Genomic DNA, 109,520 nt, shown 5'->3' with positions numbered 1-109,520 from the left:
TGCGGTGCTGGGGCGAGGGGCTCGCTGGGGCTCATGCGTCATGAACGACTGCCCGGAGCACCGCGTCGATGACGGTACCTCCGTGCGGCGCTGTTCAGCGGCCCGCCGGGCACCCTCGCCGTGGCAACCGCACCAGTCTACCCGAGCTGATTCCGGGGTTTCCGGCAGTCCCCGGTCATGGGTCCAGGCCGGCGCGTCGGTGGCGTTCCCACCAGCGTGCCAGCCCCGTTTCCACCAGCTTGGCAGCCCCGGTCCCGCCGGAGCGCCGGATGGCGGAAACGGGGCTCACCGCAGCGCGACGCTCAGCTCAGGCCACCGAAGAGGGTGGTCACCGAGCCGTCGTCGAAGACCTCCCGGATCGCCCGCGCCAGCAGCGGCGCGATCGACAGCACGGTCAGCTTGTCCAACTGCTTCTCCGGCGGCAACGGCAGCGTGTTGGTCACCACGACCTCACTGATCGAGCTGTTCTTCAGCCGCTCGGTCGCCGGATCCGACAGCAGCGCGTGGGTGGACGCGACCACGATCTCCGCCGCGCCCGACTCCTTGAGGATGTCCGCCGCGCCGGTGATCGTGCCACCGGTGTCGATCATGTCGTCGACGATCAGGCAGACCCGACCCTCCACCTCGCCGACCACGCGGTTCGCCACCACCTGGTTCGGCTTCATCGGGTCGCGGGTCTTGTGGATGAACGCCAGCGGGCAACCGCCCAGCCGGTCGGTCCACCGCTCGGCCACCCGCACCCGGCCCGAGTCCGGCGCCACGACGGTCATCGGCCGGCCCGCGTACTTGTGCTCCACGTACTCGGCGAGGATGTCCATCGCGAAGAGGTGGTCGACCGGACCGTCGAAGAAGCCCTGGATCTGCGCGGTGTGCAGATCGACGGTGAGGATCCGGTTCGCGCCGGCCGTCTTCAGCAGGTCCGCCACCAGCCGGGCCGAGATCGGCTCGCGTCCGCGGTGCTTCTTGTCCTGACGTGCGTACGGGTAGAACGGCAGCACCACGGTGATCCGCTTGGCCGACCCCCGCTTCAGCGCGTCCACCATGATCAGGGTCTCCATGACCCAGGTGTTCACCCCGTGCGTCACGGACTGCACCACGAAGGCGTCCGAACCACGCACCGAGTCCTTGAACCGTACGAAGATCTCGCCGTTGGCGAACTCGTACGCGTCGGCCGGCGTCGGCGCCACGCCGAGCACCTCACCGATCTCCTTGGCCAGCTCCGGAAAGCCACGTCCGGAAAAGAGCATCAGGCTTTTGCGGTTTTCGGCGACGATGCTGCCCATGGGCCCGTCTGCTCCCGTTTCTCGGTGGTACCCGGCCCGGTGGTGGTGGCGCGGGGACTATTCGGTTGCAGTATCTCCCGTGCCGGACGCACCGCCCACCGTCTCGGCCCTCCCGTGCATTGCCTCACTGTCGCTTGCGGTGGGGGCCACACCCGACGCACCCTCGCCGGCGCGGGCCCGCTGCGCGGCCTCCGCCGCGGCCGTGCCGGCCCGCCGCTTCACCACCCAGCCCTCGATGTTGCGCTGGCGTGCCCGGGCGACGCCCATCGCGCCCGCCGGCACGTCCTCCACGATCACCGAGCCGGCCGCCGTGTACGCCCCGTCGCCCACCTCGACCGGCGCCACAAACATGTTGTCCGCCCCGGTCCGGGCGTGGCTGCCGATGACCGTGCGGTGCTTGTTGACCCCGTCGTAGTTCACGAAGACCGACGCCGCGCCGATGTTGCTCTGCTCGCCGATCGTCGCGTCACCCACGTACGTCAGGTGCGGCACCTTGGAGCCGGCGCCGATCTGCGAGTTCTTCACCTCGACGAACGTGCCGACCTTCGCCTTCTCGGCCAGCCGCGCGGCCGGCCGCAGGTACGCGTACGGACCGACGCTGGCGCCCGCGCCCACCTCGGCGCCCACCGCGTGGCTGCGCACCACCGACGCACCGGGGCCGACGATGGTGTCGACCAGCGTGACGTCCGGCCCGACCAGCGCGCCGGTGCCGACCACCGTGCCGCCGCGCAGTTGGGTGTTCTGGTCCACGACCGCGTCGCGGTCCAGCGCGACCGTCACGTCGATCCAGGTGGTCGCCGGGTCCAGCAGGCTCACTCCGGTACGCATCCACGCCTCGTTGACCCGGTCGCGCAGCAGCCGGCGCAGCGTCGCCAACTCCACCCGGTCGTTGCAGCCCAGCGTCTCCACGTGGTCGACGGCCACGTGCACAGCCACCGGCTCGCCAGCCGAGCGGAGCAGCCCGAAGACGTCGGTCAGGTACTCCTCGCCCTGGTCGTTGTCGGTGGAGAGCTTGCCCAGCGCGGCGCGCAGCCGCACCGCGTCGAACGCGTAGATGCCGGCGTTGATCTCCCGGATCGCGCGCTGCGTCGCGTCGGCATCGCGCTCCTCGACGATCTGCTCCAGCCGGCCGTCGGCGTCCCGGACGATCCGCCCGAGCCCGGTCGGGTCGGGCACCTCGGCGGCCAGCACGGTGGCCGCCGCGGCGGCCTCCTCGTGCGCGGTCACCAGCGCGCCGACCGTCTCCGGCCGCAGCAGCGGTACGTCCCCGTTGATCACCACGACGGTGCCGGCGCCGTCCGGGACAGCGTCCAGCGCGATCCGGACGGCGTGCCCGGTGCCGAGTTGCTCGGCCTGGAGGACCGGCGTGGTGTCCGGTGCGATCTCGGTCAGGTGTCCCCGGACCTGGTCGGCGCCGTGGCCGACCACCACGACGGTGCGGTCCGCGGCCAGCGGCGCGGCCGCGCTCAGCACGTGGCCGAGCAGCGTCCGACCGAGCAGCGGGTGCAGCACCTTGGGCAGTGTCGACTTCATCCGCTTGCCCTCACCGGCGGCAAGTACGACGACGGTACGGAGGTGGGGCTGGGGCACGATGTGGCTCCCGTCGGGACGGCGGACACTCTCGCGGCCATGCTAACCGCGGTGCCCGGCGCGTTCCCGTCTTACCCCCACTGGAACCTAAAACGGACTTAGGGGGCAGCTCGGCCGCCAGGGTTCGAACCTGAAATACGGGTACCAAAGACCCGGGTGTTGCCAATTACACCACGGCCGATCAGCGACGCGAGCGCGTCACATCAGGGATGAGCATCCCGCGCTACACCTTAGCGCCCCGGCCGCCGGACGCCATCGCTCATTCCGCCACGCCCGGCGACCGGCGGCGCGCCCGGACGGCGTCCGGGCGGGCAGTCCGAACCGGGCCCGGACGCCGCAGACGGGTTGACTAGAGGTTGTACCCGCCGGCGACCTCGATGTTCTGCGCGGTGATCCAGCGGCCCTCCTCGCCGAGCAGCGTGGCGATCACCATGCCGATGTCGTCGGGCTCGCCCACCCGACCGAGTGCGGTCTTCGCTGCGAGAAGCGGAATCACCTCGGGGAACCGCTCGAAGGCGTTGTCGGCGAGGCGCGTCCGGGTGGAGCCCGGGGCGACGGAGTTGACCCGGATGCCGCGGTTGCTGAACTCCTTGGCCATGTACCGGGTCAGCACCATGAGGCCGCCCTTCATCGAGGCGTACGCGGAGTAGCCGGGCTCCAGGCCGGAGGCCAGCGCCGAGTTGCTGCTGGTGTTGACGATCGCGCCGCCGTCGGCCAGCAGTGGCAGCAGTGCCTGGGTGAGGAAGAACGGCCCCTTGAGCAGCACCCGCATGAACCCGTCGAACAGCTCCTCGGAGGTGTCCTCGAAAAGCGCCATCCGCGCGAACCCGGCGTTGTTGACCAGGGAGTCGAACGTGTCCCGCTGCCAGGTGTCGCGCAGCGCGGCGACGACCGACTCGCGGAAGGCCGGGAAGGTCTCACTGCGGCCGACGTCCAGTGGCAGCGCGACGGCCGTGCCGCCCTCCTTCTCGACGCTCTCCACGGTCTCCAGCGCCCCGGGTTGGTTGTTGCTGTAGGTCAGGATGACCCCCGATCCGCGCTTGGCGAGCTGGATGGCAGCGCTCTGGCCGATGCCCGAGCTGGCGCCGGTGACGATAGCGACCCGCATGATTCGCCTACCTGTTCATTCGTGGAGCCATCACATGCTCCTGGGAGTTGGGCTAACCCCAGAGAACCAGCGTGAGCAGTGCGAGTGATAGATGAATGCTCTCCACCTCTTGCCTGATCCTCTCTTTGTTGCGATTCACCCCGGACGGCACCACCGCTATCGCCACCCACCCCACCGACGTCGCCGCCGTCAGTTCGGCGCACTGCCGAGCATCGATGCCACCAAGCCGCACGGCGCGGGCCCGCAGCGCCGCGCCGTCCCTGCGGTGAGGGACTGACCGTGCCCCGGATCGCCGCACACCTCAGGGCTCTGACCTGCGTTTTGGCCCGACCGCGTAAGGGTTTTCGGAACTTCCCCGTGCGATCTACGGTGCCGTAAGTTACGGTAACGTAGGCGTAGCTTCGTGATCGTTTCCGTCCCCCTCTGCGAGGTGAAATGTCCACCGCTCTGCTCGAACCCAACACCGCCGGCCCCGGCCCGAAACCGCTCACCGACGGCAGTCAGTCCCCCGGAATCCTGGCCGCCCTCTGGGCCTTCGTAGTGATCCCCTTCGTCGCCCTGCTGGTCGCCGTACCAGTGGCCTGGGGTGGCTGGCTCGGCTGGACCGATGTCGTCATCGGCCTGGTCTGGTACGTGGTCTCCGGGCTGGGCATCACGGTCGGCTTCCACCGCTACTTCACGCACGGCTCGTTCAAGGCCAAGCGGTGGCTGCGGGTGACGTTGGCGGTCGCGGGCTCGCTGGCCGTGCAGGGCGAGATCATCCAGTGGGTGGCCGACCACCGGCGGCACCACGCCTTCTCCGACATGGAGGGCGACCCGCACTCGCCGTGGCGCTTCGGCACCAGCTTCTGGGCGCTGACCCGGGGCCTGTTCCACGCGCACGTGGGCTGGCTGTTCCGCCGGGAGCTGTCCAACCGGGAGCGGTTCGCCCCGGACCTGCAAGCCGACCGCGACATCAGCCGGGTGGACCGGCTCTTCCCGATGCTGGTGGCCATCTCACTGCTCGGCCCGGCGCTGATCGGTGGCCTGGTGACCTGGTCCTGGCAGGGCGCACTGACCGCGTTCTTCTGGGCCGGGCTGGTCCGCATCGGTCTGCTGCACCACGTCACCTGGGCGATCAACTCGGTCTGCCACGTCTACGGCGAGCGCCCGTTCGCGATGCGGCAGGGCGACCGCGCGTCGAACTTCTGGCCGCTGGCGATCCTGTCGTTCGGCGAGAGCTGGCACAACCTGCACCACGCCGACCCGACCAGTGCCCGGCACGGCGTGCTGCGTGGTCAGGTGGACATCTCCGCCCGGGTGATCTGGCTGTTCGAGAAGGTCGGCGCGGCGTCACAGGTGCGCTGGCCGAAGCCGGAGCGCATCGCGGCCAAGCTGGTGAAGCCGGTCGCACCCCGCTAAATGCGGGCGGTGCTCCTGGAGGTCGCCTGGCAGGATAGTCGGATGACCGAGCGACGCGGGGGGACCGGACGGCTCGGCAGACGGGGGGCCGGGCCCGATCCGGGTACGGTCGGACGGCGCGGCTGGGCGGTCGGACCGCCCGCCAGTGAGGCGACGACGTGAACGGGCACAGCGGAGGCACCATCCCACGGCAGGGCGTCACCGAGCGCCAGCGAGGCGGCGACATGGCCGAGGTCAGCGACGGCGCCGACAGTCGGCGTGCGGCGGCGGTCCCGCCGGCGAAACCCAAGTCCACCTCCCGGGTCCGGATGTCCGCGGCCCAGCGGCGGGAGCAGTTGATCGCGACCGGCCGGCAGCTCTTCGCCGAGCGGGGTTTCGACGCCACCTCCATCGAGGAGGTGGCGGCCCGCGCCAAGGTCTCCAAGCCGGTGGTGTACGAGCACTTCGGCGGCAAGGAGGGGCTCTACGCGGTGGTGGTGGACCGGGAGGTCCGGGCATTGCTGGACCGGATCACCACGGCGTTGACCGCCGGGCACCCGCGGGAGCTGTTGGAGCAGGCGGCGATGGCCCTGCTGGGCTACATCGAGGAGGAGACCAGCGGGTTCCGCGTGCTGGTCCGCGAGTCGCCGCTGATGTCCGCGACGGGCACCTTCAGCAGCGTGATGAACGACGTGGCACACCAGGTCGAGCACATCCTGGGCGCCGAGTTCAAGAGCCGCGGGTACGACCCGAAGCTGGCCGAGCTGTACTCGCAGGCGCTGGTGGGCATGGTTGCGCTGACCGGCAGTTGGTGGCTGGAGGTGCGCAAGCCGCGCAAGGAGACGGTTGCGGCGCACCTGGTCAACCTCGCCTGGAACGGGTTGTCGCACCTGGAGGCGAAGCCGACGTTGATCACCGCCCGCCGCCACTGACTTCACTCAGCGGCGGTGCACCTCGGCCACCGGGTGATGACGGTTGCGCCGTTCCGCCTCGGCGTGCTCCTCGGGGCCGACCTTGTCGTACAGGCCGGTGCCGAGCAGGATCAGGCCGAACAGCATCGACACGACCACGGTCGACATCGAGAAGTTCAGGAAGTTCGCCTCGGTCTGCAGCACGGACATCATCAGGATGCTGGTCACCAGGAACACCACCCCGGCGGTGAGGTTCATGTAGTGGCCAAGGTTGCTGCGCCGGGACGCCCCCACGATCAGGACGACTCCGAAGACCACCGAGGCGAGCGAGAAGGCCAGGTTGGTACGTAGACCGAGGGCCCAGTGGCTGCCCCGGTCGAAGAGCGGATCGCCGATCGTCTCGACGACGCCCCAGACTCCGAAGACCAGGATGTAGACACCGATCAGGCCGGCGAGGACCCGGTAGAGCGGCCGTGCCGGATGGTTCACCGGAAAGTGCGGCATACCCTGAACCCCATCCACCTGAGTTAGACCGTTTCAGGAGGATTGTCACCCGGGGCAGAGGTGACTGTCCGGAGAACCACAATGGCGAGCAGGGTCCGCCGAAGGATGGACCAGGCCAGGTTTTCGCCGGAGCCCGAGCTGCGCAGGGATCAAGCTTGACCGCCCGGAGCAGCTCGGGCTCCGGCGAAAACCCACGGCCGCAACCAGAGGAAAACGATCAGAGGACCAGGCGAGCCTTCTGGAACGCCTCCGCCTCCTCCTCCGTGCCGACCTTGCCGTACATGCCGACCATGAGCAGCACCATCGCGGCCACCATCACGACGACCACGGTGGCGATGCTGAAGTTGAAGAAGTTGGCATCGGTGCGGATGAACGCCAGACCGGCCAGGCTGACCACCATCATGACGTACGCCAGCCACTGGTTGACCGCCACGTCGATGTTGCGGCCGAGCGCGGTGCCACCCAGCACGATGACCCCGAGCAGCACGCTGAGCAGCGAGAAGCCGAGGTTGGTGCCCTGGCCGAGGACCCGGGTGCCGTCCTGCGCGAGGACCTCGTTGCCGGCGCTCTCGATGATGCCGAGCGCACCGAAGACCACCAGGTACAGACCGGTCAGCCCGCCGATCGCCCGGTAGACCGGCCGCGCGGGGTGGTTGACGGGGGTATGGGCCATGTCTGATCTCCAACGCCGTGGGGTAGGTGTCGCCGACGATTGTCCCGCATGTGGCGGTGTGACGCCGCACACGGCCCCCGGCCCGGCGCGCGCGGCCCGGTCAGCTCTCGGGCAGGTCCTCGGCGAGGGTCATCCAGGTCTCCTCGATCCGCTCCCGCTCGGCGCGCAGATCCTTGAGCTGGGTGTCCAGCTCGGCGACCCGGGCGTAGTCGGTGGCGTCGGCGGCGAGCTGGTCGAGCAAGGTGGTCTCGCGCTGGTCGAGCTTGCCGAGCTGGCGTTCCAGCCGGGTCAGCTCCTTGCGGGCCTGGCGGACCTCGGCCGCGGACATGCCGCCCGCGGAGGGGCCGGTGGGCGCGGCGGTCGGGGTGGCACCGGCCCGCGGCGCGCCGGCACGCTCGGCGGTCCGCGCGAGGTACTCGTCGACGCCGCCGGGCAGGTGCACCAGCCGGCCGTCGCCGAACATCCCGAACGCCGACTCGGTGACCCGTTCGATCAGGTAGCGGTCGTGGCTGGCCACGATGATCGTGCCGGGCCAGGAGTCGAGCAGGTCCTCCAGTGCGGCCAGGGTGTCGGTGTCCAGGTCGTTGGTGGGCTCGTCGAAGAGCAGCACGTTGGGCTCGCCGGCGAGCAGCCGCAGCATCTGCAGTCGGCGGCGTTCCCCACCGGAAAGGTCGCTGACCGGGGTCCAGAGCCGGCGGTCGTCGAAGCCGAAGACCTCGGCGAGCTGGGCGGCGGAGACCTCCCGGTCGCCGAGCTGGACCCGGCGGGCGACCTCTTCCACGGCTTCGAGCACCCGCAGGTGCCCGGGCAGCTCGGCGAGCTCCTGGGACAGGAACGCCGGCCGTACGGTGGAGCCGGTGCCGAGGCGGCCGCCGTCGGGGCGGGTGATGCCGGCGAGCATCCGCAGCAGCGTGGTCTTGCCGGCACCGTTGGCACCGAGGATGGCGATCCGGTCGCCCGGCCCGACCTGCCAGGTGACGTCGCGCAGGATCTCCTTGGGGCCGGCGAGCAGCTCGACGTTCTCCAGGTCGTACACCTGCTTGCCGAGCCGGGAGGTGGCCATCCGTTGCAGCGACATGGTGTCCCGCGCCGGCGGCACGTCGGCGATCAACGCGTTGGCGGCGTCGATGCGGAACTGGGGCTTGGAGGTGCGGGCGGGCGGACCACGGCGCAGCCAGGCGATCTCCTTGCGGAGCAGGTTCTGCCGGCGGGCCTCGGTGGCGGCGGCGACGCGTTCGCGCTCGGCTCGGGCGAGGATCCAGGCGGCGAAGCCGCCCTCGTACACGCGGACGGCCTGGTCGGCAACCTCCCAGGTGTTGGTGCAGACCGCGTCCAGGAACCACCGATCGTGGGTGACCACGACCAGGGCACCCTTGCGGCCGACCAGGTGCCGGGCCAGCCAGTCGACGCCGCCGACGTCGAGGTGGTTGGTGGGCTCGTCGAGGATGAGCAGGTCGGAGTCGCGGACGAGCAGCGCGGCGAGCGCGACCCGGCGCCGTTCGCCACCGGACATCGGGCCGACCGGCTGGTCGAGGCCCAGGTGCGGCATGCCGAGGCCGTCGAGGATGGCGCGCACCCCGGCGTCGCCGGCCCACTCGTGCTCGGCGCCCATGCCCTCGCCGAGCCAGGCGGTGCCGAGCACGACATCCCGGACGGTGGCGTCGGGGGCGAGGGTGAGCTGCTGCGGCAGCCAGAGCACTCGCAGGTCGCGGCGATGGGTGACCCGGCCGTCGTCAGGGTCCTCCTGCTTGGTGAGCAACCGCAGCAGGGTGGACTTGCCGGCACCGTTGAGGCCGACCACGCCGATCCGGTCGGCGTCGTCCAGGCCGAGCGAGACGTCCGTGAGTAGCCGCCCGGCGGCGCCGTACCCCTTGGACACCCGGTCCAGATTGACGATGTTGGCCACACTCCCACCCTTCATGATCAAGGCGTCCCGGTGCCGGCGGGCACCTGGACGCCTGACCCAAGGGTACGCGGACGCACCGGGCGCCCGCCGGGGCACCGACGGCGACTAGGTCAACTCCAGGTCGCGGCCGGACGCACCGACGTCGCCCCCTGGAGTTGACCTTGAGCAGGGTCAGACGACGCGGGCGCCGACCACCGGGCCGTGGGCGACCCGCGCCGCACGGCACACGCCCGCGGTGGTCAACTCGGCGGCGATCCGCTCCGCGTCGGCCGCCCCGGCGGCGAGGAAGACGCAGGTCGGGCCGGAGCCGGAGACGATGCCGGTGAGCGCGCCGGCCGCCTCGCCGGCCTTGAGGGTGTCGGCCAGCGCCGGGCGCATGGCCAGCGCGGCGTCCTGGAGATCGTTGCCGAGCGTGCGGGCGAGCACCCGGGGGTCGCGCTGGCGCAGCGCGCCCAGCAGCGCGTCGGTGCTGCCCAGCGGGGCGCCGGCCGCACCGGAGTCGCGGAGCCGGTCCAGCTCGCGGTACGCGGCCGGGGTGGACAGGCCGCCGTCGGCGATGGCCACGACCCAGTACCAGGAGGTGGGGCGTGCCAGTACGGGGCTCACGGCCTCACCCCGGCCGGTGCCCAGCGCGGTGCCGCCGTAGATCAGAAACGGCACGTCGGAGCCCAGATCGGCGGCGATCCCGGCCAGCTCGTCGCGGGACAGTCCGGTGCCCCAGAGCGCGTCGCAGGCCACCAGCGCGGCGGCCGCGTCGGCACTGCCGCCAGCCAGCCCGCCGGCGAGCGGGATCTGCTTGCGCAGGTGCAGCCGGGCGTGCGGCAGCACCCCGGCGTACCCGGCGAGGGCGTGCGCGGCGCGGATCACCAGGTTGGTGTCGTCCAGCGCCAACTCGCCGGTGCCCTCGCCCTCCATGGTCAGCGTGAGCGTGTCGCCGCGCCGAGCGGTCAGCTCGTCGTAGATGGAGATGGCGTGGTAGACGGTGTTCAGCTCGTGGTAGCCGTCCCGGCGCAGCGGGCCCACCCCGAGGTGCAGGTTGACCTTCGCGGGCACCCGGACCTTCACCGGGCCGCTGGCCCCACGCCGCTCGTCCTCCTCGTCCGGTCGCCAGGCCTCGGTCACGGGGCGATCTCCCGCACGCGCAGGCGAATGTCGAACGGCTTGGCCACGATCAGCTCCTCGGTGTGGTCGGTACTCACCCGGACCTCCTCGACGGGCACGGCGTCAGCCTACTTCGCGGCCGGCGTACCGACTGGAGCCGACGCGGCGATGGCGGCGAACTGCTCGACGGTGAGCGACTCCCCCCGGGCGCCGGGGTCGACGCCGGCGGCGGTGAGCGCGGCGGCGGCCCGGTCCGCGCCGCCGGCCCAGCCGGCCAGCGCGGCGCGCAGGGTCTTGCGGCGCTGCGCGAACGCCGCGTCCACCACGGCGAAGACCCGTTGCCGGGGTACGTCGGCGCGGGGTGGTTGGCGGCAGGTGAAGGCGACCAGACCGGAGTCGACGTTGGGCACCGGCCAGAACACGTTCGGCGGCACCCGGCCGGCGCCCCGGGCCTGGGCGTACCAGGCGAGCTTGACCGACGGGATGCCGTACACCTTGGAGCCGGGACCGGCGACCAGCCGGTCGGCGACCTCCTTCTGCACCATCACCAGGCCGCGCCGCAGGCTGGGCAGCTCGGCGAGCAGGTGCAGCACCACCGGCACGGCCACGTTGTAGGGCAGGTTCGCCACCAGCGCGGTCGGCGGAGGGTCGGCCAGCTCGGCGGCGTCGATGCGCAGCGCGTCGGCGCGATGCACGGTGAGTCGGCCGGCGTCCGCCCCGGCGTGCCGGGCGACGGTCTCCGGCAGCGCGCCGGCGAGCACCGGGTCGATCTCCACGGCGTGCACGTGCCCGGCGACCGGCAGCAGCCCCAGGGTGAGCGAGCCGAGCCCGGGGCCGACCTCCAGGGCCACGTCATCGGGAGTCAGGCCGGCGGCCGTGACGATTCGGCGCACGGTGTTCGGATCGTGCACGAAGTTCTGGCCCAGCTTCTTGGTGGGCGCGACGCCCAGCCGGGCGGCGAGTTCCCGGATCTCCGCCGGGCCGAGGAGACCGGTCATGCCTGGGAGCGTAGCGGCGGCAGGGACGACCGTCGGGCCGGGCTCACCACGGGCCGAAGACCCGGTCGCCGGTGGCCGAGATGGCCGCGCACAGCTCGTCCAGGTCGGTGCCGGTGGTCGCGGCGAGCGAGCGGACGGTGAGCGGGATCAGGTACGACGCGTTCGGCCGGCCCCGGTGCGGCATCGGGGTGAGATAGGGCGCGTCGGTCTCCACCAGGATCTGATCCACGGGGGTGAGCGCGGCGGCCTCGCGCAGCGCGGTGGCACTGCCGAAGGTGACGGTGCCGGCGAAGCTGAGCAGGTAGCCGCGGCGGACGCACTCGCGGGCGAAGTCGGCGTCACCGGAGAAGCAGTGCAGCACCACGGTGTCCGGGGAGCCCTCGTCGTCGAGGATCCGCAGCACGTCGGCGTGGGCGTCCCGGTCATGGATGACCAGCGCCCGGCCGTACCGCTTGGCGATGGCGATGTGCGCCCGGAAGCTTTCCTCCTGCGCGGCGCGCCCCTCGTCGCCGGTCCGGAAGAAGTCCATCCCGGTCTCGCCGATCCCCCGGACCCGCTCCCGGGCGGCGAGCGACTCGATCTCCCGCAGCGCCTCGTCGAGGTCGGCCAGCCGGGGCGCCTCGTTCGGGTGCAGTGCCACCGTGGCCAGCACGGCGGGGTGCCGGTCGGCGGTGTCCGCGCCCCACCGGGAGGAGGCGACGTCCACACCCACCTGGACCAGCCGGTCCACGCCGACGCCGGTGGCCAGCGCGATCGCCGCGGCGACCGGGTCATCGGCGGACCCGCCGCCGGGTACGCCGGCCTCGCTGACGGTGATGTCCAGGTGGGTGTGGCTGTCCAGCACCGGCCGGGGCAGTGGCTCGGGGGCGGGCGGGAACTCTCCGGCCCGCCGGGCGGCCCGCTCGCGGCGGGTTTCAGTGGGCTCGCTCATCAGCGACAGCATCACACACCGGGGCTGTCCATCCGCCCGCCACCCGACGTTCACCTCGACTACGCCGCGCGACTCTACCGTCGCCGCGTGAGCGAGCGCAGCGAGCGAACCATGAGGCGCGGCAGCGTGGCGTCTCGCGCCGCTGCCGAGCGGTGCGAGGTGGCGGTGTGAGCGTCACCCCCCAGTCCAGCGGCGCCGCCAGCGAACGTACCGGGCTGCGCGTGGCGTTCGGCGGCGGCGTCTACCCGGCCGAGGAGATCGCCCGGGGCGCCGCGTACGAGCTGTTCAGCGCCGACGAGGTGCAGGGCTTCGAGTGGGCGCCCCGACCGGGCAGCGCCCTGCCGTGGCGCCGGTTCGTGCACGTCACCGAGGTGGCCGCGGTGCACGGGGCGACGGAGCCGGCCGAGGAGCCGGAGACGCCGCTGATGATGCCTGCGCACCGGGAGCGGGGTTGGGCGCAGCTGCAACAGCTCAGCCAGCAGCCGGCCTCGGCGGGTGACCCGATGCTGGCGGCGGCACGCGCGTCGGCGGTGATCCGGCGGGGCACCCGGATGGTGAAGGTGCTCTCCCCCAGGCAGCTCGCCGGGTACGTGCGGGGGTGGCTGCCGCACGGCTTCTGCTACCGCGAGCACGACGTGGCGCACCTGCGCACACCAGCGGCGACCACGGTGCTGCGTACCGACGGCGAGGTCGGGCGGGACGGCCTGGACGTGGCGTACGCGCTGCGCTGGCGGGCCGCCGACCCGGGGGACTACGCCGTGCCGGTGGGCGAGGCGCACCGTGGCCTGACCGCGCTGGCTCCCCGGGACCGGCTGGGTCCGCCGGTGCTGGGCACGGGCTTCGTGCCGAGCAACGGCCAGCTCATCCCGGAGTTCATCACCCGGGACTTCGCCGATCTGCCGATGCCGGCGAACGCCGCCCTGCTCGCCTACCCGGCGGAGGGGGTGGAGGTTGTGCTCTACACCTACCAGGCCGAACAGCGCGGCTGGCTACGGATGGTGGGCCCGCAGTGGCGACACCTGCTGTCGGCGGTGCCGGGTCTCTCCCCGGACCAGGAGTACGTGCCGACCGGGGACTCCCTGCGCTCCACCCAACTGGTCGGCGTGCACGGCGACAGCGAGTACGAGGCGGTGGCCGATCTGCCCGGCGGGTTCCGGGTGCTGGCGATGACCCGGGCGGCCCGCTACCCGGTGGAGCAGGTCGCCCGGCGGCTCCGGTTCGCGCAGTGGCGGGGCGTGCCCTGCCTGGTGCTGCGGGAGGAGGCCGGCTGGCTGCGGTTGCGGCTGCGCTTCCCGGACCCGGACACGGTGCTCGCCACCGGGGCGCAGTGCCACGATCGCGGCGTCTACGAGGCGTGGGCGCCGGGCGCCGAGGTGACCGACGACCAGGTGATGGACACGCGGTACGCGATGTGACGCCGGCCGTCCAGGCGAGGCGAGGCGAGGCCCCGGGATTCCCCCGGGGCCGCGCTCAGCCGTGCGGCTTGTCGCGCTCAGCCGGCCAGCCGGGCCAGCTCCTCGTCGACGATCGACGGGTCGAGCTTGCGGAACACCGGCTTCGGCGCGGCCAGCGGCCGCCCCGACTCCAGCGGCACCGACTCCCAGCGCGCGCCGACCGTGTAGTCCCCGGTCAGCACCGGGTACGCCGGCCCGCCGTCCAGGTCGTCGACCTGCTCGATGACCGGCATCGGGGCGTGCACGCCGGTGCCGCCGAGCAGCTCGTGCACCTGCTGCGCGGAGTGCGGCAGGAACGGGGTGAGCAGCGTGTTGGCTTCGCTGACCACCTGGAGGGCGACGTGCAGGATGGTGCCCATCCGGGGCTTGTCCGCCTCGTCCTTGAGCTTCCACGGCGCCTGCTCGGAGAGGTACCGGTTGGCCTCGGCGACCACCTTCATGGCCTCACCGATCGCCTGCTTCTGCCGGTGCCGGCCGATCAGGTCGCCGACCGTGGTGAAGCCGGCCCGGGCCACCGCGAGCAGCGCCTCGTCGGCCTCGGTGAGCCCGGCCGCGTCGACCGGCGGGATGGCGCCGAAGTTCTTCGCCGCCATCGAGACGGACCGGTTGACCAGGTTGCCCCAGCCGGCGACCAGTTCGTCGTTGTTGCGGCGGAGGAACTCGGCCCAGGTGAAGTCGGTGTCGTTGCTCTCCGGGCCGGCGGCGGCGATGAAGTAGCGCAGCGCGTCGGCGTCGTAGCGCTCCAGGAAGTCCCGGACGTAGATGACCACCTTGCGGGACGAGGAGAACTTCCGGCCCTCCATGGTCAGGTACTCGCTGGAGACCACCTCGGTGGGCAGGTTGAGCCGGCCCAACTCGCCCGGCTCACCGTCGCGGGAGCCCTCGCCGGAGTAGCCGGAGAGCAGCGCCGGCCAGATCACCGAGTGGAAGACGATGTTGTCCTTGCCCATGAAGTAGTACGACCGGGCGTCCTTGCCCTCGCCGTCGGTGGACCACCACCGGCGCCAGGCCTCCGGGTCGCCCGAGCGGCGGGCCCACTCGATCGAGGCGGACAGGTAGCCGATCACGGCGTCGAACCAGACGTAGATCCGCTTGTCCGGCCGGTCTCGCCAGCCGTCCAGCGGGATCGGTACGCCCCACTCCAGGTCCCGGGTGATCGCCCGGGGCTGGAGGTCGTCGAGCAGGTTGCGGGAGAACCGCAGCACGTTCGGCCGCCACCCCTCCCGGGTGTCCAGCCACTGCCGCAGCACGTCGGCCAGGGCGGGCAGGTCCAGGAAGAAGTGCTCGGTCTCGACGAACTTCGGGGTCTCTCCGTTGATCCGCGACTTCGGGTTGATCAGGTCGATCGGGTCGAGCTGGTTGCCGCAGTTGTCGCACTGGTCGCCACGGGCGCTGTCGTACCCGCAGATCGGGCAGGTGCCCTCGATGTACCGGTCGGGCAGGGTGCGCCCGGTGGATGGGGAGATCGCGCCCATGGTGGTCTTCGGCACGATGTAGCCGTTGCGGTACATCCCCTCGAACAACTCCTGCACCACCGCGTAGTGGTTGCGGGTGGTGGTGCGGGTGAACAGGTCGTAGGTGAGCCCGAGACCGTGCAGGTCCTCCACGATCACCCGGTTGTACCGGTCGGCCAGCTCGCGCGGGGTCACCCCGTCGGCGTCGGCCTGCACCTGGATCGGGGTGCCGTGCTCGTCGGTGCCCGAGACCATGAGCACGTCGTGGCCGGCCATCCGCATGTACCGGGCGAAGACGTCGGAGGGAACGCCGAAACCGGAGACGTGGCCGATGTGGCGGGGGCCGTTGGCGTACGGCCAGGCCACTGCCGCGAGAACGTGACTCATGAGCAGCAAGCCTAGTGACCCGTCCGGTGCGACCGCGAACCAATAGGGGGTGCCGGGGCGGCGGACCGTGCCGACCACCCCGCCCATTGGTCCGATTTGTCGCCGACACGCGGCTGAGCTGCCCGATCATCCTCGTGGCCCGGTGTGCAATGAACGACGTGACTGGCAGACGAGCGGCCCGGGATCACGACGACCGTCCCACCGGTCCCGCGGTCGACGACGACCCGAGCCCCGGACCTGGCGGGTCGCGGGGCGCGTCGGTCGCGCCCCAACCCCGGCCGGTGCCCGGGGAAGACGCGAACCGTGCCCCGGACGACGCCACTCCCCGACCAGCCGTCGCCCCACGACCTGGCCCCAACCCCCGACCGGGCGCCGCGCCGGCACCCGGCTCCGCCCCCGCCGCCGATCGGCCGGGCCGGCAGCGGCCCACGCCGGCAGGGCGGCCGGCCACGCCGAGGCGGGACGACGCGGCGGGGCTCGCCGCCACCCCGGCCCGTCCGGCGCCGGCCGCGCCGGCACCCACCCCGGCCCGTCCCGCTCCGGCGGCACCGGCACCCAGCCCGGCCCGCCCCACCCCGTCGGGCTCGACGGACGGCTCACCGTCCGGCGGTGGGGAGCCCGCCGCAGGGGTCGTCGAAGTGGAGCCGACCACCGGGGCGCCGGTGGACGCGGTGCCACGCCGGGTGCCGGTCCGGCAGCTGAGCCGCTGGCACCGGGGCGCCCGCCGGACCGACGACGGCGCCGTCTGGGCGCCGATCGAACAGGTGCACTGGGACGGCACCCCCGTCCGGGAGGACCCCGCGCCGGAACGGGACCGCGGCTCCCGCGCGGCTTGGCGCCGGGCGGGGGCCCGTACCGCCCCACCGCCGGACCCGCTGCCCGGGCTCGCCGCGCTCGTGCTGCTGAGCCTGGTCACGGCCTTCTTCGCCTGGGTCAGCGCCGGCCCGTTCTGGCTCGCGGTCGGTCATGCCCGGGTCGGCACGGTGGTGATCGACAAGTGCATCGGCGGCGAACTCACCCAGCGGTGCCGGGGGATCTTCATGGCCGACGACGGGCGGTTCCTGGCACACGGGGTACGGGTCACCGGGGTGCCCGCCGGGAAGAACGCTGCAGGGACGGCTCTGCCAGCGAGGATGGCCGGCCCGGACGGCGGCACCGCGTACGCCGACACCGGCATGGGCCGGCACCTGCGCTGGGTGCCCGGCCTGTTGGTGATCCTCGCCTGCGCGGCCGGCATCACCCGGTGGACCGGGTCGACCCGGCTGGCCGGCCGACGGAACCGCCGCTGGGCGGTGAGCGCCGCGGTGGCCGGCCCGGCCCTGATCACCCTCGGCTTCCTGGCCGCCGCCTGGTGAACACGCCTCGGGGCCGGCGCGGCGGGAGTGGGGGTCAGCTGTGCACGATCGTGTAGACGTCGCGGCGGCGCAGCGCGTACTCGGTGGCGACATCGGTGATGGCGTCGCGGCGGGACCGGCCGGCCGCCTCCCGCTCGGCGACGGCCGCGCGCAGGGTGTCGTCGTCGGGCCGTTCCGGGGCCGTCACCGGCGCCCCGGCCACCACGAGGGTGATCTCCCCGCGCGGATCCCCCTCGGCGGCCCACCGGGCCAGCTCGCCGAGCGGGCGACGGAGCACCTCCTCGTAGGTCTTCGTGAGCTCGCGGCAGACCGCGGCCGGCCGGTCCGCGCCGAACGTCTCGGCCAGGTCGGTGAGCGCCGCGCCGATCCGGTGCGGCGCCTCGAAGAAGACGAGGGTGCGCTCCTCGGCGGCGAGGGCGCGCAGCCGCGACCGGCGGGCCCCGGGGGTACGGGGCAGGAACCCCTCGAAGCAGAACCGGTCGACGGGCAGCCCGGAGACGGCCAACGCCGTGGTCACCGCGCTCGGCCCGGGGGCGACGCTGACCGGGGCCCCGACGTCCAGTGCGGCCCGGACCAGTCGGTAGCCGGGGTCGGAGACGCTCGGCATTCCGCCGTCGGTCACCAGCGCCACCACGTACCCGCCGAGGATGACCTCGACCAGCTCGGGGGTCCGCCGCTCCTCGTTGCCCTCGAAGTAGGAGACGATCCGGCCGCCGACGGTGATGTCGAGGTCGCGGGCCAGCCGGGTGAGCCGCCGGGTGTCCTCGGCGGCCACCACGTCGGCGCTGGTCAGCACCTCCCGGAACCGGGCCGAGGCGTCGGCGGGGTTGCCGAGCGGGGCACCGAGCAGGATCAGGCGCCCAGCTTCGGACATTTCACCCACGGGATCGTCTCCTTCATTGACAGCGGATACCGGTATCGGGGACGACGGGCGCCACGGGACACGTTGGCAGCCTACGATCGCCGGGTGACGAGTGCGTCGACAGCGCAGAGCCGGAGCGCCGACCCGGCAAAGACGGTCGAAGTGACCGCAGGCGAGCACCGCCCCGACCAGACAGCAGCGGCGCCCAGCGTCGCCGGGACCGGGGTGACCGGCGTGGTCCGGCGTGGGTTCACCACCGTCGATACCCGACTGGACCGGTTCTCGTGGCTGGCCACCGCCGTGGTGGTGGCCATCGCGGCGATCCTGCGCTTCGTCGGCCTGTCCGGTCCGAAGGGCAAGATCTTCGACGAAACGTACTACGCCAAGGACGCCTACGGGCTGATCAGCCGCGGCGTCGAGTGGAACTACAAGGACAACGCCCCGTCGTACGTGGTGCACCCGCCGCTGGGTAAGTGGCTGATCGGCCTCGGCGAGTGGGCCTTCGGCTACCAGGACGCCGAGTCGAAGGTCTCCGTCCCCGGGCACCTGTTCACCACCGCGCCGGAGTTCGGCTGGCGGTTCTCGGCGGCCGTGGTCGGCACCCTGTCGGTGCTGCTGCTGGTCCGCATCGGCCGGCGGATGTTCCGTTCGACGGTGCTGGGCTGCGCGGCCGGCCTGCTGCTCGCCCTGGACGGCTTCCACCTGGTGCTGTCCCGCGCGGCGCTGCTCGACATCTTCCTGCTCTTCTTCGTGCTGGCCGCGTTCGGCGCGCTGGTGCTCGACCGGGACGCCCGCCGTCGGCGCTGGGCGCGGGCGCTGGACGACGGGCTCGACCCGACCCAGCGGGGCCGCGCCGGCCGACCGCCGACCGGCTGGCGCACCTGGCCGTGGTGGCGGCTCGCCGCCGGGGTGCTGCTCGGCTGCGCCTGCGCGGTGAAGTGGAGCGCGCTGTACTTCGTGCCGGTCTTCGCGCTGCTGGTGCTTTTCTGGGAGGTCGGCGTCCGCCGCTCGGCAGGGGTCCGCCGGCCCTGGCGGGACACCCTGCTCGACGAGCTGCCCTGGCTGGTGCTGGCCGGCGTGCTCATGGTGGGCACCTACATCGCCACCTGGTCGGGCTGGCTGCTCAGCGACGACGGCTACTACCGGCTCGCGTCGTCCTACCCGAACGCCCCGCTCAGTGACACCCCGGTGATCGGCCCGCTGATCAACCTCTTCGAGTACCACCGCGCGGCGTACGGCTTCCACACCGGGCTGGACGACCCGCACAAGTACCAGTCGTGGCCGTGGCAGTGGCTGCTGCTCGGCCGTCCGGTCGCGTTCCACTACTCCGGCGACGGCGCCTGCGGCGCGTCGAGCTGCGCCTCCGAGATCCTGCTGCTCGGCACCCCGCTGCTCTGGTGGTCGTTCCTGCCCGCCCTGGTGGCGCTGACCTGGCTGGGCGTGGCCCGCCGGGACTGGCGGGCCGGCGCGATCCTGCTCAGCGTGGCGGCGGGCCTGCTGCCCTGGTTCGTGTTCGCTCTCGATGGCCGGACGATGTTCTCGTTCTACACCGCTCCGGCGCTGCCCTTCATGGTCCTGGCCGTGGTGTACGTGCTGGGCGCGCTGATCGCCCCGGCCGGGGGTGACGTCGGTGCGGTGGCTCCGCTGGTCCCCGGTGACCCGGGCTACGAACGCCGGCTGGTGGGCAGCATCGCGGCCGGGGCGTACGTGCTGCTGGTGGCGCTCTGCTTCGCGTACTTCTATCCGATCTTCGTGGGCAAGGTGATTCCGTACTCGGACTGGCTGTCCCGGATGTGGCTGGACGGTCGCTGGATATAAGCATCGACAGGCGACGCGCAGCGCAGCGCGACGAAAACGGGCCCGCACGCGTCAAGCGTGCGGGCCCGTTTCGACAAAGATGCGCGCCCCGATCGCCTGCCACGGGGGAAGCGGGCGATTGGGGCGCGCATGAAGAGCTTAACCACCGCGCACCACCGGCACAACGGGTCGACTTAGGTCAGATTTCTGACGGATGCCGGCCGGGCCGACACCTCCCCCCCAGGCGTTGACCGAGGGTGACCCGGCGTGGACCCAGAGCCAAGAACGGGCTGGTCCGGGGCCGTCGCCGACCCGTTTCGAGACCGCCATCGAGCGACCCGGGGCGCTAGGCTCGCCGGGACCGGGCGTCGCGATCGTGACGAGGGCGGGGGATGCCATGCAGTTGCTGGACCGGGTCCGGGTGATCTGCCTGGCCCTGCCCGAGGTGACCGAGCGGCCCAGCCACGGGTCGCCCACCTGGTTCGTCCGGAACAAGAGCGTCTTCGTGACCCTGCACGCCGATGGGCACCACCACAACGACTTTCCCCACCTGTGGTGCGCCGCCCCTCCGGGAGCCCAGGCCGAGCTGACCGCCGCCGACTCGGCCCGGTTCTTCCGACCGCCCTATGTGGGCGGTCGGGGCTGGCTCGGCGTACGGCTCGACGGCGCGGTCGACTGGACCGAGATCGACGAGTTGTGCCGCGATGCCTACCGGGAGATCGCGCCGAAGCGGCTGGTCACGCTGCTTGACGCCGCTCCCGACGAGCCGGCCTGACCCCGCCCGCCACACCCCACCGCTCTCGCGCACCGCCGGTCCGGCACCTGGACGATCGCCAATCCGCCACCCAAATGATCATCCAAAGTGGATCTCACTACACTGCGGCCCGTGATCAACTTCAGACGATCGGCGGCCGTCCTCCTCGGACTGCTGGCGACCACCGCACTGACCGGGCCGGCCCCGGCGGCGGCCGACGACCAGGAGCCGGTGGCCGAGCCGCCCCGGGTCGAGCTGGTGCTCGACGTCAGCGGCTCGATGCGGGCCGCGGACATCGACGGGCGCAGCCGGATCTCGGTCGCCCAGCAGGCGTTCAACGAGGTGGTGGACGCGCTTCCGGCGGAGACCCAGCTCGGCATCCGGGTGCTCGGCGCGACCTACCGGGGCAAGGACAAGAAGGTCGGTTGCCAGGACACCCAGCAGATCGTGCCGGTCGGGCCGGTCGACCGGGCCCGGGCCAAGGCGGCGGTGGCGACGCTGCGACCGACCGGGTTCACGCCCGTCGGCCTCGCGCTGCGCTCCGCCGCGCAGGACCTGGGCACCGGGGCCACCACCCGGAGGATCGTGCTGATCACCGACGGAGAGGACACCTGCGCCCCGCCGGACCCGTGCGAGGTGGCTCGGGAACTGGCCGCCCAGGGCACCAGCCTGGTGGTCGACACGCTTGGTCTGGCCCCCGACGAGAAGGTCCGCAAGCAGCTGCTCTGCATCGCCGGTGCGACCGGGGGCACCTACACGGCGGCGCAGAGCGCCGAGGAGCTGACCGACCGCATCAAGCAGCTCGTCGAGCGGGCCGGCGACACGCACACCCTGGCCCCGACCGTGGTCGGCGGCACGAACGCCTGCGACTCCGCCCCGCTGCTGGCCCCCGGCGTGTACGCCGACCGGGAGTCGTTCTCCGAGCACCGGTACTACCGGGTGCCGGTGCGTCCCGGGCAGGAGCTGCGCGCGTCGGTGAGCATGGCGCTGGACCGGCCGGTGAACCGGGACTACGGGGTGCTGCTGCGGGCCACCGCGGCGGACGGCCGGGAACTGGTCCGTGGCGCGGACGCCGGCAGCGGGCGCGCCGACGTGCTCTCCGCCGGGCTGCGCTGGTCGGCCAGCGCCGACGACGAGGACGCCACCGAGGCCGAGGCAACCCCGACGGCGATCGAGCCCACCACCGTCTGCCTGGTGGTGAGCAACTCCTTCGCCCCGCGCCCCGGCACCTCGGCGACCCCCGGCATGCCGGTGGAGCTGACCATCGACGTGGTCGCTGCCGCACCCGCGCCGGACGGGCCGGACCTCGGCCGGGGCTGGATGCTGCTCGCCCTGCTAACCGTTGCCGGCCTGCTCACCGGCCTGCTCGCCGGGCTGCTCACCCGCTGGTGGGTCGCCACCTGGAGGGAGAACTGATGCGTACCGCACTGTTCCGGTCGCTGGCGGCGCTGGTCGCCGCCGGAGGGTCCGCGCTGCTGCCCGCGGCGGCCGTGGCCGCCCCGACCCCCTCGCCGGGTGCCACACCGGTCACCCGGGCCGGCACGTCGTTCCTCACCGCCACGCCGATCACCGCCGGGCAACCGGTGCGGGTGGACGCCTCGGTCGGCGACCACCTCTACTGGTCGTTCCCGGCGACGGCCGGGCAGGTGCACGAGATCAGCGCCACCGTCACCTTCCCGAAGGCGCGCAGCGGAGCCTCCACCTGGACCGTCGACGTCTTCGACGGGTTGCGCCGCCGCCAGGCGTGCACCGCCGGGGCGCAGACGCCGACGGTGGACGCGCAGGCGTCGAGCGTGGCGCTTGGCTGCACCCTGCGTGAGGTGCGGCCCTGGGCGGAGCCATGGTCGGCCGACCCGCTGCCCGGCACGTACGTCATCCGGCTCTCCGTGGTGGACCTGCCGGAACCGGACCTGGGCGCGCCGATCGACGTGGACCTGCTGGTCGGCACGGTCGCCGACCGGGGCGCCTCGGCCGACGACGGCGAACTGGCCGCGCCGCTGGTGCCGAACACCAAGGCGGGCACGGTGCTCAACGCCGTACCGGCGGCGGACCCGGAGGCCGACGACGAGGGTGACTCACCGGCGGACTGGGTCCCGGATCTCGGCTCGCGCTGGGTCTGGACCGGCATCGGCGGCGTGCTCGCCGCGGTGGCCGGAGTGGTCGGCTTCGCCCTGACCCGCAGGCCCGGACGCCGCTGAGATCGTCCGGCCCCGGTGGCCGCCGCCGAGCGGCGGCCACCGGGCGGCCTCAGCCGCGCTGCGAACCGCGCGGCAGCCAGCCGATGAACCGATTCTGGAGCGACATCACCGGGGCGGTGCGCAGGTCCTCCGTGGCGGCGGCGAGACAGGAGCCGAGGTAGACGCTGAGCATCGCCCGGTCGCCCCCGTACTCCGCCAGCAGCCGACTGCGCTTCGTCGCGCACGGCCACTCATCGCCGCAGGAGCCGCAGCTCCAGCCGGGGGTTGTCGGGGCGTGCTCGTCAGCCCGCGCCCCCGGCCGTTCCGCACCATGGGTCATCGCACGTCCTCTCCAGATGTCCGCGGGACTGCCTGTTGCCGTGCCCCGGCCAGCGGCTGATGGTCCTCACCCCCGGTGTTGTCCGGGGAGCGCTGTGCGTACCTCCGGTGTTACATCTTTGCGGTACGTTGTCCCCTCGTGACAGTCGGAAAGTTGACGGTTGACCGCATGTCCTGGCAGCACGTCCATTCCTACCGACGGGTAAGCGGTCATGCGTGACCTGCTGCCAGCAACGGTCGCGGTGGCCGTCGCCGGCCCGGACGACTGGGCCGGGGACCTGCTCGCCGCCGAGCAGGCATGTCTCGGTGAGCGGGCGGTGCAGACCCGTCGGCGGGACTTCACCGCCGGGCGGGTGTGCGCCCGCCGGGCGATGACCGGCCTCGGCCTCCCGCCGGCGGCCGTGCCCGCCGCCGCCGACCGAGCGCCGGTCTGGCCGGCCGGGATCGTCGGAACCATCACCCACACCACCGGCTACTGCGCCGCCGCGGCGGCGCGCAGCACGGATATCCGGTCCGTCGGAATGGACGCCGAGCAGCACCGCGAGGTCAATGCGGGAGTACGCCGACTCGTGCTGCTGCCCGAGGAGGAGGAGAGCTGCGCCCGGCTGCCCGGCGGCATCTCCTGGCCGGTGGTGCTGTTCAGCGCCAAGGAGACCGTCTACAAGGTCTGGTACCCGATCGTCGGGAGCTGGCTGGACTTCCACGACGCCCGGCTGGACCTGGACCCGGACGCCGGTACGTTCACCGCCCGGATCGCTCCGGCGCGAGTGGACGCGGCGGCGGTCGCCGACCCGCCGGCCACCGTCACCGGCAGGTTCGTGGTCGCCGACGGGCTGGTCCGCACCGCCGCCATCCTCCCGCTCCGCTGACTCCCGGGTGCCACACGTCCATCCGTCGGGCATCCCGGCCCGACACCATCCATAGTGGTCGGTCGGCTGCTCTGCCGCCCATCCGACGGCAGCGTGGGACGGGGTCCGGAGCGGCGACCGGGCGGTACGCGACACACGGTAGCGTCGGCGAGTTCCCGAACCGCACGTACCGAAGTGTCTAGGAGTACGGTGACCCACCCCCAGCCCCCCGTCGGGCCGCAGGACCCTCAGCAGCCGAGCCCGGAGCCGCCGACCCAGCGGTTCCCGGCGACATCGCAGCCGCAGTCCGCCGCCGACCCGACGGTCCCGCAGGCACCCGTGCCGGCCAACCCGTGGTCGGCGGCGGCGAACGCGCCGCAGCCGCCGGTGTCCGGGATGCCGGTGTCCGGGGTGTCGCAGCCGGGCGTACCGGATCAGTGGGCGCCACCGACCGTGCCGCAGCCCCCGTACGCCGCCGCGCCGCAGCCGCCCTATGCCAGCGCGCCCTACCCGGCCTCGCCCGACCAGCCCTGGCCGCAGCCACCGTTCTCGGGCGGCGCGTACCCGGCGGCTGGCGGCGGCGCGTACCCGCCGCCCGGCGGGCCGGGCCACCCGCTCACAATGCCGCCGCCCGCGCCGGCGAAGAAGTCCAAGAAGACCGTGGTGATCGTCGCGGTGACCGCGGCCGTGCTCACCCTGCTGTGCTGCGCCGGCGGCATCGTGGCCGTGGTCATCGGCGCGAACCGGGCCGCCAACGAGGTGACCGAGGCGCTGCCCACCCCCGGCGTGACCCGGGGCGTCGGGCAGTCGCCGAGAACCGCCCCCTCGTCGAACCCGCCCTCGACCGACGACGACACCCGGAACATGTCGGCCGGGGAAACCCTGGTCATCGAGGGCGACGACGGCACCGTCGAGGTCACCGTGACGAAGTTCAGCACCGCCACCAAGCCCTGCGCGTCCTACGGACTCAAGCCCGACAACGGCATGTACGTGATCGCCGACGTGACCGTGACGGTCACCAAGGGCACCGGTTCAGCGAACCCGCTCTACTTCCAGTGGGTCGCCGCCGACGGCACCGAGACCAATGCGATCGCCGGCATCTTCTCCGGCTGCGGCAAGTCCATGTCGGCGGGCAACGGCCTGGCCGCCGGCACCAAGCGCACCGGCACCGTGGTGTTCGACGTGTCGGGCACCAACGGCGTGCTGGAGTACCAGCACGAGTTCGAGACCGCCGGTTCCTGGAGGCCGTAACGCCTGCGGCGGGGCCGGCCCAATGACCGGCCCCGCTACCGGTGCGGCTGCGGAGCTGAGCAGTCCGGCGGCGCGTACCCGGTCTCCCCTGCCAACCGCGCCGCCCGGCCGTCCAGCCGCAGTGCCTCGACGGCGTCTCCGGACCGCTCGGCGACACGGGCGAGGACGCGGGACACCCGGATCTCGATCGGCCGGTATCCGGAGCGGGCGGCCAGGGTCAACGCGGCCCGGCCGTGCCGCCCGGCGGCCTCCGGGTCGCCCCCGGCCAACTCGGCGGCGGCGAGGCCGGTCAGGGTCGTCGCCTCGCACCAGCAGAACCTCGTACGCCGCGCCAGTTCGAGCGCTCGGGCGTGCTGCTCGGCCGCCTCGCCCGCGTGCCCCAGCGCCAGCAGCACCCGCCCCAGCGCGTCCGCCGCCCATGCCTCGGTTCCCGCGTCGCCGATCTCCCGGGTCAGGGCCACCGCCCGCTCGGCGTCGGCACGGGCCAACTCCGCTCGATCCGTGCCGCACCAGAGCACTGCCCGGCCGGCCAGGGCGGTCGCCTCGCCGTAGCGGTAGCCGAGGTCCTGATTGGCGGCGAGCGCGCGGGCGTAGAGATCATCTGCGCCGCGCTGGTCTCCCCGATCCCGGCGCACGTTGGCCAGGTCGACCAGGAGCACGGCCACGTTGTAGTGCGCGCCGGCCCGCTCACCGCGTTCCAACGCGGCCCGGAAGTGGGCGTCCGCCTCCGCGAACGCGCCGAGCTGCCAGTGTGAAAACCCGAGGTTGGCCAGGGACATCGCCTCCCCGCCGTCGTTGCCCGATCGGCGGCTGAGCGCCAACGAGAGGCGGGCACAGTCGATCGCCGCCTGCGGGTCGCCGAGTCGCTGGTGCACCGCGCTGAGGTTGTTGAGGATTCCGGTTCGTCCCTCCTCCCAGCAGTCCGCGTCGGTGCACCGCAGCCCGTCGAGCAGATGGTCGCGAGCCTCCTCGTACCGGCCGCTGTTGACCTGCACGAGCGCGATGCTCTGGTGCATCGCGGCCTGGGCGCGGGCGTCGTCCTCGGCCTGGGCCGCGGCCAGCGCCACCGTGGCCGCGGTCAGCCATTCCTCTCGCCGACCCCGCTGGTGGAAGTAGGCGCGCAGCGCGTCGGTGAGGTGCCAGGCGTACCGGCGAGGGCCGCGCCGGGCGGCCTGCTCCACCGCCGCGGTGAGGTTCGCCGACTCGGCGTCCAGCCAGGCCAGGGCCGCATCGTTGTCCGGGAAGGGATCCACGGCCACCGGTCGCGGCAGCCGCACGAAGTGCGGGATGATCCGGCGGCCCGCGGCGTCCGCCGTGTCCAGGTAGTGGTCGAGCAGCCGCCGTAGGGCCTCCTCCTGGGCGGCCTCGTTCTCCTCCCCGGTGACCCGGTCCATGGCGTAACGACGCAACAGGTCGTGGAAGCGGTAGCGCTCCCCCGGCTGCCGCTCCAGCAGGTGCGCGGCGGCCAACGCACGCAGCCGCTGGGTGGCGGTGGCCACCGGCACGCCGGCGACCGCGCCCGCCGGGCCGGCGGTGACGCTCGGCCCGGGTACCAGAGCGAGGCGGCGGAACAGTTCCCGCTGCGGCTCCGGCAACACCCGGTACGACAGGGCGAACGCCTTCGTGACCGCGCCCTCCTCGGCGCCGTCGACGGTGAGCCCAGCCAACGGGTCCCCGTCGGTCAGCTCACGGACCAGACCGGCGATATCCGGTTTTCCCGCCGCCTGAACATTGGCCGCGGCAATGCGAAGTGCCAGCGGCAGGCGACCGCAGAGCCGGGCCAGCTCGGCTGCCGCAGTCGCATCGGTCTGCACGGCCGCCTCACCCAGCAGCGTCGCCAGCAGGCGTACCGACTCCACCGGGGTGAGCACGTCCAGCGGGAGCGGTCGGGCGTCGGCTCGGACCACCAGCTCGCCGAGGCGGTGCCGGCTGGTGACCAGTACGGTGCCGCAGGACGGGATCAGCGGCAGCACCTGGTCGGCGTGGCGGGCATTGTCCAGCACCAGCAGCACGTCCCGGCCGTCCAGCAACGAGCGGAGCAGTGCCGCTCGGCTGTCCAACCCGTCCGGCACCGCCCTCGGGTCGACCCCGAGCGCTGTCAGCAGGTGGGTGAGCGCCGTTTCCGGCGGCACCGGATCTCGGTCGGCGTCGAAGCCCCGCAGGTCCAGGTGGAGCTGCCCGTCCGGAAACGCCGCGCGGACCCGTTGCGCCCAGTGCACCGCGAGGGCGGTCTTGCCCACCCCGGCGGTGCCGCTGATCACCCAGACCCGGGTGCCGGCGGCTGGCTCGGCCAACCCGGCGTCGAGCCGGGCCAACTCGGCGTCCCGGCCGGTGAGGGTCGTGCTGGTGTGGGGCAGCCCGGCGGGGCGGACCGGCACGGAACCGGCTCCTCCGAGCGGTACGGCGACGTCGGCGGGCGGCCCCAGCGTCGGGTCGGCGCGCAGGATCCGTTCCTCAAGGCGGCGCAGTGCCGGGGCCGGGTCGAGGCCGAACTCGTCGGCGAGGCGATCGCGTACCTGTCGGTAGGTGGTCAGCGCCCGGTCGGCGCGACCCTCCCGGTACAGGGCGAGCATGAGCTGACCGACCAGCCGCTGGCGGCCGGGTTGCCGGACCACCGCGTCGGTCAACTCGTCGGCGACCTGCCGGGAACGCCCCCGCCGCAGCAGCACCTCGGCCCGCTCCTCCACTGCCGCCCAGCGGGCCTCGCGCAGGCCGGCGCACAGCCGGTGCCGCACCTGCTCGTCGGCCACGCCGGCGAGCGGCTCCCCCCGCCACAGAGCCAGCGCCTGATCGAACAGATCCACGGCGACGTCGTCGCCGGCCGCCCGGGCCTGCGCGATCAGTGCGGTGAACTGGTGCGCGTCGACCGCCAGTGGGTCGACCCGGAGCAGGTAGCCGGGCTCGCGGCCGATCAGCTCCACCGGCGCCCCCACCCGCCGCAACGCGGTGCGCAGCCGCGAGACCAGCGCCTGCACGGTGCCCCGGGCACTGCGTGGCGGCGCCTGACCCCACACCAGGTCGATCAGTCGGTCTACCGCCACCACTCGGTCCGGCTCCAGCAGCAGCACCGCGAGAACGAGTCGGGGCTGGCGCCCACCGAGGTCGACCCGGACACCGTGCGTCCACGCCTCAACCGAGCCCAACACACGGAACTCCATCGACCCACCTCCCCGTCGGCGAGTATGACGGTCTGCAATGGACCGTCTGCAAGCCGGTTGCAAGCTGCCTGCATACATGGCTGTGGATCGTGACTCCCATCCCGACCCGGCGGTCCTGTGGCCGTCCGGTTGGGACGCGCGGTCGACACCGGCCGCACGTCACCTCGAAGAGGGAGAACGGCGAGTGGAGAAACTCAGGCGGCCCGGCCTACGCCGGCTGGGCCTGGCGGCGGCGGGCGCGGTCGCGGTGACCGCGCTCGTGGCGGCCGCAGGTATCGGTCGGGCCGACCCCGGCGTGCGCTACGACGCGCAACCCGAGTCGCTGGCATTCGGCAAGGAGATGTACGACTTCCAGACCGTCGAGCAGATGACGGCCACCTCACACCTGGTGGTCTACGGCACGGTCACGTCGGTGGAGCCCGGCCGGCTCGCCAGCACGGACGAGGACCCGGCAGCGGTTGGCGGTGACGTTCGGCTGCGAACGGTGACGATCAGCCGGTCCGACATCCTGCACAACCCGAAGGGGTTGATCATCCCGGCGTCCATCACGCTCGAGGAGGAGGGCTGGGACGAGGAGGGCCGCGGCTACGTCTCCAACAACGTGGCGTGGAGTGAGGTGGGCGACACCGGCTACTTCTTCCTGCGCCGCGCCGCCGGCGTCAGCGACCCGTACACCTACCAGCTCGCCAGCTCCGACGGGCGGGCGCTGGTGGTCGACGGCGCGCTCCGGCCCAGCAACGTGGAGACCGAGCTCGCCACGTCAATCACCACGATGGGGCCGTCGTTCCTGAACAACACGGTCGTCGCGGCGAGCGGGCAGGTCGCCGCGGGCACGTTGACCGAGTCGGTGCCGACCGCGGAGCTGCCGCTGCCTCCCGAGGAGAGTGGGGAATGAAGCGCACGACGATGGTCCTGGGTGCCACGCTGATCGCCGTGGTGGCGTTCGCGCCACCGGCCGTGGCCGGACACGGAGGCAAGGCCAACAGCGGCAAGCCGGACAACAAGGAACAGGCGGTGGAGTCGAACTCGTTGACCACCGCCGGCAAGGCGGCGGTCTCGCACGGGCGGGCGCAGCTCGACCGTTCGCAGATCAACACCTCGGCCGGCGGCGGGGACATCCACGTCTACGACAAGTCGTACTCCAACTCCTGGTACGGCCAGACGCGCTGCACCGACACCAACTGGTGGAACGGGCTGTGCGACCAATACGACGTCAAGTTCAACACGCGGACGATGAGCGGCAAGTCCACGGCCTCCTGGCAGAGCCTCGGCTGCCACGAGCTCGGGCACACCGGCTCGCTGGGCCACCGCTCGAAAGCCGCCGACACGGACAACAACTCCTGTATGCGCAGCGATATCTGGCCCAAGAACTTCGACACCCATGACATCAACGCGATCAATGACAACGTCTAAGGGTCGCCTGCTGTTCTCCGGTGGGGCGGTGGCCGCGGTGGCCGCCGTCGCACTGGGCGGCTGGTGGCTGTCCCGGCCAGAGCTGCCCTCGGACTGGTCAGGTCGGAGCCAGTTCTGCGCCGAGGCGCAGCACTTCGCCCTGGCCAACCAGGGCGAAATCACCGGTGATCAGCGGGTCGAGGCGATGACCGGCCTGATCCGCTCCGCACCACGGGAGCTGACCCCGGACCTGGAACGGCTCGCCGGTGCACTGGGGGGTCACCACGAGCCTGCCACCGCGCACGACCACGGCACGACCGGGTCGAACCCGGAGACAGCCGAGCACGACGGGGGCACGGCTGCCCACGAGCACGACGCGGGTACGACTGCGCACGAGCACGACGCGGGTACGACTGCGCACGAGCACGAACACGCGTCCGCCGTGGACGCCTCCCCGCCGGACACGGCGGCGGTGCAGGCGAGCGGACGCCGCGCGGGTGAGTTCATCGAACGCACCTGCGGGGTCAATCTGCCCAACATCCGCACCTGACCGACGGGCATCGCCGGGGGCGTCGTAAGACGGTTCACGCGCCACGGGGGGCGGCCGGCCCGGACCACGCGTCCGGGTCGGTCGGGCCGCCGACCGGCGGGTACGCCGCCAGCTCCAGATCGTCCCGAACGGGATCGATCAGTACGTCGCGCACGACCGGCCGGAAGAGCGCCACGGTCTCGGCGATGAACCGAAGCCGGCCAACGCCGAGCACACGTAGTGCCGAGCCGTGGCCGTACCCGACCACACAGGCCGCTCCGAGCAGCAGGACCCACCAACCGATCGCCACCGCTGCCCGCGCCGGTCGTCCGACCGCGGCGAATCCCACGCGAAGCCGTTGGGTGTGAAACGGCACGTGCGACTGCTCGTCGGCCAGGATCCGGCCACCAACATCCGTCAGCAGCGGGTCAGCGGTGCCGTCGCGTACCGCTCGGTAGTAGCGCAACGCCACCACCTCCGCGACCATCAGCGTCATCAGCTCCTGTCGCAGCCCCAGTGCGCGCCGCAGTGCCACGAACACGCGGTCGCTCCAGTGTCCGTCGATGATCGACGCGCCCGTATTTACCAGCAGATGCTTGAGGAGCCGGGCGTGGTTCTGCTCCTCGGCGACGAACATCCGGACGGCCACCAGATAGTCCGGGTCGCCGGCACGTTCGCTCTTGCCGATGAGGTTCGCGCCGTCGCCATCTTCGCCGGCCTGAAATCTCTGCAGGCTCCGAATCAGGGCTCGGTCCAGTGGGCGCCCCGCATCCCACGGTGGGTCCGGTTCAAGCCGGCGCCGCTCGGCATTGGCCTCAAATGTGCGTACCCATTTCTGGAAACTCATGTCGCCCGCCCCTGTTTTCCTTGCGCTGTCTCACAACGCTAGGTGGATGGCTTCCGGGGCGACAACGGTCAGCAATCGACCTCCACGGGATCTGCACGTCCCGATCACATCTCGTCCTGCACGGAGGGGAGCACCGTTACCGCAGGCCTACCGCGCCCACGCCTCCCGCCCGGTGGTGACCGGCCGGCCGGTGCGTACAGATTCCTCGATGGCGAGGCTGATCAGGTGGTCCTGGCACGCCTCGGCCAGGGAATACGGCGCCGGGCCCTCCTCCCGCGCCCAAGCGCCGGCGCGAGCCATGATGTCGGCCACGGCGATGTCGTCGTCGGACATTCCGCTGCCGACGAACGGATTGCGGTAGACCACGCCGCCCTCGAAGCTGATGTGCTTCAGGTCGAGCCCTTCCAGGTTCAGGTCGATGCCGGTCTGCCGCCGTACCAGGGACGACTCGACCGGCGTGGTCGGGTCGACCAGGCGGACGACCCGATCGTCCACCAACTCACCGAGCGAACCCCGCACGACCAACCGGCGGGTGCGCAACGGGTTCCACCACTGGTTGTCGGTGAAGTCGTACAGCCCCATCCGCCCGCCGAAGTCGACGGTCGCGAGGGTGGTGGTGAGCTGCTGCGGGGTGGCGTCGCCGCTCCAGCCGGCGGGCGACAGCGGGTTGGCCAGCGGCGCGACGAAGGCCCGCGCGCTGACCTCGGCGGCGTCGTACCCGACGCCGAGCAGGCCACGGATCAGCGAGACCGCGTGGTACAGGTGCGTCGAGGAGATTTGCACGGAGGTCGGCTCGCCGAGGAGCCCGGCGCGGATCAGCTCCAGGCGGGCCGCGTGCCCGGGCATCAGCAGGTACTGCTCGGCGACCTGCACCAGGCCGCTGTCCCCGACGTCGGACCAGAGCGACCGCAGCCCCGCCAGGTCGGGCGCGGGCGGCGTCTCGGCGAGCACCGGCACACCAGCGGCGACCAGCTCGCGGGTCGCGGCGGGCGTCACCGACCAGGGCACCGAGACGATGACGAAGTCCGGCCGCTCGTGGGCGAGCAGTTCGGCCGTCGTGCGGAAGGTCCGCACGCCCCACTCGGCCGTCACGGCGTCACCGCGTGATTCGGTACGCGTGACCACCCCGGTCGCGCGGAACCGCTCCGGCAGCAGCCGAGCCAGACGTAGGAAGAATTCGCCCCGCCAGCCGCTGCCGACCATGCCGAACCGAGTCTGGGCGGTGGAATTCATGTGGACTCCTCACGTCGAGTCCGGATGTTAACCGGCCTACCGTGCCCTCCCTCGCTACGGTTGCTCGGGATCCCGCAGAAGGAGGTCACTGATGGCCGTCGGGCAGCTTGGCGCAGAACCTGGGACGACGGTGGCCGAGGTATCCGAGCCCCGACCTCCGCTCGACTACTACCTGCTCCTGACGAAGCCGGGCGACCGCGATCCGACCGGTGAGGTGGAGGGAATCGTGGTCGAGGAGTTCACCCGTCACCACGATTTCTCGGCGGCGGGGCTGGACAGCGCGGGCTGGACGCCTTCGGGTGACGGCTGGTGGAGTTCCGCTTCTTTCAGCCGCGGCATGCGCACCGATCCGGCCTTGCTGGCGAGGGTTGTTCCCACCTCTCGCAGCATTGCCGAAGATGTCCACCGCAAGCTGGGTGGCGGGCAACTACCTGTCGAAGCAGTGCTGCGTACCTACTTCCGCGACCACCAACCGTTCCCGAACGTTCCGCCGCTGCGACTCGGTCCCGCGCAGCCACCCACCGGATTCCACGAACGGCGCGTCTACCGCGTCCTCTTCGCCAAGGATCTCCGGGAGGAGCAGGTGGCGAGCCTCAGGGCGGTCTGGCAGCCGACGGTCGACGGCGCTGCTCCTGCACCGGGATCAGTCGTCGCCGGTGCCCTGGACAAGGACGGCGACCGGTTCACCTGGGACGTGCGCAGAGTCGGTCGAGGGCTTGCCTGGTCCCTCGACCTCACTGTCCTGTTGGGATCCGGCACCTCGGAAGCGCTGGGACCGACCCTGTACGACTTGACGAACGTGCTGCGACAGCACGGCCTGATACCCGTGACGACCGAGCGGTTCTCCTGAACGCGAGCCTCGACAACGCCGACGGGCCGCAGGAGTAGGCGGTATCAAGTCGATGGTTCGGCACCGGACGATCACGCTACGGTTCGCCGATGAGCATCCTGCCCGGTGCGACGAGACAGTCGTTCGCAGGCCGCGATCTTCGGCACCGCACCCTTGACAGGCACTCTTTCAAGTTGTGCGACTTTCGCGGCGCCGACCTGCGGGGTGCCTCCCTCCGAGGTGCCAGTTTTGCTGGCTGCGATCTTCGGGATGCCGACCTGCGTGACACGGATCTGTCCTACGCAAGTTTCAGCGACGTTCGGACTCACGATCCGGAGTACGGGCGCACGGATGTCAGTGGGGCCCGGTGGGACGGGGCCAACCTTCGAGGCGTCCGCACCGAGCGCGTCATCGGGTGGCCGGACGACCTCTGAGGGGCGGAAGCCTGCCGTCGATGTGGGTGACCGGCCTCAGCCATAGGCGTACTCGTCCACGTCAAGCTCTGCTCGCGTCAGTCGAAGAAACTCCAACACCCGGGCATCAAGGTGCCAGCCCAGCAACTGGTGCTGACCGGGAAGCTTCTCCAAGCCTTCGACCGGGGTGGTCAGGTCTTCTTCCTCACCGTCCGGATGCTCGAACACCCGGACGACCTGCAGCATGCTCGCGCCCGGCCCTCCGTCAAGGCTCTCCAACTCGGCGGCGAGCTCCCCGAGACGTTCCGCGTGCGCGAACAACCGATCAAGGATCTGGCTGATCTGGTCGTCGACCGTCAACCCCGGCCTGCGACACACGACCTTCCACCGGTGGCTGGCGGGCCTTGCAGGGTTGGCGTGACGACTGCCGCGCACGCTGATCTCGTCCGGCTCGATACCGAGCCTGGCGGTGATCTCGGCGGCCGAAACCCGGTGCGAACTCAGCGCGAAGTACGCGTACTGGGAGATCATCATCGCCGGACCCTATCCACACTTGCACCGGCTTCGGTCCCCCCGGATTACACCGGGCGTGGGCCGCGATAGGGCAGGGTGGCGCTGTAGACCACGTTGGTGGTGGTGCTGCCGAACGAGGCGAGTGCGTTGACGACCTGTTCGAGGTGCGCCATCGACGTCGCGGCCACCTTCAGCACGTAACAGTCGTCTCCGGTGGTACGCAGGCACTCCAGAATTTCCGGCCGTCGCTCCAGCAGTTGGCGCAGTGGTTCGTGCCGGCTGCCGGGGTACTTCAGCCGCACCACCGCGAGTACGGCGAAGCCCGCCTTGGGCAGATCCACCTCGGCGCGGTAACCGCTGATCACACCGGTCGCCTCCAGCCGTCTCACCCGTTCGGTGGTGGCCGACGCGCTCAGCTTGACCCGGCGGCTGAGCTCGGTGATCGGCAGGCGGCCGTCGTCCTGCAACTCGATCAGGATGGACCAATCGACAGCATCAAGATTCTCGGCCATCAGACCAATCTACCGACGGATTCGCGGCAAAATCCAGCAAGGGCAGGGAACACGGTGTTCACAAGCCAGAGCCACGCTGGCTAGCCTCAGAGCTGTGCAAATTGGCGTGAACGTACCGAACTTTGCCCCGGGCACCGACCCTGAGGTGCTGCGACAGTGGGCGCAGACGGTCGAGGGCCTCGGCTTCGACCTGCTGATGGTCTCCGACCACATCGCGGTGACCCCGGACGTGGCCGAGCAGTATCCTGCGCCGTTCTACGAGCCGTTCACCACACTGTCCTGGCTGGCTGGGGTGACCCGCCGGGTCCGGCTGGGCACCACCGTGCTCATCGTCCCGTACCGGCACCCGCTGCTCACCGCCCGGATGGCAGCGAATCTCAACCGGCTCAGCGGCGGCCGGCTCGTCCTCGGGGTCGGCGTCGGCTGGGCCCGGCAGGAGTTCGAGGCGCTCGGCGTACCGTTCCGGCGGCGCGGCGCGCTGACCGACGAGTACCTGCTCGCCATGCGTGACGCCTGGCGCAACACCGACGACTACGACACGGAAGCGATCCCGATCTGGGTCGGCGGCAACAGCGACGCCGGCATGCGTCGCGCGGTACGACTCGGAGACGCGTGGCACCCGCTGCGGATCACGCCTGGATGGTTGGCGGAGGCGGCCGGGCGGCTCAAGGCCATCGCCGACGAACTGGGTCGCCCGGTGCCCCCGTTGATGCCGCGCATCGCACTCCGGGAGACGCGTGAACCGGTCACCGCCCCAGACCGGCTCGCCGGTGTCGGCACCATCGAGCAGATCATCGCCGACATCGATCAGATCCGTCTGCTCGGCGCGGAGACGGTGGTGCTCGACCCGTTCAACGGCGACCTGACCGAAATCCGCCAGCCCGAACGCGCCTGGCGGACACTCGCGGCCGTGGCCGCACACCACAAATCCCAGGAGGACCGATGACCCCCGATGACGAGAAGTTTCTCCGCCGTGCCGTGGAAATCGCCGACCAGGCCGGGGCGTCCGGCGAACGGCCGTTCGGCTCCTTGCTTGTCGGTGCGGACGGCACAGTCCTGATCGAGGACCACAACACCGTCGTCTCCGACTCGGACATCACGGCCCACCCGGAACTGAAGCTGGCTCGCTGGGCCGCCCGGGAACTCGCCCCCGACGTGGCGGCCGGCACCACCATGTTCACCAGTTGCCAGCCCTGCCCGATGTGCGCGACCGCGATCGATCGGTCCGGCCTCGGACGGGTGGTGTACGCCCTGTCCACCGAACAGTTCGAGGCTGTCAAACCGGCCACCCCGCCGCTGCCCCCGGTGCGGTACGAAGGGCCCGCGCTGTTCGACGAGGCGCGCCAGCCGATCGAGAACCACTACTAGTCGTCACAGCGTTGGTCACTTGTCCGCCGTACTCGACGAGGGTTTCAGCCTCCGGATCGCCACCGGGATGGTGGTCGTACTCGTCGGGGTCGGCCTGACCCGCAGACGCAGACGGTCTCCGCCGGCACCGGTGCCGGCGGAGACCCCGCCGCGCTGCCCGCGCCGAGAGCCTGACCCGCCCCTGCCTCCGAAAGAGCAGGGCGTACGACAGCGACCGCACCAACGGTAAGCACGAGCCCCGCCACCACGCATCGCCGAGCCGCCGCCAAGTCTCACAAATCCCGACGCATGCACACCCGCGGCCACCGGTCCAGTCCATGCGCCGCTTCCCGCCGCCGGATCGCACGGAGCCCTGGCGTCCACTGGCTCTCATCCAGGACCCGGAAGCCACATCGCAGGTAGTACGGCCCGTTCCACGGCACCTCGGCAAACGTGGCCAACGTCAGCGCCAACACGCCACCGGCCATCGCACGATCCGCAGCATGCTCCAGCAGCGCCCGGCCCACTCCCCGGCGCGCATGATCCGGATGTACCGACACCTGCTCGACGTGGAGGTTCCCGTCGACGTGATCGGTGATCAAATACGCCACCGGACGATCGGCCCGATCGACCGCCACCCAGCCCCGACCAGCCCGCTGATACCCCGACAGCACCCCCACCGGCAGCGGCTCGTCGTCGGCGATCTCCGGCATGCCGACATCGCGGAAGCACTGTCCGGCTGCACGCTCGATGTCCCGCAGAACCTCAAGTTCATCTACGCCGACCACCCGGATTCTCATCACGCGGTCAGCAGGCCGACGCCGAGGCTGATCACACCCGCAGCTAGGGAGAGCGCGCCGATCCACAGCACCCAGACGAACCTGTTGGGTCCGGTGATGTTCCTGCCGGCGGAAGAGGCGAAGAACCCGGCGGGCATCAGGATCGCGGCGACGGGCAATCCCAACCGGGCGATCCACAGCAGGACGCCGGTGAGGCTCGTGGCGTCCACATAGAGCAGTCCGACCAGGCTCAGGATCACCAGTACGCCGGCATGGCCGTGCCCGGCGCGCGCGAAGGACTTCTGAAAGTCGGTCATCGGCGCAGCGCCCTGGGCGATCCGGGTCATGAACCAGCCGCCGAACTGGATGGTGACGATGGTGAGTAGAACCACCCCGGCGATCACGCGGGATTCGGTACTGAGAGCCATGGTCTGCACGGCGAACTCCTTCAGATCAGCTTGACGAGGGGCTATCGGGCAACGGTCGCTGATCTTGCGACGCCGGAGCGCGGCAAGCGCAGGACGCGTCGGGCCACGGTGCTGTCGGCCGATCGGGCCACCCAGACAGCGATGACGACGTAGAGGACCTGCTGTGGGATTCGCAGCCACAGCGGAGTCGGCTCATCCCCGTTGAACGGCACATCGGCGACGGCGGCGTAGACGTTCGCCGGAAGCAGTAGCACGTAGAGCGCGGCAAGGCTGATCCCGGCCGCCCAGCGAGTCGCGGTCAACACCAGGCCCACGGCGCCCAGCAGCTCCAGCACGCCGGTCAGGTAGACCATCGCATCGGCGAACGGCACGACTGGCGGCACCATCCGGACCAGATCGGCGTGATTCGGCATCACGGTGACGCTCGGCGGAACGAAATGCGCGACCGCGGTCACGACGAGCATGACCGCCATCGCGTGTGCCGCGCTGGCCGCCCAGGTGGCGAACCGGCGCACACCGAGCGCACCCAGTAGGCGGGAGCCCAGCAAGGCGATCACCAGAATCACTTCGAGCATGATCTTCTCTTTCAACGGATAGTGAAGCTATCTGTTTATAGATACTGGTACTATCCATCATGGGAGAGACGGAGTCAAGGATGCGCATCGCGGAGCTGAGTCGGCGGTCAGGGGTTGCGGTACCGACGATCAAGTACTACCTACGGGAGAGCCTCCTGCCGCCCGGCGAGCTGACCAGCCCCAACCAGGCCAGCTACGACGAGCATCACCTGAATCGACTTCGCCTGATCCGAGCCATGATCGACCTGGCCCAGGTTCCGGTAGCCAGAGTCAAAGCCGTGCTGGAAGCGCTCGATTCCGACACCCTGTCCCTGCACGAACGGATCGGGGTGGCGCATCGGGCCGTCACCCCGAGTCGGCAGCTGGCCGTAGGCGACAGCGCGCGAACGGCCGCCGCCATGCAGGTGCAAGAACTCCTCCAACGGCGAGGCTGGGCTGTCGAGCCGGATTCACCTGCGATCGCCACCCTGGTCGAAACCATCTCCGTTCTGCGATCGCTCGGCCAGGATCACCTGGTCAGCTTCCTGGACTCCTACGCAGAGGCGGTTGAGCGGTTCGCCGAACTGGAGGTCGCTGCGGTCGCCTCCCGGACCGAGCCCGATCAGATCGCCGAGAGCGTGGTGATCGGGACCATCCTCGGCGAGACCCTCGTCGCGTCGCTGCGACTGTTGGCCCAGGAGAGCATCTCGTCCCGGCGCCTTGGCTAGTCAGCGGGAGGAATATCCCGGTCCTCGTGTACCGCTCGCCGTCGTCGCCGTTGAGATTCGCCCGCAGAGAGCAGGCGCATCGGCCGGTCGGGGCTGTGGATCATCCTGGTTGTCTGCCCGTGCGGCGAGGACACTTGTTCTTGCTGCTGAGACTCGGAAGCCCCGGTTTGGTCGGTCGTCGCGTCAGCGACGGTCGCGCGGGTGCTGCGGCGGCTCTAAAAAGTCCGATGGTGGTGGTGGCTTCTTCGGGCCGAACCCGCGCCGCACCGCCCAGAACGCGATGCCCGCCACGATGACGACGACCAAGAAGAAGCATGCTATGCCCCCGGTGATGCCCATATCGCAAAATTATCGTGTTGCGCACAGCGGGGGACTCTGTTTCGAGGACCTGCCTGACTACTCAGGCGGCCCGGGCTTCGTCGTATGGCGCGCCGCCGGCGGGCTGCAACCGACGCGCTGGCGGCCGAAGGCCAGAGGCGCGGCGGCGGGCCATCGGCCCGGCCCAGGTTCGGCGGCGCGAGCGGCCCGGACGCGGGCCGCCAGCACGCACTCGGCGCGGCGGGTGCGGGTCCTGCCCGTAGCAGCGGGTGAAGGGGACAAATGGCTTGCACAGGTGACGGGCTGGGAGTTTGACTGCTCGCGATGCCTTTCCCCTCACCGATCTTCGTTGCGGGTACGGGTCGTTCGGGAACGTCACGGATCGCCGACATCATCGGCGAACATCCGCTGATCCATCGGATTCCCATGGAGACCCGGTTTCTCATCGACCCGGGTGGCCTGCGGGACCTGGCCGATGCGCTCACCGATCGATACGACCCCACCGTCGGTGAGGACGCCCTGCACCGGCTGAGCGACTTCCTCACCGTACGAGTGCCCGGCCGGCGCGACGATCGCGGCAAAACCGTTCCCGAGCTGGTCGGCGAGCGGCGTTACCGGGACGCGGTGCAACAGCTCTGGCCGCAGTTGATCGCGTACACATACGACGAACCTGCGCCCGCGGAAGGCTTCGGGAACGCCGACCGGCCTGCCGGGCCGTTCGAGCCGCTGAGCCGCCGGCGGGTACTTCCCAGGTATTTCAGCGACCGGGGCGAACTGCTCGGAATCTTGCGGGGCCTGATCGACACCATGTTCGGCGGAGCAGCCGCCGACGCGGGCAAGCCGACCTGGTGTGAGAAGACACCGTTCAACCTGCTGTGCATGGAGTTCCTCTGGGAACTGGTCCCCGAAGCGACCATCGTGCACATCAAGCGTCACCCGGTCTCAGTGCTCGCATCCCACCTGGCCCAGCCATGGGCACCGCCCACCGTCGACGGCGCGCTCGCATACCTCAAGCCGGTCTACCACCGATGGCTCACCTTGAGGAACACGGTCGACCTGACGGGCAGGCGATACATCGAGGTGAAGGCAGAAGATCTCGCAGCCGACTGGCCCGGGCAGCGCCGCGCCCTGTTCGAACGGCTCGACGTCGACGACTTCGCCACCCCTTCAACGTTTCAGTCGCACAAGCTGACGAACCGCAACGACCAATTCGACGACGAAACCCGCGAGTTCGTCGAAGAAGCGCTCGGCAAGGTCATCCCGGCCATGGGATATGAGTGACGGCTCTGGCTCTCCACCTTGACGACGCCGCGTCGCGCCCCTCGAACGCCCGGTAAACGCTGCTTCAGCCGAACCGCATCGCAGACCACTCGTTCCTAACCTTTCCGGCCGTCTTTTGAGCCCGCGCTTGTGGGCGGGTGCACGCTTCTGCCGCTGTCCGCGCGTCCCTGGACCGTCGCCCGTCCGTGTAACGCGGGTCGCTCGATCCAGTCCACGGCAGCACGTCCGCGGTCAGCGCCGCTGCCGCAGGTCAGAATGCCCCCAAACCTGGAGCAGAGCCGACAGAACGGGCGAGCCGATGACGACGAGCAGGGCGGCCGGGCTGGTGCGGAAAGCCGGGGATCCACAGCGGGCTACGTTCCTGGAACTCTTCTTCGACCTGGTCTTTGTCCTCGCGCTCGCTCAGCTCTCGCGCGGCCTGGCCGAGGATCTCGGGTGGAGCGGCGCCTTCCGGACGCTGGTGCTGTTGGGGGCCATGTGGTGGGTCTGGTCCAGCACCGCGTGGCTAACCGACCGGACGGACCCGCAACGACCGGCAATCCAGGCGCTGGTCATCGCGACCATGGTCGGCAGCCTGGTGATGGCGGCCGCGGTGCCCGAGGCATTCGGCGACACGGGCCTGATCTTCGCGGGCGCCTACGTCGCCGTCCAGTTCGGCCGCGGGCTCGTCCTCGTGGCCGTTCTGCGTGGCCACGAGCTGCAGCGCATCGGCGTGCGCGGGCTGTTCTGGTACGGCCTGTCGGCGCTGCCGTGGATCGCGGGGGCGGTCGCGGACGGTACGGCGCGTGGCGCGTTGTGGGCACTCGCGGTGGTCCTTGACCACACGGCAGGCAGAATCGGCTTCCCCACCCCGGGGGCGGGCCGTACGCCCAGCCAAGACCTTGTGATCTCGGGCGAGCACCTGGCCGAGCGCTACCGGCAGTTCTTCATCGTCGCGCTCGGCGAGCTGATCCTGGTTACCGGACTGGCGCTGAGCAGCAGCGGCTTCGCGCCGGACCGGGTCGCCGCGTTCGCAGTGTCGATCGCGACCACCGTGCTGCTGTGGCGGATCTACATCTACCGCGCTGGGCAAGTCCTGGCGGAAGCGATTGCCGTGTCTGCCGACCCGGTCCGCCTCGCCGGATCGGCGTCATACGCCCACCTGGCCATGGTGGCCGGCGTGGTCGCTGCAGCCGTCGGCGACGAACTTGTCATCGCCCATCCACTCGGGCACACCCCACCGGCCTGGATCGCCGTCATCCTCGGCGGACCCGCGCTGTACCTGGCCGGGCGTGCCCGCTTCGAGCACGTGGTATTCGGCCGCGTGTCCCGGTCCCGACCGATCGGCGTCCTTGCGCTGGCCGCCCTGACACCGGCGATGCTCCCCCTGCCGCCAGTCGTGGTCGCCGCCGCTGCTGCCCTCGTTCTGACCGGGATCGCCATATCCGACGCAGCCCGCGCCCGCAGACGCCCGCCCGAGCCGCCGTCACCACCCGGCTAGCCGGAAAGTGTCACCCATGTCTTGAGACTGTTCTGCCACGCAGGTCCTGAGACCCGACACGCGGATCATCCGAGTGCCGTACTCCGCTTGATCCCTTACACGGTGGCTTCAGCTGATACGTGACGCTTCGCCAGCGCTGGCCGAGGCCCCCGCACCTTTCACTCGCTGCGGCACTCCAGCCTGCGGGTCACCCTGGAAACCTACGTGCACTGGTGGCCGAAGAAGGACCGCCGCCGCAACATCATCAGCGGCGCGCTCCGCGACGCGAGCGCCAAACGAAAACGGGGCCCGAAGGCCCCGGATCCTCGCTGATTTGTGCCGGATCTCTGCCCGCCGATCTTGCTGGCGGGATTTCCCCTGGTCAACGGTATTGCTGGTGGAGCTGAGGGGATTTGAACCCCTGACCCCCTCGATGCGAACGAGGTGCGCTACCAGTCTGCGCCACAGCCCCTCCGCCGGCGAACCGGCTTCGGTCCCACCCGGCTTACACCGGGCGGGCCGGCAGCAAGGCTAGCAGGTCGCCGGCTCTCACCGCGAATCCGCCCCCGGCGCGGCGCTCACCCCGCCCAAAGATCCACTCGACGTCCCCGAAACCGGGGCATCAAGGACACCGCGACACCCCCGACCCCCAGGAAAACGAGTCGATCAAGCGCCAGAGCCGGCAGCTCGCCGACATGGGGGTGTCACTGCGGACGGACACCCCCACATCGGCGCCCCGGAGTCGATCAAGCGCTCGCGTCCCGCCAGGGAGAGGATCGCCGCAGCTGGCCGCGCGGGGCGGATCAAGCGCGAGCGGGCCGCGCAGGGCCGACCAAGCACCGCAGCGGGCCGCGCGGGGTCGATCAGGCGCCGCGGCCGGCCTCGTAGGGGCGTCCGCGCAGTCCGCCCGACCGCCGGTACGAGACCGATCCGCCGTTGACCGCAGCCGGCAGGTCGCCCGGCCGGTCCAGGCCCATCGCGGCCCGGCGTACCCCCTCGCGCTGGGCGGCCAGGCGGCGCTGGACCTCCCGCCGGGCCGTTGCCCGGCGGGCCTGCTCGCGGCGCACCTCGGCCTGCCGGGCTGCCAGCCAGGCCGCCTCCCGGGCTCGGGCCCGGCGCCGACGGCGGCCGGCCAGTGCCTGACCCCGCAGGTGGACGACGTACACGGCCAGCAGCAGGAACGTGACCGAGAAGCTGATCCAGAAGCCGGGGCTGACGAACAGCACGCCGATCAACTCGACGAAGTTGAGCAGCAGCAGGGCGGCGAGCACCCGGCGACGGCGGTACACGGCGGGGGTGTGCTGCCGGCGGGGCGGCGGGCGGCGGCGGGACCGCTTCGGGGCGGGGGGCACGGCTCGCAGCCGGCCGGAGCGGCGGCCCGCCGGGGGCGCGGAGACCGGCGCGGTCAGCGCTCCCGTAGCCGCATCCTCACTGAGGGTGACGACTAGTGAACGCGGAGGGTGAACGGGTCGCCGTCCCGGCACAGTGCGGCGTCGCCGACGGCGCTGGAGCACCCGCGCCGTCGACTGCGCCCGCTCCGCCACCAGCCGCTCGGTGGCGTCGTACCGGCGAACCAACGCCGGGGCCAGGGCGAGCAGGCCAGCGGCGGCGAGGACGGCGAGGAGCACCGAGGTCGGCACCCTCACCCCTCCCGTCACCGAATTCGGAGCAACCGCCTTTCGACCGCAGGATCTTCCACCGATTGCGCTCGGTTGCGTGGATCGTCCGGACGGGCAGCGCTTGCCGCAGCTTGCAGTTACTTGAGGTTACGGCGCACCGACCGGGATGCCGCCGCGCCGCGCCGATCCCGCCCGTGGGACGACCTACCGCGCAGCGGCGCGCACCCGGTGCCAGCGGGCCAGCAGACCGCCTTCGGCAGCGATCTCCTCACTGGTCATCGCGTATCCGATGTGGTCCCGCCAGGCGCCGTCGATGTGCATGTAGCGCACGTGGTACGACTCCTCGCGGAAGCCCAGCTTCTCCACCACCCGCCGGGACGGCCGGTTCTCCGGCCGGATGTTGACCTCCACCCGGTGCAGCCCGCCCGGGCCGAACGCGTGATCCACGGCCAGCGCGAGCGCCGTCGGGATCACCCCCTGACCAGCGACTCGGGCATCCACCCAGTAGCCGACGTACCCGGAGCAGAACGCCCGCCGCACGATGCTGCCCACATTGAGGTGCCCGACCAGCCGATCCCTGTCAGCCTCACGCAGGCAGACGGCGAACGGCATGCCCTCACCCTCGCGGGCCGAGCGCCGCTGGTCGCGGTGCACCCAGCGGAACGCGGCCGGCGAGTTCAGCTCGTCCCAGCTACCGGGCAGCGACGACTCCCAGGGTGCCAGCCAGGCCCGGTTGGCCCTGCGCACCTCCGACCACGCGGCGGCGTCGGAGCGCCGGTAGGGCCGCAGCAGCACCGGACCGTCGACCAGCACCGCCGGCCAGCCGGGCGCCCGCGCGGGGCCGAAGAGACTCACCCGGACAGTCTCCCGCGCGGGACCGTGTCGTGCGCAAGTGGACCCACCGCGCTCACGACAAAGGACCGCACAACCGCGCGGCCGCATGCGGCCCGCGAACCGCCCGAACGGACCACCGCAACCGCGGGCGGACCGACCGGGGCACCGTCACCGGCGACGGTCCAACAGCAGCACATCCACTGTGGAGCCGGCGGCGGCGGTGGTGACCCGCTCGCCGAGCACCAGCAGCCCGTTCGCCTCGGCCAGCCCGGAGAGGGTGAACGGCCCCCCGCTGAGCGGCTGCACCGTGTAACCGCCGCCGCGCCGCTCGGCGACGTGTGCGGGCCGGAATTCGCGCAGCCCACCCGGGGACGACACGGTCTCCAGCAGGTGAGCCCGCACGCTGGGCCGGAAGACCGGCTCGGCGCCGGCGAGCAGTTGGATGGCGGGGCGGGCCAGCACCTCGAAGCCGATCAGCGCGGCGCCCGGGTCGCCGGGCAGGCAGACCACCGGCACCTCCTCGGCTCCGACCGTGCCGAACCCGAGCGCGGTACCGGGATAGAGCGCCACGTCGGTGAAGGTGACCGGCCCGGCCCGGCTGCCCTCCCGGCGGGACAGGATCCGGCGCACCATATCGCCGGGGCCGGTACCGGTCCCCCCGGTGGTGATGATCAGGTCGGCGCGCAGGGTCTGGTCCTCCAGCAGACCGCGCAGCCCCTCCGGGTCGTCGTCGCAGATGCCCACCCGGTACGCCAGTGCGCCCACCTCGGCGGCGGCGGCGGTCAACGCGTGCGAGTTCGCGTCCACCACCTGCCCGGGCTGGCTGCCCCGGCCCACGTCGACCAGTTCGTCGCCGGTCGCCACGATGACCACCCGCGGGCTGGGCCGGACCACCACGTGCCCGATACCGGTGGCGGCGAAGACCGCGACCAGCGCCGGGGAGACGTACGTGCCGGCCCGGGCGAGCAGGGTGCCGGCGGGCAACTCCTCACCGGCGCGGCGGACCCCGTACCCCCGCTTGGGGGTGCGGAAGATCTCGACCGCGGCCATGCCCTGGTCGGTCCACTCCACCGGGACCACGACGTCGGCGGCGACCGGCAGCGGCGCCCCGGCGGCCACCGAGAAGCACGAGCCCGGGGTGAGCCGGACGGGCCGCCAGCTCGCCGCACCGAGGTCGCCGACCACGTTGAGCCGGATGGTCCGACCCCCAGGCGTGCCGGAAGGAGCCGGGACGTAGCTCGGCCCCCGGCCCCCTCCCGAGATGTCCTCCCAGCGGGCCGCGTACCCGTCCACGGCCGCCTGGTCGAAGGCCGGGAAGGCGTGCGGCGCGACGACGTCCTCCGCGAGGACGTTGCCGTGCGCCTGGGTGAGGTCGAGGTCGAGTGGCGGCAGCGCGCGTAACCTGCGCAGCACGCTGCCCAGGTAGTCGGCGAGCGGCGTCAACTCGTTCGCGGCCGCCTCGGCGTCGGCCGTCGCGGTCATGTACCAGATCCGCCTGCCGCGTCGGCGTTGACGAAGTCGGCCAGCCAGGCGCGGAACTCGGTGCCGAGGTCCTCGCGTTCGGCGGCGATCTGCACCACCGTCTGGAGGTAGCCCAGCGGCATGCCGGTGTCGTAGCGGGTGCCCCGGTAGACGATCGCGTGCACCGGCGTGCCCTCGGTGCGCAGCAGCTCCATCGCGTCGGTCAGCTGGATCTCGCCGCCGCTGCCCGGCTTGGTCCGCCGGATCGCTTCGAAGATCCGACCCGGCAGCACGTAGCGGCCGAGCACGGCGAGGTTGCTCGGCGCGTCCTCCGGCTGCGGCTTCTCCACCATGCCGGTCACCTTGACGACCTCGCCGATGTCGGTCAGCTCCGCCTCGGCGGGCTCCACGGAGGCGATGCCGTACCGCTTGGTGTCGGCCGGGTCGACCTCGAAGAAGGCGAGCACCACACCGCCGGTGCGGGCCTGCAGCTCCAGCATCGCCGGCAGCAGCGGCTCGGACGGCTTGACGAACTCGTCGCCGAGCAGCACCGCGAAGGGCTGGTCACCGACGTGCGACTCGGCGTACCCGACGGCGTGGCCGAGGCCGAGCTGCTCCGGCTGCCGGACGGTGTAGATCTCGGCGAGCTCGCTGGGCCGGCGCACGGCGGCCAGCCGCTCGGTGTCGCCCTTCTCCTCCAGCCTGGTCTCCAGGTCGGGGCGACGGTCGAAGTGATCCACCATCGATGTCTTACCCCGGCCGGTAATCAGTAACACGTCACCGATGCCGGCCTGGGTGGCCTCCTCGACGATGTACTGCAACACCGGCCGGTCCACCACCGGCAGCAGCTCCTTGGGCACCGCCTTGGTGGCAGGCAGGAACCGGGTGGCCAGTCCGGCCGCCGGGATGACGGCCTTGACCGCCAGGGGACGGCCGGTTGCGGCGACCGTCGGTGAGGGGCTCGCTGAGTGCTCCGACATGCCGCGAGACTATCGGCCACGGCTCTGCCGCGGCGGGTGTGGCCCGGAAGACGCGCCGCCGCCCGACCCAGGCCGGGCAGCGTCCGGGCCGGCCAGGGCCTCGTCCGCGGCGCTGGCCGCCGGGTCGTTGGCGGGTTCCGGCCGAGCGTGCGCCGGCCCCACCGGCGGCGATTCCGGTACGCCCACAGCCGGCTCCGACCGGGCGTGCCCGCCCGGCTCCCGGATGACCTGCACGGGCTGGCCGGCGCGCGGCAGCCCGTCCGGTGGGCTCACCGCCCCCGCCGGGACCGGGATCTCCCGCGTCGGCACGTCCGGGCACAACTCGGCGACCCGGTAGGTGTCCCGGCCGGCAGCCTTGGCTGCGTAGAGCGCGTCGTCGGCGGCCTCCAGCACGTCCCGCCCGGTGCTGCCGTGGTCCGGGTAGACGGCGATGCCCACCGACACGGTCACCACGATCGGCCCCGCGTACGCCTCGACGGCGATCGGCGTCTCCCGGACCGCCGCGCCCAGCCGCTCCGCCACGATCGCCGCGCCCCGGGAGTCGGTCTCCGGCAGCAGCAGCACGAACTCCTCGCCGCCCTGCCGGAAGGCCAGGTCCACCTCGCGGATCTCGCCGCGCATCCGTCGGGCGAACTCGGCCAGCACGGTGTCCCCCGCCGCGTGTCCGTACGTGTCGTTGACGTCCTTGAACCGGTCCAGATCCAGGGCGAGGACGCTGAGCATCCGGCCGAACCGGCTGGCCCGCTCCACCTCCCGTCGGATCGACTCGCGCAGGTAGCGGTAGTTCCACAGCCCGGTGAGCGGGTCGGTGAGCGAGAGCCGCTGCGCCTCCTCGTGCACCCGGACGTTGTCCACCGCCACCGCCGCGTGCCCGGCGAAGGTGCGCAGGGTGACCAGGTCGTCGTCGTCGAACTCGTCGGCGCCCAGCCGGTCGTAGAGGGCCAGCACGCCGAGTGCCGCCGCTGGTGCGCCAGCCTCCTCGGCGGGTGCGGAGCCGCCAGCGGCGCCCCCGATCGGTCCGAACGACCCGACCGGCCCGACGCCCCCGATCGGCCCGGCCGGGGTGGCCGTCGCACCGCCGCCCGGCGTGGCGAACGGGACCGCGACGTACGTGCGGCAGCGCGGCTCACCCACCGGGACCTCGGTGGGCTCCATCCGCCCCCGCTGCGGCTCCCCGGTGGCGGCCACCGCGCCGACCACGCCGACGCCCACCGGCACCCGCAACGTCTGCGTCCCGTCCGCGGCCACCTCCGGCCAGCGCCCGTCCAGCCCTTCGGTGCACTGCGCCACGAGCACCCCACCGGCCTCCACCAGCAGCACCGCTCCGGCCCGCGCCCCGGTTGCCGCGATGGCGCTGTGCAGGATCACCCGCAGGATGCGCTGCAGGTCGTGCGTGCTGGCCAGGGTGTCGCCGAGCACCGCGAGGTGCCCGCGTAACTGGTCCCGGCTGCTGGTGAGCGCCGCGACGTAGGACCCGGTCTCCCGGGTCATCCGGTTGAACGCCGCGGCCAGCCGGCCCAACTCGTCGCGGCTGCGCACCGGCACCCGGGCGGTCAGGTCGCCGTGTGCCACCCGGTCCACCGCACCGGCGAGTTCCATCAGCGGCCGGGTGGTCACCCGGGCCAGTCGCCAGGCGGTCAGGACGGCGAGCAGCCCGGCCAGCCCGACCACGCCGGCCAGCGTGGCATGCAGTCCCGGTGGCCGCTCGCTGGGTACCGAGAGCACCAGCGGCAGCGGCTGCCCGGTCGACGGGCCGATCCGCCGCACGTACCGGCCCTCGCTGGTCTCGGTGACCCGCTCGTTGTCGACCGTGCTGGCGGCGGCCAGCACCGCGTCGCGTACCTCGCGCGACTCGGTGGTGTGGGTGAACCGCGCGGCGCTCGCACCGCCGTCGAGCAGGGTGACCGCCACCCCGGTCACCGCCGCGAGCCGGGCCACGAAGGCCGGGTCGACCAGCTGCGCGGCCGCCACCGTGCCGAGCAGGGTGCCGGCCCGGTCGCGCAGGTCGACCCGGGCGGCCAGGGCACGGACCGGGCCGGACGACGCCGCGGCGGGGCCGGTGCAGTCCCGCCAGGGGGTCGACGGCGCGCCGGGCGAGGCGTAGGTGACCCGACCGGTCACGTCGGTGATCAGCACCGCGGCGGCCAGCCCTCGGCCGACCAGTTGATCGGCGGCACCGGACGGGTCGGCGGTGAGGGCGACCGCGTCGGCGGTGGCACGTAGCTGTTGGCAGAGCGCGTCGATCGAGGTACGGACGGTGGACGCCGCCACCCCCAGGCGTTCGGTGGAGCGGCTGCGATCGACGGCGGTGACGATGGAAGCGACAAAGAACGCGCCGAGCAGGACCGGGCCGAGCACCACTACGAGGAAGGCTGCCGTCAACCGCCCGCGTAGCGTCACTCGGTCCCCCCGGAAGTTCCGCCTCCGTTGCTTGCGATGCTGACACAGAGCAACCGTGGGAGAGGCGTTGCGTCAGGAGTGTTGCGTGCCGGAATTTTCTGATGAAGCGGAAGTGACCCGAGTGACCAAGCGGGACACCCGCGCCGAGCTGCTCGCCCGCCGCCGGTCGCTGTCCGGGCCGGCCCGGGCCGCAGCCGCCGGGCGCGTCCAGGCCGAGCTGGTCGCGCTGGTACGCCGGCTGCGCCCCAGCCGGATGACGGCGTACGTGCCGGTCGGTTCCGAACCGGGCGGGGCTGATCTACCGGAGGTGCTGCGGGCGGCGCTGCCGGCCGACGCCGAGCTGCTGCTGCCGGTGCTCCGTGACGACCTGGATCTGGACTGGGCGGCGTATACCGGACCGGACGCTTTGATCGCTGCCGGCCGGGGTATCCGGGAGCCGACCGGTGCCCGGCTGGGGGTGGCCGCGGTGACCGGCGCGGAGTTGGTGGTCGTACCGGCTCTGGCGGTCGACCGGCAGGGCCGGCGGCTGGGGCGTGGCGGCGGCTCGTACGACAGGGCGCTGGCCCGGGTGCCACCGGCGACGCTGACCGTGGTCCCGTTGCACGATGGCGAGCTGGTCGAGGCGCTGCCCGTCGAGCCGCACGACCGCCCGGTCCGCGCGGTCGTCACCCCGGCCGACGGGGTGCGTACGCTTGACGGCGGCCCGGGTACGGCGCATGGTGTCGCGCCCCACACGTCCGCTGGACGAACCCGGGCCGAATGACGCACCATTGGCACTCGAATAGGTCGAGTGCCAACTGGCCGAGTCCAGATCCGGAGGAGAACGTGCCCACGTACCAGTACGCCTGCACCGCGTGCGGTAACCAGCTCGAGGCGGTGCAGTCCTTCTCTGACGAGCCGCTGACCGAGTGCCCGGCGTGTCAGGGGCGGCTGCGCAAGGTCTTCAACTCGGTCGGCATCGTCTTCAAGGGCTCCGGCTTCTACCGCACCGACTCGCGGGCGTCCGGCTCCGAGACGACGGCCGCCGGCACGGCGGGCAAGCCGGCCAAGTCCGAGTCGTCCTCGTCGTCCTCGGGTGGGGACTCCGGGTCATCCTCCAGCTCTTCGTCCGGTTCCTCCTCGTCGTCCGGGTCGTCCTCGTCGTCCAACTCCTCCTCGTCGTCGTCCGGCGGGTCGAGCAGCGGCAAAGCCCCGGCGGCCAGCACCACGTCCTGACCGCCGCCCGTTGGCCGGGTCGGGTCTGATCCACCCGGGTCGATCGGGCGGTCCTCCCGCGCCATAGCAGGTCGGATCGGTCGGTAGGTGGTTGTCCACAGGCCGGCCGGTTGTCCACAGGCGCCGGGGGACGGCCGTCTGAGTGAGCCCCGACCGTCCTAACCTGCCGCCCACGGGTGTCGCTGCGGCACCCAGGACGGGAGGCGGCAGATGGCGACCGGCGATCCAGACTCCGCGCGGGCGTTGCGCCCGCTGCGCCGGCTCGCCCTGCCCGGCGGGCGCACCCTGCTCCGGGCCGGTCTGGTCGCCGCGCTGCTGGGCCTGGCCGCCGCCGTCCTGCACACCCCGACCGGCTGCCCGCCGACCACGGCCGCGCGGTCGCCTGGAGCAGCGGGCGCGGATGGCACGGTCGACGGCGCGGGAAAGGCCGACGGGAGTGGGCCGGCCGACCCGAACGGCCCGGTCGACGGGCTGGTGCCGACCGGGAGTAGCGCGGCGGCCGACGGGACGCAGGCGACGTCCAGGCCGTTACCGCTGCCCAGTGGCGCGGTCGGGGTGCCGGTCCGGCTGGCCGAGCCGGCCGCACTGGCGGTCGTCCGCCCCGGGGCACGGGTCGATCTGCTGGCGGCGCCACCGGGCGGGACGGGCACCGAGGCGGCGCTGCTCGCTCCCCGAGCGCTGGTGCTGGACGTGCTGGGTGCCGGGGCGACAGACGGGTCCGCGGCGCTCTATCTGGCGCTCCGCCCCGACCAGGCGCAACGCGCGGTCGGGCTGCCCGAGGGAAGCCGGTTCGCCATCGTCGTCCGCGGTTGACCGCGACCCGCCGCCGGGTTCAGTCCCAATGCGGGGGGCGTTCGGCGAGCAGCCAGTCGTCGTTGCCGCCGGTCCGCTCGCCCCAGCCGCGGTCGGTGTCGTCGGTGGTCTGCTCGGGCAGCACCACGAAGTCATCGCTCAGGTCGACGGTGCGCTCATCGTCGCCGCGCGCGCCCTGCGTGCCGGGGTCCTCGGTGCTCACGAGCGGCAAGACTAACGCAGCCGACGGCAGCGGACCGATCGCGGACGGTGGCGCGCCGGCCAGAAGCGACCGGGCCGCCGGCCGCGTTGGTAGCGTCGGACGGCGTGACGACCCCCAGCGGTGGCAGCACCCCGGACGACTACTGGCGACGGCCCGGGAGCGGTGGTGACGCGGCGGCGGACCAACCCTCCGCCGCACCCGGAACCGCACCGGCGAGCGCGTACGCCGGACCGCCGCCGAGCGTGCCGCCACCAGCGGGCTGGCGTCCACCCGTACACCTGGAAGCGGCTCCGCCCCGGCGGCTGCCGCCGCAGGACATGGCCGGCCTGGACGCGGCCGAACAGCGCTCGCAGCGGCTCACCTACGGCTTCGGCGCGGCGGCCGGCGTGGTGCTGGTGGTGCTGGTCTGTCTGCTCTGCTCGCGGATCATCTTCTGACTCGCGTCCCGGCCGACGGTCAGAGGGTGGTGCTCCAGACGGCCTGGGCGCCGGAGTGGCCGGTCAGGTAGACGTAGACCAGGGCGGCGATGGACAGCGCGACGACCGCCACCGCCAGCACCGGGGTCACCAGCGCCGGCAGCCTCGGCACCCGGGGATGCCCGCTGGTCGCCAGCAGCAGCAGGATCGCCACGATCCCGAGCGGCAGCACGATCCGGAACAGGATGTCGCCGTAGCGGGAGTGCTCGAAGATCTGGTCGAGGATCGGGCCCTGAAAACCCTTGGCGACCAGCGCGTCGGTGAACGCCTCACCCGACTGGACGGCCACGAAGGTGGTCAGCGGCGCGGCCACGGCGAGGAAGCCCAGCGCCCAGTCCAGCCGGTGCCGCCAGCGCGGCAGCCCCACGTACGCGATGGCCAGCACGGCCAGCAGCGGCACGAACACGACCACCGCGTGGACCACCAGGACGTGTACCGGTAGACCCAGGATCTCCTCGAACATCGACACCCTCCAGGTGGATCACGGTCACGGGTTCGCCAGCCCACGGGTCCGTAGGTTGTCCCCAGGCTCTCGACCGGACACACGCGCGGCGTCCCGATCGGGTTCATCGCGAGGCGATCCAGCCTCCGCCTTCCGGCTGTGTCCGTGACCACCCCGCCCGGACGTCGGTTGTCGGCGCTGGTCACACGTGCTGTCATTGGCGTATGTCCGCTGCCGAGGAGCTGCTGCGATCGAGAGGCCTGCGCGTCACCCGACCGCGCCTCGCGGTGCTGGACGTGCTGGCCGGCGGTGGTCACCTGGAGGTCGACGAGATCACCCGGCAGGTCCGCGAACGCCTCGACTCGGTCTCCACCCAGGCGGTCTACGACGTGCTGGGGGCGCTGTCCCGGGCCGGGCTGTCCCGCCGGATCGAGCCGGCCGGCAGCCCCGCCCGCTACGAGGCGCGTACCGGCGACAACCACCACCACGTGGTCTGCCGGGGCTGCGGCGAGATCGCCGACATCGACTGCACGGTGGGCAGCGCTCCCTGCCTGGAGGCGAACGTCGCGCACGGCTTCGAGGTGGACGAGGCGGAAGTGACCTTCTGGGGTCTCTGCCCGGGCTGCCAGGCCCGCCGCTCCGCCGACAGCTGACCCGGCCCGAGCCGCCGGGAGGTGACCGGCGAGGTCGGCCCGCCCGTGGCACTCTTGGGCGGTGGACTCCGATGACCTCGGTCTCTTCGGTCCGGGTTCGGTCACGTGGAAGGTGCACGAGGAGCCGATCCTGATCGTCGCCGGCCTGCGCTCGCTCTACCTCCAGGCGTTGCACCCGCTGGCGATGGCCGGGGTCGCGCAGAACAGCAACTACCGCACCGACGCCTGGGGCCGCCTCGTCCGCACCGCCACCTACGTGGCGACCACCGTCTACGGGACCACCGCCGAGGCGGAGGCAGCCGGGGCGCGGCTGCGCCGGCTGCACGGCCGGATGCGGGCCACCGACCCGCTCACCGGCGAGGAGTTCCGGATCGACGATCCGGACCTGCTGCGCTGGGTGCACGTCACCGAGGTCGAGTCGTTCCTCAGCACGGCCCGCCGGGCCGGCCTGCCGCTCACCGACGATGAGGTGGACGGCTACTACACCGAGCAACGCCGCTCCGCCGCGCTGGTCGGCCTGGACCCGACCAGCGTCCCGGGCACCGCCGCCGAGGTGGCGGCGTACTACCGCGCCGTGCGGCCGGAGCTGCGGATGACCCGGGAGGCCGCGGAGACCGCGCTCTTCCTCACCGCCCCGCCGCTGCCGTGGAAGCTCAGCCTGCCGGCCCGGCTGGGGCTCACCCTCGGGCCACCACGCTGGGCGTACCTGGGGATCGCCGGGACCGCGCTCGCGCTGCTGCCGGCCTGGGCCCACCGGATGTACGGCGGGCTCGGACTGCCCACCACCGCCCTGACGGCGGACCTGACCGTGCGCGCCCTGCGGCTGGCGCTCGGCGCGGTGCCCCGCCGCTACATCGAGGGACCGTTGTTACAGGCCGCGAAGCAGCGGGCCGAACGGCTCACCGCCACACCGCTGGCCGGCTGACCCAACCGACCTCCGCCGGCCGGGGGTCAGCCGGGGGTCAGCCGTCGCCGGACCGGTCCATGGCCGCCCACGGCTCCTTGCCTGGCGTCTGCGCCCCCGTCGGGCAGTGGCGCCGGAAGTCGCACCAGCCACAACGGGAGCCGGGCGCGACCGGGAACGCCTCATCCGGGTCGCCGCCGTCGGCGACCGTCCGCTCCGCCACCATGATGTCGCGCGCCGTCTCCTCGGCCCGCGTCAACTGCCGGGCCAGCGACTCGACGGTGTGGTCGTGGGCGGCGACGGTGCCGGTCGGCAGGTGGTGCAACTCCACCCGACGGCACGGCCGGCGGAACACCCGCTCGGCCGCGTACGCGTAGAGCGCCAGCGCCTGCGAGCCCCGGGCGTCGTCCGTGTCGAGCCCGGTCCGGCCGGTCTTGTAGTCGACGATAACCAGCTCCTGGCCGTCCGGCCCGGGACGGGAGTCGATGCGGTCGGCTCGACCGTTGAAGGCCAGCACCGCGGTCTTGACCGCCACCACCCGCTCCACGCCGAGCGGGTCGGCCTCCGGCTCCAGCGTCTCCACGTACGCCTCCAGCCAGCCCAACGCCCGCCGGTAGGCGGCCCGCTCCTGCTCGTCGTCGCGGTAGCCCTCGCGGACCCAGGTGCCCTTGAGCAGCGCGGCCAGCGCCTCAGGGCGGCGCCGGTCGGCGGGCAGCGCATACCAGTTTTTCAGGGCGGTGTGCACGCTGGCGCCGAGCGAGTTGTGCGCCCACGGCGGGCCCTTGGGCGGGGCCGGCCGGTCGACGTAGGAGTAGCGGTAGCGGCGCGGGCAGTCCGCGTACGCGCCGAGCTTGCTCGGGGTGCAGACGAAGAGCCGCTCCGGCATGCCCTCGAAGCCGAGCTGCTCGGCGCCGCCGGCGCGCTGCTGTGGGGCCCGGCCGCCAGCGGCGGGTCGTCCGGCTGAAGAGGCTCTTCGCACGCCTGCGATCCTGCCATCCACCCCCGACATCGCGAGTGTCCCGGGTCAGGTCATGTTCATGTACTGCGTGACGAAGGCGGCCACCGCGTCGGCGATGAGCTGCACGGCGATCGCGGCCAGCAGCAGGCCGGCGATCCGGGTCAGCACCTCGATCCCGCCGGGGCGCAGGATCTTCACGATGCCACCGGAGAAGCGCAGCACGATCCACACCGCGACCATCACGGCGAGGATCGCCGCGGCGATGGCGGTGAAGTCCCCCAGCCCGTCGGCCTGCTGGACGAAGAGCATGGTCGCGACGATGGCGCCGGGGCCGGCCAGCAGCGGGGTGCCCAGCGGCACCAGCGCGATGTTCGAGGTGGCCTGCTGACTGGGGTCGTCGGTCTTGCCGGTCAGCAGTTCCAGGGCGACCAGAATGAGCAGCAGCCCACCTGCCGCCTGCAGGGCCGGCAGGTCCACGTGCAGGTAGTCGAGCAGGGTCTGCCCGGCCACCGCGAAGACCACGATCACGCCGAGCGCCAGCGCGACCGCCTGCCAGGCCGCCCGGTTGCGGTCCCGGGCCGTCAGCGGGCCGGTCAGCGCAAGGAAGATCGGCATCATGCCCGGCGGGTCGGTGATCACCAGCAGGGTCACGAAAACCTCGCCGAACAGCTTCAGATCCACGTGATCAACCTAGCCGCGCCACTGTCGGCCCAAACCGGGATCAGCCCGAAGCGACCTCGGTCACCCCGGCGGCGACGATCCGCTCGTACGCCTCGACGCTGGTGGTGAACGCGCCGAGCTGGACGGTCTTGTGGGTGCCGTGGAAGTCCGAGGAGCCGGTGACCAGCAGGCCCAGCTCGGCGGCGAGCCCCCGTACGTGCGCCTGCTCGGCCGGGCTGTGGTCCTCGTGGTCGGCCTCCAGGCCGGCCAGCCCGGCGGCTGCCAGCTCGGCGATCAGCTCGTCGGGCACCACCCGGCCGCGTCGGGTGGCTCGCGGATGGGCGAAGACCGGCACGCCGCCGGCCTCCCGGACCAGCCGGATCGCCCGGAACACGTCGATGTCCTCCTTGGGCAGCCGGTACCGCTCGCCCAGCCAGTCCGGGCCGAACGCCTCGCGGGTGTTGCCGACCAGGCCGGCCCGGATCAGCGCCTGCGCGATGTGCGGCCGACCCACCGTGCCGCCGCCCGCGCCGGCCAGGATGTCCGGCCAGCTCACGTCGATGCCGTCGGCGCGCAGCAGCGTGACGATCCGTTCGCCCCGCTCCTCGCGGGCGACCCGCACCCGGGCCAGCTCGGAGACCAACTCCGGGTGGTCCGGGTCGAACAGGTACGCCAGCAGGTGCAACGGCACCGCCGGCTGCACGCCGGACCAGCGACAGGACAGCTCCGCACCCCGGATCAGGCGCAGCCCGGGTGGCAGCGCCCGTACGGCCGGAGCCCAGCCGGCGGTGGTGTCGTGGTCGGTGATCGCCAGCACGTCCAGCCCGGCGTGCGCCGCCGCACGGACCAGTTCGGCCGGGCTCAGCGTGCCATCGCTGGCCGTCGAGTGGGCGTGCATGTCGATCCGCGGGGACGGGCCGGTACGCGAGGTCACCGCTCGACGCTATCGAGGACCACCGAGCCGGGCGCGCCGAGGTCCACCCGAGCGCGACCGGTGGAGGTCAGGAGCCGGTCACCAGGACCGGCCGATCCCCCGGCTGCACGCCAGGCACCGGGGTCGGGTCGGCCAGCTTGCCGGACCGCACCCGGTCGACGTTGACCCGGACCACGTTGCCGGCGCCGTCGACGTAGGTGGCGTCCGAGGCGGTCGTCCAGGCGATCTCGCCGGTCACCGGCGGGCCGGCCGGTACGGCGGTCACGTCCGGCCCGAGCCGTTGCAGGTCGACCAGCAGGGACCCGCTGGCCTTGCCGATCGACCCGTTCACCAGCAGCCATCGCCCGTCGGCCGAGATTCCACCGGCTCCGTCCGGGCTCAGCTCCGGGCCACAGCCGGTGAGCACCGGCTGCAGGCCACGCTTCGGGTCGAGCATCGCCAGGCAGGTCCTGGCCGGGTCGCCCGTGGACACCTGACCGACCAGCCGTCCGTCGGGCAGCGCGCCGTAGACGTTCAGGGTGCTCCGGTCGGTGCCGGCGGTGAGCTGTCCGACGCCCGGCCGCCACAGGATGTGACCCGCATCGTCCGGGTTGAGCCGCACCAGCACGCTGTCGCCGATGAATCGGACCGGCTCCGCGTCGGTCGGCATGGGCGTGCGCACCGGCCCGATGAGCTGGGTGCCCACCACCCCCGCCACCAGCAGGCCGGTGCCGTCGCGCCAGGCGACCTGGCGACCGTCGGGTGCCACGACGATCGAGCCCGCGCCGGCCAGCAGCACCTGCACCAACCCGTCGCGCTGCGCCACCCAGAGGGAGCGGCCGGCGGTGGTCGGCGCGCCGACCACCAACCAACCACCGCCGCTGGGCAGCAGGTGGGCGCGCTCCGCCCGCCCGACGCCGGGCAGTTCCAGCCGCCCACCGCTCACGCTGATCAGCGTCGCTCCGGCGAGCACGTCCACGGAGGTCCCGGGTGTGGGCGCGGCGACGGAAGCCGTGGCCGAGGGAATCGGCCGGCCCGACGGGTTCGGGTCACCGATCACGACGATGGGTGTGCCTTGCCGGCCAGGGTCGTCGACGAGTTGCGCCATGCCGGTGCTGACCAGCACGGTGGCGACTGCCGCGAGGGCGAGGCCGGCACCGGTACGCCGGCGCCGGATCCGCTTCGCTCGGCGGATGGCCTGACCGGCCGGGTCGGCGCTCAGTGGGCGGGCGACGGCGACCTGGTGCGAGAGGGTCTCCCGCACCGCCCCTTCCAGCTCGTCACGTCGCACGTGGTAAGGACGCGGCGGGTGGCCCGTCAGGTTGTCGGACCGGCCCGGGATTGCGTTCACCGCTGCTCACCGGAGCCCGTGCCGACGGGCACGGCCGCCGGGGCTGCGGGCATCTCGACCGGCACTTCGGCTTGGCGGGGCACGGCCGGACGGGGCACGGCAGCGCGGGGCGTGGCCGGACGAGGCGCGGCTCGGCCGGACGCCGTCCGGGGCTGCCTGGCCGCGGCGGCTCCGGTGGCGGGGGCTGGCCCGGTCGGGGCGCCCGCGCCGCCGGCCCGGTCGGTGCCGGCGGCCGTCCGGCGCTCGGTGGCGGACCCGCCGACCAGGTCCGGCGCGTCGGCCCCCATCCGCCGGCGCAGCGTGGACAGCGCCCGAGAGGCCTGGCTCTTCACCGTGCCTGGGGAGATGTCCAGCATCGCGGCGGTCTGCGCCTCCGACATGTCCTCGTAGTAGCGCAGCACCAGCACTGCCCGCTGCCGGTTGGGCAGCTCTCTGAGGTGCCGCCAGAGAAGGTCACGATCCAGTTGCTGTTCGATCTCGTCGACGCCGGCTCGCTCGGGCAGCACCTCGGTGGGGCGCTCACCGTGCCAGCGCCGCCGCCACCAACTCGTCGATGTATTGACCATCACGCGGCGCGCGTACGGCTCGACGGCCTCGATCCCGCCGAGCCGCTTCCACGCCAGGTAGGTCTTGGTCAGTGCCGTCTGGAGCAGGTCTTCGGCCGTGGCCCAGTCGCCGGTGAGCAGATACGCGGTGCGCAGCAGGGCGGCGGAGCGAGCCGCGACGAAGTCGCGAAACTCCTCCTCCAACGGGTCCCTGCTCGCCACCATCGCACCTCCGCGCCCCAGCCGTCCTGGCAGAGTGCCACGTCAGAGGCGCTCCGGTCCATGACGAAAGGTGCGCACTTGCTCCGATGTTCGGACGAAAACCTTCACGCCCCGTCGTCGGCCTTGGCCTCGTCGGCCTCCTTGCCCAGCCGGGCCTCGACCGCCTGCGGCTCGTACATCTCCTCGACCACTCGCAGGTAGAGCTCGTTCGGGTTGGGCAGGTTCTTGATCTCGCGCAGCGCCTGCTCCTGGCCGGCGGACTCCAGCACGAAGGTGCCGTAGTTGAGCGCCCGGCCGCTCGGCGTCTGCTCGTACTTCATGTCGGTGACCCGGACCAGCGGCATCATGGCGACCCGGCGGGTGATGATGCCGTTGACCACCATGACCCGCTTGTTGGTCAGAATGAACCGGTCATACCACCAGTCGGCGACCTTCCAGGCCACCCAACCCATCACCGCGAACCAGAGCAGCACGGCGATGGTGGTCAGCGCGCCCACGTTCTGCCCGGCGAGGAAGCCGGACAGGTAACCGAGCACGAAGGTCGCCGCGATGCCGATCAACAGCGGGGTGGTGAGGTGGATCCAGTGCCGCTTCCACTCACCCCGGTAGCGCTCGGTGGGGAAGAGGTAGCGGGCGACCAGGGAGCTGGGCTCGTCCTCCAGTGGCAGCACCCGCCGGGGAGTCGAGCCGGTCGCGTCGGCGCGCAACCCGGCCAGCTCGTCCTCGGAGATCTGCGGCGGCTGGTAGCCGGCCTCTGGATCACGGATCCAGGCGCGACCGGAACGACCCTCGCCGGCATAGCCGGGCCCATCGCCGTAGCCGACGTCGTCCGATAGGGACGGACCGTCGGACAGGCCGGGCCCGGCACCGTAGCCCGGGCCGTCATCTGGCCCGATCCGCGGAATCGGCTCGGTGTCGCGCTCCCGGCGGGCCCGATCGGGGTCGTCCGGGTCGAAGGGTGGACCGGAGGGGCTGCCCATCGACGGTTAGGCGACGAGGCTGGTGAAGAAGTCGCCGAACCCTTGGGCGATGTCAACGATCCCGCCGCCGAGCGACTTGAACACATCCGCCGCCGAGTTTGGCCGGTAGGCGACGAAGAAGATCAAGAATGCGATTCCGGCCCAGGTGAGGACCTTCTTGACCATGGCGGGCCATCCTCTCGCGCGGCGCCGGGTCCCATTACCGCAGCGGCACCCAGAGTATCAGTGTGGTGTCGTACAGTGAATATCTGCGACCGTTCTCCGTCAATCCGGAAGGTTGTCAGGCCTCCCGGGCAGGTACGGGGACGGTGCGCCGTACACGAGTTCGGGCGGAGTCCACTCGGTCAGGTCGTGCAGCACGACATCTTCCGCGAGCAGGTGACCCGCACTCGCCGGCCAGGCTATCGCATGCAGCCACATTCCCCGAGCCTCGCCGGCGTACGCGCTTCGATCCGTCGGCGAATTCACCAACCACAGTGGAGTTGGGTGCCCGCCGACCCGGATCCGGGCCTGTCCGACGTGCTCGGGGTGACCTGGCCCGGGGTCGGCCAGCGCGTTGACCAACTCCGGCCCGGGGTCCGGACCGGCCAGGCCGGCCAGCCTGGTGCCCAGGCCCACGCCCGGCTCCTCGGCCACGAAAACCAGGTCCGCCGGGCCACCACCGAGCGGCGCCGGGCCGGCGCAGGCCACCGCGGTCGCCCGCACTCCCGTCCGGTCGTCCCCGGCGTACGCCACACCGGTCAGGGTCCAGCCGAGCGGTAGCGGCCACGGGCACCACAGCGGGGTACCGGGTGGACCCGCGGTCGCGGTGATCCGGTCCACCACGCTGGCCACGATCTCCGCTCCGATGTGCTCGGGCACGTGCAGCGGCGGCACCGGTCCGCAGCGCAGGCACCTCGATTCGGTGTGCATCAGATCCGGCGCCCGCACTGGGCCCCCGCATCTCGGACAACTCACCGCGACACTCACATCCCCACCGTCACCCCGGACCACCGGCACGTCAAGCCGGACCGTCCGAATCGGCACCGAGCGGGGGTCAGTCCGGCGGCGGGCCGGCGTGGGTACGGATCCAGGCGTGCATGGCGATGCCGCTGGCCACGCCCGCGTTGATCGACCGCGTGGAGCCGTACTGGGCGATGGAGTAGAGCTGGGCGCAGGCGGCGCGCGCCGGTTCGGAGAGACCGGGTCCCTCCTGGCCGAACAGCAGCACGCAGTCCCGCGGCAGGGTGCCGGTCTCCAGCGGGCGCGAGCCGGGCAGGTTGTCGATACCGAACACCGGCAGCCCTCGCTCGGCCGCCCAGCCGACGAACCCCTCGATCGTCTCGTGGTGCCGGACGTGCTGGTAGCGATCGGTCACCATGGCGCCGCGCCGGTTCCACCGACGCCGTCCGACGATGTGCACCTCGGCGGCGAGGAACGCGTTCGCGTTGCGGACCACCGTGCCGATGTTGAAATCGTGCTGCCAGTTCTCGATGGCGACGTGAAAGCCGTGCCGGTGCAGGTCGAGGTCCGCGACGATCGCCTCGTGCCGCCAGTAGCGGTAGCGGTCGACCACGTTGCGCCGGTCCCCCTCGGCCAGCAACTGCGGGTCGTAGCGCGGGTCGTCCGGCGGGTCCCCCGGCCAGGGGCCCACGCCCACCTCGAACTGGTCGTCGGTCACGGTCATCAGAGGGTACGGACACGGTCGGCGCGCGCCACGCCGGCCTGCCGGTTCAGCCCAGCCCCAGCGCGCCACCGAGCCGGTCCAGGAAGCGCCGGTCGGCCGGGCTGGCCGGCTGGCCCGCCGGATGCTCGCGGGGGCCGGGCACCACCCGGCAGACCCGGGCCGCGACCGACTGCACCCACTGGCGGTACGCGGCGGAGTCGGCGGGGTCGGCGCGCCGGTGCAGGACCCGGACCGCCGCCCGACAGGCCGCCAGCAGGTCCACGAGGTCGGTGAGCCGCTCGACAGGCGCCGGGGTGCCGTCGTGGCGGGCGTAGATGGCGGCGACCACCGCGCGGACCAGGTCGCTGTCGAACGCCCGGCCGGCGGCCACGGCATCCAGGCCGGCCAGGCCCGCCATGACCCCCCGTTCCGGACGGCCGGGACCGGGCGCGGCGGCGGCCACGAGGACCTGACCGGGCAGGCTGGTGAGCAGTTCCCACTCGGCGGCGGAGTAGACAGCGGTCGTCAAGGGTGCGGCTCGGCGGCCGGCAGAGGGCGGCTCTCCGGCGACGGAGTGGCTCATCGGAACCTCCGGCGTCAGCATATGCCCCGAAACGGGAAAAGGGCCCCTTCCCCGGCAGAACCTGATGCGGGGAAGGAGCCCGGGTCGGCGGAAGTCGATCCGCCGCGGTGCTCAGCGCGGCTCGGGGAAGCTGGGCCGCTCCGGGTCCACTCCGTCGGGGACGGCGCTGGCCGCGTACTCCCGCTTGGGGACCATGACCTTGCGGCGGAAGACGCAGACCATGGTGCCGTCCTGGTTGTAGCCGCGAGTCTCCACCGACACCACGCCCCGGTCGGGCTTGGAGCCGGACTCGCGCTTGTCCAGCACGGTGGTCTCGCCGTAGATGGTGTCGCCGTGGAAGGTGGGCGCCACGTGTCGCAGCGACTCGACCTCCAGGTTGGCGATCGCCTTGCCGCTGACATCCGGCACCGACATGCCGAGCAGCAGCGAGTAGATGTAGTTGCCGACCACGACGTTGCGCTTGAACTGGCTGGCCGTCTCGGCGTAGTGCGCGTCCATGTGCAGCGGGTGGTGGTTCATGGTGAGCAGGCAGAAGAGGTGGTCGTCGTACTCGGTGACGGTCTTGCCCGGCCAGTGCCGGTAGACCGCTCCGACCTCGAACTCCTCGTAGTAACGGCCGAACTGCATCCTGGTCCCCTTCGACGGGCGGCGATGGAGTTCGGCACAGCATGCCTTACCGGTGGTTAAGGCGACCCGTGGGGCGCGACCCCGGCGGAAATGTCACACCGGTCACTCGAACGGGGGGAGACGCAATGAGCGGCGGGGCCCTCCCCGGCACCCGCCGCCCACGCTCTGATGCGGAGAATTCTGCCCTACGGCACCGTAGGTTCGACAGAGACGGGAGTCACATTTACCTTTTTGTAACACTACTCTCCGTGGTCGAGGATGGGTTGATCAGCGATCTCTGCAGGCCGGATACCTCCTTGTCAAGGGGCAAGTTACCGATTCGTAGCGCTCGATCTAGTGGATCTCTTTGGAAACGCTCCCATCACGGCAGGTCACGCAAGTGCGTCGTGCACTTGCGTTCCGCACGTCGGAACGGACAGACGTCAGTCGATGACCCTCGGTGCCCCCAGGCAGCCCGGAGCACGTTTCGTGCCCGACCGCCCGGGAATTCGATACGGTCAGCCCTGGTTCTACGGGACGTAGATAAACCGCGGTGATCGGAGAGTGCAATGGCAACCGTTGAGCTGACCTCGACGAACTTCGACGAGGTGACCGGCAACGACGGCATCGTCCTGGTCGACTTCTGGGCCGACTGGTGTGGTCCGTGCAAGCGGTTCGCCCCGGTCTACGAGCGCTCCTCGGAGAAGCACCAGAACATCGTCTTCGGCAAGGTCGACACCGAGGCGCAGCAGGAGCTGGGCGCCAAGTTCGACATCCGCTCGATCCCGACGATCATGGCGATCCGCGACGGCGTCATCGTCTTCGCCCAGCCGGGAGCTCTCCCCGAGTCCGCGCTGGAGAACCTGATCGAGCAGGTCGAGGCGCTGGACATGGACGACGTCCGCAAGCAGCTGGCCGAGCACAAGCACTGAGCCGTCCCCGCGACGGCACGCGAGGCCGGGCCCGGTACGGGCCCGGCCTTCGTCGTACCCGGACGCGCGCCCGCCCGGTCGCCGACCCAGACAGCGGGAACTGACCGACGGAGGGAATCAACGCGGCCGGTAGATCCCGTATCGTCACGACCTGATGGAGAACTTGACCACCCGCGGGCGCGTGACCCGGCTGGGCGCGACCGCACTCGGTGCCGTCCTGCTGCTCGTCGGCACCCTGTGGGGCAGCGATGACGACTTCCCGTTCGGCCCGTTCCGGATGTACTCCACCTCCAACCCGCCGAACGCACCCGCCCCGGACACCCGGGTGGAGGGGGTGAGCAGCACCGGCGCCGTGATCGACCTCGGCCAGGAAGCGACCGGCATCCGCCGAGCCGAGATCGAGGGTCAGCAGGACCGGTACGCCGCCGAGCCGGCGCTGCTCGCCGAGGTCGCCGACGCGTACGCCGAACGCCACCCGGACGCCGCCACCCTGGTCGAGGTCCGCATCGTCATCCGCTGGCACGGCATCCGCGCCGGCCGCCCAACCGGCAAGCACACCGACGAGACCATCGTCCGTTGGCAGGCGCCCCGATGACCCGCTGGCTGACCGAGGCGGTGCCGCGAGGCCGGGTGGCCGCCTTCCGCACCCTGATCTACCTCTTCGTCGCCGCCGACCTGGTGATCTTCACTCCCTGGGTGCGCACCCGGGTCAGCGTGCCCGGCGAGCTGTACCAGCCACTGCTGGTCGGCCGGATGCTCCCGCTGCCCACGCCGACCCCAGCACTGGTGGCGGTGATCTTCTGGGCGCTGCTGCTGCTCGCCCTGCTCGCCGCGACCGGACGGGCGCCCCGGCTGCTCGGCTGGTCGGTCTGCGCGCTGTATCTGGAGTGGATGATCATCGCGATGAGCTACGGAAAGGTCGACCACGACCGGTTCGGGCTGCTCGTCGCGCTGGCCGTGCTGCCCACCGCCGGCCGGGCCCGGCACGGCGACACCACCCGCACCGAGGCCGGCGGCTGGGCGCTGCGGGTCACCCAGATCGCGGTGATCTGCACGTACTTCCTGGCCGCCTGGGCCAAGCTGCGCTTCGGCGGGCTGGACTGGCTGACCGGCTCAGTGCTGGCCCGGGCCATCATTCGGCGCGGCACCGACCTGGCGGACCTGATCGCCCAGGTGCCGTACCTGCTGATCGTCGCCCAGTTCGGCATCGTGGCCTTCGAGCTGTTCAGCCCGGTGATCTTCCTGCTGTCGGCCCGCTGGCGAGTGGCCATGGTCGGTTTCTTCTACTCGTTCCATGCGGTCACCATCGCGACCATCACCATCTCGTTCGCCCCGCACCTGGCCGCGATGACCAGCTTCCTGCCCCTGGAGCGGGTCCGCCCGCTGGTCTGGGCTCGCCGGCTCGCCGGCCGCCCCGCGCCAGCGAGCGGCGCGGTCGACGACCCGCCGGAGCCCGGCGCGGAACCGGACCCGGTGGGCGCCGGCACGGAGTCGGTGCCGCTCGGCGGTCAGCCCCCGGTGGTCGGGCGACCAGCAGGGCCGTAGAGCCGCTCCCGGGCCTCCTGCGGCAGGGCGCAGGCCGCCGTGCCGCCGGGCAGCCGGTGCCGGTTGCGCGCCACCCAGCGGTACACCGGCCAGGCCACGGCACGCGCCGGTGGGAACCGCAGGCCTGCCCCGGCGACCCGCCACACCGGACCACTCGCGGCGAGCAGCTTTCCGATGGCGTCCGGGCCGGCGGCGCGTGAGCCGTCCGCGCCGACCCACTGCACGGCCTCCTCGCACTCGGCGGCGGTGAGACCGAGCGCGTCCAGGTCGGCGAACTGCCACGGCACCACCCGCGCGTCGGTGGGGATCCGGCGTTCGATGAACTCCGCGCACCGGGTGCAGAACGCGCAGTCCCCGTCGTAGACGAAGGTCGACGTCTTCATGGTGTCCATCCTCCCCTCCTCGACCGCCCGACCGGGCATCGGTGTCTGGCGGGTCACTTGCGCTTCACTCGTACACGTGTTCGAATAGTGGCCATGCGCTGGGACAACCTCACCGCTCCCCCGGTTGAGGGAGACCCCGAGCGGGCAGCGCCAGCGACGCCACCCCTGCCGCTGGCGCTGCCCGGCGCCGTCGCCCGCACCTTCGACACCCCGGAGTTCGCCGGGATGACCTTCTACGAGGTGCGGGCCAAATCCATCATCAACCGGGTGCCCGGGCAGTCCCGCGTCCCGTTCGAGTGGACAATCAACCCGTACCGGGGCTGCTCCCATGCATGTGTGTACTGCATGGGCGGGGACACCCCGATCCTCATGGCGGACGGGCGCACCAAGCCGATCAGCGACTTGGAGCCGGGCGACCGCATCTACGGGACCGAGCGACGCGGCACCTACCGCCGATACGTCGTCACCACCGTCCTCGACAAGTGGTCCACCGTGAAACCGGCTTACCGGGTCACGCTGGAGGACGGCACGACTCTCCTCGCCAGCGGGGACCACCGGTTTCTCTCCGAGCGTGGCTGGAAGTACGTCACCGGAACCATGCAGGGCGGCAGCCGGCGCCCCTACCTGACCACCAACAACCGCCTGATCGGCACCGGCCGTTTCGCCGCCGGCCCCAAGGAGTCGCTCGACTACCGGCGGGGCTACCTCTGCGGCATGATCCGCGGGGATGCGCAGCTCGGCACCTTCACGTACTCGTACGGGATGGTGCACCGGTTCCGACTGGCACTCTGCGACGACGAGGCGTTGAGCCGAAGTGAGCGCTACCTCGCCCAGGAAGGCATTGAGACGCAGCGCTTCACATTCACGTCGGGCAGCCCAACGCGGCGGGCAATGACCGCCATCCGCACCTCGAAGCAACGGGACATCGAGACAATCACCGAGCTGATCCGTTGGCCGGTGAACCCCAGCGACGACTGGCGGCTCGGCTTCCTGGCCGGCATCTTCGACGCCGAGGGCAGTTGCAGCAGGGGCGTCCTACGCATCACCAACAGCGACGACGCCATCCTCGACCAGACGACGGAGGCACTGCAGCGGTTCGGGCTCTCCTTCGTGCGGGAAGATCGCGGCCGACCCAACCGTGTGCGGGAGATTAGGTTGACCGGCGGTCTGGCCGCCCGGCTCCGGTTCTTCCACCTGACCGACCCGGCCATCACTCGCAAGCGGTCGATCGAGGGTGCCGCGCTGAAGCATCAGACCGCACTCAGGGTCGCGGGTATCCAATCGCTCGGACTGGAGCTGCCGCTGTGGGACATCACCACCGGCACCGGCGACTTCATCGCCAACGGAGTGGTCAGCCACAACTGCTTCGCGAGAAATACGCACACCTACCTCGACCTGGACGCCGGAGCGGACTTCGACCGGAAGGTGATCGTCAAGGTCAACGCCGGTGAGCTGGTCCGGCGGGAGCTGGCCGCGCCGAAATGGCGGGGCGCGCACGTGGCGATGGGCACCAACGTGGACTGCTACCAGCGGGCCGAGGGGCGCTACCGGCTGATGCCGCAGATCATCGCGGCTCTGCGGGACTTCGCCAACCCGTTCTCGATCCTGACCAAGGGCACGCTGATCCTGCGGGACCTGCCCCTGCTGCGCGAGGCCGCCGAGGTGACCACGGTCGGCATCTCCTACTCGGTGGGCTTCGTCGACGAGCAACTCTGGCGCTCCGTCGAGCCGGGCACGCCGCACCCGCGTCGCCGGCTGGACGCGGTCCGGGCGCTCGCCGATGCCGGCTTCTCCGTCGGGGTGCTGATGGCCCCGATCCTGCCGGGGCTGAGCGACAGCGACGAGTCGATCGACGCCACGGTGTTGGCGATCGCCGCCGCCGGGGCGACCAGCGTGACCCCCCTGGCCCTGCACCTGCGTCCTGGCGCACGGGAGTGGTACGCGCACTGGCTGGCCCGGGAGTACCCACACCTCGTGCCCCGCTACCGCGAGCTCTACCGGGCCGGCTCCTACGCCCCGCAGGCGTACCAGCGGGAGCTGACCGCTCGGGTGCGGATCGCGGCCCGCCGGCACGGGCTGCACCGTGGTGAGCAGGGCGACAACCGCCACCTGCCCGAGCCGTCCCCACCACCGGCCGCCGCCGAGCAACTGACCCTGCTCTAGCCCGAGGGCAGCGCTACAGTCGGCGGGTGCGTACCGCTCAGCAGATCCTCGCCGACTCCGCCGTGATCGCCGTCGTGGGCGCGTCCCGCGACCCGTTGAAGGCCGCGCACGGCGTGCCGTTGCAGATGCAGCAGTACGGGTGGCGGATCATCCCGGTCAACCCGACGGTCGACGAACTCTTCGGGGAGCGGGCGTACCCGACCCTCGCCGACATCCCGCACCCGGTCGACCTGGTGGACGTGTTCCGGCCGGCGGCCGACGCCGTGCAGGTGGTTCGGGACGCGGCGGCGATCGGCGCTCCGGCGGTCTGGTTGCAGCTGGGCATCGTCTCGGCCGAGGCGCGGCGGATCGCCGAGGAGGCCGGAATGGACTACGTCGAGGACCGCTGCCTCATCGTCGAACGCGCCGCCGCCGGTCTGACCCGCCTCCCCTGACGGCTCCCGGACGGCGGACGTACTCTGCGGCCATGTCTCTGCCGCGGTCGGGTCGCCTGCCATCGCTGCGGGACGGAGTCTGGCCACGCCGGCTGCTGGCCCTGACCGTCGCGGTGTTGGTGGCGGCGGTGGTCGCCGCCGGCCTGTTCCGGGTGCCCCCGCTCTCCGGCGTGAGCTGGGTCGTCTGGCTGACCTTCGGCGCCCGGCTGCTCGGGCAGCGGTGGTGGCCACGGCGGGACGGCCAGTTGCACTGGCGGGAGCGGGTCACAGGCCTGGACACGGTCGAACCCGGCCTGGTGGCACACCGGTCGCTCGCCGGCTGGGTCGACCTGGCGTCGGAGACGGTCCTGCTGATCGTGATCGGGGCGGGCCTGCTCGCCACACTGCCCCAGCACGGCTGGTGGGTCGAGGTCGCCCGACCGGTGCTCGCCGTCGGGGTCGCGGGGTGGCTCGGTCGGACGGCCTACGAGCAGGTGCGGTTCACCGGTCGGCTGGCGCTGACCGCCAGCGCGATCCGGCACGGCCGCCAGGTCCTGGACTGGGCGAACATCGACCGGGTCACCCCGCACCGGCGCGACGGCCGGCTGAACGGCGTACGGCTGCGACCGACGGTATGGCGATCACTGCAGCCCGCCCCGGTCGTTGGTGGCCGGGACACGGCGGTGCCGGAGGACCGGTTGATCGCCGCGATCGAGGAGTACCGGTTCCGGCCGCAGGAGTTGGCCAGGGAGCCGGCTGGCGCTAGGTGTTGCGGGGCACCAGGTTGACGACACGCGCCTCGGGCGGAACTCGGTTGCGTAATGACCGGTGGGTCTGAGTAATGTTCGCGCCATGTCGAGCCCTGAGGCATCCAAGGTGGGGGCTTTCGGTCACGCCGTCAGCCCCCTGAACCACTGAGTTCATAGCTCGCTTCCCAGCAGCCTTCGCTGCATGGGTTCTTTCGCGCACCCTTGGGCGCTGGCCGCGGTGACGAGACGTCTCCTCGTTCTCTCTCACCTCGGAGCTCTTGATGCCTCTACCGCTCTACCTGCTTGCCGTGGCGGTCTTCGCCATGGGCACCTCGGAGTTCATGCTCGCCGGCCTGGTGCCGGACATCGCCACAAGCCTCGACGTGTCGGTCGGGGCTGCCGGGCTTCTGACCTCGGCGTTCGCCGTCGGGATGATCGTCGGCGCACCCCTGATGGCGGCGCTCGCGCGCCGGTGGCCTGCCCGGGCAAGCCTGCTGGGCTTCGTGCTGGTCTTCGCCATGGCCCACGTCGTGGGCGCCCTCACGACGAGCTTCGCGGTTCTGCTTGTCACCCGGGTCATCGCCGCCGGGGCCAACGCGGGCTTCCTGGCCGTGGCACTGAGCACGGCGGCCACGCTCGTCGCAGCTGATCAGAAAGGGCGCGCGCTGGCGGTGCTGCTCTCGGGTACGACGGTGGCCACCATCGCTGGAGTTCCCGGCGGTGCGGTGCTCGGCACGGTGCTTGGCTGGCGGGCAACCTTCTGGGCGATCGCATTGCTCTGCCTGCCCGCTGCCTTCGGCGTCGTGAAGGGCATCCCGGCGCGTGTCGGAAAGACCCCTCGGGACACTCCGGCCGACTCGTCTCTTCGGGACGAGATCGCCCAGCTCGCGATGCCCCGGCTGGTCCTGGTCATGCTGCTCGGTGCCCTAGCCAACGCTGCCACCTTCGCCACGTTCACCTTCCTGGCACCGATCGTGACCGACACCGCCGGCCTGGGCGAGCTGTGGGTCTCGGTCGTGCTGGTGCTCTTTGGTGCTGGGTCCTTCGTCGGCGTCACCCTCGCGGGACGGCTCTCCGATCAGCGTCCCGGCATCGTGATCGCAGTTGGTGGCCCCTTGCTGTTGCTCGGCTGGGTCGCGTTGGCGACGCTGGCTGCCCAACCGGTGGCGCTTCTGCTCCTCGTGTTCGTGCAGGGCACGCTTTCGTTCGCGTTGGGCAGCACCCTGATCGCCAGAGTGCTCTACGAGGCAGCGGGCGCTCCCACCATGGGAGGGTCGTATGCGACCGCGGCGCTTAACATCGGTGCTGCTAGCGGCCCCGCCGTTGCAGCAGCGACCCTCGGGACCAATGCCGGCGACCTTGGCCCGGTGTGGGTCAGCGGCCTCCTGGTTACGGTCGCACTGCTCGTCGCCCTGCCCCTCCGGCGATTCATCGCACCCCGCGTCGGCGGCGGTCGCGGGTGATGGTGCGCCGAGCGTGATACCTCAGAGTCATATTGATACCTCGGAGTCATCACGCTTGAGACCGACAGGGCGGGCGCGGATCAGAGCTTGTACTCCTTGAGCAGGCCGCGGGAGATGATGGTCTTCTGGATCTCCGAGGTGCCCTCGCCGATGAGCAGGAACGGGGCCTCCCGCATCAGTCGCTCGATCTCGTACTCCTTGGAGTAGCCGTAGCCGCCGTGGATGCGGAACGCCTCCTGGACCACCTCGGCGCAGTACTCGGAGGCGAGCAGCTTGGCCATTCCGGCCTCGACGTCGTTGCGCTGGCCGGCGTCCTTGAGCCGGGCGGCGTTGACCATGAGGGCGTGCGCGGCCTCGATCTTCGTGCCCATCTCGGCGAGCTTGAAGGCGATGGCCTGGTGCTTGGCGAGCGGCTGGCCGAAGGTCTTGCGCTGCTGGGCGTAGCCGACCGCCAGCTCGAAGGCGCGGATGGAGATGCCGCAGGCGCGGGCGGCGACGTTGACGCGGCCCACCTCGATGCCGTCCATCATCTGGTAGAAGCCCCGGCCCACCTTGTCGGCGCCGCCGAGGATCGCCGAGTCGGGCACGGTCACGCCGTCGAGCACCATCTCGGTGGTCTCGACGCCCTTGTAGCCCATCTTTTCGATCTTGCCGGGGATGGTCAGCCCGGGTGCGGTCTCGCCGAAGCCCGGCTCCTTCTCCAGCAGGAAGGTGCTCATGTTGCCGTACACCGACTCGGCGCCGGTGTCGGTCTTGACCAACGTGGCAACCACGGAGGAGTACGCCCCGTTGGTCAGCCACATCTTCTGTCCGTTGAGCACGTAGCGGTCGCCGTCGCGGACCGCGCGGGACTTGATCGCCGAGACGTCGGAACCGGTCTCCGGCTCGGACATCGAGAAGGCGCCGCGCACCTCGCCGGTGGCCATCTTCGGCAGCAGCCGGGCCTTCTGCTCGGCCGAGCCGTGCTGGGAGATCAGGTACGCCACGATGAAGTGCGTGTTGACGATGCCGGAGATCGACATCCAGCCCCGGGACAGCTGCTCCACCACGAGCGCGTAGGTGAGCAGCGACTCGCCCAGCCCGCCGTACTCCTCGTCGATGGTGAGGCCGAACAACCCCATCTCGCGCATCCCGTCGAGGATGTCGGTGGGGTACTCGTCGGCGTGCTCCAGCCGCTGGGCGTGCGGGATGATCTCCTTGTCGGCGAACTCCCGGACGGTCTCCAGGATCGACCGTTGCACATCGGTGAGGCCGGGCGTCTGGGCGAGTCGGGCCATCTCAGCCTCCGGGGATCAGCGCACTACTCATGGGTAACTGAACGCTGGGTCAGTATCGGCCTCCGGGGCCGGCGAGGCCAAGGTGACCAGTCCACACAACCGCTGTGAAAAGGTTCACCGCTGCGGGTAGCGTCCGGCAAGAGGGACTTTTCCGGCACCGGCAGGAGGAGGACAGTCGTGAGCTACCCGCCGCCGTCGGGACCGCCCGGGGACGAGCAGCCGCCGTCACCCTACGAGCCACCCCGGGACCAGTCGCCCTACGCGCCGCCGCCGGCAGGCCAGTCGCCGTACCCTCCGCCGCCGGACCAGTCGTCGTTCGGGCCGCCGGAGCGCTCACCGTACGGCCCACCCGCGGACGACCCGTCGCCGTACGGGCAGCAGGGGCCGCACCAGCCGGCGCAGCCGCCGTACCCCCCGCAGGGCCCCTACGGTCAGTACGGCCCCCCGTCGTCCGGACCAGGTCGGGGCACCAACGTGCTGGCGATCCTGTCGCTGGTGTTCGCCTTCGTGTTCCCGCCGGCCGGCGCCGTCCTCGGCCATGTGGCCAAGCGGCAGATCCGTACCAGCGGCGAGGAGGGCGACCAGCTCGCCACCTGGGGGCTGATCCTCGGCTACGTCTTCACCGGGCTCACCCTGCTGGCCTGCTGTGGCTGGCTGGCCCTGGTCCTCATCGGCAACACCGGCGACAGCGGCGGCTACTGAACGGCGGCGAACGCCCTACGACGTGAACCGGACCGATCAGCGGAACCGGGCCTCGCGGACGCTGTTGCCGCCGTCCACCACCAGCATCTGGCCGGTGATGTACGAGGCTGCCGGCGAGCAGAGGAAGCTGATGGCGGCGGCGACCTCGTCCGGGGTGCCCGGTCGACCGACCGGGGTGCCCAGCCCCTGCTTGATCTCGGCCATCGTGGACGCCGCGGTGTAGATGGTGCCGGGCGCCACCGCGTTCACGGTCACCCCGTCGGCGATCATCTCCATGGCCAGTGCCCGGGTCAGCCCGACCACCCCGGCCTTCGCCGCGGCGTACGCGGCCTCGGTGGGCAGGGCGTTGACCGGGCCGGCGGTGGCCGACAGGTTGACGATCCGCCCCCAGCCCCGCTCGGCCATCCCGCCGATGAAGGCGCGGCTGCACAGGAAGGCGGTGGTCAGGTTGCGGTCGATCTCGCCGCGCCACTCGTCGTAGCTGAGCTGCGCGACCGGTCGCAGCACCTCCGGGCTGGCCCGGCTGGCGAGGCCGGCGTTGTTGACCAGCACCTCGACGTCGCCCAACTGCTCGGCGACCGCGTCGGCCAGCGCACCGACCTCGGACTCGTCGGTCAGGTCCGCGACGAAACCGGTCACCCCCAGCTCGGTGGCCCGCTCGTGGATGCGCCGGGTGGTGGAGACGATGGCCACCCGGGCGCCCAGGTCCGCGAGTCGGCGGGCCGTGGCGTACCCGATGCCGTCCGGGCTGCCCGCCCCGGTCACCAGGGCAACCCGCCCGTCGAGCCGCATGGTCACCGGGTCGGTGAGCGGTACCGGCTCGTCGGGGCCGGGGGAGCCGGCCGGTGTGGCCGCGCGGCCACGCCGGGCCACACCCGGGCGGCTGACGTCCCGCCTCGGTCGACTGCCGGAACGATCCGCGGCTCGCGCGTCGATTGCCATGCCAGGATCCTGCCCGTTGCGACCGGCCCGGGCAACGCGGCACCCGGTAGCAGGGGCATCGGGTTTCGCCGCCGCTGGCTACCCTGACGGGCGCACCCGACCTGACGGAGAGTTCGCATGACCAATCCCCCACCGCCCGGCGGCTGGACCGATCCCACGTGGTCGGGTCCGCAGTCGAGCCCACCGGTCGACCCGACGCTCGTGGCCGGGCAGCCGGTGCCCACCCAAGCCGGCCCGGCGGACCCGTACGCGCCGGTCGACCCGTACGCCGGTGGGCAGCTGCCGCCGGGGCAGCCCATGCCCGGATACGTCCAGCCCGGATACGTCCAGCCCGGATACGCCCCGCCCGGCTATCCGCCGCAGTACCCCGGCTACGGCTACCCGCCTCCGCCGAAGACCAACGGGATGGCCCTCGCGGCGTTCGTGCTGGCCCTGCTGGGCTTCACGTCCTGCATCACCGCACCGGTCGGCGCGATCCTCGGTCACGTGGCGCGCAAGCAGATCCAGGCCAGTGGCGAGGGCGGTGAAGGGATGGCGAAGGCAGCCATCATCATCGGCTGGATCCTCACCGGGCTGTTGGTGGTGGTGATCGCCTTCTACATCGCCGCGATCGTCTTTGCGGTCACGACGAGTGCCGGCAGCGACAGCAGCAGCTACTGATCGATGGGCGGGCCGGCGTACCGGGGCCGGGACGACAGCCGGCGGCGGTCGTCCCGGCCCAGCGCACTCACTCCGCCGGCGGGGTGAACGACGAGGTCCGGCTCATGCCGGCGGCCCGGCCCTTGGCGGAGACCACCAGCGCCATCTTGCGGGACGCCTCGTCGATCATCTCGTCGCCGAGCATCACCGCGCCGAGCCGGCCACCGGCCTCCGAGGTGTAGTGCTCGTAGGCGTCCAGGATGAGCTCGGCGTGGTCGTAGTCGGACTGCGCCGGCTGGTAGACCTCGTTGGCGGCGTCGATCTGGCCCGGGTGCAGCACCCACTTGCCGTCGAAGCCCAGCGCCGCCGAGCGCTTGGCCACCTCGCGGAAGGCGTCCACGTCCCGGATCTGCAGGAACGGGCCGTCGATGGCCTGCTTGTCGTGCATCCGAGCGGCCATCAGGATCCGCATCAGGATGTAGTGGTACGGGTCGCCCGGGTAGTCCGGGATCAGCGCGCCGACCACCAGCGACTTCATGTTGATCGAGGCCATGAAGTCGGCCGGGCCGAAGATGATGGTCTCCACCCGGGGCGAGGCGGCGGCGATGGCGTCCACATTGACCAGACCGGCGGCGTTCTCGATCTGCGCCTCAATACCGATCCGGCCGACCTCCAGGCCGAGCGTCTTCTCGATCTGGGTGAGCGTGAGGTCCAGCCACTGCACCTGAGCGGCGGTCTGCACCTTCGGCAGCATGATGCAGTCCAGGTTCGCGCCGGCGCCCTCGACCACCTCGATGACGTCGCGGTAGGTCCACGGGGTGGTCAGGTCGTTGACCCGGACGACCCGGGTCTTGCCGGCCCAGTCACCCTCGTTGAGCGCGGCCACGATGTTCTTGCGAGCATCCGGCTTGGCCAGCGGGGCGACGGCGTCCTCCAGGTCGAGGAAGACCTGGTCGGCCGGGAGTCCCTGCGCCTTGCCGAGCATCTTGACGCTGGAACCCGGTACGGCGAGGCAGGACCGACGGGGACGACCGACTGCGGCCATGGATGGACTCCTTCCAGCGTCCGGCGGGCACGCCGACGCCACCTGATGACAGATCCGAGAAACTTAACGATCCCAAAGGGCGTGGTGACGCCACGGTAACCTCGCGCCATGACCGGGGTGAATGGACCTGTGGAAGATCTCACTGAGCGTCGACTGGTGGTGGTGACCGGGGCCAGCTCCGGCATTGGGCTGGCCGCCGCCGTCAACCTGGCGTGCCGTGGTGACTGGGTGGTGCTGGTCGGGCGGGACCCGGCCCGCTTGCAGGCCGCGGCGGAACGGGTACGGGAGAACTCGGGCGAGCGTCCGGAGCTGTTCCGGGCCGACTTCGCGGTGCTGGATGACGTGCGCCGCCTCGCCGAGCGGCTGCGGGAGGCGTACGACCGGATCGACGTGCTGGCCAACAACGCGGGCGCGATCGCGCTCCAACCGCTCACCACCGTCGACGGCTTCGAGCTGTCGATCCAGGCCAACCACCTGGCCCCGTTCCTGCTGACCAACCTGCTCGCCGACCGGATCGGCCGGATCGTGGTCACCGCCTCCGGCGCGCACCGCAGCGGCGCGTTGGACCCGGACGACCTGAACAAGCCGCTCCGTCGCTACCGGCCGCTGGTCGCGTACGGCACCAGCAAGCAGGCGAACATCCTGTTCACCGCCGAGGCGGCCCGCCGTTGGCCGGACATCCCGGCACACAGCTTCCACCCGGGAGTGGTGCGGACCCGGTTCGCGAACGACAGTCGGGTGGTCGCCCTCGGCATGCGGATCCTGCCGTTCCGCAGCCCCGAGAAGGGCGCCGAGACCCTCGTCTGGCTCGCCAACCAGGCCCCGGCTCGACTGGTCGACGGTGGCTACTACGCCGACCGTCGGCTGCGCCAGCCGTACCGCAAAGCCGCCGATCCGCAGCTCGCGGCCCGACTCTGGGCGGCCAGCGCCAAGGCCGTCGGCATCGCCGAATAGGGTGCCGTCATGCTGAATCTGGTCGCGCTGGTCGAGTTCTCCGCCGGAGCCGAGGCTGCCGGGCAGCGTTACGAGGACATGGTGCTGGCCCTGCTCGGGCGGCACGGCGGCCGGCTGGAACGGCGGCTGCGCGGCACCGACGGGCGGACCGAGGTCCACCTGATCGGGTTCGACGCCCGAGCCGGGTACGAGGCGTTCCTCGCCGACCCGGAGCGGGCGGCGCTGCGCGCCGACCTCGGCGAAGCCGCGCCGACCACCCGGGTGATCGAGGTGCACGAGGGCTAGCCGTTGTCGGGATGCGGCTGCGGGGGTACGGCCTCGACGCGCCGGTGGAGCCGTCGACCACGCCAGCGCCGCAACAGCGACAGCACGGGCAGGGCGACCACGAGCGCCACGACGAACCCCACGGCGAGCAGCCAGAACGGCAACGGTCCGTAGTCGGGGCGGCCAGCCTCGCGTACCGCGCCGTCGACCGCGAGGTCGGCGGCGACCGTCAGGTCGGTGATGCCTTCCGGAGTGTGGAAGAGCACCTCCGGCGCGGGTGCGCCCCGGCGCAGCACCACGAGTTCCACCGAGCTCGTGCCGGGCTCGTGATAGGGACCCCAGGAGATGTCGTGGTACTCCGGCCGGTCGACCGCCTCCGGGCCGGGCACGCCGACCAGCGCGACCGCTTCGTCCGCCGAACGCCAGCCGAGCAGTTGCACGAACGTACGGGAGCGCAGCGGCGGAAAGGCCTGGCCGGCCTGCGGTGTGTCGTCGACGATGGACCGCAGGGCCAGCGTCCAGGTACGCCGGTAGGACGGCACCGGACAGTCCGTGCAGGTGGACCGGCTCAGGACGGCCACCGACCGCCCGTCCGGCAGCCAGGACCCGGCCCCGGCGAGCCGGCCGCCGGCCAGCGGCAGCTTCCGGTACGGCTCGGCGGCACGGTCGGCGCCGGCGTCGGCGACCCGGGTGAGCCAGACCTCGTCGCGAACCTGGAGGGCCAGCTCGCCGCCGTCCGGGGAGAGCGCCGCCGTGCGTCCCGGCGGAATCCAGGCGGTACCCACCGGCACCCGCAGCACGTCCGTCCGAAGCTCCCGGTCGTAGACCCCGACGTACGGGGTGGTGTACGTGTTCGGCGGGGTGAACGTGGCCTCATCGTCGGCGTACACGAGCCGCTCACCATCCGGCGCGAAGGCGAGCGGGTACCCGTCCGTACGGTCCGGGGTGAACCGTCCGGACGTCAGGTCCAGCAGTGACGCGCCGATCCAGGCGTACCGGCCGTCCGGGGAGAGCAGCGCGTCGAAGCCCGGGACGAGCGGACCGGCGTCCAGCACCCGGTACCGGTCGGCGTCGGCGGCCACCACACCCATTCGGGTCTCGAACCAGTCGGTGCGCACGGCCGGACCGCCGAAGAGCATGGCCGCCGCCCCGGGTGCCGAGTCCCGCACCGTCGCGGTACGCAGCGGCGGGTCGACGAGTCGGGTCGGCAGGCCGGGTGCGTCTGAATACGGGCCAGCCGGCGCCGGCAGGGACACCGGGTGCAACGCGTACCCGGTGCCAAGAAGCAGGACCAGGACGGCGAACGCGCCGGCCACGGCCGCCCGCCGGCGGCGGTGCCGGGTGCGTGCCGCGTCGAAGAGCCCTTCCGGTACGGCGGCCGGCGGCACGTCGTCGGCGAGGCGGCGCAGCGCCTCGGAGAGCCGGGCGGTCATCGGGCCACCTCCTGCGGGCTACGGCCGACCAGCTCGGCCAACTCGGGGGCGAGGACACGCAGCCGCCCGAGGGCGTGGCGGGTCTGGCTCTTCACGGTGCCGACCCGACAGCCGAGCAGCACGGCGGTCTCCGTCTCGGTGCGATCCTCGTAGTAGCGCAGGACCAGGACCGCGCGCTGGCGTACGGTCAGCCGGTCCAGCGCCGCCCGCAGCACCAGCCGCAGGTCGGTGTCGTCGCCCGGACCCGTCCGCTCCGGTAGCGCGGCGCCCAGCCGCTCCGGCGGCCGGGCCCGCCGCCACCGCCACCAGCTGGCCGCCTGTGTGCAGAGCACCCGACGCAGGTATGCGGCCGGATCGTCGATCCGTTCCCACCGCACCGCCACCCGCGCCAGCGCCACCTGGACGAGATCCTCGGCGTGGTGCCGATCACCGGTCAGCAGGTACGCGAACCGGGTCAGCCCGGCGGTCTCCGCCCGGACGAAGTCGGCGAAGCCGTCCCGGGTGCGGTCCTCAGTCGTCAACGGATCGCCCTCCTCACCCGGACAGACGCTGGGCGGGCCCGCCGCGGAGGGAGCCGGTGCCCACATTTCTCGATCGTCCTGGATCCGCCAGGCGCCGGGCGGTCAGTCGCCCAGCGGGGCGGCGTCGGCGGGGAGCGGGGTTGGCGGCGGCGTGGCGCGGCGACCGGCCCGGGCGCCGCCGAGCACCACCACCGCGACCCCGACCAGCAGCAGCGCCATCCCCAGCAGCGCGTACGGGCGGGGCAGCTGATCCAGCCAGACCCAGGCGAGCAGGGCGGCGCCGGGCACCTCCAGCAGGATCAGCACGCTGACCGTGGTCGCCGGGATCCGGTGCAGGGCGTAGTTGAACATCGAGTGGCCGAGCAGTTGGGCGCCGGCCACCAGCGCCAGGATGGCCAGCCAGGTGCGCCCGTCGAAGCCGGTCATCCGCACGCCGCCGAGCAGGCAGACCACCAGCAGGATCAGCGCGCAGATCCCGTAGCAGATGGTGGTGTACGTGGTGGTGCTGATGCTGGCCCGGGCCCGTTCGCCGAAGGCCGTGTAGACGGCCGCGAAGATGCCGCCGGTCACGGCCAGCAGGTCACCGAGGACGGCCCGCCCGGAGATGCCGACGTCCGCGCCGGTGGCGATCACCGCGCCGCCCACCGCCACCGCGATGCCGATCCAGACCACCCGGGGCAGCCGGCGGCCCTGGGCGCGGGCGATCAGCCCCTGCCAGACCGGCTGGGTGGCGACCAGGGCGGTGGCCGTGGCGACCGAGGTGAGCTGCGCGCTCGGCATCCAGGTGGCGAAGTGCGCGGCCAGCGCGACCCCGGAGAGTACGCAGAACAGCCCCTCCCGCCGGCCCACACCCACGGTCAGCCTGCGGAACTCGGCGCGGCGTCGGGCCAGCGAGAAGGGGCTCAGCACGGCCACCGCGAGCAGGTTGCGCCAGAACGCGATGGCCAGCGCTGGAGCGGCGGCGTAGGCGATCAACGGCGCGGACGACGACACGGCGACCACGGCCAGGCCGACGGCGCCGGTGGTCAGCGGATCCAGGGGCGGGCGAGGCGAAGGAGAGGGCACGAGTAGGAATCCTCACACGACCGCGGACACCACGGAACGTCAGCACTCCGTTACGATCACGCAGGTCCGCGCCGGCGACCCCCCGACCGCCCGGAGGCGCTCCTCCATGCCCAGCTACCAGGCTGTGCTGTTCGATTTCTTCGGCACACTGACCCGTTCGGTGCAGCGCGGCGTCGCACATCTCGGCACCGCCGAGCTGCTCGGCTGCCCCACCGACACGCTGACCGAGGTGCTGAACCGCACGTACTACGAGCGGGCCACCGGCCGGCTCGGCAACGCGGAGGCGACCCTGCGTTGGGTGTGCGCCCAGGCCGGCGTACACCCCAGCGACCATGCGGTGCGCGCGGCGGTGGCGTCTCGGCACCGGGCGGTGCGCGCGGACACCCGGCTGCGGGCCGACGCGGTGCCCGTGTTGGCGGCGCTGCGCCAGCGCGGCCTGGGCACCGGCGTGATCAGCGACTGTACGCACGAGCTGCCGGCCTTCCTGCCGCAGCTCGCGGTCGCCCCGCTGCTCGACGTGCGGGTCTTCTCCGTGCAGGTCGGACAGTGCAAGCCGGACCCGGCGCTGTACCTGACGGCGTGCCAGCGGCTCGGGCTGGCGCCGCAGGACTGCCTGTACGTCGGCGACGGCGGCAGCCAGGAGCTGACCGGCGCCGAGCGGGCCGGGATGACCGCGGTCCGGCTCGCCGCGCCCGACCTTGGCGAGCACATGGTGTTCAACGCCGACCGGGAGTGGCGTGGACCGACGCTCGGCACGCTGCGCGAGGTGCTCGACCTCATCGACGCCCAGGTCGTCCGTGCCGGGGCCGGCTGAGGCGCTGGGTCAGCGGCGGCGGACCCGGTGCAGGCGGAACGGCTTGCGGGTGGCCCGTACCGCCGGGCTGTCCCGGGGCGGCTCGGCCTGCGCGTCGGCCGGCAGGTCGGCGCCAGCCAGCGGCTCGCCGGCCGGGGCGAGCCGGTTCACCGCGCAGCCGTCTGCGGCCCACCGGGCCACCAAGTCGGCGGTAGGGCCGGACGCGTTGAGCCGCTTCCCCGCCACCAGCGGCGCGGTGGTGTCCCACGCCTCGGTGCCCGGCTGCACCCGGGTCACCCGGGCCGGCCAGGTGACGATCCGGCCGCCGTGGTCGCCGCGCAGCGTGACCTGCGCCTCGGTCGCGTCGGCCAGCCCGGGCGCGGCCTGCTCGCCCGGCCCGCTGACCACGAACAACGCGCCCTCCAGCGGCGCGCACCAGAGCGCGAGCGCCGGACCGCCGGGCACGCTGACCCAGGCCACGGCGGCCTTCTTCATCGCCTCGTCGATCAGCGGCGTGCCACCGGGAGCATCCTCGTCCGTCACACCCGCATTCTCCCGCATGGACACCTCCGCACCGGTCAGCCCACGAAGGGTGGCACGGCGATCTCGCCGCGCGCCACCGGCATCACCTGGCCGGCGACGGTCGCGCCGACCGCCACGCCGTTCGCCGCCGTGACCGTGCAGGACAACGCGGACGGACGGTTCATCTCCACACCCTGGCGCACCGCGTAGCGGGACAGCCCGTCGCCGGGCAGCAGGCCGCTGGCCACCAGCCAGACACCGAGACCGAGCGCCGCCGAGCCGGTCGCCGGGTCCTCCGGTACGCCGAGCCCCGGCACGAAGACCCGGGCGTGCGCGGTTTGCGCGGCGGGGTCCCAGGAGAAGACGCTGACATGCGCCACCCCGTACCGCTCCGCCGCCGCCGGGTTCACCCGCGCCCGGGCCACCGACTCCGGCCGCACCGGCAGGTACGGGAACTCCAGCCCGCAGCCGGCGACCCGTGGCGCGGGCCCGGCGTGGTCGTCCGCGACCAGCCCGGCGATCTCCAGCAGCGGCTCCGGGTCCAACTCGGGACCGAGCGTGGCGCTGCCACCGGTCAGCGTCGCCCCGGACGCGGTCACCTCGATCGGCAGCACGCCGGCGCCGCACTCCTGGGTGACCTGCCCCACACCGAACATTCCGCGCCGGCTCGCGGTGACCGCCGCGCCGACGCTGGGGTGCCCGGCGAACGGCAACTCCTCGACCGGCGTGAAGATCCGTGCCCGGTAGGTGGCGCCGAACTGGGTCGGGGGCAGCACGAACACGGTCTCGGAGAGATTGAACTCCAGCGCGAGCGCTTGCATCTGCTCGGTGGCCAACGCCTCCGCGCCAAACACCACGGCCAGCGGGTTGCCGGCGAAGGGGCGGTCGGTGAAGACGTCCACGATCTCGTAGGCCAAGGTCGACATGTTGATAAACACTAGGCGCTTAGGCTGGTGCCCGTGAGCACGCCGACCCGGGTCTACATCGCCCGTCTCGCCGGAGTCGCCGTCTTCGACCCGAACGGTGACCAGGTGGGCCGGGTCCGCGACGCCGTTGCCCGGCTGCGGGCGACCTCGCGTCCCCCGGAGGTCGTGGGCCTGGTCGCCGAGATGCCGATGCGTCGGCGGATCTTCCTGTCCATCAACCGGATCACGTCCATCGACGCGGACGCCGTCGTGCTCGGCTCCGGCACCCTCAACCTGCGGCGCTTCGAGAAGCGCCCGAACGAGCTGTTGGTGCTTCAGGAGCTGCTGGACCGGCGGGTGCAACTCGAACCGGGCGGCCAGCCCGGCGCGGTGGTGGACGTCGCCATGGAATGCGCCCGAGGCGGCGAGTGGTCGCTCACCCGGGTCGCGGTCCGCGAGCAGACCGGCCGGCTCAGCCGCCGCGGCCACCTGCATCAGGTGGATTGGGACCGGGTACGCGGGTTGAGCGGCATCGCCGACAACCGGGGTACGGCGAACCTGCTCGCCGTACTGGAGGACATGCGACCGGCCGACCTCGCCAACGCCTTGCAGGACCTGCCCGACGCGCGACGCAACGAGGTCGCGGCGGCCCTGGACGACGAGCGGCTCGCCGACGTGCTCAGCGAGCTGCCCGAGCACGACCAGGTGGAGATCCTCGCCGCGCTGGACCGGGAACGGGCCGCCGACGTGCTGGAGGAGATGGACCCGGACGACGCCGCGGACCTGCTCAACGAGCTGCCCCCGCCGGAGCAGGACGTGCTGCTGGACCTGATGGAGCCGGACGAGGCCGACCCGGTGCGCCAGCTACTCAAGTACACCCCCGGCACGGCGGGCAGCGTGATGACCTCGGAGCCGGTCATCCTGCCGCCGGACGCCACCGTCGCCGAGGCACTCGCCCGGATCCGGGAGCCGCAGCTCTCCCCCGCCGTCGCCGCCCAGGTCTTCGTGACCCGGGCCCCGCAGAACACCCCCACCGGCCGCTACCTGGGCATGGTGCACTTCCAGGCCTTGCTGCGCGAACCGCCGGCCGACCTGCTGGGCAAGGTGGTGGTCAACGACATCGATCCGTTGCGCCCGACCACCCCGCTGCCGGAGATCACCCGCCGGATGGCCACCTACGACCTGGTCGCCATGCCGGTGATCGACCGGAACAACCGGCTGGTCGGCGCCGTGACGGTGGACGACGTACTGGACCACTCGCTGCCCCGTGACTGGCGGGACCGCGACGCCATTGCCGCAGCGGGCGCCACCGACCCGGTGCTGGACGGCACAGATGGCTGACCAGCGGCGGGCGGAACGGCTCGACCAGCCACGCGAGCCCCGGGGCATCAAGCTGCCCCGGTTCGACGCCGAGGCGTTCGGCCGGTGGTCGGAGGGCATCGCCCGCGGCATGGGCACCGCGAACTTCATCGTCGTCATGACGGTGGTGATCGCGATCTGGTTCGGCTGGAACACGCTCGCCCCGGCCGACCTGCGCTTCGACCCGTACACGTTCACGTTCCTCACCCTGGTGCTGTCGTTGCAGGCCAGCTACGCCGCGCCGTTGATCCTGCTGGCGCAGAACCGGCAGGCGGACCGGGACCGGGTGGCGCTGGAGGAGGACCGGCGGCGGGCCACGGCGCAGAAGGCGGACACCGAGTACCTGGCCCGGGAGATCGCCGCGCTGCGGATCGCACTGGGTGAGGTGGCCACCCGCGACTTCCTCCGCTCCGAGCTGACCCGGCTGGCCGAGGAGTTGGACGAGGCGGGGCAGCGCCGACAGCGGTTGGAGCGCCGCCAGCAGCAGAAGGACACCCGGCAGGACAAGCGTGGCCAGCGGCCGACCGACGGCGCGGGGCTGGACGAACCCCGCGACGACCTGGACGGCGACTTCGCCTCCGAGGCGCGGCCGGACGGCACCGGGCCACGCCCGCAGGACGGCTGACCGGGGGGCCGAGGCCGGCCATCGATTGGCTCACACCGTTCCCGGCCAACGGCCGTAGCGGATGCCCCGCGACGTAGCATTGCGGGCATGTCAGCACCTGTCAGCACCGTCGAGGACGCGATCCAGGCCGCCCTGGCCACCGTCAACGACCCGGAGATCCGCCGGCCCATCACCGAGCTGGGCATGGTCCGCTCCGCGACGATCGGTGCCAGTGGCGTCGTACGGGTCGAGCTGCTGCTCACCGTCGCCGGCTGTCCGCTCAAGGACAAGCTGCGTACGGACATCACCGCCGCCGTCGCCGCGGTACCCGGAGTGACCGGTGTGGAGATCGACTTCGGTGTGATGAGCCCGGAGCAGCGGCAGTCGTTGCAGTCGCAGCTACGCGGTGGGGGCGCCAGCGAGGAGCCGGTCATCCCGTTCGCCCAGCCCGGCTCGCGGACCCGCGTGTACGCGGTGGCCAGCGGCAAGGGCGGCGTCGGCAAGTCCAGCGTGACGGTCAACCTGGCTGCGGCGCTGGCCGCCCGCGGGCTCTCCGTGGGCGTGGTCGACGCGGACATCTACGGCCACTCGGTGCCCCGGATGCTCGGCGCGGACGGCCGGCCGACCCGTGTCGAGGACATGATCATGCCGCCGCAGTCGCACGGCGTGAAGGTGATCTCGATCGGCATGTTCACCTCCGGCAACGCCGCCGTGGTGTGGCGCGGCCCGATGCTGCACCGGGCGTTGCAGCAGTTCCTGGCCGACGTCTACTGGGGCGACCTGGACGTGCTCCTGCTCGACCTGCCCCCGGGCACCGGCGACGTGGCCATCTCGCTGGCCCAGTTGCTGCCCAACTCGGAGATCCTGGTGGTCACCACCCCGCAGGCCGCCGCCGCCGAGGTGGCGGAGCGGGCCGGTGCGATCGCTCTGCAGACCCACCAGCGGGTGGTCGGCGTCATCGAGAACATGTCCTGGCTGGAGCTGCCGGACGGCTCCCGGATGGAGATCTTCGGTGCCGGCGGTGGCGCGGCGGTCGCCGAGTCGCTGAGCCGGACCATCGGCGCGCAGGTGCCGCTGCTCGGACAGATCCCGCTGGACACCCGCGTCCGGGAGGCCGGCGACGCCGGCAACCCGATCGTGCTGGCCGAGCCGGAGTCGCCGGCCGCACAGGCACTCGGCACGATCGCCGACCGGCTCGCGCTGCGCCGTGAGTCGCTGCTCGGCAAGCCGCTCGGCCTCAAGCCCGCCGGGCGCTGAGCACCCGATCCACCGTTCGCCCGCCGGCCGCTCGGCCGGCGGGTCCGGTCAGGCGCCGGCCCCGGTCAGGGTGACGGGCCGTTTTACCGGGCCGGTCAGGTGACGGGTCTATTTGCTCGATCGGTCAGGTGACGGCCCGTTTGCCGGGTCGGTCAGGTGGCGTCGTCGTAGCTGGCCCGGGGGGCCGGCGTCGACGGGGTGCCGGTGGCCGTGCTGGACCGGGTCCCCTTCGACCGCGGGTCCGCCGCGTTGGCCACGTCCTTCAGCTCGTCGTGCACGCCGCCGACGTCCGCACGCAGGTTGTCGTAGACGCCCTGCAACGGCTTACGGATCGCCGCCTCGTCCTCCTCGCTGAGGAGGTGCTTGCGGATGAAAGCCTTCGGGTGCAGATCCTCGAGCTGGATGTCGGTGCCCAACTCGCGACTCAGGTCGCCGGTGGCGTTGCGGGCCATGTTGCGCAGGTTACGCACGAGCCGCAGGCCATCGGTGATGACTCCGGGCAGCCGGTCACCGAAGATCAACAGCGCCAGGAGCAGCAGCGCACCGATCTCCCACCAGTTCAGGTTGTCGAGCATTCCGCGGGCCTCCTCTCGGCGTCAGCAGCAAGACTACGCACGCCAGACCGCTTTCGGGCAGGGGGTGACCCGCTGTTCACTTCGCGTCCGCGGCGAGGGTGACCGACGCGTTCTGCCGGTCAGCGCCGCGCCGGAACTCGACGGTGACCACCGAGCCGGGCGCGAACTTGCGGACCAGGGCGATCAGGTCCGTCGGCTCGGTCATCGGCCGGCCGTTGAGCTTCGTGATCACATCGCCGACCTTCAGCCCGGCGCCGGCCGCCGGCCCGGAGGGCTCCACGGCGGCCAGCCGTACGCCGCCGCCGGCACCCGCGCCCGGGCCGCCGACCTGGGCGCCGATCACCGTACGCCGGGCCTTGCCGGTGCCGATGATGTCCTGGGTCACCCGCTTGGCCTGGTTGATCGGGATGGCGAAGGCGAGCCCGATGTTGCCGGCCTCCTGCCCCTCGGCGACCAGCGACTTGATGGTGGAGTTCACCCCGACCACCCGCCCGGCGCCGTCGACCAGTGGGCCACCCGAGTTGCCGTGGTTGACCGCCGCGTCGGTCTGGATCGCCGCGTAGTAACGCACCGGACCGCCCGGCTCCCCGGCCTGCATCGTCCGGTCCAGGGCGCTCACGATGCCGGCGGTGACGGTGTTGGCCAGCGAGAGCGGTGAGCCCATGGCGAGCACCGGGTCGCCGACGGCCAACGCGTCGGAATCGCCGAACTCCACGGGCCGCAGCCCGGTCCGGCTCACCTTGATCACCGCGATGTCCGACTCCGGGTCCTGACCAACGACGGTCGCCGGCGCGGAGCTGCCGTCGTTGAAGATCACGGAGGCCTTGCCGTTGCTGCCGGCCACCACGTGGTCGTTGGTGATCACATGACCTTCCGCGCTGGCGATGAAGCCGGAGCCCTCACTCGTCCCGACGAGGCTGCTCACCCGCACGGTGACCACGCTGGGCAGGACCCGTTCGGCCACCCCGGCCAGCGACTCCGGCTTGCGCTGGGCCAGCGCGGGCGCCTGCGCCGGTTCGCCGCCGAGAACCGTCCCGCCGGCCGCGCCGCGTACGGCGAACGCGTAGCCCAGCGCGCCGCCGAGGGTGCCGGCCAGCAGCGCGGTGATCACCGGGATGAGCAGCAGGTGGCGCAGTGTCGGACGGCCCGGTGCGTCCGGGTCGGTGACCGGCTCCGGCTCGGTGCCGGCCATCACCACCGCGGGCACCACCACCGCGGCCGGAGCCGCCGGGTCCCGCCACGGATCGGCCAGCGCGTCCGACCACCAGGGCGAGGTGCCGGGTGCGCTCGACGGAGTCGTCGGTGCCGGCCAGGTCGTGGGCGGCCCAGCGATCGGTGCGCCCGCCACGGGCGTTGATCCCACCGGCGGGCTCCCGGCCGCCGGTGGGCCACCAGGCGACACCACGGGCGTGCTACCGGCCCCCGGCGCGGTCGGCGGCCCCGCCGGCGGGGTCCCTGCCCCGGGCGGGGTTGCCGGAGCCGGAGTCTCACCGCCCCGGCGCCAGTCCCAGCCGTCGGTCACGTAGGTGCCTCCCAGTCCGTCCCCGGATCCCGCGCCGCGTCGCCCGGCCACGGACCGGCGCGGTCGCAGCTGACGGGATACCGCCTCCAGGATTGCACGGATGCGCGCGGTGGAGTCAGCGGTTGCCCCCGGTGATCGCGAGGGACGGAGGCGCGGCTACGCCCCGCGGCGGTCGCCTCTACGCTCACAGTGCCAACCCGCCCCCGCACCACGCACCGTCCCGGAGGTGCCTCATCGCCACGGTCGCCGGTTCCGGCAGTTCGACGACCCAGGCTCAGCAGTTCGCCGAGTCGTACGTGACCGAGGATCTTGTCCTGCGTACCGCGCGCAGCCTGGCCCACGAGGTGGGCCTCGACGCGGTCACCCCCGGCGCGGGAGCGGCGCTGCGGCTGCTGGCCGCGGCCGGCAACGCCCGGGCGGTGGTGGAGATCGGCACCGGCACGGGGGTGAGCGGGGTCTGGCTGCTGCGCGGCATGCGCGCCGACGGCGTGCTCACCACCATCGACGTGGAGGTGGAGCATCAGCGGATCGCCCGCCGGATCTTCACCGAGGCGGGCTTCGCCGCCGGTCGCACCCGGATCATCACCGGTCGCGCACTGGACGTGCTGCCGCGGCTCGCCGACGGGGCGTACGACCTGGTCTTCGTGGACGCCGAGGCGACCGGCTTCCACGCCTGCGTGGAAGCCGCGCTGCGGCTGCTGCGCCCCGGAGGCGTGCTGGCACTCAACGGCATGCTGGCCGGCGGCCGGATCGGTGACCCGGCCGCCCGGGACGCCGAGACGGTGACGGTCCGCGAGACGATCAAGGCGGTCCGGGAGTCGGAGCACTGGATACCCGCGCTCCTTCCGGTCGGTCACGGGGTGCTCGCGGCGGTGAAGTGCTGACCCCGGTCAGTTGACGTTGGCCAGCCAGCGCAGCAGCGAGCGGACGCCCCAGCCGGTCGCACCGCGGCTGAGCTCGGCGTGGTCGCCATCCGCCCAGGACGGGGCCGACATGTCCAGGTGCAGCCAGCGGTCCCGCAGCTCGCCGGTGAACTCGCGCAGGTAGAGCGCGGCCACCACCGACCCGGCGCCCTGGGCCGGTGCGCTGTACAGGTCGGCGACCTCGCTGCCCAGGTACTCGACGTAGTCGGTGTGCAGCGGCATCCGCCAGGCCGCCTCGCCAGCCGCCTCGACCGCGGCCAGCACGTCGGCTGCCAGCTGGTCGTTCTCGCTGTACAGGGCGGCGGTGCGCTTGCCCAACGCCACCGCGTTGGCCCCGGTGAGGGTGGCCAGGTCGAGCAGCAGGTCCGGCGCGAGCTGGTCCACCGCGTACGCCAGCGCGTCGGCGAGGACCAGCCGGCCCTCGGCGTCGGAGTTGGTCGTCTCGCTGGTCGTCCCGCCGTAGTGCCGGATGACGTCGCCGGGGCGGAACGCCGAACCGCTGACCATGTTCTCGGCCAGCGGGGCCAGCGTGGTGACCCGGACCGGCAGCCGCAGCGCCGCAGCGCCGAGGGTGGCGGCGACGACCGCCGCCGCGCCGGCCATGTCCTTGCGCATCAGCTTCATCGCCGGCACCGGCTTGATCGAGATGCCGCCGGTGTCGAAGGTGATGCCCTTGCCGATCAGCACCACATGGGTACGCGCGTCGGCCGGGTGCCAGTCCAGTTCGACCAGACGCGGGCCGCTGGCGGAGCCGCCGCCCACGGCGAGGATCCCGCCGAAGCCTTCGGCGGCCAGCTCGGCCGGACCACGGACCCGCAGGCGCAGGTCGGGCAGGTCGGCCGCGGCGGAGGCCACCTGGTCGGCGAACCACTCCGGGTTCTTCACCGAGGAGGGTGCGTTGGTCAGATCACGGGCGAGGCGGGTCATCGCGGCGGTGGTCCGGGCCGTGGCGACGGTGGCCTCGTGTGCGGCCGGGTCGGCAAGCAGCACATCGACGCCGCTGAGTGCGGGTGGATCGCCGGCCTCGGTCAGGCGGAACCGGTACGAGGCGAGCAGCAGCCCCTCGGTCAACCCGCGGACCGCGGCCGGAGTCACGTCGACCGGCAGCGCGATAGTGATATGCGTCTCATCTACGGCGGAGCGGGCCAGAGCCGCACCAGCGGCCCGCCAGGCGGCCTCACCGCCGTCGCCGATGCCGATGAGCAACAGCCGGCCGGGGGAACGCCCGGCGCGCAGCTGGGTGTGGACCTCGCCGGCCCGACCGGTCAGTCGGGCGGCCGGCGCCAGCGCGGCGGCCTCCTCGGCGGTGCCGTCCGGGGGTGCCACGGCGGTGGGCACCGGCACGGCCGGGGCATCGCCATCAGCTGCCTGCTCGGCGGGACGGACGGGTAGAACGAGGACGTCGAGCCGGTCGGGCTCGGCGATCGGGCGGATGGCGAGCACGCGGAACCGTACCTCCAGGAAAGTGTCGCGGAGCGGGACCGGACCCGCCTGTCCGCAGCGATGAAGACCCTGAGCCACCGGCGATACCGGTGGCTCAGGGACCGAGGAACGGCCCGGGCGGCATACACCGCCCGGATCACTCCTCACTCAGCCGGCAGCTGCCTTCAACGCGTCACCGAGCGCGTTGGCCTCGTCGGGAGTCATCTCGACGACGAGCCGGCCACCGCCTTCCAGCGGGACCCGCATAACGATGCCCCGACCCTCCTTGGTGACTTCCAGCGGACCGTCGCCCGTCCGCGGCTTCATCGCCGCCATGTTGTCTCCCCTCAGACCTACACCAGGGTCGGTGGGTTGCCCCACAGCCACTTCTCACGACCACCCGCAACAGTCGCGGGGGTGTCGACCAACGATTTTCCCTGATGAACACCGCCGGACCCAAACCGGAGCAGCATTGATGTAACAGCATCTAGCTTATCTTGAGAAGGCCTGTCACAATGTGCGGTCATGCAGGCACGGTCGGCACTCTTCGACCTGTACGGCGACCACCTCCGACCGAGGGGTGGCCGGGCACCGGTCGCCGCCCTGGTCAAGCTGCTGGCGCCGTTGGGAATCGCGCCGCCGGCCGTTCGCACCGCCGTGTCCCGGATGGTGCGTCAGGGCTGGCTCGACCCGCTCCGGTTGGCGTCCGGACCGGGATATTCGATCACACCGAAAGCTGCCCGACGACTGGACGAAGCGGCAGCCCGGATCTACCGGACCGGCCGGGTCAGCTGGGACGGCCGGTTCGATCTGCTCGTGCTGGAGGCGCCGGGCTCCCGGCGGGACCGCCAGCGACTCGCCGCCAACCTCAGCTTCCTCGGCTACGGCACGCTGGACGAGCAGACCTGGGTGGCCACCCGGCCCGCCGAGGACGTCGACCTGCTGCTCGCTGAGGCCGGTGTCCGGTTCGAGCGGTTCACCGCCTCCCACTTCTCCGGCACCCCGGGCGCGATGGGCGTGGTCCGCCGGGCCTGGAACCTGACCGAGATCGGCCGCGCCTACGAGCGGTTCGTCGGCGACCAGCGCCCGCTGCTCGGCGCGGTCACCGTGCGCAGCACCGACGAGGAGGCGTACGCGGCCCGGTTCCGGCTCGTGCACGCGTGGCGTACGTTCCTGTTCCGGGACCCGCAGCTGCCCCCGGCGCTGCTGCCCGAGCGCTGGCCCGGCACCGCCGCGGCCAGCTTCTTCGACCGGCACGCGGCACGCCTGCGTCCGGCCGCAGACCGGTACGTCGAGCAGTGCCTCGACGCCGGTAACCGCATCGTCCGACAGAAGGGTCGTTAGACACGTGACCGAGCCGTTGCTGGTCGACCGGACCGATGCCGTCGTCACCCTCACGCTGAACCGGCCGCACGCCATGAACGCGCTCGACGTGGCGCTCAAGGAGGCCCTGCGGGACGCCCTGGCCGAGCTGGAGACCGACCGGTCCTGCCGGGCGGTCGTGCTGGCCGGCGCGGGCGGGTCGTTCAGCGCCGGCCAGGACCTGCGCGAGCACGTGGCGACCCTGGAGGGCGGGGCGGGTAACCCGCTGGACACCGTGCGGGCGCACTACAACCCGATCGCCGCCCGGCTGGCCAACCTGCCCAAGCCGGTGGTGGCCGCCGTCCGTGGGATGGCCGCCGGGGCGGGCGCTTCGCTGGCCTTCCTCGCCGACATCCGGATCGGCGGCCCGGCCACGAGCTTCCTGATGGCCTTCGCCAAGGTCGGCCTCGCCGCTGACACCGGCGCCTCCTGGACGCTGCCCCGACTGGTCGGGCACGCCAAGGCGGTGGAGCTGCTGATGCTGGCCGAGCCGGTCCGCGCCAAGGAGGCCTGCCAGCTGGGGCTGCTCAACCGGCTGGTGGACGACGACGAGCAGGTGCTGCCGGCCGCGCAGGAACTGGCCGCCCGGCTCGCCGCCGGCCCGACCGTCGCGTACGGGGCGATCAAGCGGCAGCTCTCCATCGCCGACGCCGGCACCCTCGCCGACGCGCTGGCCGCCGAGGCGCAGGCGCAGGCGATCTGCGGCGCCACGACCGACCATCGGGCGGCCACCATCGCCTTCGTCGGTAAGCAGAAACCGGTCTTCGAGGGACGCTGACGGCTGGCCTTCTAGTCGTCCTCTTCCGGGTCCTGGTTGGCCTCCTCGCCCAGCACGAACGCCTGCATGGCCAGCTCATCCCCGGACGGCGAGACGAAGGCAGGCAGCTCACGCGGGCCCAGCTCCTGCACGTACGACCAGAACAGCCGGACCGCCTCGGCCGGCGTGCCGGCCTCGATCGGCAGGTCGAGGCTGACCAGCCAGGTGCGCCGCACCGGGGGCGGGCCGAGCCGGTCGGCCAGCGCCCGGAAGGCCGCCGGGGCCAACGCGGTGACCGGCCCGTCGAGCGTCAGCCGGTCGGCCGGCACCGGCTCGTCGAAGGCCCGCCGGGTGTACGCCACGACGAGCGTCCCGGGCTCGACCGGGGACTGGGGGTCGTCCGGGTCTTCCCGGTGCCGCTGGCCCGGGGCGGTGACCCGGCCGAGCGCCACCAGCCGGAGCGGCGCGTCGGCCAGCACCGCCACCCGGTCACCGAGGCTCGGCCGGCCGACGTCGGTCAACCCGGTCAGCTCCAGCGCGTCGTGGTGCACGAGCCGTTCGGCCTCGTACCGTTCGGCGGGCAGCAGCACGGCCCACGTGCCCGTCCCGTCGGTGTGGCCGGCCTCGCCGGCCCGGTGCGCGGTCTCGGTCGTCATGCCTGCCATCCCATCACGCCGCGAGTGGGAGCGTGACATGGCAGCCGACGACGTGATCGTCGACCATCCCGGTCGCCTGCATGAGCGCGTACGCGGTGGTCGGGCCGACGAACCGGAAGCCGCGCTTCTTGAGCGCCTTGGCCATCGCGGTCGACTCGGGGGTGATCGCCGCGAGCTCGGCGAACGAGGCGGGACGGGCGGGCCGGGCCGGCGGGGCGAAGGACCAGAGCAGCGCGGAGAGCCCGTCGGGCAGCTCCAGCGCGGCGCGGGCGTTGGCGATCGCCGCCTCGATCTTGGCCCGGTTACGGACGATGCCGGCGTCGGCGAGCAGCCGGGTCACGTCGGCGTCGTCGTAGCCGGCGACGGTCGGGATCCGGAACTCGTCGAAGGCCAGCCGGAACGCCGGGCGCTTGCGCAGGATGGTCAGCCAGGACAGACCGGACTGGAACGCCTCCAGAGTCATCCGCTCGTAGAGGGCGTCGTCGCCGCGCAGCGGCCGCCCCCACTCGGTGTCGTGGTAGACGGCGTAGTCGGGGGTGCTCGCCCCCCAGGCGCAGCGGGGCAGCCCGTCGGCGCCGATCACCAGGTCAGTCACCTCGTACACGCTAGGCCATCCGACTGACACGCCATTGCCGCCGGCCGCCGGGCGTGGGTCAGGGCAGTCGGCCCTGCTCGACCAGACGGGCGAACCTCTTCAGCGTCTGGGTGAGGCCGACCTTGGAACCGGGCCAGAGCACCGGCCACGCCAGCTGACCGGCCCGGCCACCCGGAAGGTGGAACCACTCGTGCCAGACCACCTGGGTGCGGTCCCGGTCCATCTGGGTGCAGCGCAGCACGCCCGGGCCGCGCAGCAGTTGGCCACAGTGCACCACGCCGATCTCGTACGGCTCGTCGACCCGGACCACCCGCATCTCGTCGCGCAGCACCGCCGGGCCGACCGTGGTCACCGCCTCGATCCGGCTGCCCTCGCGGCCGTCGCCCTCGACCACCCGCACCCGCGTGAACGGGATCCAGTCGGACTGACGGTCCCAGGCGAGCAGCGCGGCGAAGACCCGCTCCGCCGGGGCTTTGACGATCACCGTGGCGGTCACCTCGCCAGCGCCCGGTTGGGCCGCCTCGCGAAGATCGTCGGCGCCCTCCGGGCCGGTCACGCGCTCTCCGACCGCACCACCGCGCCGTGCTGTCCGTTGCCGTCGGCCGGCTCGCCGACGATCGGCGCCACGCCGTCGGAATCTGCCGGAGAGGAGGTGGCATCGGGCAACGAACCAGTGCCGACCGACCCGACCGCGGCCGTGGTCGGCTCGCCGTTGGCCGGCGCCACGCCGTCGGAGTCCGCGGGGGAAGAGGTGGCGTCGGGCAGCGAACCAGTGCCGGCCGCGCCCGGCCCGGCCACCGCGCCCTCGTCGGTCGCCGCGCCAGCGGACTGCTCACGGGCCTGGCGCAGCGCGTCCGCGTCGGTGGTGCGTCCCTCGCGCAACGCGATGACCTCCGCCTCCAGCACGCCGATCAGCTCGGCCTTGTAGCCGATGTCGTAGGCGGCGCGACGCATCGCCTGATCGACCTGGGCCATCCGGTACCCGCGCAGCGCGGTATCGAAACGGACCGAGCCCACATCGGATTCGCGCAATGGCCGGGTGCCCGGCAGGGGCACGGCCTGCGAATCCGGCTCGGCCGGCGCCAGGCCGGGATCACGGCCGCTGACCAGCACCGTCACGCCGAAAACCACCGCTGCGACGGTCAACGCCACGACCAGGAGGAGCAGAAGCTGACCCATGCACTGATCGTGGCACGGCGACCGGCCGGGAGCGACCCCACCACCCCGATCACGATCGGCGTCGACGCCCGACCGGCATGGCGGTCGGCTGACCGGCTAGCGTCGGACCGGCCGGCGCTAGCGGCGACGGTGCGGATTCTCAGGAGGCGGGCATGGCCGGGGCGCTTCGGCTGGGTGGGCGGACGTTCGCCCCCGGTGAGCTGGTGGTGATGGCGATCGTCAACCGCACGCCGGACTCGTTCTTCGACCGGGGCGCCACCTTCGCCGCCGACAGCGCGCTGCGGGCGGTCGAGCGGGCGGTCGAGGAGGGTGCGGAGATCATCGACATCGGCGGGGTGAAGGCCGGGCCGGGCGCCGAGGTGGACGCCACCGAGGAGATCCGCCGCACGGTCGACACCATCGCCGCCGTGCGGGCCGCCTTCCCGGACGTGGTGATCTCCATCGACACCTGGCGTGCCGAGGTGGCGGTGGAGGCCGTGGCAGCCGGTGCCGACCTGCTCAACGACACCTGGTCGGGTGCCGACCCGGCGCTGGCCCGGGTAGCCGCGCAGACCGGCGCCGGCCTGGTCTGCTCACACGCGGGCGGGCTGGTTCCGCGGACCCGACCGCACCGGGCCGCCTTCGACGATGTGGTCGCCGACGTGGTCGCGACGGTCACCGGGCTCGCCGAGCGTGCGGTGGCGGCGGGGGTACGCCCCGACGGGATCCTCGTCGACCCGGCACATGACTTCGGCAAGAACACGCGGCACTCCCTGGAGATCACCCGCCGGCTGGACGAGCTGTCCGGGACCGGCTGGCCGCTGCTGGTGGCGCTGTCCAACAAGGACTTCATCGGCGAGACGCTGGACCTGCCGGTGGCCGAGCGGCTGGAGGGGACGCTCGCCGCGACCGCCATCTCCGCCTGGCTGGGTGCCCAGGTGTTCCGCGCACACCAGGTCGGGCCCACCCGCCGGGTGCTGGACATGGTGGCCTCGATCCGCGGTGACCGACCGCCCGCGGTGACCCGCCGGGGCCTGGCCTGACCGGTCGTCGCGACAACGGGCCGCGAACGGCCGGCCGGACCGACACGATCGCCGGAGGTCGCGGCGGTCAGGTCCAGCGCAGGATGTTCCTGCGCCAGGCATAGAGGATGCCGAGCGCGAGCACCGCCACGAACACCGCCATCTCCACCACCGTGACCAGGCCGAAGCCTGGCCGGTCGAAGACCACCGCCCAGGGGAAGAGGAACACCGCCTCGACCGCGAACAGGACGTACAGGTAGGCGTAGACGTAGTAGCGGATCTGCATCTGCGCCCAGTCCGCGCCGACCGGGTCGAGCCCGCACTCGTAGCTGGTCCGCTTGCCGACCGGATTGGCCGGACGGGCGGGACGTAACACCCGGTTGGCAGAGAACGCAGTGACGAAGAACAGGACGCTGGCGAGCAGCAAGAGCCCGAGCGTCGCGTACGAGCCCAGGTAACCGGTCACGACGGGAGCCTACCGCCCGCCCCGAACGGCCGTCCCAAACACGTTACGGATTTGTTTCCAGATGGGACTAGTGCACTGGGGCAACTGTGACCGAATACTGGAACCCTCACCCATGTCACCGGAGGACAGATGGCCCGCCTGAACGTACCGCCCGGTGGCCGGGCGGCGGGTCGGCATTCCACGCCCCTGCTGCCGACATCGCTCGCGCTCGGCCTGCTCGCGGCACTCGCCGTGGGGCCGACCTGGGCCGGCGCGGCGGTGCCGGAGGCCAACCCGATCGCGGTGGTGACCGACCCGGCGACGGAACCCGAGCCGGGCCCCGGGACAAGCCCGACGGACGAGCCCACCCCGACCGAGGGACCGGGCGGCGATCCCGTGCCGACCGACCCGGCCCCGGAGACCACCGCGCCGCCGCCGGAGACGACGCCACCGGCCCCGGAGACCACCGCGCCGGACGTGCCACCGCCACCGACCACCACCGCACCCGCGCCGGGCAGCACCACCCGGCCTCCCACGCCCCGGCCGCCGGCGCCCACCGTGCCGCCGGTCCGCCCGTCGGCGCCCGGCCCGGACGCCCCTCAGCCGAACCCGCTCGGCGTGCAGGTCACCACCGAGGACGTCACCGTCACCGGCACGTACTGGAACGCGGCCAGCACGGTCACCACCCTCCGGGTCACGGTGACCAATACAGGCACCGCCGCCCAGCGGATCCGGCTCTCGTACACCCTGCCCGCCGGCCTGACCGATGCCGGGACGAGGGGATGCGCCACCACCGGCGGCGGCGCGTACCGGTGCGGGGCCTGGACGGCCATGGCGGGCGCCCGGTTCAGCAGCCTGCTCCGGCTGCGGGTGGCCGGCAACGCCTGGCGCCAGATGCCGCTCAGCGGGTCCGTGCAGGTCGCCGCGGACGCGCCGGGAGTGGCCGGCGAGGCGACCGACGACCAGGGCTTCGCGGTGCTCTTCCCGCCCGGCCCGCCGGTCTCCGGGATCTCGCTGGCCGCCGACGAGGTAGCCTTCGACATCAGCGGCGCCCCGAGCACCCTCGCGGTCCGGCTGGGCAACACCGGCAGGGCGGACGCCGCAGGCCGGGTCGAGGTGGTCCTGCCGGCAGGGGTGAGCGTGCCGACCCCGCCGGCTGGCTGCGTGACGGTCGACCCGACCCGCACCCGCTGCGACGTCGGCTCGGTACCGGCGGGCAGGACCGTCGAGTTGCTGCTGCCGGTGGAGGCGACGCCGCAGGCCCAGCGGGAAGCGCCGCTGTCCGGTGCGGTGATCGGCCAGCTCGACCCGCGCAGTGGCCCGACCCGACAGGTGCAGATGAGCTTCCGGATCACCGCGGCGGCCGCGCTGGCCACCCCGGTGGTCTCACCCCCCGCGCCGACCGGCTCTCAGGGCGTACTCGGCGGCGGCGGGACCGCCGACGACGGCCCGATGACCTCGGTACGGCGCACTGCGGTCATCCTGATCGCGGTCTCCGCGCTGCTGGTGGTGCTGGCCCTGGCGCTGGCCACCATCTCGCTGCGTCGCCGGCTCACCGACCGGGCGCCCAACCGGCCCACCACCGCCACCGACTGAGCAGCGACACCTGGGCTCGCCGGCCGATCGAGGTCGCCGGCGCGACGTCGACGGTGATCTGGATTACGGCGGGCCGGGCGAAACGTCGCAAAACCGGGTAATTCCCGGCCCGATCCGGTCCCAGTCGGCGGACCTCTGGGGAGGGTCGGGGGTCCGTTCGACGTAGGCTCTCAGGTGAGGAACGACAGCGGACCGGACCAGCCTGGGGCGGTGCGTTGCAGCGTTGCGTCAAGGAGGTTCCGTGGCCGGGCAAGGCGAGGTCACCATCATGTTCAGCCGCCCGCGCGACCGCGCGCAGCGAAGCGAGGTGCAGGCGTGACCAAGCAGATCCGTCAACTCGACCGGGTGGTCATCCGGTTCGCCGGTGACTCCGGCGATGGCATGCAGTTGACCGGCGACCGGTTCACCTCGGAGACGGCACAGCTCGGCAACGACATCTCCACGCTGCCCAACTTCCCCGCCGAGATCCGGGCTCCCGCCGGCACCCTGCCCGGCGTGTCGAGCTTCCAGGTGCACTTCGCCGACTACGACATCCTCACCCCGGGCGACGCGCCCAACGTGCTGGTGGCGATGAACCCCGCGGCGCTCAAGGCCAACCTGGCCGACCTGCCGCGCGGCGCGGACATCATCGTCAACACCGACGAGTTCACCAGGCGCAACCTGGCCAAGGTCGGCTACCAGACCAGCCCGCTCGACGACGAGTCGCTGGCCGGCTACGTCGTGCACCCGGTGGCACTGACCTCGATGACGGTCGGCGCGCTCGCCGCCCACGAGGTGTCCAAGAAGGACGCCGAGCGGTCGAAGAACATGTTCGCCCTCGGCCTGCTCTCCTGGATGTACTCCCGGCCGTACGAGTCGACGCTGCGCTTCCTGGAGCGCAAGTTCGCGGCCCGCCCGGAGTTGGTCGCGGCGAACGTGGCCGCCTTCAAGGCCGGTTGGAACTTCGGCGAGACCACCGAGGACTTCGCGGTCCGCTACGAGGTCAAGCCGGCGAAGATGAAGCCGGGCACCTACCGCAACATCACCGGCAACGCCGCACTCTCGCTGGGTCTGGTCGCTGCCGGAGTCCGCTCCGGGCTGCCGGTCTTCCTCGGCGCGTACCCGATCACGCCGGCCTCGGACATCCTGCACGAGCTGAGCAAGCACAAGCGCTTCGGCGTGCTCACCATGCAGGCGGAGGACGAGATCGCCGCGGTCGGCGCCGCACTGGGCGCGTCGTACGGCGGGTCGCTCGGGGTGACCACCACCAGCGGCCCCGGCGTGGCGCTCAAGAGCGAGACGATCTCCCTCGCGGTGGCGCTGGAGCTGCCGCTGGTGATCGTGGACGTGCAGCGCGCCGGCCCGTCGACCGGCCTGCCGACCAAGACCGAGCAGGCCGACCTCAACATCGCGCTCTACGGCCGGCACGGCGAGGCGCCGATCGCCGTGATCGCGCCCAGATCGCCGTCGGACTGCTTCTTCGCCGCGCTGGAGGCCGCCCGGATCGCGCTGACCTACCGCACCCCGGTGATCCTCCTGTCGGACAACTACGTCGCCAACGGCTCGGAGCCGTGGCTGCTGCCCGACGTCGAGTCGCTCCCCGACCTGCGGGTGGAGTTCGCCACCAAGCCCAACGGCGAGGACGGCACCACCTTCCTGCCGTACCTGCGCGACCCGGAGACCCTGGCCCGGCCGTGGGCGATCCCGGGCACCGCAGGGCTGGAGCACCGGATCGGCGGGCTGGAGAAGGCCGACAAGACCGGGGACATCTCCTACGATCCGGCCAACCACGACTTCATGGTGCGTACGAGGGCAGCCCGGATCGAGACCATCCCGGTGCCGGACATCGAGGTGGAGGACCCGGACGGCGACGCCCGGGTGCTGGTGCTCGGCTGGGGCTCGACGTACGGGCCGATCGGCGCGGCCTGCCGTGGGCTGCGCCAGCGGGGCCTGTCCGTCGCCCAGGCGCACCTGCGGCACCTGGCGCCGATGCCGGCCAACCTCGGCGAGGTGCTGCGCTCCTACGACCGCGTGGTCATTCCGGAGATGAACCTGGGCCAGCTGGCGCACGTCATCCGGGCCCGCTACCTGGTCGACGCGATCAGCTACAACCAGGTCCGGGGCCTGCCGTTCACGTCCGCCGAGCTGGAGACGACGCTGGAAGAGGTGCTGAAGAATGTCTGAGTCCGTCGCGCTCAAGCTCACCGCCAAGGACTTCAAGTCCGACCAGGAAGTGCGCTGGTGCCCCGGCTGCGGCGACTACGCCATCCTGGCGGCGATCCAGCAGTTCATGCCGGAGCTGAACATCCCCCGGGAACGAACTGTCTTCGTCTCCGGGATCGGCTGCTCGTCCCGCTTCCCGTACTACATGAACACGTACGGGATGCACTCGATCCACGGCCGCGCCCCGGCGATCGCCACCGGCCTGTCGGTGTCCCGGCCGGACCTCTCGGTCTGGGTGGTCACCGGTGACGGTGATGCGCTCTCCATCGGCGGCAACCACCTGATCCACGCGCTGCGGCGGAACGTCAACCTCAAGATCCTGCTGTTCAACAACCGGATCTACGGGCTGACCAAGGGGCAGTATTCGCCGACCTCCGAGGTCGGGAAGATCACCAAGTCCACTCCGTCCGGCTCGGCGGACGCCCCGTTCAACCCGCTCTCCCTCGCCCTCGGCGCGGAGGCCAGCTTCGTCGGCCGGACCATCGACTCCGACCGCAAGCATCTGCAGTCGGTGCTGCGGGCCGCCGCCGAGCACGAGGGCTCGGCGTTCGTGGAGATCTACCAGAACTGCAACATCTTCAACGATGGGGCGTTCGACCAGCTCAAGGACCCGTCCACCCGGGACGACTACCTGATTCGCCTGGAGCACGGGCAGCCGATCACCTTCGGCACCGACGGGCGGTTCTGCGTCGTACACCCGCCCGGCGGGTTCGGCCTGGAGGTCCGGGACACCAGCTCGGTCCGCCCGGAGGAAATCGTCGTGCACGACGCGACGGTGGCCGACCCGGCGTACGCCTTCGCGCTGTCCCGGCTGCCCGGCCTGGACCTGCGCAACACCCCGATCGGGGTGTTCCGCAACGTGGACCGGCCGTCCTACGACAGCGTGGTGCAGAGCCAGCTCGCCGCCGCCAAGGCGAAGGTCACCGAGACCCCCGAGCAGCAGCTCGCCGGCCTGCTGGGCAGCGGCGACACCTGGACGATCCTCTGACCCGTACGACCTGACGAGAGAGCGGCCGTCCCCTGGTGGGGGCGGCCGCTCTCGTCGTATCGGCTCTGCTCAGCGCTGGGTGGAGGCCGGCAGCCAGAGGTTGTCGATCTCCTTCTCGGTCGCCGCGAGGCTCGCCTCGTGCAGCGGGATGAGTTCGGCCATCGCCGGGACCGCGGGGGCGAGGGTCAGTTCGGTGGCGATGAAGCGCGGCTCCAGGCCGGTCTGCGACAGGCCGTGCGGGAGCCACGGCTCGGCGTGGTCCCAGCCGTTGCGGGGCGTGCCCTCGCCGTAGCCGCCACCACGGGTGGCGAGCACGACGAACTCTCGCCCGCCGAGCAGCCCCTTCTGGGTCACCGGGTCATAGGCCAACCCGGGCACGATCAGGTGGTCGACCCAGGCCTTCACGCTGCTGGGCGCGCCGTAGTTGTAGAGCGGCAGCCCGAGCAGCACCACGTCGGCCTGCTGCACCTCACGGACCACGCGCTCGCTGAGCTCCCAGGAGTCGCGCTGCGCCGGGGTGTGCTGGTCCGGTGGCGTCATCCGGGCCAGGCCACCCGCCGCGTCCAGGTGCGGCAGCGGCTCGGCGCCCAGGTCCCGGTAGGTCACAGTGCCGTCCGGGTGGGCGGCACGCCAGGTGGCGACGGCGCGGGCGGTGAGCCGCCGGCTGACCGACCAATCGCCTCGGATGCTCGAATCGATATGCAACAGATGCATTATTCCTCCTCCAAGGATCGTCTGTGTAGCACCAACTATTTATAGCAGGCAGATGTTTCATCAGCTCGGTAGACTGGGTCACATGTCCGCCATGCAGCTCGACCCCCAGCACCGCTCGGGCGCGCTGCTGGACCACCTGGCCCGGCGGATGCGACTGCGGTCGGAGTCGGTGCTGGCGCCGCTGGGCCTACGGCCGCGGCATCTGGTCGCGCTCACCGTGCTGCGGGACGGCGGCGGAATCAGCCAACAGGCGCTCGCCAGCACCCTGGAGATGGACAGCACCAACATCGTCGGGCTGCTGAACGATCTGGAGGCGATGCAGCTGATCGAGCGTCGCCGCTCACCCGAGGACCGTCGCCGGCACGTCGTCGAGCTCACGGACGACGGGGCGAAACGCCTCAACGAGGCCGAATGTGCCCTCGTGAGCGCCGAGGACGACGTGTTGGGGGCGCTGGAGCCCGACGATCGGGAGAGGCTCTACCTGCTGCTCCGGCAGGCCACCAGCGGGACGGTCACCTGCGGTGCAGCGATCTACCCGGACGAGTCGGCCGCCGACAACTGCTGACCCCGCCGGGGCGGCTCAGACCGCCGAGGCGGACTGAGGGCGGTCGTCGCGGACGTGCACCAGCATGTCGCCGGTTTCGATCACGGCGCCTGCCCGGTCGGCCAGGGTGACCACCTTGCCCCGGCGGACCAGGGCGATCACCAACGACTCCAGCTCGCGCGGTGAGCGACCCACCTCGTCCCGCTCCGCCGAGCGCATCGCCAGCGCCATTCCCTGACCCGGGGTGAGCAGGTCCTCCACCACGTCGATCAGCGGCGGCGCCGAGGTGGACAGGCCGAGCAGCCGACCGGCGGTGGCCGAGGAGACGATCACGTGGTGCGCGCCGCTCTGCTTGAGCAGCGGGGCGTTCTCCGCCTCCCGGGCCGCCGCGATGATCCGTACCTGCCCGGCGGTGACCTGGCGGACGGTCAGTGCCACCAACACCGAGGCATCGTCACTGTCGGTCGCGATGATCACGGCCTTCGCCGTCCGGACGTGCGCCTCCTCCAGTACGGACGACCGGGTCGCCGAGCCCTCGATGGCGACCAGCCCGGCGGAGGTGGCCTGCCGCAGGGCGGGGCCGCTGCGCTCCACCACCACGATCCTCGACCGGTCCAGACCGTTCTCCACCAGGGCGGAGACCGCGCTGCGGCCCTTGGTGCCGTAGCCGCAGATGATGACGTGGTCCTTCACGGTTCTCCTCCACCGCGACAGGCGACGGCCGGTCCGGTACTGCTCGGTCAGGACTTCCAGGGTGGTGCCGACCAGGATGATCAGGAAAAGCACCCGGGCCGGGGTGACGAAGAGGACGTTGACCAGCCGGGCCGACGGCGCGGCAGGAGTGATGTCACCGTAGCCCGTGGTGGAGAGCGAGACGACCGCGTAATAGAAGCAGTCGAGCAGGGTGAGGCCATCCTCGTTGACGTCGCGGTAGCCGTCCCGGTCCAGGTAGACCGCGGCGACCACTGAGAAGACCAGACCCAGGGCGGCGGCCAGTCGGAGGCTCAGCGCACTCAGCGGGCCCCGGCGCTGCGCGGGAAAATGGATCACCGTCGAACCTGCTCCACCACCGTCGCCTGCACGCCCACAACATAGCGGTTACGGCGCGGTCCGCACCCCCGGGTCGCCGACCGGGCAACCGACCACGGCGCCGGACCCGACTACCAGCCGACAGCGACGAACCGGTCGAGGCCGGCAGACGGAGGGGGCACGACCCTCGTGACGAGAAGCGGCGAACGCGGCGGCGGGGCCGACGACGAGTACACCGAGTACGTCCGGGCCCGGATGGTCCAGTGGCGACGGACCGCGTACCTGATGAGCGGGGACTGGGACCGGGGCGACGACATCCTGCAACGGGTCCTCACCGACCTGTATCGCACCTGGGCGCGAGCCCGCCGCGCCGACCACCTGGACGCTCTGGTGCGCACCATGCTGCTACGGCGGCTGATCGACGAGCGACGCCTGCGCTGGTCCCGGGTACGGCTCGGGGCCGCGTTGCCCGAACGGCCGACCGCCGCCGCCGACCCCACGGACCGGATCACCCTTGTCGGGGCGCTGCGCCGGGTCCCGCCCCGGCAGCGCGCCGTGCTGGTGCTGCGGTACTTCCAGGACCTCAGCGTCGAGGAGACAGCGCAGGCCATGGGCTGTTCGGCCGGCACCGTGAAGAGCCAGGCCGCCAAGGGTCTGGCCACCCTGCGCGCCCTGCTCACCCCCAGCCTCACCGGAAACTGAGAGGAGCGACGAGATGCTGGACGAACGCCAGATGGCCGACCTGATGCTCGCCGAGGTCGAATCGGCGGAAACACCCTCCCGGGTGCTCGACGTGGAAGGGGCGATGAGCACCGCGCGCCGTCAGCGTCGCGCGGCCCGCGGCACCGGCGCGGTGCTGCTCGCGGCGGCGCTGACCGTGGGCACGCTGACCGTGCCCGACCTGCTGACCCCGGACCGCCCGCCGGCCACGATGTCGCCCGGCGACGCGGGGAAGGAGAGAGCGACCGGCCTGCCGGCCGCGTTGACCACGGTCGACCCCGGGCGGGTGTACGTGCGGTTCGGCTGGCTGCCGGACGGGATCCGCGACCTCCAGTACCAGGCCGGGCTGCTGCTCGCCGGACCCGGCGTGTACCTCGGCGCGACCAGCAGCCAAAACGGCGACGCGTGGCAGGGCGTCTCCGTCACGCTCTACCCGGCGGGGGTGGAGCCGCCGGCGCCGCAACGGGACAGCGGGGAGCCGGCCACCGCGATCGGCACCAGCGACGGACCCGAGTTGAACGGCGCGGCCAGCAGCTTCGTCGCGTACAGCGGCGCGGAGCGGCCGGAGGCAATCCTGCGCTGGCGGTACGCCCCGGACGGCTGGGCACAGGCCCGGGTGGTCGGGGCCGGACCGGACGCGCGGGGCGCCGCCGCGCGGGTGGCTGAGTCGCTGCGGTTCGGCAACGACCCAGTCCCGATGCCGGCGACGGTGGCGGGCGTACCGGCCAACCTGCGGGTGATCACTGTCGAGGTGTTCGAGTCGCTGGAAGAACCTGCGTCCTGGTACGCCTCGACCACCTGGTCGCCGGAGCCAGCCACCGCCGAGCCCAGCTGGCAGCGGGCTCGCACGTTGACTGTAAGCGCCTCCCGATACCGCCACGTCACCGATCCCGCTGACAAGGCGTTCGTAAACCCGAACACCACGTTCGACGGGCATCCGGCGCGGTTCGGCGGGCAGGACGGCGACGAGTCGCTGACGGTCTACGACGTGAACGGGGCGACCGTGACGATCGACGACCGCGCGCTGCTGCCCAGCGGCGGCACCCGGGCTCTGTTCCGCGCGGTCACGCTGGTGCCGGAGCCGGCGGCCTGGCACACCCACCTGCGCCGATGAGGCCCCGGGCCCGCGCCAAAGTGGCGGCGCGGGCCCGCACGGGTCGGCCCGGACGGCCGGGAACGGGCATGATGGGGGTGTTCCCCGCACGACGACCGCGAAAGCGAGGCCCGCATGTCATTGCTGCGACGAGTGATCGGCGGGGTGCTGCGCCGGCTCCGCCAGCGCCAGGGCCGCACGCTCCGCCAGGTGGCCGCAGCGGCCGGGGTCTCCGTGCCCTACCTCTCCGAGGTCGAGCGGGGCCGCAAGGAAGCCTCGTCGGAGGTGCTTGCCGCGATCTGCCGGGCGCTCGGCATCCGCCTCTCCGACCTGCTCGAGGAAGCCCGCGACGACCTGCGCCAGGTCGAGCCGCGCATCCCGACCGCGCCACGGGCCGTGTTGACCCGGCTGGAACGGGTCGAGGTGGCCCGACGCGACGCCGGCAACCACACCCTGCGAGTCGGCCCACGCACCGCCGGGCCGATTCTGCACCGGGCACCGGGGGCGGCCGGGCCGACACTGTGCGTCCGCCCGATGGCCTCCGCCGGTGGCTCGCGCCCCGGTCCGCGTACCGCCGCCCTGCTGGGCTGCGCGCGGGCCAGGGCGGGCGCGCGGCGGCTGACCGCCGCGTAGGCCGCGCCGGTTCTGCCATCGGCGGATCTGCCACTGGCAGAATCCCTGGTCCCGCCACCGCCGCCGCACGCACGCTGGAAGAGCCGGTCCACCGGGCGGTCCGCCGCCCGCCGGCACGGCGGAAGGCGGCGGCGAATGATCGGGTACGGCGTGCGAATGCTGGACGGCGGGCAGCCGTCCTTCGGTGACCAGGTCTTCGAGCGGCTGCTGCGCGAGCGGATCGTCTTCCTCGGCACCGAGGTGACCGAGGAATCGGCCAACCAGATCTGTGCGCAGATCCTGCTGCTCGCCGCCGAGGACGCCGATCGGGACATCTACCTCTACATCAACTCGCCGGGCGGCTCGGTGAGCGCGGGGATGGCGGTCTACGACACGATGCGCTACGTCCGCAACGACGTGGCCACGCTGGCGCTGGGGTTCGCCGGCTCGATGGGGCAGTTCCTGCTCTGCGCCGGCACGGCCGGCAAGCGGTACGCGCTGCCACACTCGCGGATCATGATGCACCAGCCCTCCGGCGGAATGGGCGGCACCGCCTCGGACATCACCATCCAGGCCGAGAACATGCTGCACGTAAAGCGGACCATGCAGGAGCTGATTGCCCAGCACAGTGGACGGACGCTGGACGAGATCCAGCGGGACTGGGACCGGGACCGCTGGTTCACCGCCGAGCAGGCCCGCGAGTACGGCCTGATCGACCAGGTGCTCACCCGAGCCGAGCAGCTACCGGCGGTCTGACCCGCGGTGGCGGCCGGCGATGGTCCCGCCGGCCGCCACCGCGGCACGACGCACGACGTCCTCCGACGAGTCCAACGGTGACCCGTGCCGACGCCGGACGCGGCCCCCTCGATCCGCGTCCGACCAGGCACGGGCCTGTGGTGCTGGCCATCGATACGTCGGAGCCTATTCCCAGCGGCGGGAATACGGGCGGCCCGCGAGGCGCAGCGCATTTCCACGGATTCTCGTTACAGCGTCACGCAGGCGCCATGCTCGCGGAAATGGGGTAGCGGTCGCCCGTTAGGGTCACGTCTATGCGTCGACTGATCCCTGCCATTTCGATCGCCCTCGCCGCCGCCCTCATGGCTGGCTGCGGCACCGACTCCGGCGACACCGCGCAGAACACCTCACCCGTTCCCGCAACGTCCGCGGCCGACCCGGTCGCAGCCATCCAGCAGGCGATGGACCGCAGTCTCTCCGGCCCGGTCACCATGGACGCCGCCGTGAAGGCCGGCGGCCAGTCCATCACTCTCAGCGGAAAGATGGACCCTGCCACCAAGACGATCCAGGTCACCGGTAACGCCCCGGAGCCGATCGAGGCCCGGCTGATCGGCGACACCGCCTACATCAAGTCCGAGTCGGGCGAAGGCAAGAAGCCGTGGATGAAGGTCGACCTCACCAAGCTCCGGCCCACCAGCGCGCTGCGCCAGTCCTTCGACCTCAAGTCGCAGACCGGCATCATCGGCGGCATCGTAACCGCCGAGTCGACTGGCGCCGGCACCTACAAGGGCACCGCTGACCTGGAGAAGGCGGCCGCCGCCGCCAGCACGGATGGCGGAATGCGCGAGGGCATCGAGTCGTCCGCCAAACTGGCGAAGGACCCCAAGGCGATCCCGTTCGAAGCGACCGTCGACGGCGAGGGCCGGCTCACCGCACTGTCCTACACCGTCGCCACGAAGACCCTGGGTGATCTCGTCACCGACATGAAGATGAGCGACTTCGGCAAGTCCGTCTCGGTGTCGGCGCCGCCCGCCGGCGAGGTCGAGGAAGCGTCCGAGGAGATGTACAAGTTCCTCTGACCGGGCCAGCACGTCTGGCTCACCGCGCTCAACAGGCCTGATCGCGGTAGCGAAAGGGAGCGTCGTCGGATCTCACCGACGGCGCTCCCTCAGGTCACCAGGCCAGCACGGTAGGCGTAGACCACCGCCTGCACGCGGTCACGCAGGTCGAGCTTGGTGAGGATGCGTGACACGTACGTCTTGACGGTTTCCTGGCTGATCACCAGGGTCGCGGCGATCTCGCCGTTGGACAGGCCGTTGGCGATGAGACGCAACACCTCCAGTTCGCGCGGGGTCAGCCCAACGTCGTCCGGCGTGCCCTCAGCGGGACGGATCCGTGCCGCGTACCTGCCCACGAGTTGCCGGGTCACCTCGGGCGCCAGCAGCGCGGCACCGGTCGCGACGGTGCGGATACCGTGCAGCAACTGGGCCGGAGGGGCGTCCTTGAGCAGGAACCCGCTTGCTCCCGCGCGCAGCGCCTCGTACACGTACTCGTCGAGGTTGAACGTCGTCACCACGAGCACCTTGACGGGTTGCGCCACTCCGGCACCGGCCAGCAGGCGGGTTGCCTTGATGCCGTCGAGTACCGGCATCCGTACGTCCATCACGACCACGTCCGGATGCAGCCGGCCGGAGAGGTCGACCGCAGCGCGCCCGTCCCCGCACTCGCCCACCACCTCGAGGTCGGGCTGAGCATCGATGATGGTCGCGAAGCCGGTACGGATCAGCGCCTGGTCGTCGCAGACCAGCACCCGGATCGGCGCCGTCATGACGGGCTCCCGGTAGGAATCCGGGCCTGCACGACGAAGCCGCCGTCCGCCCGCCGTCCTGCGCTGAACTCGCCACCGAGCACGCCGACCCGTTCGCTGAGCCCCGCGAGGCCGCGTCCGCTCCCGCCGGGGGCCCCGGCGTACGAGCCCGAGCCTTCGGTGCTGACCTCCACAGTGGTCTCCCTCTCGCCATGGTGCACGTGAACAGTGGTGCGGCTGCCGTGGGCGTACTTGAGGGCGTTCGTCAGCGCCTCCTGCACGACTCGGTAGGCCGCTACCTCGGCACCGCCGGTCGTGTCCGCGGGGCTGCCCTCCTCGGTGAACTCCACCGGCTGCCCGGCCCTGCCGGGTCTGCTCCACGAGGGCGTGGAGCTCGCCGACGGACGGCGTACGCGGATCGATGGTGTGGTCGGGGTTGAGCAGGTCGAGCAGATGGCGCAGGTCGGTGATGGCCCGCCGGCCGGTGTCGGTGATGGCGGTCAGGGCCGTGTCGAGGCGTTCGGGGGCGGCGGTCAGGTAGCGCGCAGCCTCGGCCTGCACGACCATCGCCGTCACGTGGTGGGTCACGATGTCGTGGAGTTCGCTGGCGATCCGGGTGCGTTCGGCGGCGCGGGCGGTCAGGGCGACGTCGCGGCGGCGTTCGGCCTCGACGGCCCGGGACTGCCGCAGCCAGGCTCCGATGCCCCACGCCAGGGCCGCCGCCAGGTAGAACGTGACGAACCCGGTCACGCCTTCGGTCGACCCGTGCCGGTCGAGCGCGACGGCCAGCGCCACGTACGCGGCGGAGGCCAGGACCATGGTGGTGCGCCGACGACGTTCCAGGTGGGCCCCCGCGCTCAGCAGCGCGATGGCCAGCGCGGAGCCCGCGACCGTGTGATAGCCGCGGAGCTGGTCGATCGCGAAGCCGACCGACACCAGGGCGAGGCAGAGGGCCGGCCAGCGCCGACGGATGGCGAGCGGGAGGCACTCCAGGGCGAGCACCACGACGGTCAGCGCGTCGAAGGGACGCCCCGGCAGGTCGCCGAGCTGCGTACCGTGGTTGTGTAGCGCCGGCACCACCGACGCGAGGGCGAGCAGCAGCGCCAACGGGAGATCCCGGACCGTGACGTCCCACCGCCGCCACGAGTCCGGGACCATCCGAAGGCCGACCATCAGGAAACCGTAGCGGTCGCCGGCTGGACGCCGACCGCGCGACGGTGACGCGGGACGAGGTGACCGCGGCGGTGGGCCAGCCACATGAACACCAGGGTCAGCGCCACACCCGCCGCCACTGTGTAGAGGCTTCCCTCCGGCCCGAAGTCGCCGCCGGTGAGCAGGGTCGGGCCCGACATCGTGGTGTCCAGCAGGCCCTCGGACTGGCCGTTGCCGGAGACCACGACGCTGAAGATGCCGCCGGCGGCGAAGTTCCAGCCGAAGTGCAGGCCGATCGGCACCCACAGGTTGCGGGTGGCGGCGTAGCAGGCGGCGAGCATGAAACCGGCCTCGACTGCGATGGCGATCGCGCCCCACAGGCTGGCGTCCGGGTTGAGCAGGTGCATCAGGCCGAACACCACGCCGGTCAGCAACAGCGCGATCCAGGTGCCCATGCGTTCCTCGACGACGCGGAACAGGACGCCGCGGAAGATCAGCTCCTCGGTCGTGGCGGCGGCGGCCATGAACCCGAGCAGCGCGACCGCGCCTGTCACCGAGCCCAGGCCGTTGACGTGGTAGTCGCCGACGAAGGCGATGTTGACGATCACTGCCGCGAACATCCCGAACCCGATCAGCACCCCTCGGGTGATCCGAGCGCCGGCTCCGGCCCGAGCCACCTCCGTGACCGCACGGCGTTCGGTACGCCGTACCACCCACGCGTAGACGAGGATCGCGGCCACCGCCGTCAACACACCCAGGGCCAGGGTGAGCCAGGCGTTCCCCTCCACCGCGGCGATGGCCTGGCTGCCGATGAAGGTGACCGCCACAACGGCCACAAGCTGCTTCAACAAACGCATGACGACTCCTTCAACGAGGTCCGCGGCTGGAGCGCAGCGGCCACGTCAAACGCTATGGAGTCGCCGGTCAGGAATCGTCACCGTGCGGTGGACACTTGCGGGTAGCTCGCACGGGGGACAAGCACCTGCGCACGAGACCGTCGGGCGGGCCTTGCTGAAGGTCGGGGAACCTGACCGAATGAACAAACGACGCGCATGCCGGACTTGAGGAACGACCTGCCGGTGCCGCTGGCCAACCGACAGGGATGCCCTAAACGCCTGCGCTTGGCGGCTGGCCCGGGGATGGCCGAGCCGCCACCTGAGCGGCGGTCATCCCCTCGCGAACGGCAGCTGCTGTCGTTTCCAGCTCGACGCGCTCCCTGCGCCGCCAGTCCGCGTCGATACGGAATGTGTCACCGGCGAAGCGCGGGAACACGTGCAGGTGCACATGGAAGATCTCCTGGAATGCAGCTTTTCCGTCGGCGAGGAACATGTTTACCCCCTCGCACAGCAGCGTGGAACGGCGGAGCGCTCTGGCGAGCCGATGCGCCTGCGTCCACATCCGTCCACCAACATCCTCGGGCAGGTCTTCCAAGCCGACGGCGTGCAGGCGTGGCACGACGAGCAGATGCCCCGAAGTCACGGGGTGCAGGTCCATGAATGCGATGATCTCGTCATCCTGATGGACAAGGCTTGCTTCCAATTCACCGCGCACGATGGCGCAGAAGAGGCAGCCCTCTGGCTGGGCGAGCTCGTTGCCAGGCAAGTTCATGCACCAAAGGTAATCATCAGGACCTATATAGCAACCGGGATTCCCGAGCGACGATGATGCAGCCAGCCGCCGCTTGCGCCTGCCATCCCCGGGGCCGGAGATCCCCGCCGGAGGCACGCTCAAGGGTGTGACCTGGTGCCCCCGGCAGGATTCGAACCTGCGACACACGGTTTAGGAAACCGATGCTCTATCCCCTGAGCTACGGGGGCGCGAGTGGTCAGTGTAACGACCTGCGGGTTGACCCGCGTTGGCAGGGACTGACCCACGTTGACCTGCGCCGACCCGGCGAACCGCCCCGACCGACGACCGCACCAGACGGGTCAACGACCATGATCGTTGACCCTCACCTCGCTGCCTGACAAGACGCGCCGCCACGGACCATGGGCCTGCCCAGCGAGACTCCTGGACCGCCTATTCCGTGAAGGCCGTCCAGGAGACGGCCTGGTCGAATCGGCGAGCGGCCAGGTCGTCGACGCGGATCAGGAACCGGCCGATGTAGACGTCATCG

At 72.0% G+C, this 109,520-nt stretch carries 118 protein-coding genes, 3 tRNA genes and 2 pseudogenes (1 of these 123 only partly in view); 54 read left to right on the top strand and 69 right to left on the bottom strand.

Annotation, left to right across the window (positions count from 1 at the left end):
- Window positions 1–302 precede the first annotated feature (302 nt).
- From ABZV00_RS06350 to ABZV00_RS06335, 4 genes are all read right to left on the bottom strand, one after another.
- Window positions 303–1,283, bottom strand: coding sequence for a ribose-phosphate diphosphokinase (locus tag ABZV00_RS06350; protein WP_328423340.1), 981 nt, complete (start codon window positions 1,281–1,283; stop codon window positions 303–305).
- A 57-nt stretch (window positions 1,284–1,340) separates the two neighbouring features.
- Window positions 1,341–2,876: a bifunctional UDP-N-acetylglucosamine diphosphorylase/glucosamine-1-phosphate N-acetyltransferase GlmU gene (glmU, locus tag ABZV00_RS06345; RefSeq protein WP_355602596.1), complete on the bottom strand. Its 1,536-nt coding sequence runs from the start codon at window positions 2,874–2,876 to the stop codon at window positions 1,341–1,343.
- A gap of 106 nt (window positions 2,877–2,982) precedes the next feature.
- Window positions 2,983–3,054: transfer RNA gene (locus ABZV00_RS06340), tRNA-Gln, on the bottom strand.
- Between the two features lie 168 nt (window positions 3,055–3,222).
- Window positions 3,223–3,981, bottom strand: a complete 759-nt coding sequence (locus ABZV00_RS06335) for an SDR family oxidoreductase (RefSeq protein WP_355602358.1) — start codon at window positions 3,979–3,981, stop codon at window positions 3,223–3,225.
- A gap of 435 nt (window positions 3,982–4,416) precedes the next feature.
- On the opposite strand from ABZV00_RS06335, the gene ABZV00_RS06330 reads away from it, so the two are divergent.
- Window positions 4,417–5,382, top strand: coding sequence for an acyl-CoA desaturase (locus ABZV00_RS06330; RefSeq protein ID WP_328423336.1), 966 nt, complete (start codon window positions 4,417–4,419; stop codon window positions 5,380–5,382).
- Window positions 5,383–5,606: 224 nt separating this feature from the next.
- Window positions 5,607–6,293, top strand: coding sequence for a TetR/AcrR family transcriptional regulator (locus tag ABZV00_RS06325; RefSeq protein ID WP_355602594.1), 687 nt, complete (start codon window positions 5,607–5,609; stop codon window positions 6,291–6,293).
- Window positions 6,294–6,299: 6 nt separating this feature from the next.
- Here the strand turns inward: ABZV00_RS06325 and ABZV00_RS06320 are convergent, their stop codons facing one another.
- The 6 genes from ABZV00_RS06320 to ABZV00_RS06295 form a co-directional block, all read right to left on the bottom strand.
- Window positions 6,300–6,776, bottom strand: coding sequence for a DUF4383 domain-containing protein (locus tag ABZV00_RS06320; protein ID WP_355602356.1), 477 nt, complete (start codon window positions 6,774–6,776; stop codon window positions 6,300–6,302).
- 217 nt (window positions 6,777–6,993) lie between these two features.
- Window positions 6,994–7,449, bottom strand: a complete 456-nt coding sequence (locus tag ABZV00_RS06315) for a DUF4383 domain-containing protein (protein ID WP_355602354.1) — start codon at window positions 7,447–7,449, stop codon at window positions 6,994–6,996.
- 100 nt (window positions 7,450–7,549) lie between these two features.
- Window positions 7,550–9,355 (bottom strand): ABC-F family ATP-binding cassette domain-containing protein, encoded by a 1,806-nt coding sequence (locus ABZV00_RS06310; protein WP_328423330.1) that lies wholly within the window; start codon window positions 9,353–9,355, stop codon window positions 7,550–7,552.
- Between the two features lie 171 nt (window positions 9,356–9,526).
- Window positions 9,527–10,477 carry a 4-(cytidine 5'-diphospho)-2-C-methyl-D-erythritol kinase gene (locus ABZV00_RS06305; protein ID WP_328423327.1) on the bottom strand — a complete coding sequence of 317 codons (951 nt, stop codon included), beginning with the start codon at window positions 10,475–10,477 and terminating at the stop codon, window positions 9,527–9,529.
- A 107-nt stretch (window positions 10,478–10,584) separates the two neighbouring features.
- Window positions 10,585–11,454: a 16S rRNA (adenine(1518)-N(6)/adenine(1519)-N(6))-dimethyltransferase RsmA gene (rsmA, locus tag ABZV00_RS06300; RefSeq protein WP_355602351.1), complete on the bottom strand. Its 870-nt coding sequence runs from the start codon at window positions 11,452–11,454 to the stop codon at window positions 10,585–10,587.
- Window positions 11,455–11,497: 43 nt separating this feature from the next.
- The gene (locus ABZV00_RS06295) at window positions 11,498–12,397 is read right to left on the bottom strand and encodes a TatD family hydrolase (protein WP_355602349.1); all 900 of its coding nucleotides are present in this window, start codon (window positions 12,395–12,397) and stop codon (window positions 11,498–11,500) included.
- 155 nt (window positions 12,398–12,552) lie between these two features.
- Between ABZV00_RS06295 and ABZV00_RS06290 the strand changes: the two genes are divergently transcribed.
- Complete coding sequence (locus ABZV00_RS06290; protein ID WP_328423321.1) at window positions 12,553–13,800, top strand: hypothetical protein; 1,248 nt, start codon at window positions 12,553–12,555, stop codon at window positions 13,798–13,800.
- Between the two features lie 77 nt (window positions 13,801–13,877).
- On the opposite strand, the gene metG is transcribed toward ABZV00_RS06290, so the two are convergent.
- Entirely contained in the window at window positions 13,878–15,680 is a 1,803-nt protein-coding gene (gene metG / locus ABZV00_RS06285) for a methionine--tRNA ligase (RefSeq protein WP_355602347.1), read from the bottom strand.
- A 158-nt stretch (window positions 15,681–15,838) separates the two neighbouring features.
- On the opposite strand from metG, the gene ABZV00_RS06280 reads away from it, so the two are divergent.
- Window positions 15,839–17,035: a hypothetical protein gene (locus ABZV00_RS06280; protein WP_355602345.1), complete on the top strand. Its 1,197-nt coding sequence runs from the start codon at window positions 15,839–15,841 to the stop codon at window positions 17,033–17,035.
- 34 nt (window positions 17,036–17,069) lie between these two features.
- Here the strand turns inward: ABZV00_RS06280 and rsmI are convergent, their stop codons facing one another.
- Entirely contained in the window at window positions 17,070–17,918 is an 849-nt protein-coding gene (rsmI, locus tag ABZV00_RS06275; protein WP_355602343.1) for a 16S rRNA (cytidine(1402)-2'-O)-methyltransferase, read from the bottom strand.
- Between the two features lie 204 nt (window positions 17,919–18,122).
- Here rsmI and ABZV00_RS06270 point away from each other — a divergent pair, with 204 nt between their 5' ends.
- The 4 genes from ABZV00_RS06270 to ABZV00_RS06255 all read left to right on the top strand — a co-directional run bounded on the left by ABZV00_RS06270 (window position 18,123) and on the right by ABZV00_RS06255 (window position 22,646).
- Window positions 18,123–19,715, top strand: coding sequence for a phospholipid carrier-dependent glycosyltransferase (locus ABZV00_RS06270; protein ID WP_355602592.1), 1,593 nt, complete (start codon window positions 18,123–18,125; stop codon window positions 19,713–19,715).
- 376 nt (window positions 19,716–20,091) lie between these two features.
- Window positions 20,092–20,469 carry an MmcQ/YjbR family DNA-binding protein gene (locus ABZV00_RS06265; RefSeq protein ID WP_355602341.1) on the top strand — a complete coding sequence of 126 codons (378 nt, stop codon included), beginning with the start codon at window positions 20,092–20,094 and terminating at the stop codon, window positions 20,467–20,469.
- Window positions 20,470–20,580: 111 nt separating this feature from the next.
- A complete protein-coding gene (locus tag ABZV00_RS06260; protein WP_355602339.1) occupies window positions 20,581–21,864 on the top strand; it encodes a VWA domain-containing protein in 1,284 nt (427 codons plus the stop codon).
- A complete protein-coding gene (locus ABZV00_RS06255) occupies window positions 21,864–22,646 on the top strand; it encodes a peptidase (RefSeq protein ID WP_355602337.1) in 783 nt (260 codons plus the stop codon). The genes ABZV00_RS06260 and ABZV00_RS06255 overlap by 1 nt, the downstream gene beginning before the upstream one ends.
- A 49-nt stretch (window positions 22,647–22,695) precedes the next feature.
- On the opposite strand, the gene ABZV00_RS06250 is transcribed toward ABZV00_RS06255, so the two are convergent.
- Window positions 22,696–22,965 carry a hypothetical protein gene (locus ABZV00_RS06250; RefSeq protein ID WP_355602335.1) on the bottom strand — a complete coding sequence of 90 codons (270 nt, stop codon included), beginning with the start codon at window positions 22,963–22,965 and terminating at the stop codon, window positions 22,696–22,698.
- A gap of 211 nt (window positions 22,966–23,176) precedes the next feature.
- On the opposite strand from ABZV00_RS06250, the gene ABZV00_RS06245 reads away from it, so the two are divergent.
- On the top strand, window positions 23,177–23,833 hold the full coding sequence (locus tag ABZV00_RS06245; protein ID WP_355602334.1) for a 4'-phosphopantetheinyl transferase superfamily protein: 657 nt from the start codon (window positions 23,177–23,179) through the stop codon (window positions 23,831–23,833).
- Window positions 23,834–24,022: 189 nt separating this feature from the next.
- The gene (locus tag ABZV00_RS06240) at window positions 24,023–25,063 is read left to right on the top strand and encodes a hypothetical protein (RefSeq protein WP_355602332.1); all 1,041 of its coding nucleotides are present in this window, start codon (window positions 24,023–24,025) and stop codon (window positions 25,061–25,063) included.
- Window positions 25,064–25,098: 35 nt separating this feature from the next.
- On the opposite strand, the gene ABZV00_RS06235 is transcribed toward ABZV00_RS06240, so the two are convergent.
- The gene (locus ABZV00_RS06235) at window positions 25,099–28,221 is read right to left on the bottom strand and encodes a BTAD domain-containing putative transcriptional regulator (protein ID WP_355602330.1); all 3,123 of its coding nucleotides are present in this window, start codon (window positions 28,219–28,221) and stop codon (window positions 25,099–25,101) included.
- Window positions 28,222–28,405: 184 nt separating this feature from the next.
- Here ABZV00_RS06235 and ABZV00_RS06230 point away from each other — a divergent pair, with 184 nt between their 5' ends.
- From ABZV00_RS06230 to ABZV00_RS06220, 3 genes are read left to right on the top strand one after another with little or no spacing between them, the layout of a single operon-like run.
- Complete coding sequence (locus ABZV00_RS06230; protein WP_328423300.1) at window positions 28,406–29,116, top strand: hypothetical protein; 711 nt, start codon at window positions 28,406–28,408, stop codon at window positions 29,114–29,116.
- Window positions 29,113–29,634: a hypothetical protein gene (locus ABZV00_RS06225; RefSeq protein ID WP_355602329.1), complete on the top strand. Its 522-nt coding sequence runs from the start codon at window positions 29,113–29,115 to the stop codon at window positions 29,632–29,634. The genes ABZV00_RS06230 and ABZV00_RS06225 overlap by 4 nt, the downstream gene beginning before the upstream one ends.
- On the top strand, window positions 29,621–30,163 hold the full coding sequence (locus tag ABZV00_RS06220; RefSeq protein WP_355602327.1) for a hypothetical protein: 543 nt from the start codon (window positions 29,621–29,623) through the stop codon (window positions 30,161–30,163). The genes ABZV00_RS06225 and ABZV00_RS06220 overlap by 14 nt, the downstream gene beginning before the upstream one ends.
- A 34-nt stretch (window positions 30,164–30,197) precedes the next feature.
- Here the strand turns inward: ABZV00_RS06220 and ABZV00_RS06215 are convergent, their stop codons facing one another.
- Window positions 30,198–30,989, bottom strand: coding sequence for a ferritin-like domain-containing protein (locus tag ABZV00_RS06215; protein WP_355602325.1), 792 nt, complete (start codon window positions 30,987–30,989; stop codon window positions 30,198–30,200).
- A 147-nt stretch (window positions 30,990–31,136) separates the two neighbouring features.
- The gene (locus ABZV00_RS06210) at window positions 31,137–32,222 is read right to left on the bottom strand and encodes a Gfo/Idh/MocA family oxidoreductase (protein WP_355602323.1); all 1,086 of its coding nucleotides are present in this window, start codon (window positions 32,220–32,222) and stop codon (window positions 31,137–31,139) included.
- Window positions 32,223–32,313: 91 nt separating this feature from the next.
- Here ABZV00_RS06210 and ABZV00_RS06205 point away from each other — a divergent pair, with 91 nt between their 5' ends.
- Both ABZV00_RS06205 and ABZV00_RS06200 read left to right on the top strand, forming a co-directional pair.
- On the top strand, window positions 32,314–33,072 hold the full coding sequence (locus ABZV00_RS06205; RefSeq protein ID WP_355602321.1) for a hypothetical protein: 759 nt from the start codon (window positions 32,314–32,316) through the stop codon (window positions 33,070–33,072).
- Window positions 33,073–33,161: 89 nt separating this feature from the next.
- Window positions 33,162–33,485, top strand: a complete 324-nt coding sequence (locus tag ABZV00_RS06200; protein WP_355602319.1) for a pentapeptide repeat-containing protein — start codon at window positions 33,162–33,164, stop codon at window positions 33,483–33,485.
- Window positions 33,486–33,521: 36 nt separating this feature from the next.
- Here the strand turns inward: ABZV00_RS06200 and ABZV00_RS06195 are convergent, their stop codons facing one another.
- Together ABZV00_RS06195 and ABZV00_RS06190 are read right to left on the bottom strand one after the other, a co-directional pair.
- Window positions 33,522–33,998: a DUF4279 domain-containing protein gene (locus tag ABZV00_RS06195; protein ID WP_355602317.1), complete on the bottom strand. Its 477-nt coding sequence runs from the start codon at window positions 33,996–33,998 to the stop codon at window positions 33,522–33,524.
- Window positions 33,999–34,042: 44 nt separating this feature from the next.
- A complete protein-coding gene (locus ABZV00_RS06190; protein ID WP_355602315.1) occupies window positions 34,043–34,489 on the bottom strand; it encodes an Lrp/AsnC family transcriptional regulator in 447 nt (148 codons plus the stop codon).
- A gap of 94 nt (window positions 34,490–34,583) precedes the next feature.
- Here ABZV00_RS06190 and ABZV00_RS06185 point away from each other — a divergent pair, with 94 nt between their 5' ends.
- Both ABZV00_RS06185 and ABZV00_RS06180 read left to right on the top strand, forming a co-directional pair.
- Window positions 34,584–35,435 carry a TIGR03619 family F420-dependent LLM class oxidoreductase gene (locus ABZV00_RS06185; protein ID WP_355602313.1) on the top strand — a complete coding sequence of 284 codons (852 nt, stop codon included), beginning with the start codon at window positions 34,584–34,586 and terminating at the stop codon, window positions 35,433–35,435.
- Entirely contained in the window at window positions 35,432–35,857 is a 426-nt protein-coding gene (locus tag ABZV00_RS06180; RefSeq protein ID WP_355602311.1) for a nucleoside deaminase, read from the top strand. The genes ABZV00_RS06185 and ABZV00_RS06180 overlap by 4 nt, the downstream gene beginning before the upstream one ends.
- Before the next feature lie 272 nt (window positions 35,858–36,129).
- Here the strand turns inward: ABZV00_RS06180 and ABZV00_RS06175 are convergent, their stop codons facing one another.
- From ABZV00_RS06175 to ABZV00_RS06165, 3 genes are all read right to left on the bottom strand, one after another.
- Window positions 36,130–36,636 (bottom strand): GNAT family N-acetyltransferase, encoded by a 507-nt coding sequence (locus ABZV00_RS06175; RefSeq protein WP_355602309.1) that lies wholly within the window; start codon window positions 36,634–36,636, stop codon window positions 36,130–36,132.
- A complete protein-coding gene (locus ABZV00_RS06170; protein WP_355602307.1) occupies window positions 36,636–37,019 on the bottom strand; it encodes a hypothetical protein in 384 nt (127 codons plus the stop codon). The genes ABZV00_RS06175 and ABZV00_RS06170 overlap by 1 nt, the downstream gene beginning before the upstream one ends.
- Window positions 37,020–37,084: 65 nt before the next feature.
- On the bottom strand, window positions 37,085–37,618 hold the full coding sequence (locus ABZV00_RS06165) for a hypothetical protein (RefSeq protein ID WP_328423280.1): 534 nt from the start codon (window positions 37,616–37,618) through the stop codon (window positions 37,085–37,087).
- Window positions 37,619–37,677: 59 nt separating this feature from the next.
- Here ABZV00_RS06165 and ABZV00_RS06160 point away from each other — a divergent pair, with 59 nt between their 5' ends.
- Window positions 37,678–38,325 carry a MerR family transcriptional regulator gene (locus ABZV00_RS06160; protein ID WP_355602305.1) on the top strand — a complete coding sequence of 216 codons (648 nt, stop codon included), beginning with the start codon at window positions 37,678–37,680 and terminating at the stop codon, window positions 38,323–38,325.
- Window positions 38,326–38,508: 183 nt separating this feature from the next.
- On the opposite strand, the gene ABZV00_RS06155 is transcribed toward ABZV00_RS06160, so the two are convergent.
- Entirely contained in the window at window positions 38,509–38,631 is a 123-nt protein-coding gene (locus ABZV00_RS06155; protein WP_355602303.1) for a hypothetical protein, read from the bottom strand.
- 387 nt (window positions 38,632–39,018) lie between these two features.
- Complete coding sequence (locus tag ABZV00_RS06150) at window positions 39,019–39,273, bottom strand: hypothetical protein (protein ID WP_355602301.1); 255 nt, start codon at window positions 39,271–39,273, stop codon at window positions 39,019–39,021.
- Between ABZV00_RS06150 and ABZV00_RS06145 the strand changes: the two genes are divergently transcribed.
- Together ABZV00_RS06145 and ABZV00_RS06140 are read left to right on the top strand one after the other, a co-directional pair.
- Entirely contained in the window at window positions 39,268–39,924 is a 657-nt protein-coding gene (locus ABZV00_RS06145) for a sulfotransferase (RefSeq protein ID WP_355602299.1), read from the top strand. The two genes, ABZV00_RS06150 and ABZV00_RS06145, sit on opposite strands and share 6 nt — an antisense overlap.
- Window positions 39,925–40,222: 298 nt before the next feature.
- The gene (locus tag ABZV00_RS06140; protein WP_355602297.1) at window positions 40,223–41,404 is read left to right on the top strand and encodes a low temperature requirement protein A; all 1,182 of its coding nucleotides are present in this window, start codon (window positions 40,223–40,225) and stop codon (window positions 41,402–41,404) included.
- A 374-nt stretch (window positions 41,405–41,778) separates the two neighbouring features.
- Here ABZV00_RS06140 and ABZV00_RS06135 read toward each other — a convergent pair.
- The 6 genes from ABZV00_RS06135 to ABZV00_RS06110 all read right to left on the bottom strand — a co-directional run bounded on the left by ABZV00_RS06135 (window position 41,779) and on the right by ABZV00_RS06110 (window position 48,677).
- Window positions 41,779–41,855 (bottom strand) — tRNA-Ala (locus ABZV00_RS06135).
- 391 nt (window positions 41,856–42,246) lie between these two features.
- Window positions 42,247–43,029, bottom strand: a complete 783-nt coding sequence (locus tag ABZV00_RS06130) for a hypothetical protein (protein ID WP_355602295.1) — start codon at window positions 43,027–43,029, stop codon at window positions 42,247–42,249.
- A gap of 177 nt (window positions 43,030–43,206) precedes the next feature.
- Entirely contained in the window at window positions 43,207–43,857 is a 651-nt protein-coding gene (locus ABZV00_RS06125; RefSeq protein ID WP_328423268.1) for a GNAT family protein, read from the bottom strand.
- Window positions 43,858–44,004: 147 nt separating this feature from the next.
- Window positions 44,005–45,318: a gephyrin-like molybdotransferase Glp gene (gene glp, locus ABZV00_RS06120; RefSeq protein ID WP_328423266.1), complete on the bottom strand. Its 1,314-nt coding sequence runs from the start codon at window positions 45,316–45,318 to the stop codon at window positions 44,005–44,007.
- Window positions 45,315–46,277, bottom strand: a complete 963-nt coding sequence (locus ABZV00_RS06115) for a UTP--glucose-1-phosphate uridylyltransferase (RefSeq protein ID WP_355602292.1) — start codon at window positions 46,275–46,277, stop codon at window positions 45,315–45,317. The genes glp and ABZV00_RS06115 overlap by 4 nt, the downstream gene beginning before the upstream one ends.
- A gap of 9 nt (window positions 46,278–46,286) precedes the next feature.
- Window positions 46,287–48,677, bottom strand: a complete 2,391-nt coding sequence (locus ABZV00_RS06110) for a diguanylate cyclase (RefSeq protein ID WP_355602290.1) — start codon at window positions 48,675–48,677, stop codon at window positions 46,287–46,289.
- 85 nt (window positions 48,678–48,762) lie between these two features.
- Between ABZV00_RS06110 and ABZV00_RS06105 the strand changes: the two genes are divergently transcribed.
- Both ABZV00_RS06105 and ABZV00_RS06100 read left to right on the top strand, forming a co-directional pair.
- Complete coding sequence (locus ABZV00_RS06105) at window positions 48,763–49,440, top strand: 5-formyltetrahydrofolate cyclo-ligase (RefSeq protein WP_355602288.1); 678 nt, start codon at window positions 48,763–48,765, stop codon at window positions 49,438–49,440.
- A pseudogene (locus ABZV00_RS06100) lies at window positions 49,437–49,643 on the top strand (FmdB family zinc ribbon protein); the annotation flags it as partial. The gene ABZV00_RS06105 and the pseudogene ABZV00_RS06100, both read left to right, overlap by 4 nt.
- A gap of 14 nt (window positions 49,644–49,657) precedes the next feature.
- Here ABZV00_RS06100 and ABZV00_RS06095 read toward each other — a convergent pair.
- Window positions 49,658–49,957, bottom strand: coding sequence for a hypothetical protein (locus tag ABZV00_RS06095; protein ID WP_355602620.1), 300 nt, complete (start codon window positions 49,955–49,957; stop codon window positions 49,658–49,660).
- A gap of 145 nt (window positions 49,958–50,102) precedes the next feature.
- Between ABZV00_RS06095 and ABZV00_RS06090 the strand changes: the two genes are divergently transcribed.
- On the top strand, window positions 50,103–50,705 hold the full coding sequence (locus ABZV00_RS06090) for a flagellar biosynthesis protein FlgA (protein ID WP_355602286.1): 603 nt from the start codon (window positions 50,103–50,105) through the stop codon (window positions 50,703–50,705).
- A gap of 19 nt (window positions 50,706–50,724) precedes the next feature.
- Here ABZV00_RS06090 and ABZV00_RS06085 read toward each other — a convergent pair whose 3' ends face one another.
- On the bottom strand, window positions 50,725–50,907 hold the full coding sequence (locus ABZV00_RS06085; protein ID WP_328423254.1) for a hypothetical protein: 183 nt from the start codon (window positions 50,905–50,907) through the stop codon (window positions 50,725–50,727).
- A gap of 104 nt (window positions 50,908–51,011) precedes the next feature.
- Between ABZV00_RS06085 and ABZV00_RS06080 the strand changes: the two genes are divergently transcribed.
- Window positions 51,012–51,344 carry a hypothetical protein gene (locus ABZV00_RS06080; RefSeq protein ID WP_355602284.1) on the top strand — a complete coding sequence of 111 codons (333 nt, stop codon included), beginning with the start codon at window positions 51,012–51,014 and terminating at the stop codon, window positions 51,342–51,344.
- 19 nt (window positions 51,345–51,363) lie between these two features.
- Here the strand turns inward: ABZV00_RS06080 and ABZV00_RS06075 are convergent, their stop codons facing one another.
- Window positions 51,364–51,846, bottom strand: a complete 483-nt coding sequence (locus ABZV00_RS06075) for a DUF2231 domain-containing protein (protein ID WP_355602282.1) — start codon at window positions 51,844–51,846, stop codon at window positions 51,364–51,366.
- 203 nt (window positions 51,847–52,049) lie between these two features.
- On the opposite strand from ABZV00_RS06075, the gene ABZV00_RS06070 reads away from it, so the two are divergent.
- Together ABZV00_RS06070 and ABZV00_RS06065 are read left to right on the top strand one after the other, a co-directional pair.
- A complete protein-coding gene (locus tag ABZV00_RS06070) occupies window positions 52,050–52,478 on the top strand; it encodes a Fur family transcriptional regulator (protein WP_328423248.1) in 429 nt (142 codons plus the stop codon).
- A gap of 61 nt (window positions 52,479–52,539) precedes the next feature.
- Entirely contained in the window at window positions 52,540–53,403 is an 864-nt protein-coding gene (locus tag ABZV00_RS06065; protein WP_328423246.1) for an oxygenase MpaB family protein, read from the top strand.
- Window positions 53,404–53,440: 37 nt separating this feature from the next.
- Here ABZV00_RS06065 and ABZV00_RS06060 read toward each other — a convergent pair whose 3' ends face one another.
- From ABZV00_RS06060 to ABZV00_RS06010, 11 genes are all read right to left on the bottom strand, one after another.
- On the bottom strand, window positions 53,441–54,361 hold the full coding sequence (locus tag ABZV00_RS06060; protein WP_355602280.1) for a PD-(D/E)XK nuclease family protein: 921 nt from the start codon (window positions 54,359–54,361) through the stop codon (window positions 53,441–53,443).
- 45 nt (window positions 54,362–54,406) lie between these two features.
- Window positions 54,407–55,021 (bottom strand): MarC family protein, encoded by a 615-nt coding sequence (locus tag ABZV00_RS06055; RefSeq protein ID WP_328423242.1) that lies wholly within the window; start codon window positions 55,019–55,021, stop codon window positions 54,407–54,409.
- 40 nt (window positions 55,022–55,061) lie between these two features.
- A complete protein-coding gene (locus ABZV00_RS06050; protein WP_355602590.1) occupies window positions 55,062–55,898 on the bottom strand; it encodes a PHP domain-containing protein in 837 nt (278 codons plus the stop codon).
- A 103-nt stretch (window positions 55,899–56,001) separates the two neighbouring features.
- Entirely contained in the window at window positions 56,002–57,204 is a 1,203-nt protein-coding gene (locus tag ABZV00_RS06045; protein WP_355602278.1) for a hypothetical protein, read from the bottom strand.
- A 56-nt stretch (window positions 57,205–57,260) separates the two neighbouring features.
- On the bottom strand, window positions 57,261–58,031 hold the full coding sequence (locus tag ABZV00_RS06040; RefSeq protein ID WP_355602588.1) for a SigE family RNA polymerase sigma factor: 771 nt from the start codon (window positions 58,029–58,031) through the stop codon (window positions 57,261–57,263).
- 104 nt (window positions 58,032–58,135) lie between these two features.
- Window positions 58,136–59,011 (bottom strand): PH domain-containing protein, encoded by an 876-nt coding sequence (locus ABZV00_RS06035; RefSeq protein WP_328423235.1) that lies wholly within the window; start codon window positions 59,009–59,011, stop codon window positions 58,136–58,138.
- Between the two features lie 6 nt (window positions 59,012–59,017).
- Complete coding sequence (locus ABZV00_RS06030; protein WP_165942702.1) at window positions 59,018–59,176, bottom strand: hypothetical protein; 159 nt, start codon at window positions 59,174–59,176, stop codon at window positions 59,018–59,020.
- A 99-nt stretch (window positions 59,177–59,275) separates the two neighbouring features.
- Window positions 59,276–59,968, bottom strand: a complete 693-nt coding sequence (locus ABZV00_RS06025; protein ID WP_355602275.1) for a DUF6758 family protein — start codon at window positions 59,966–59,968, stop codon at window positions 59,276–59,278.
- A 79-nt stretch (window positions 59,969–60,047) separates the two neighbouring features.
- Window positions 60,048–60,671: an RNA methyltransferase gene (locus ABZV00_RS06020; protein ID WP_355602273.1), complete on the bottom strand. Its 624-nt coding sequence runs from the start codon at window positions 60,669–60,671 to the stop codon at window positions 60,048–60,050.
- Between the two features lie 52 nt (window positions 60,672–60,723).
- A complete protein-coding gene (locus ABZV00_RS06015) occupies window positions 60,724–61,239 on the bottom strand; it encodes a hypothetical protein (protein WP_328423230.1) in 516 nt (171 codons plus the stop codon).
- Between the two features lie 111 nt (window positions 61,240–61,350).
- Window positions 61,351–61,866: a MaoC family dehydratase gene (locus ABZV00_RS06010; protein ID WP_145786186.1), complete on the bottom strand. Its 516-nt coding sequence runs from the start codon at window positions 61,864–61,866 to the stop codon at window positions 61,351–61,353.
- A 548-nt stretch (window positions 61,867–62,414) separates the two neighbouring features.
- Here ABZV00_RS06010 and trxA point away from each other — a divergent pair.
- From trxA to ABZV00_RS05995, 3 genes are all read left to right on the top strand, one after another.
- Window positions 62,415–62,777 carry a thioredoxin gene (gene trxA / locus ABZV00_RS06005; RefSeq protein WP_124771302.1) on the top strand — a complete coding sequence of 121 codons (363 nt, stop codon included), beginning with the start codon at window positions 62,415–62,417 and terminating at the stop codon, window positions 62,775–62,777.
- A 154-nt stretch (window positions 62,778–62,931) separates the two neighbouring features.
- Window positions 62,932–63,372, top strand: a complete 441-nt coding sequence (locus ABZV00_RS06000) for a hypothetical protein (protein ID WP_355602271.1) — start codon at window positions 62,932–62,934, stop codon at window positions 63,370–63,372.
- Window positions 63,369–64,322 carry an HTTM domain-containing protein gene (locus tag ABZV00_RS05995; RefSeq protein ID WP_355602269.1) on the top strand — a complete coding sequence of 318 codons (954 nt, stop codon included), beginning with the start codon at window positions 63,369–63,371 and terminating at the stop codon, window positions 64,320–64,322. The genes ABZV00_RS06000 and ABZV00_RS05995 overlap by 4 nt, the downstream gene beginning before the upstream one ends.
- Here the strand turns inward: ABZV00_RS05995 and ABZV00_RS05990 are convergent.
- Entirely contained in the window at window positions 64,286–64,705 is a 420-nt protein-coding gene (locus ABZV00_RS05990) for a DUF393 domain-containing protein (protein ID WP_355602586.1), read from the bottom strand. The two genes, ABZV00_RS05995 and ABZV00_RS05990, sit on opposite strands and share 37 nt — an antisense overlap.
- Before the next feature lie 93 nt (window positions 64,706–64,798).
- Here ABZV00_RS05990 and ABZV00_RS05985 point away from each other — a divergent pair, with 93 nt between their 5' ends.
- The 4 genes from ABZV00_RS05985 to ABZV00_RS05970 all read left to right on the top strand — a co-directional run bounded on the left by ABZV00_RS05985 (window position 64,799) and on the right by ABZV00_RS05970 (window position 69,493).
- On the top strand, window positions 64,799–66,868 hold the full coding sequence (locus ABZV00_RS05985) for an intein-containing Rv2578c family radical SAM protein (protein WP_355602267.1): 2,070 nt from the start codon (window positions 64,799–64,801) through the stop codon (window positions 66,866–66,868).
- 26 nt (window positions 66,869–66,894) lie between these two features.
- A complete protein-coding gene (locus ABZV00_RS05980; RefSeq protein WP_328423217.1) occupies window positions 66,895–67,302 on the top strand; it encodes a CoA-binding protein in 408 nt (135 codons plus the stop codon).
- A 32-nt stretch (window positions 67,303–67,334) separates the two neighbouring features.
- A complete protein-coding gene (locus ABZV00_RS05975; protein WP_355602265.1) occupies window positions 67,335–68,069 on the top strand; it encodes a hypothetical protein in 735 nt (244 codons plus the stop codon).
- A 242-nt stretch (window positions 68,070–68,311) separates the two neighbouring features.
- Window positions 68,312–69,493: a Cmx/CmrA family chloramphenicol efflux MFS transporter gene (locus ABZV00_RS05970; RefSeq protein ID WP_355602263.1), complete on the top strand. Its 1,182-nt coding sequence runs from the start codon at window positions 68,312–68,314 to the stop codon at window positions 69,491–69,493.
- A gap of 80 nt (window positions 69,494–69,573) precedes the next feature.
- Here ABZV00_RS05970 and ABZV00_RS05965 read toward each other — a convergent pair whose 3' ends face one another.
- A complete protein-coding gene (locus ABZV00_RS05965; RefSeq protein ID WP_328423211.1) occupies window positions 69,574–70,770 on the bottom strand; it encodes an acyl-CoA dehydrogenase family protein in 1,197 nt (398 codons plus the stop codon).
- A gap of 177 nt (window positions 70,771–70,947) precedes the next feature.
- On the opposite strand from ABZV00_RS05965, the gene ABZV00_RS05960 reads away from it, so the two are divergent.
- The gene (locus tag ABZV00_RS05960; RefSeq protein ID WP_355602261.1) at window positions 70,948–71,472 is read left to right on the top strand and encodes a DUF4190 domain-containing protein; all 525 of its coding nucleotides are present in this window, start codon (window positions 70,948–70,950) and stop codon (window positions 71,470–71,472) included.
- Window positions 71,473–71,508: 36 nt separating this feature from the next.
- On the opposite strand, the gene ABZV00_RS05955 is transcribed toward ABZV00_RS05960, so the two are convergent.
- Window positions 71,509–72,345, bottom strand: a complete 837-nt coding sequence (locus ABZV00_RS05955; protein WP_328426269.1) for an SDR family NAD(P)-dependent oxidoreductase — start codon at window positions 72,343–72,345, stop codon at window positions 71,509–71,511.
- 186 nt (window positions 72,346–72,531) lie between these two features.
- Between ABZV00_RS05955 and ABZV00_RS05950 the strand changes: the two genes are divergently transcribed.
- Complete coding sequence (locus ABZV00_RS05950) at window positions 72,532–73,074, top strand: DUF4190 domain-containing protein (RefSeq protein WP_355602259.1); 543 nt, start codon at window positions 72,532–72,534, stop codon at window positions 73,072–73,074.
- A gap of 67 nt (window positions 73,075–73,141) precedes the next feature.
- On the opposite strand, the gene ABZV00_RS05945 is transcribed toward ABZV00_RS05950, so the two are convergent.
- A complete protein-coding gene (locus ABZV00_RS05945) occupies window positions 73,142–74,098 on the bottom strand; it encodes a CoA ester lyase (RefSeq protein WP_355602257.1) in 957 nt (318 codons plus the stop codon).
- A 129-nt stretch (window positions 74,099–74,227) separates the two neighbouring features.
- Here ABZV00_RS05945 and ABZV00_RS05940 point away from each other — a divergent pair, with 129 nt between their 5' ends.
- Both ABZV00_RS05940 and ABZV00_RS05935 read left to right on the top strand, forming a co-directional pair.
- Entirely contained in the window at window positions 74,228–75,052 is an 825-nt protein-coding gene (locus tag ABZV00_RS05940) for an SDR family NAD(P)-dependent oxidoreductase (protein ID WP_355602584.1), read from the top strand.
- 9 nt (window positions 75,053–75,061) lie between these two features.
- Window positions 75,062–75,337, top strand: coding sequence for a hypothetical protein (locus tag ABZV00_RS05935; protein WP_355602255.1), 276 nt, complete (start codon window positions 75,062–75,064; stop codon window positions 75,335–75,337).
- Here ABZV00_RS05935 and ABZV00_RS05930 read toward each other — a convergent pair.
- The 3 genes from ABZV00_RS05930 to ABZV00_RS05920 all read right to left on the bottom strand — a co-directional run bounded on the left by ABZV00_RS05930 (window position 75,334) and on the right by ABZV00_RS05920 (window position 78,335).
- On the bottom strand, window positions 75,334–76,749 hold the full coding sequence (locus ABZV00_RS05930) for a hypothetical protein (RefSeq protein WP_355602253.1): 1,416 nt from the start codon (window positions 76,747–76,749) through the stop codon (window positions 75,334–75,336). The two genes, ABZV00_RS05935 and ABZV00_RS05930, sit on opposite strands and share 4 nt — an antisense overlap.
- Complete coding sequence (locus ABZV00_RS05925) at window positions 76,746–77,270, bottom strand: SigE family RNA polymerase sigma factor (RefSeq protein ID WP_355602251.1); 525 nt, start codon at window positions 77,268–77,270, stop codon at window positions 76,746–76,748. The genes ABZV00_RS05930 and ABZV00_RS05925 overlap by 4 nt, the downstream gene beginning before the upstream one ends.
- Before the next feature lie 102 nt (window positions 77,271–77,372).
- A complete protein-coding gene (locus ABZV00_RS05920) occupies window positions 77,373–78,335 on the bottom strand; it encodes a DMT family transporter (protein WP_328423197.1) in 963 nt (320 codons plus the stop codon).
- A gap of 106 nt (window positions 78,336–78,441) precedes the next feature.
- Here ABZV00_RS05920 and ABZV00_RS05915 point away from each other — a divergent pair, with 106 nt between their 5' ends.
- Window positions 78,442–79,149 carry an HAD family hydrolase gene (locus tag ABZV00_RS05915; RefSeq protein ID WP_355602249.1) on the top strand — a complete coding sequence of 236 codons (708 nt, stop codon included), beginning with the start codon at window positions 78,442–78,444 and terminating at the stop codon, window positions 79,147–79,149.
- 9 nt (window positions 79,150–79,158) lie between these two features.
- Here the strand turns inward: ABZV00_RS05915 and ABZV00_RS05910 are convergent, their stop codons facing one another.
- Both ABZV00_RS05910 and ABZV00_RS05905 read right to left on the bottom strand, forming a co-directional pair.
- Complete coding sequence (locus ABZV00_RS05910; RefSeq protein WP_355602247.1) at window positions 79,159–79,689, bottom strand: hypothetical protein; 531 nt, start codon at window positions 79,687–79,689, stop codon at window positions 79,159–79,161.
- A 17-nt stretch (window positions 79,690–79,706) separates the two neighbouring features.
- A complete protein-coding gene (locus ABZV00_RS05905) occupies window positions 79,707–80,576 on the bottom strand; it encodes a PhzF family phenazine biosynthesis protein (RefSeq protein ID WP_355602245.1) in 870 nt (289 codons plus the stop codon).
- A gap of 33 nt (window positions 80,577–80,609) precedes the next feature.
- On the opposite strand from ABZV00_RS05905, the gene ABZV00_RS05900 reads away from it, so the two are divergent.
- The 3 genes from ABZV00_RS05900 to ABZV00_RS05890 all read left to right on the top strand — a co-directional run bounded on the left by ABZV00_RS05900 (window position 80,610) and on the right by ABZV00_RS05890 (window position 83,775).
- Window positions 80,610–81,896: a CBS domain-containing protein gene (locus ABZV00_RS05900; RefSeq protein ID WP_355602241.1), complete on the top strand. Its 1,287-nt coding sequence runs from the start codon at window positions 80,610–80,612 to the stop codon at window positions 81,894–81,896.
- Window positions 81,889–82,539 (top strand): DUF1003 domain-containing protein, encoded by a 651-nt coding sequence (locus ABZV00_RS05895; protein WP_355602239.1) that lies wholly within the window; start codon window positions 81,889–81,891, stop codon window positions 82,537–82,539. The genes ABZV00_RS05900 and ABZV00_RS05895 overlap by 8 nt, the downstream gene beginning before the upstream one ends.
- A gap of 87 nt (window positions 82,540–82,626) precedes the next feature.
- Entirely contained in the window at window positions 82,627–83,775 is a 1,149-nt protein-coding gene (locus ABZV00_RS05890) for an Mrp/NBP35 family ATP-binding protein (RefSeq protein ID WP_109819779.1), read from the top strand.
- A 152-nt stretch (window positions 83,776–83,927) separates the two neighbouring features.
- On the opposite strand, the gene ABZV00_RS05885 is transcribed toward ABZV00_RS05890, so the two are convergent.
- Window positions 83,928–84,350, bottom strand: coding sequence for a preprotein translocase subunit TatB (locus tag ABZV00_RS05885; RefSeq protein ID WP_355602237.1), 423 nt, complete (start codon window positions 84,348–84,350; stop codon window positions 83,928–83,930).
- A 76-nt stretch (window positions 84,351–84,426) separates the two neighbouring features.
- Complete coding sequence (locus tag ABZV00_RS05880) at window positions 84,427–85,683, bottom strand: trypsin-like peptidase domain-containing protein (RefSeq protein WP_328426265.1); 1,257 nt, start codon at window positions 85,681–85,683, stop codon at window positions 84,427–84,429.
- A 485-nt stretch (window positions 85,684–86,168) separates the two neighbouring features.
- Here ABZV00_RS05880 and ABZV00_RS05875 point away from each other — a divergent pair, with 485 nt between their 5' ends.
- Window positions 86,169–86,756 carry an O-methyltransferase gene (locus ABZV00_RS05875; protein ID WP_328423181.1) on the top strand — a complete coding sequence of 196 codons (588 nt, stop codon included), beginning with the start codon at window positions 86,169–86,171 and terminating at the stop codon, window positions 86,754–86,756.
- 6 nt (window positions 86,757–86,762) lie between these two features.
- Here the strand turns inward: ABZV00_RS05875 and ABZV00_RS05870 are convergent, their stop codons facing one another.
- Both ABZV00_RS05870 and ABZV00_RS05865 read right to left on the bottom strand, forming a co-directional pair.
- Complete coding sequence (locus tag ABZV00_RS05870; RefSeq protein WP_355602234.1) at window positions 86,763–88,238, bottom strand: leucyl aminopeptidase family protein; 1,476 nt, start codon at window positions 88,236–88,238, stop codon at window positions 86,763–86,765.
- 147 nt (window positions 88,239–88,385) lie between these two features.
- Window positions 88,386–88,553 carry a DUF3117 domain-containing protein gene (locus tag ABZV00_RS05865; protein WP_007455245.1) on the bottom strand — a complete coding sequence of 56 codons (168 nt, stop codon included), beginning with the start codon at window positions 88,551–88,553 and terminating at the stop codon, window positions 88,386–88,388.
- Window positions 88,554–88,742: 189 nt separating this feature from the next.
- Here ABZV00_RS05865 and ABZV00_RS05860 point away from each other — a divergent pair, with 189 nt between their 5' ends.
- Both ABZV00_RS05860 and ABZV00_RS05855 read left to right on the top strand, forming a co-directional pair.
- Complete coding sequence (locus ABZV00_RS05860; protein WP_328423177.1) at window positions 88,743–89,561, top strand: PaaX family transcriptional regulator C-terminal domain-containing protein; 819 nt, start codon at window positions 88,743–88,745, stop codon at window positions 89,559–89,561.
- 4 nt (window positions 89,562–89,565) lie between these two features.
- On the top strand, window positions 89,566–90,357 hold the full coding sequence (locus tag ABZV00_RS05855) for an enoyl-CoA hydratase-related protein (RefSeq protein ID WP_328423175.1): 792 nt from the start codon (window positions 89,566–89,568) through the stop codon (window positions 90,355–90,357).
- An 11-nt stretch (window positions 90,358–90,368) separates the two neighbouring features.
- Here ABZV00_RS05855 and ABZV00_RS05850 read toward each other — a convergent pair whose 3' ends face one another.
- Genes ABZV00_RS05850 through ABZV00_RS05835 form a run of 4 tightly spaced genes read right to left on the bottom strand, consistent with a single transcriptional unit; the run spans window position 90,369 to window position 92,766 of the window.
- Complete coding sequence (locus ABZV00_RS05850; protein ID WP_355602231.1) at window positions 90,369–90,992, bottom strand: hypothetical protein; 624 nt, start codon at window positions 90,990–90,992, stop codon at window positions 90,369–90,371.
- A gap of 13 nt (window positions 90,993–91,005) precedes the next feature.
- Complete coding sequence (locus tag ABZV00_RS05845; RefSeq protein ID WP_355602229.1) at window positions 91,006–91,587, bottom strand: DNA-3-methyladenine glycosylase I; 582 nt, start codon at window positions 91,585–91,587, stop codon at window positions 91,006–91,008.
- Window positions 91,588–91,645: 58 nt separating this feature from the next.
- On the bottom strand, window positions 91,646–92,143 hold the full coding sequence (locus tag ABZV00_RS05840; protein ID WP_328423169.1) for an SRPBCC family protein: 498 nt from the start codon (window positions 92,141–92,143) through the stop codon (window positions 91,646–91,648).
- Window positions 92,140–92,766, bottom strand: coding sequence for a DivIVA domain-containing protein (locus ABZV00_RS05835; protein ID WP_355602227.1), 627 nt, complete (start codon window positions 92,764–92,766; stop codon window positions 92,140–92,142). Before ABZV00_RS05835 ends, ABZV00_RS05840 begins: the two co-directional genes overlap by 4 nt.
- Before the next feature lie 152 nt (window positions 92,767–92,918).
- Between ABZV00_RS05835 and folP the strand changes: the two genes are divergently transcribed.
- The gene (gene folP, locus ABZV00_RS05830; protein WP_355602225.1) at window positions 92,919–93,788 is read left to right on the top strand and encodes a dihydropteroate synthase; all 870 of its coding nucleotides are present in this window, start codon (window positions 92,919–92,921) and stop codon (window positions 93,786–93,788) included.
- A gap of 67 nt (window positions 93,789–93,855) precedes the next feature.
- Here folP and ndhC read toward each other — a convergent pair whose 3' ends face one another.
- Window positions 93,856–94,233 (bottom strand): NADH-quinone oxidoreductase subunit A, encoded by a 378-nt coding sequence (ndhC, locus tag ABZV00_RS05825; protein ID WP_328423163.1) that lies wholly within the window; start codon window positions 94,231–94,233, stop codon window positions 93,856–93,858.
- Between the two features lie 129 nt (window positions 94,234–94,362).
- Here ndhC and ABZV00_RS05820 point away from each other — a divergent pair, with 129 nt between their 5' ends.
- From ABZV00_RS05820 to ABZV00_RS05810, 3 genes are all read left to right on the top strand, one after another.
- Entirely contained in the window at window positions 94,363–95,808 is a 1,446-nt protein-coding gene (locus ABZV00_RS05820) for a hypothetical protein (RefSeq protein WP_355602223.1), read from the top strand.
- A gap of 315 nt (window positions 95,809–96,123) precedes the next feature.
- Window positions 96,124–97,971, top strand: coding sequence for a 2-oxoacid:acceptor oxidoreductase subunit alpha (locus tag ABZV00_RS05815; protein WP_355602221.1), 1,848 nt, complete (start codon window positions 96,124–96,126; stop codon window positions 97,969–97,971).
- A complete protein-coding gene (locus ABZV00_RS05810; protein ID WP_355602219.1) occupies window positions 97,964–98,998 on the top strand; it encodes a 2-oxoacid:ferredoxin oxidoreductase subunit beta in 1,035 nt (344 codons plus the stop codon). The genes ABZV00_RS05815 and ABZV00_RS05810 overlap by 8 nt, the downstream gene beginning before the upstream one ends.
- 69 nt (window positions 98,999–99,067) lie before the next feature.
- Here ABZV00_RS05810 and ABZV00_RS05805 read toward each other — a convergent pair whose 3' ends face one another.
- Window positions 99,068–99,712, bottom strand: coding sequence for an NAD(P)H-dependent oxidoreductase (locus tag ABZV00_RS05805; RefSeq protein ID WP_355602218.1), 645 nt, complete (start codon window positions 99,710–99,712; stop codon window positions 99,068–99,070).
- 82 nt (window positions 99,713–99,794) lie between these two features.
- Between ABZV00_RS05805 and ABZV00_RS05800 the strand changes: the two genes are divergently transcribed.
- On the top strand, window positions 99,795–100,277 hold the full coding sequence (locus ABZV00_RS05800; RefSeq protein WP_355602216.1) for a MarR family winged helix-turn-helix transcriptional regulator: 483 nt from the start codon (window positions 99,795–99,797) through the stop codon (window positions 100,275–100,277).
- A gap of 15 nt (window positions 100,278–100,292) precedes the next feature.
- Here ABZV00_RS05800 and ABZV00_RS05795 read toward each other — a convergent pair whose 3' ends face one another.
- On the bottom strand, window positions 100,293–101,306 hold the full coding sequence (locus ABZV00_RS05795) for a potassium channel family protein (protein ID WP_355602214.1): 1,014 nt from the start codon (window positions 101,304–101,306) through the stop codon (window positions 100,293–100,295).
- Window positions 101,307–101,474: 168 nt separating this feature from the next.
- Here ABZV00_RS05795 and ABZV00_RS05790 point away from each other — a divergent pair, with 168 nt between their 5' ends.
- The 5 genes from ABZV00_RS05790 to ABZV00_RS05770 all read left to right on the top strand — a co-directional run bounded on the left by ABZV00_RS05790 (window position 101,475) and on the right by ABZV00_RS05770 (window position 105,524).
- The gene (locus ABZV00_RS05790; RefSeq protein ID WP_355602212.1) at window positions 101,475–101,987 is read left to right on the top strand and encodes a SigE family RNA polymerase sigma factor; all 513 of its coding nucleotides are present in this window, start codon (window positions 101,475–101,477) and stop codon (window positions 101,985–101,987) included.
- Between the two features lie 13 nt (window positions 101,988–102,000).
- Window positions 102,001–103,119, top strand: a complete 1,119-nt coding sequence (locus ABZV00_RS05785) for a hypothetical protein (RefSeq protein WP_355602210.1) — start codon at window positions 102,001–102,003, stop codon at window positions 103,117–103,119.
- Window positions 103,120–103,233: 114 nt separating this feature from the next.
- A complete protein-coding gene (locus ABZV00_RS05780) occupies window positions 103,234–103,731 on the top strand; it encodes a helix-turn-helix domain-containing protein (RefSeq protein ID WP_355602208.1) in 498 nt (165 codons plus the stop codon).
- A 135-nt stretch (window positions 103,732–103,866) separates the two neighbouring features.
- Window positions 103,867–104,466: an ATP-dependent Clp protease proteolytic subunit gene (locus ABZV00_RS05775; protein ID WP_328423145.1), complete on the top strand. Its 600-nt coding sequence runs from the start codon at window positions 103,867–103,869 to the stop codon at window positions 104,464–104,466.
- Between the two features lie 293 nt (window positions 104,467–104,759).
- Window positions 104,760–105,524, top strand: a complete 765-nt coding sequence (locus ABZV00_RS05770; protein WP_355602206.1) for a hypothetical protein — start codon at window positions 104,760–104,762, stop codon at window positions 105,522–105,524.
- A gap of 89 nt (window positions 105,525–105,613) precedes the next feature.
- On the opposite strand, the gene ABZV00_RS05765 is transcribed toward ABZV00_RS05770, so the two are convergent.
- The 6 genes and pseudogenes from ABZV00_RS05765 to ABZV00_RS05740 form a co-directional block, all read right to left on the bottom strand.
- Window positions 105,614–106,273 (bottom strand): response regulator transcription factor, encoded by a 660-nt coding sequence (locus ABZV00_RS05765; RefSeq protein ID WP_355602204.1) that lies wholly within the window; start codon window positions 106,271–106,273, stop codon window positions 105,614–105,616.
- A pseudogene (locus tag ABZV00_RS05760) lies at window positions 106,270–107,425 on the bottom strand (histidine kinase). Before ABZV00_RS05760 ends, ABZV00_RS05765 begins: the two are co-directional and overlap by 4 nt.
- A complete protein-coding gene (locus tag ABZV00_RS05755) occupies window positions 107,425–108,261 on the bottom strand; it encodes a type II CAAX endopeptidase family protein (RefSeq protein ID WP_355602202.1) in 837 nt (278 codons plus the stop codon). Before ABZV00_RS05755 ends, ABZV00_RS05760 begins: the two are co-directional and overlap by 1 nt.
- A 250-nt stretch (window positions 108,262–108,511) precedes the next feature.
- A complete protein-coding gene (locus ABZV00_RS05750; RefSeq protein ID WP_355602200.1) occupies window positions 108,512–109,012 on the bottom strand; it encodes an HIT family protein in 501 nt (166 codons plus the stop codon).
- A 133-nt stretch (window positions 109,013–109,145) separates the two neighbouring features.
- A tRNA-Arg gene (locus ABZV00_RS05745) sits at window positions 109,146–109,221 on the bottom strand.
- A 202-nt stretch (window positions 109,222–109,423) separates the two neighbouring features.
- On the bottom strand, window positions 109,424–109,520 hold the final stretch of the coding sequence (locus ABZV00_RS05740; RefSeq protein WP_355602198.1) for a hypothetical protein. Its footprint extends 449 nt past the window's final position; 97 of the gene's 546 nt are visible here — the last part of the coding sequence; its start codon lies off the right edge, out of view; it ends in the stop codon at window positions 109,424–109,426.

The organism is Micromonospora sp. NPDC005173 (genome assembly GCF_040608515.1).
Lineage (GTDB): Bacteria > Actinomycetota > Actinomycetes > Mycobacteriales > Micromonosporaceae > Micromonospora.
The sequence above is the reverse complement of the archived record's forward strand: the minus strand, read 5'-3'. Positions and strand labels throughout refer to the sequence as shown.

Coding starts and splice junctions, on each gene's coding strand:
- ABZV00_RS06350 (WP_328423340.1), bottom strand. CDS start 1,283: ATGGGCAGCATCGTCGCCGAAAACCGCAAAAGCCTGATGCTCTTTTCC.
- ABZV00_RS06335 (WP_355602358.1), bottom strand. CDS start 3,981: ATGCGGGTCGCTATCGTCACCGGCGCCAGCTCGGGCATCGGCCAGAGC.
- ABZV00_RS06330 (WP_328423336.1), top strand. CDS start 4,417: ATGTCCACCGCTCTGCTCGAACCCAACACCGCCGGCCCCGGCCCGAAA.
- ABZV00_RS06325 (WP_355602594.1), top strand. CDS start 5,607: ATGGCCGAGGTCAGCGACGGCGCCGACAGTCGGCGTGCGGCGGCGGTC.
- ABZV00_RS06320 (WP_355602356.1), bottom strand. CDS start 6,776: ATGCCGCACTTTCCGGTGAACCATCCGGCACGGCCGCTCTACCGGGTC.
- ABZV00_RS06315 (WP_355602354.1), bottom strand. CDS start 7,449: ATGGCCCATACCCCCGTCAACCACCCCGCGCGGCCGGTCTACCGGGCG.
- rsmA (WP_355602351.1), bottom strand. CDS start 11,454: ATGACCGGTCTCCTCGGCCCGGCGGAGATCCGGGAACTCGCCGCCCGG.
- ABZV00_RS06295 (WP_355602349.1), bottom strand. CDS start 12,397: ATGCTGTCGCTGATGAGCGAGCCCACTGAAACCCGCCGCGAGCGGGCC.
- metG (WP_355602347.1), bottom strand. CDS start 15,680: ATGAGTCACGTTCTCGCGGCAGTGGCCTGGCCGTACGCCAACGGCCCC.
- ABZV00_RS06265 (WP_355602341.1), top strand. CDS start 20,092: ATGCAGTTGCTGGACCGGGTCCGGGTGATCTGCCTGGCCCTGCCCGAG.
- ABZV00_RS06255 (WP_355602337.1), top strand. CDS start 21,864: ATGCGTACCGCACTGTTCCGGTCGCTGGCGGCGCTGGTCGCCGCCGGA.
- ABZV00_RS06250 (WP_355602335.1), bottom strand. CDS start 22,965: ATGACCCATGGTGCGGAACGGCCGGGGGCGCGGGCTGACGAGCACGCC.
- ABZV00_RS06245 (WP_355602334.1), top strand. CDS start 23,177: ATGCGTGACCTGCTGCCAGCAACGGTCGCGGTGGCCGTCGCCGGCCCG.
- ABZV00_RS06235 (WP_355602330.1), bottom strand. CDS start 28,221: ATGGAGTTCCGTGTGTTGGGCTCGGTTGAGGCGTGGACGCACGGTGTC.
- ABZV00_RS06225 (WP_355602329.1), top strand. CDS start 29,113: ATGAAGCGCACGACGATGGTCCTGGGTGCCACGCTGATCGCCGTGGTG.
- ABZV00_RS06220 (WP_355602327.1), top strand. CDS start 29,621: ATGACAACGTCTAAGGGTCGCCTGCTGTTCTCCGGTGGGGCGGTGGCC.
- ABZV00_RS06215 (WP_355602325.1), bottom strand. CDS start 30,989: ATGAGTTTCCAGAAATGGGTACGCACATTTGAGGCCAATGCCGAGCGG.
- ABZV00_RS06210 (WP_355602323.1), bottom strand. CDS start 32,222: ATGAATTCCACCGCCCAGACTCGGTTCGGCATGGTCGGCAGCGGCTGG.
- ABZV00_RS06205 (WP_355602321.1), top strand. CDS start 32,314: ATGGCCGTCGGGCAGCTTGGCGCAGAACCTGGGACGACGGTGGCCGAG.
- ABZV00_RS06200 (WP_355602319.1), top strand. CDS start 33,162: ATGAGCATCCTGCCCGGTGCGACGAGACAGTCGTTCGCAGGCCGCGAT.
- ABZV00_RS06195 (WP_355602317.1), bottom strand. CDS start 33,998: ATGATGATCTCCCAGTACGCGTACTTCGCGCTGAGTTCGCACCGGGTT.
- ABZV00_RS06190 (WP_355602315.1), bottom strand. CDS start 34,489: ATGGCCGAGAATCTTGATGCTGTCGATTGGTCCATCCTGATCGAGTTG.
- ABZV00_RS06180 (WP_355602311.1), top strand. CDS start 35,432: ATGACCCCCGATGACGAGAAGTTTCTCCGCCGTGCCGTGGAAATCGCC.
- ABZV00_RS06175 (WP_355602309.1), bottom strand. CDS start 36,636: ATGAGAATCCGGGTGGTCGGCGTAGATGAACTTGAGGTTCTGCGGGAC.
- ABZV00_RS06165 (WP_328423280.1), bottom strand. CDS start 37,618: ATGCTCGAAGTGATTCTGGTGATCGCCTTGCTGGGCTCCCGCCTACTG.
- ABZV00_RS06160 (WP_355602305.1), top strand. CDS start 37,678: ATGGGAGAGACGGAGTCAAGGATGCGCATCGCGGAGCTGAGTCGGCGG.
- ABZV00_RS06140 (WP_355602297.1), top strand. CDS start 40,223: ATGACGACGAGCAGGGCGGCCGGGCTGGTGCGGAAAGCCGGGGATCCA.
- glp (WP_328423266.1), bottom strand. CDS start 45,318: ATGACCGCGACGGCCGACGCCGAGGCGGCCGCGAACGAGTTGACGCCG.
- ABZV00_RS06115 (WP_355602292.1), bottom strand. CDS start 46,277: ATGTCGGAGCACTCAGCGAGCCCCTCACCGACGGTCGCCGCAACCGGC.
- ABZV00_RS06095 (WP_355602620.1), bottom strand. CDS start 49,957: ATGGCGCGGGAGGACCGCCCGATCGACCCGGGTGGATCAGACCCGACC.
- ABZV00_RS06090 (WP_355602286.1), top strand. CDS start 50,103: ATGGCGACCGGCGATCCAGACTCCGCGCGGGCGTTGCGCCCGCTGCGC.
- ABZV00_RS06075 (WP_355602282.1), bottom strand. CDS start 51,846: ATGTTCGAGGAGATCCTGGGTCTACCGGTACACGTCCTGGTGGTCCAC.
- ABZV00_RS06070 (WP_328423248.1), top strand. CDS start 52,050: ATGTCCGCTGCCGAGGAGCTGCTGCGATCGAGAGGCCTGCGCGTCACC.
- ABZV00_RS06050 (WP_355602590.1), bottom strand. CDS start 55,898: ATGCACGCCCACTCGACGGCCAGCGATGGCACGCTGAGCCCGGCCGAA.
- ABZV00_RS06035 (WP_328423235.1), bottom strand. CDS start 59,011: ATGGGCAGCCCCTCCGGTCCACCCTTCGACCCGGACGACCCCGATCGG.
- ABZV00_RS06030 (WP_165942702.1), bottom strand. CDS start 59,176: ATGGTCAAGAAGGTCCTCACCTGGGCCGGAATCGCATTCTTGATCTTC.
- ABZV00_RS06015 (WP_328423230.1), bottom strand. CDS start 61,239: ATGAGCCACTCCGTCGCCGGAGAGCCGCCCTCTGCCGGCCGCCGAGCC.
- ABZV00_RS06010 (WP_145786186.1), bottom strand. CDS start 61,866: ATGCAGTTCGGCCGTTACTACGAGGAGTTCGAGGTCGGAGCGGTCTAC.
- trxA (WP_124771302.1), top strand. CDS start 62,415: ATGGCAACCGTTGAGCTGACCTCGACGAACTTCGACGAGGTGACCGGC.
- ABZV00_RS06000 (WP_355602271.1), top strand. CDS start 62,932: ATGGAGAACTTGACCACCCGCGGGCGCGTGACCCGGCTGGGCGCGACC.
- ABZV00_RS05995 (WP_355602269.1), top strand. CDS start 63,369: ATGACCCGCTGGCTGACCGAGGCGGTGCCGCGAGGCCGGGTGGCCGCC.
- ABZV00_RS05990 (WP_355602586.1), bottom strand. CDS start 64,705: ATGAAGACGTCGACCTTCGTCTACGACGGGGACTGCGCGTTCTGCACC.
- ABZV00_RS05985 (WP_355602267.1), top strand. CDS start 64,799: ATGCGCTGGGACAACCTCACCGCTCCCCCGGTTGAGGGAGACCCCGAG.
- ABZV00_RS05975 (WP_355602265.1), top strand. CDS start 67,335: ATGTCTCTGCCGCGGTCGGGTCGCCTGCCATCGCTGCGGGACGGAGTC.
- ABZV00_RS05970 (WP_355602263.1), top strand. CDS start 68,312: ATGCCTCTACCGCTCTACCTGCTTGCCGTGGCGGTCTTCGCCATGGGC.
- ABZV00_RS05965 (WP_328423211.1), bottom strand. CDS start 70,770: ATGGCCCGACTCGCCCAGACGCCCGGCCTCACCGATGTGCAACGGTCG.
- ABZV00_RS05950 (WP_355602259.1), top strand. CDS start 72,532: ATGACCAATCCCCCACCGCCCGGCGGCTGGACCGATCCCACGTGGTCG.
- ABZV00_RS05945 (WP_355602257.1), bottom strand. CDS start 74,098: ATGGCCGCAGTCGGTCGTCCCCGTCGGTCCTGCCTCGCCGTACCGGGT.
- ABZV00_RS05935 (WP_355602255.1), top strand. CDS start 75,062: ATGCTGAATCTGGTCGCGCTGGTCGAGTTCTCCGCCGGAGCCGAGGCT.
- ABZV00_RS05930 (WP_355602253.1), bottom strand. CDS start 76,749: ATGACCGCCCGGCTCTCCGAGGCGCTGCGCCGCCTCGCCGACGACGTG.
- ABZV00_RS05915 (WP_355602249.1), top strand. CDS start 78,442: ATGCCCAGCTACCAGGCTGTGCTGTTCGATTTCTTCGGCACACTGACC.
- ABZV00_RS05910 (WP_355602247.1), bottom strand. CDS start 79,689: ATGCGGGAGAATGCGGGTGTGACGGACGAGGATGCTCCCGGTGGCACG.
- ABZV00_RS05905 (WP_355602245.1), bottom strand. CDS start 80,576: ATGTCGACCTTGGCCTACGAGATCGTGGACGTCTTCACCGACCGCCCC.
- ABZV00_RS05895 (WP_355602239.1), top strand. CDS start 81,889: ATGGCTGACCAGCGGCGGGCGGAACGGCTCGACCAGCCACGCGAGCCC.
- ABZV00_RS05890 (WP_109819779.1), top strand. CDS start 82,627: ATGTCAGCACCTGTCAGCACCGTCGAGGACGCGATCCAGGCCGCCCTG.
- ABZV00_RS05885 (WP_355602237.1), bottom strand. CDS start 84,350: ATGCTCGACAACCTGAACTGGTGGGAGATCGGTGCGCTGCTGCTCCTG.
- ABZV00_RS05865 (WP_007455245.1), bottom strand. CDS start 88,553: ATGGCGGCGATGAAGCCGCGGACGGGCGACGGTCCGCTGGAAGTCACC.
- ABZV00_RS05860 (WP_328423177.1), top strand. CDS start 88,743: ATGCAGGCACGGTCGGCACTCTTCGACCTGTACGGCGACCACCTCCGA.
- ABZV00_RS05850 (WP_355602231.1), bottom strand. CDS start 90,992: ATGACGACCGAGACCGCGCACCGGGCCGGCGAGGCCGGCCACACCGAC.
- ABZV00_RS05835 (WP_355602227.1), bottom strand. CDS start 92,766: ATGGGTCAGCTTCTGCTCCTCCTGGTCGTGGCGTTGACCGTCGCAGCG.
- folP (WP_355602225.1), top strand. CDS start 92,919: ATGGCCGGGGCGCTTCGGCTGGGTGGGCGGACGTTCGCCCCCGGTGAG.
- ABZV00_RS05820 (WP_355602223.1), top strand. CDS start 94,363: ATGGCCCGCCTGAACGTACCGCCCGGTGGCCGGGCGGCGGGTCGGCAT.
- ABZV00_RS05810 (WP_355602219.1), top strand. CDS start 97,964: ATGTCTGAGTCCGTCGCGCTCAAGCTCACCGCCAAGGACTTCAAGTCC.
- ABZV00_RS05805 (WP_355602218.1), bottom strand. CDS start 99,712: ATGCATCTGTTGCATATCGATTCGAGCATCCGAGGCGATTGGTCGGTC.
- ABZV00_RS05800 (WP_355602216.1), top strand. CDS start 99,795: ATGTCCGCCATGCAGCTCGACCCCCAGCACCGCTCGGGCGCGCTGCTG.
- ABZV00_RS05785 (WP_355602210.1), top strand. CDS start 102,001: ATGCTGGACGAACGCCAGATGGCCGACCTGATGCTCGCCGAGGTCGAA.
- ABZV00_RS05780 (WP_355602208.1), top strand. CDS start 103,234: ATGTCATTGCTGCGACGAGTGATCGGCGGGGTGCTGCGCCGGCTCCGC.
- ABZV00_RS05775 (WP_328423145.1), top strand. CDS start 103,867: ATGATCGGGTACGGCGTGCGAATGCTGGACGGCGGGCAGCCGTCCTTC.
- ABZV00_RS05770 (WP_355602206.1), top strand. CDS start 104,760: ATGCGTCGACTGATCCCTGCCATTTCGATCGCCCTCGCCGCCGCCCTC.
- ABZV00_RS05765 (WP_355602204.1), bottom strand. CDS start 106,273: ATGACGGCGCCGATCCGGGTGCTGGTCTGCGACGACCAGGCGCTGATC.
- ABZV00_RS05755 (WP_355602202.1), bottom strand. CDS start 108,261: ATGCGTTTGTTGAAGCAGCTTGTGGCCGTTGTGGCGGTCACCTTCATC.
- ABZV00_RS05750 (WP_355602200.1), bottom strand. CDS start 109,012: ATGAACTTGCCTGGCAACGAGCTCGCCCAGCCAGAGGGCTGCCTCTTC.